Source organism: Bradyrhizobium sp. USDA 4506 (genome assembly GCF_054058795.1).
Genome location: NZ_JBSSBM010000002.1, coordinates 8,496,482 through 8,611,824, shown reverse-complemented (window position 1 = coordinate 8,611,824; position 115,343 = coordinate 8,496,482). Strand labels below are relative to the sequence as shown.

Annotated in this window: 106 protein-coding genes, 3 pseudogenes and 1 riboswitch (1 of these 110 cut by a window edge); of the genes and pseudogenes, 36 read left to right on the top strand and 73 right to left on the bottom strand. The window is 58.7% G+C overall.

The window, feature by feature from the left end:
- Positions 1 to 57: 57 nt before the first annotated feature.
- Positions 58 to 330: a hypothetical protein gene (locus ACVIHF_RS42695; protein ID WP_456793910.1), complete on the bottom strand. Its 273-nt coding sequence runs from the start codon at positions 328 to 330 to the stop codon at positions 58 to 60.
- On the opposite strand from ACVIHF_RS42695, the gene ACVIHF_RS42690 reads away from it, so the two are divergent.
- A complete protein-coding gene (locus tag ACVIHF_RS42690; RefSeq protein WP_456793909.1) occupies positions 329 to 721 on the top strand; it encodes a Fic family protein in 393 nt (130 codons plus the stop codon). The genes ACVIHF_RS42695 and ACVIHF_RS42690 overlap by 2 nt on opposite strands.
- Positions 722 to 944: 223 nt before the next feature.
- Entirely contained in the window at positions 945 to 1,172 is a 228-nt protein-coding gene (locus ACVIHF_RS42685; protein ID WP_456793907.1) for a hypothetical protein, read from the top strand.
- 844 nt (positions 1,173 to 2,016) lie between these two features.
- On the opposite strand, the gene ACVIHF_RS42680 is transcribed toward ACVIHF_RS42685, so the two are convergent.
- From ACVIHF_RS42680 to ACVIHF_RS42670, 3 genes are all read right to left on the bottom strand, one after another.
- Complete coding sequence (locus ACVIHF_RS42680) at positions 2,017 to 4,290, bottom strand: hypothetical protein (RefSeq protein ID WP_456793905.1); 2,274 nt, start codon at positions 4,288 to 4,290, stop codon at positions 2,017 to 2,019.
- Between the two features lie 654 nt (positions 4,291 to 4,944).
- On the bottom strand, positions 4,945 to 5,355 hold the full coding sequence (locus tag ACVIHF_RS42675) for a hypothetical protein (protein ID WP_456793903.1): 411 nt from the start codon (positions 5,353 to 5,355) through the stop codon (positions 4,945 to 4,947).
- Between the two features lie 218 nt (positions 5,356 to 5,573).
- The gene (locus ACVIHF_RS42670; protein ID WP_456793902.1) at positions 5,574 to 6,815 is read right to left on the bottom strand and encodes a cytochrome P450; all 1,242 of its coding nucleotides are present in this window, start codon (positions 6,813 to 6,815) and stop codon (positions 5,574 to 5,576) included.
- A 184-nt stretch (positions 6,816 to 6,999) separates the two neighbouring features.
- Here ACVIHF_RS42670 and ACVIHF_RS42665 point away from each other — a divergent pair, with 184 nt between their 5' ends.
- Positions 7,000 to 7,158: a hypothetical protein gene (locus ACVIHF_RS42665; RefSeq protein WP_456793901.1), complete on the top strand. Its 159-nt coding sequence runs from the start codon at positions 7,000 to 7,002 to the stop codon at positions 7,156 to 7,158.
- A 148-nt stretch (positions 7,159 to 7,306) separates the two neighbouring features.
- Here ACVIHF_RS42665 and ACVIHF_RS42660 read toward each other — a convergent pair whose 3' ends face one another.
- Positions 7,307 to 9,763, bottom strand: coding sequence for an NEL-type E3 ubiquitin ligase domain-containing protein (locus tag ACVIHF_RS42660; protein WP_456793900.1), 2,457 nt, complete (start codon positions 9,761 to 9,763; stop codon positions 7,307 to 7,309).
- A gap of 1,025 nt (positions 9,764 to 10,788) precedes the next feature.
- Between ACVIHF_RS42660 and ACVIHF_RS42655 the strand changes: the two genes are divergently transcribed.
- The gene (locus ACVIHF_RS42655) at positions 10,789 to 11,673 is read left to right on the top strand and encodes an SPASM domain-containing protein (protein ID WP_456793899.1); all 885 of its coding nucleotides are present in this window, start codon (positions 10,789 to 10,791) and stop codon (positions 11,671 to 11,673) included.
- Between the two features lie 134 nt (positions 11,674 to 11,807).
- Here ACVIHF_RS42655 and ACVIHF_RS42650 read toward each other — a convergent pair whose 3' ends face one another.
- The 3 genes from ACVIHF_RS42650 to ACVIHF_RS42640 all read right to left on the bottom strand — a co-directional run bounded on the left by ACVIHF_RS42650 (position 11,808) and on the right by ACVIHF_RS42640 (position 14,936).
- Complete coding sequence (locus tag ACVIHF_RS42650) at positions 11,808 to 13,091, bottom strand: NAD(P)/FAD-dependent oxidoreductase (protein WP_456793898.1); 1,284 nt, start codon at positions 13,089 to 13,091, stop codon at positions 11,808 to 11,810.
- Positions 13,092 to 13,248: 157 nt separating this feature from the next.
- Positions 13,249 to 13,938: a methyltransferase gene (locus ACVIHF_RS42645; RefSeq protein ID WP_456793897.1), complete on the bottom strand. Its 690-nt coding sequence runs from the start codon at positions 13,936 to 13,938 to the stop codon at positions 13,249 to 13,251.
- 653 nt (positions 13,939 to 14,591) lie between these two features.
- Entirely contained in the window at positions 14,592 to 14,936 is a 345-nt protein-coding gene (locus ACVIHF_RS42640; protein ID WP_456793896.1) for a hypothetical protein, read from the bottom strand.
- A gap of 81 nt (positions 14,937 to 15,017) precedes the next feature.
- On the opposite strand from ACVIHF_RS42640, the gene ACVIHF_RS42635 reads away from it, so the two are divergent.
- The 3 genes from ACVIHF_RS42635 (at position 15,018) to ACVIHF_RS42625 (ending at position 19,294) form a co-directional block, all read left to right on the top strand.
- Positions 15,018 to 16,304, top strand: coding sequence for a hypothetical protein (locus ACVIHF_RS42635; protein ID WP_456793895.1), 1,287 nt, complete (start codon positions 15,018 to 15,020; stop codon positions 16,302 to 16,304).
- Positions 16,305 to 16,484: 180 nt separating this feature from the next.
- Positions 16,485 to 16,967, top strand: a complete 483-nt coding sequence (locus tag ACVIHF_RS42630) for a hypothetical protein (RefSeq protein WP_456793894.1) — start codon at positions 16,485 to 16,487, stop codon at positions 16,965 to 16,967.
- A gap of 1,334 nt (positions 16,968 to 18,301) precedes the next feature.
- A complete protein-coding gene (locus ACVIHF_RS42625; protein ID WP_456793893.1) occupies positions 18,302 to 19,294 on the top strand; it encodes an acyl-CoA dehydrogenase family protein in 993 nt (330 codons plus the stop codon).
- A 185-nt stretch (positions 19,295 to 19,479) separates the two neighbouring features.
- On the opposite strand, the gene ACVIHF_RS42620 is transcribed toward ACVIHF_RS42625, so the two are convergent.
- Positions 19,480 to 19,920 (bottom strand): VirK family protein, encoded by a 441-nt coding sequence (locus ACVIHF_RS42620; RefSeq protein ID WP_310879811.1) that lies wholly within the window; start codon positions 19,918 to 19,920, stop codon positions 19,480 to 19,482.
- Between the two features lie 2,087 nt (positions 19,921 to 22,007).
- Here ACVIHF_RS42620 and ACVIHF_RS42615 point away from each other — a divergent pair.
- The 3 genes from ACVIHF_RS42615 to ACVIHF_RS42605 are packed head-to-tail and all read left to right on the top strand — an operon-like array spanning position 22,008 to position 24,856.
- A complete protein-coding gene (locus tag ACVIHF_RS42615; protein WP_310879810.1) occupies positions 22,008 to 22,697 on the top strand; it encodes a response regulator in 690 nt (229 codons plus the stop codon).
- Positions 22,698 to 22,725: 28 nt separating this feature from the next.
- A complete protein-coding gene (locus tag ACVIHF_RS42610; protein ID WP_456793892.1) occupies positions 22,726 to 24,180 on the top strand; it encodes a type II and III secretion system protein family protein in 1,455 nt (484 codons plus the stop codon).
- A 10-nt stretch (positions 24,181 to 24,190) separates the two neighbouring features.
- On the top strand, positions 24,191 to 24,856 hold the full coding sequence (locus ACVIHF_RS42605; protein WP_456793890.1) for a CpaD family pilus assembly lipoprotein: 666 nt from the start codon (positions 24,191 to 24,193) through the stop codon (positions 24,854 to 24,856).
- Positions 24,857 to 25,088: 232 nt separating this feature from the next.
- Here the strand turns inward: ACVIHF_RS42605 and ACVIHF_RS42600 are convergent, their stop codons facing one another.
- The 13 genes from ACVIHF_RS42600 to ACVIHF_RS42540 all read right to left on the bottom strand — a co-directional run bounded on the left by ACVIHF_RS42600 (position 25,089) and on the right by ACVIHF_RS42540 (position 37,299).
- On the bottom strand, positions 25,089 to 26,126 hold the full coding sequence (locus tag ACVIHF_RS42600) for an EscU/YscU/HrcU family type III secretion system export apparatus switch protein (RefSeq protein ID WP_456793889.1): 1,038 nt from the start codon (positions 26,124 to 26,126) through the stop codon (positions 25,089 to 25,091).
- Positions 26,123 to 26,944: a type III secretion system export apparatus subunit SctT gene (sctT, locus tag ACVIHF_RS42595; protein ID WP_310885417.1), complete on the bottom strand. Its 822-nt coding sequence runs from the start codon at positions 26,942 to 26,944 to the stop codon at positions 26,123 to 26,125. The genes ACVIHF_RS42600 and sctT overlap by 4 nt, the downstream gene beginning before the upstream one ends.
- 10 nt (positions 26,945 to 26,954) lie before the next feature.
- A complete protein-coding gene (locus tag ACVIHF_RS42590; RefSeq protein WP_310879805.1) occupies positions 26,955 to 27,230 on the bottom strand; it encodes an EscS/YscS/HrcS family type III secretion system export apparatus protein in 276 nt (91 codons plus the stop codon).
- A 2-nt stretch (positions 27,231 to 27,232) separates the two neighbouring features.
- A complete protein-coding gene (gene sctR, locus ACVIHF_RS42585; protein ID WP_310879804.1) occupies positions 27,233 to 27,898 on the bottom strand; it encodes a type III secretion system export apparatus subunit SctR in 666 nt (221 codons plus the stop codon).
- Positions 27,891 to 28,892 (bottom strand): type III secretion system cytoplasmic ring protein SctQ, encoded by a 1,002-nt coding sequence (sctQ, locus tag ACVIHF_RS42580; protein WP_456794187.1) that lies wholly within the window; start codon positions 28,890 to 28,892, stop codon positions 27,891 to 27,893. The genes sctR and sctQ overlap by 8 nt, the downstream gene beginning before the upstream one ends.
- 113 nt (positions 28,893 to 29,005) lie before the next feature.
- The gene (locus ACVIHF_RS42575; RefSeq protein ID WP_456793888.1) at positions 29,006 to 29,542 is read right to left on the bottom strand and encodes a hypothetical protein; all 537 of its coding nucleotides are present in this window, start codon (positions 29,540 to 29,542) and stop codon (positions 29,006 to 29,008) included.
- The gene (sctN, locus tag ACVIHF_RS42570; protein WP_456793887.1) at positions 29,518 to 30,873 is read right to left on the bottom strand and encodes a type III secretion system ATPase SctN; all 1,356 of its coding nucleotides are present in this window, start codon (positions 30,871 to 30,873) and stop codon (positions 29,518 to 29,520) included. Before sctN ends, ACVIHF_RS42575 begins: the two co-directional genes overlap by 25 nt.
- Positions 30,870 to 31,493, bottom strand: a complete 624-nt coding sequence (gene sctL / locus ACVIHF_RS42565; RefSeq protein ID WP_456793886.1) for a type III secretion system stator protein SctL — start codon at positions 31,491 to 31,493, stop codon at positions 30,870 to 30,872. Before sctL ends, sctN begins: the two co-directional genes overlap by 4 nt.
- Positions 31,490 to 32,122, bottom strand: a complete 633-nt coding sequence (locus tag ACVIHF_RS42560; RefSeq protein ID WP_456793885.1) for a nodulation protein NolU — start codon at positions 32,120 to 32,122, stop codon at positions 31,490 to 31,492. Before ACVIHF_RS42560 ends, sctL begins: the two co-directional genes overlap by 4 nt.
- 11 nt (positions 32,123 to 32,133) lie before the next feature.
- Complete coding sequence (sctJ, locus tag ACVIHF_RS42555) at positions 32,134 to 33,000, bottom strand: type III secretion system inner membrane ring lipoprotein SctJ (RefSeq protein WP_456794186.1); 867 nt, start codon at positions 32,998 to 33,000, stop codon at positions 32,134 to 32,136.
- Positions 33,001 to 33,009: 9 nt separating this feature from the next.
- Positions 33,010 to 33,528 carry a nodulation protein NolB gene (locus tag ACVIHF_RS42550; RefSeq protein WP_456793883.1) on the bottom strand — a complete coding sequence of 173 codons (519 nt, stop codon included), beginning with the start codon at positions 33,526 to 33,528 and terminating at the stop codon, positions 33,010 to 33,012.
- A gap of 874 nt (positions 33,529 to 34,402) precedes the next feature.
- Positions 34,403 to 35,476 carry a ribonucleotide-diphosphate reductase subunit beta gene (locus ACVIHF_RS42545; RefSeq protein ID WP_456793882.1) on the bottom strand — a complete coding sequence of 358 codons (1,074 nt, stop codon included), beginning with the start codon at positions 35,474 to 35,476 and terminating at the stop codon, positions 34,403 to 34,405.
- Positions 35,467 to 37,299, bottom strand: a complete 1,833-nt coding sequence (locus ACVIHF_RS42540; protein WP_456793881.1) for a ribonucleoside-diphosphate reductase subunit alpha — start codon at positions 37,297 to 37,299, stop codon at positions 35,467 to 35,469. Before ACVIHF_RS42540 ends, ACVIHF_RS42545 begins: the two co-directional genes overlap by 10 nt.
- 210 nt (positions 37,300 to 37,509) lie before the next feature.
- Positions 37,510 to 37,725: riboswitch (cobalamin riboswitch) on the bottom strand.
- A 58-nt stretch (positions 37,726 to 37,783) separates the two neighbouring features.
- Here ACVIHF_RS42540 and ACVIHF_RS42535 point away from each other — a divergent pair.
- A pseudogene (locus ACVIHF_RS42535) lies at positions 37,784 to 38,126 on the top strand (DDE-type integrase/transposase/recombinase); the annotation flags it as partial.
- 14 nt (positions 38,127 to 38,140) lie between these two features.
- Here ACVIHF_RS42535 and ACVIHF_RS42530 read toward each other — a convergent pair.
- Together ACVIHF_RS42530 and ACVIHF_RS42525 are read right to left on the bottom strand one after the other, a co-directional pair.
- On the bottom strand, positions 38,141 to 39,094 hold the full coding sequence (locus ACVIHF_RS42530; protein WP_456793880.1) for a class I SAM-dependent methyltransferase: 954 nt from the start codon (positions 39,092 to 39,094) through the stop codon (positions 38,141 to 38,143).
- 187 nt (positions 39,095 to 39,281) lie between these two features.
- Positions 39,282 to 39,791 carry a nodulation protein NolB gene (locus ACVIHF_RS42525; RefSeq protein WP_456793879.1) on the bottom strand — a complete coding sequence of 170 codons (510 nt, stop codon included), beginning with the start codon at positions 39,789 to 39,791 and terminating at the stop codon, positions 39,282 to 39,284.
- 225 nt (positions 39,792 to 40,016) lie between these two features.
- Here ACVIHF_RS42525 and ACVIHF_RS42520 point away from each other — a divergent pair, with 225 nt between their 5' ends.
- From ACVIHF_RS42520 to ACVIHF_RS42480, 9 genes are all read left to right on the top strand, one after another.
- Entirely contained in the window at positions 40,017 to 40,691 is a 675-nt protein-coding gene (locus tag ACVIHF_RS42520) for a nodulation protein NolW (RefSeq protein WP_456794185.1), read from the top strand.
- Positions 40,692 to 42,182: 1,491 nt separating this feature from the next.
- Positions 42,183 to 43,871: an HrpF/NolX family T3SS translocon protein gene (locus ACVIHF_RS42515; protein ID WP_456794184.1), complete on the top strand. Its 1,689-nt coding sequence runs from the start codon at positions 42,183 to 42,185 to the stop codon at positions 43,869 to 43,871.
- A gap of 890 nt (positions 43,872 to 44,761) precedes the next feature.
- Entirely contained in the window at positions 44,762 to 45,049 is a 288-nt protein-coding gene (locus ACVIHF_RS42510; protein WP_310879793.1) for a hypothetical protein, read from the top strand.
- A gap of 72 nt (positions 45,050 to 45,121) precedes the next feature.
- Complete coding sequence (locus ACVIHF_RS42505; RefSeq protein WP_310879792.1) at positions 45,122 to 45,355, top strand: hypothetical protein; 234 nt, start codon at positions 45,122 to 45,124, stop codon at positions 45,353 to 45,355.
- Between the two features lie 117 nt (positions 45,356 to 45,472).
- Positions 45,473 to 46,363 (top strand): SctD/MshK family protein, encoded by an 891-nt coding sequence (locus ACVIHF_RS42500; protein ID WP_456793878.1) that lies wholly within the window; start codon positions 45,473 to 45,475, stop codon positions 46,361 to 46,363.
- Between the two features lie 33 nt (positions 46,364 to 46,396).
- Positions 46,397 to 46,936, top strand: coding sequence for a hypothetical protein (locus ACVIHF_RS42495; protein WP_456793877.1), 540 nt, complete (start codon positions 46,397 to 46,399; stop codon positions 46,934 to 46,936).
- 2 nt (positions 46,937 to 46,938) lie between these two features.
- Positions 46,939 to 47,364: a histidine kinase gene (locus tag ACVIHF_RS42490; protein WP_456793876.1), complete on the top strand. Its 426-nt coding sequence runs from the start codon at positions 46,939 to 46,941 to the stop codon at positions 47,362 to 47,364.
- 8 nt (positions 47,365 to 47,372) lie between these two features.
- A complete protein-coding gene (sctV, locus tag ACVIHF_RS42485) occupies positions 47,373 to 49,490 on the top strand; it encodes a type III secretion system export apparatus subunit SctV (protein WP_456793875.1) in 2,118 nt (705 codons plus the stop codon).
- Between the two features lie 29 nt (positions 49,491 to 49,519).
- Positions 49,520 to 50,110, top strand: coding sequence for a tetratricopeptide repeat protein (locus tag ACVIHF_RS42480; RefSeq protein WP_456793874.1), 591 nt, complete (start codon positions 49,520 to 49,522; stop codon positions 50,108 to 50,110).
- Between the two features lie 201 nt (positions 50,111 to 50,311).
- Here ACVIHF_RS42480 and ACVIHF_RS42475 read toward each other — a convergent pair whose 3' ends face one another.
- Entirely contained in the window at positions 50,312 to 50,569 is a 258-nt protein-coding gene (locus tag ACVIHF_RS42475; protein WP_456793873.1) for a hypothetical protein, read from the bottom strand.
- Positions 50,570 to 51,374: 805 nt separating this feature from the next.
- Here ACVIHF_RS42475 and ACVIHF_RS42470 point away from each other — a divergent pair.
- From ACVIHF_RS42470 to ACVIHF_RS42460, 3 genes are all read left to right on the top strand, one after another.
- Positions 51,375 to 52,085 carry a hypothetical protein gene (locus ACVIHF_RS42470; RefSeq protein WP_310885431.1) on the top strand — a complete coding sequence of 237 codons (711 nt, stop codon included), beginning with the start codon at positions 51,375 to 51,377 and terminating at the stop codon, positions 52,083 to 52,085.
- Positions 52,086 to 52,418: 333 nt separating this feature from the next.
- Entirely contained in the window at positions 52,419 to 53,879 is a 1,461-nt protein-coding gene (locus tag ACVIHF_RS42465) for a M16 family metallopeptidase (protein ID WP_456793872.1), read from the top strand.
- Entirely contained in the window at positions 53,876 to 55,309 is a 1,434-nt protein-coding gene (locus ACVIHF_RS42460) for a M16 family metallopeptidase (RefSeq protein WP_456793870.1), read from the top strand. Before ACVIHF_RS42465 ends, ACVIHF_RS42460 begins: the two co-directional genes overlap by 4 nt.
- A 526-nt stretch (positions 55,310 to 55,835) precedes the next feature.
- On the opposite strand, the gene ACVIHF_RS42455 is transcribed toward ACVIHF_RS42460, so the two are convergent.
- Positions 55,836 to 55,991, bottom strand: a complete 156-nt coding sequence (locus tag ACVIHF_RS42455) for a helix-turn-helix domain-containing protein (RefSeq protein WP_152977411.1) — start codon at positions 55,989 to 55,991, stop codon at positions 55,836 to 55,838.
- Between the two features lie 19 nt (positions 55,992 to 56,010).
- Entirely contained in the window at positions 56,011 to 56,334 is a 324-nt protein-coding gene (locus tag ACVIHF_RS42450) for a hypothetical protein (RefSeq protein ID WP_310885433.1), read from the bottom strand.
- A 380-nt stretch (positions 56,335 to 56,714) separates the two neighbouring features.
- Between ACVIHF_RS42450 and ACVIHF_RS42445 the strand changes: the two genes are divergently transcribed.
- Both ACVIHF_RS42445 and ACVIHF_RS42440 read left to right on the top strand, forming a co-directional pair.
- Positions 56,715 to 57,464, top strand: coding sequence for a P-loop NTPase family protein (locus ACVIHF_RS42445; protein WP_310879783.1), 750 nt, complete (start codon positions 56,715 to 56,717; stop codon positions 57,462 to 57,464).
- Between the two features lie 60 nt (positions 57,465 to 57,524).
- The gene (locus ACVIHF_RS42440; RefSeq protein ID WP_456777513.1) at positions 57,525 to 58,244 is read left to right on the top strand and encodes a hypothetical protein; all 720 of its coding nucleotides are present in this window, start codon (positions 57,525 to 57,527) and stop codon (positions 58,242 to 58,244) included.
- A 27-nt stretch (positions 58,245 to 58,271) separates the two neighbouring features.
- Here ACVIHF_RS42440 and ACVIHF_RS42435 read toward each other — a convergent pair.
- The 4 genes and pseudogenes from ACVIHF_RS42435 to ACVIHF_RS42420 form a co-directional block, all read right to left on the bottom strand.
- A pseudogene (locus ACVIHF_RS42435) lies at positions 58,272 to 58,900 on the bottom strand (IS5/IS1182 family transposase); the annotation flags it as partial.
- Positions 58,901 to 59,098: 198 nt separating this feature from the next.
- The gene (locus ACVIHF_RS42430) at positions 59,099 to 60,937 is read right to left on the bottom strand and encodes an NEL-type E3 ubiquitin ligase domain-containing protein (protein WP_456793869.1); all 1,839 of its coding nucleotides are present in this window, start codon (positions 60,935 to 60,937) and stop codon (positions 59,099 to 59,101) included.
- Between the two features lie 823 nt (positions 60,938 to 61,760).
- Complete coding sequence (locus ACVIHF_RS42425; protein ID WP_244481735.1) at positions 61,761 to 62,006, bottom strand: hypothetical protein; 246 nt, start codon at positions 62,004 to 62,006, stop codon at positions 61,761 to 61,763.
- Positions 62,007 to 62,113: 107 nt separating this feature from the next.
- Positions 62,114 to 63,790, bottom strand: coding sequence for a hypothetical protein (locus tag ACVIHF_RS42420; RefSeq protein WP_456793868.1), 1,677 nt, complete (start codon positions 63,788 to 63,790; stop codon positions 62,114 to 62,116).
- Positions 63,791 to 64,805: 1,015 nt separating this feature from the next.
- On the opposite strand from ACVIHF_RS42420, the gene ACVIHF_RS42415 reads away from it, so the two are divergent.
- The gene (locus tag ACVIHF_RS42415) at positions 64,806 to 65,162 is read left to right on the top strand and encodes a hypothetical protein (protein ID WP_456793867.1); all 357 of its coding nucleotides are present in this window, start codon (positions 64,806 to 64,808) and stop codon (positions 65,160 to 65,162) included.
- A 1,338-nt stretch (positions 65,163 to 66,500) separates the two neighbouring features.
- Positions 66,501 to 67,571, top strand: coding sequence for a cytochrome-c peroxidase (locus tag ACVIHF_RS42410; protein WP_456793866.1), 1,071 nt, complete (start codon positions 66,501 to 66,503; stop codon positions 67,569 to 67,571).
- 273 nt (positions 67,572 to 67,844) lie between these two features.
- Here ACVIHF_RS42410 and ACVIHF_RS42405 read toward each other — a convergent pair whose 3' ends face one another.
- The gene (locus tag ACVIHF_RS42405) at positions 67,845 to 70,178 is read right to left on the bottom strand and encodes a DPP IV N-terminal domain-containing protein (protein WP_456794183.1); all 2,334 of its coding nucleotides are present in this window, start codon (positions 70,176 to 70,178) and stop codon (positions 67,845 to 67,847) included.
- Positions 70,179 to 70,276: 98 nt separating this feature from the next.
- On the opposite strand from ACVIHF_RS42405, the gene ACVIHF_RS42400 reads away from it, so the two are divergent.
- The 6 genes from ACVIHF_RS42400 (at position 70,277) to ACVIHF_RS42375 (ending at position 74,951) form a co-directional block, all read left to right on the top strand.
- On the top strand, positions 70,277 to 70,513 hold the full coding sequence (locus ACVIHF_RS42400) for a hypothetical protein (RefSeq protein WP_456793865.1): 237 nt from the start codon (positions 70,277 to 70,279) through the stop codon (positions 70,511 to 70,513).
- A 583-nt stretch (positions 70,514 to 71,096) separates the two neighbouring features.
- Positions 71,097 to 71,543 (top strand): hypothetical protein, encoded by a 447-nt coding sequence (locus ACVIHF_RS42395; RefSeq protein ID WP_456793864.1) that lies wholly within the window; start codon positions 71,097 to 71,099, stop codon positions 71,541 to 71,543.
- Positions 71,544 to 71,614: 71 nt separating this feature from the next.
- Positions 71,615 to 72,778 (top strand): molybdenum ABC transporter ATP-binding protein, encoded by a 1,164-nt coding sequence (gene modC, locus ACVIHF_RS42390; RefSeq protein WP_310885439.1) that lies wholly within the window; start codon positions 71,615 to 71,617, stop codon positions 72,776 to 72,778.
- A 16-nt stretch (positions 72,779 to 72,794) separates the two neighbouring features.
- Positions 72,795 to 73,472, top strand: a complete 678-nt coding sequence (locus ACVIHF_RS42385; protein WP_456793863.1) for a DUF2478 domain-containing protein — start codon at positions 72,795 to 72,797, stop codon at positions 73,470 to 73,472.
- Between the two features lie 369 nt (positions 73,473 to 73,841).
- The gene (locus ACVIHF_RS42380; RefSeq protein WP_310885441.1) at positions 73,842 to 74,396 is read left to right on the top strand and encodes a peroxiredoxin; all 555 of its coding nucleotides are present in this window, start codon (positions 73,842 to 73,844) and stop codon (positions 74,394 to 74,396) included.
- Positions 74,397 to 74,402: 6 nt separating this feature from the next.
- Positions 74,403 to 74,951 carry a carboxymuconolactone decarboxylase family protein gene (locus ACVIHF_RS42375; protein ID WP_456777520.1) on the top strand — a complete coding sequence of 183 codons (549 nt, stop codon included), beginning with the start codon at positions 74,403 to 74,405 and terminating at the stop codon, positions 74,949 to 74,951.
- Positions 74,952 to 75,182: 231 nt separating this feature from the next.
- Here the strand turns inward: ACVIHF_RS42375 and ACVIHF_RS42370 are convergent, their stop codons facing one another.
- The 8 genes from ACVIHF_RS42370 to ACVIHF_RS42335 form a co-directional block, all read right to left on the bottom strand.
- Entirely contained in the window at positions 75,183 to 75,479 is a 297-nt protein-coding gene (locus ACVIHF_RS42370) for a ferredoxin family protein (RefSeq protein ID WP_456793861.1), read from the bottom strand.
- 40 nt (positions 75,480 to 75,519) lie between these two features.
- Positions 75,520 to 76,827 carry an FAD-dependent oxidoreductase gene (locus ACVIHF_RS42365; RefSeq protein WP_310885443.1) on the bottom strand — a complete coding sequence of 436 codons (1,308 nt, stop codon included), beginning with the start codon at positions 76,825 to 76,827 and terminating at the stop codon, positions 75,520 to 75,522.
- A 13-nt stretch (positions 76,828 to 76,840) separates the two neighbouring features.
- On the bottom strand, positions 76,841 to 77,950 hold the full coding sequence (locus ACVIHF_RS42360; protein WP_456793860.1) for an electron transfer flavoprotein subunit alpha/FixB family protein: 1,110 nt from the start codon (positions 77,948 to 77,950) through the stop codon (positions 76,841 to 76,843).
- A gap of 961 nt (positions 77,951 to 78,911) precedes the next feature.
- Positions 78,912 to 79,253, bottom strand: a complete 342-nt coding sequence (gene nifW, locus ACVIHF_RS42355) for a nitrogenase stabilizing/protective protein NifW (protein ID WP_310879768.1) — start codon at positions 79,251 to 79,253, stop codon at positions 78,912 to 78,914.
- 196 nt (positions 79,254 to 79,449) lie between these two features.
- Positions 79,450 to 80,631 (bottom strand): homocitrate synthase, encoded by a 1,182-nt coding sequence (nifV, locus tag ACVIHF_RS42350; protein WP_456793859.1) that lies wholly within the window; start codon positions 80,629 to 80,631, stop codon positions 79,450 to 79,452.
- Between the two features lie 373 nt (positions 80,632 to 81,004).
- Positions 81,005 to 81,721 (bottom strand): nitrogen fixation protein NifQ, encoded by a 717-nt coding sequence (locus ACVIHF_RS42345; RefSeq protein WP_456793858.1) that lies wholly within the window; start codon positions 81,719 to 81,721, stop codon positions 81,005 to 81,007.
- A gap of 145 nt (positions 81,722 to 81,866) precedes the next feature.
- Positions 81,867 to 82,751, bottom strand: coding sequence for a nitrogenase iron protein (nifH, locus tag ACVIHF_RS42340; protein ID WP_310879918.1), 885 nt, complete (start codon positions 82,749 to 82,751; stop codon positions 81,867 to 81,869).
- Positions 82,752 to 83,056: 305 nt separating this feature from the next.
- Entirely contained in the window at positions 83,057 to 83,284 is a 228-nt protein-coding gene (locus tag ACVIHF_RS42335) for a hypothetical protein (protein ID WP_456793857.1), read from the bottom strand.
- A gap of 108 nt (positions 83,285 to 83,392) precedes the next feature.
- Here ACVIHF_RS42335 and ACVIHF_RS42330 point away from each other — a divergent pair, with 108 nt between their 5' ends.
- Complete coding sequence (locus tag ACVIHF_RS42330) at positions 83,393 to 83,800, top strand: ArsC/Spx/MgsR family protein (protein WP_456793856.1); 408 nt, start codon at positions 83,393 to 83,395, stop codon at positions 83,798 to 83,800.
- Between the two features lie 460 nt (positions 83,801 to 84,260).
- Positions 84,261 to 85,004 (top strand): OmpW/AlkL family protein, encoded by a 744-nt coding sequence (locus ACVIHF_RS42325; RefSeq protein WP_050383126.1) that lies wholly within the window; start codon positions 84,261 to 84,263, stop codon positions 85,002 to 85,004.
- 546 nt (positions 85,005 to 85,550) lie between these two features.
- Here the strand turns inward: ACVIHF_RS42325 and ACVIHF_RS42320 are convergent.
- The 15 genes from ACVIHF_RS42320 to ACVIHF_RS42250 form a co-directional block, all read right to left on the bottom strand.
- Positions 85,551 to 85,898: a (2Fe-2S) ferredoxin domain-containing protein gene (locus ACVIHF_RS42320; RefSeq protein WP_456793855.1), complete on the bottom strand. Its 348-nt coding sequence runs from the start codon at positions 85,896 to 85,898 to the stop codon at positions 85,551 to 85,553.
- A 924-nt stretch (positions 85,899 to 86,822) separates the two neighbouring features.
- Positions 86,823 to 87,293 carry a Rieske (2Fe-2S) protein gene (locus tag ACVIHF_RS42315; RefSeq protein ID WP_310885446.1) on the bottom strand — a complete coding sequence of 157 codons (471 nt, stop codon included), beginning with the start codon at positions 87,291 to 87,293 and terminating at the stop codon, positions 86,823 to 86,825.
- A gap of 227 nt (positions 87,294 to 87,520) precedes the next feature.
- Positions 87,521 to 87,754, bottom strand: a complete 234-nt coding sequence (locus tag ACVIHF_RS42310; protein ID WP_456793854.1) for a hypothetical protein — start codon at positions 87,752 to 87,754, stop codon at positions 87,521 to 87,523.
- Entirely contained in the window at positions 87,755 to 88,909 is a 1,155-nt protein-coding gene (locus tag ACVIHF_RS42305; RefSeq protein ID WP_456794182.1) for a DegT/DnrJ/EryC1/StrS family aminotransferase, read from the bottom strand.
- A 44-nt stretch (positions 88,910 to 88,953) separates the two neighbouring features.
- Positions 88,954 to 89,223: a hypothetical protein gene (locus tag ACVIHF_RS42300; RefSeq protein WP_456781756.1), complete on the bottom strand. Its 270-nt coding sequence runs from the start codon at positions 89,221 to 89,223 to the stop codon at positions 88,954 to 88,956.
- Between the two features lie 33 nt (positions 89,224 to 89,256).
- Positions 89,257 to 89,616: a DUF3024 domain-containing protein gene (locus tag ACVIHF_RS42295; protein ID WP_310879760.1), complete on the bottom strand. Its 360-nt coding sequence runs from the start codon at positions 89,614 to 89,616 to the stop codon at positions 89,257 to 89,259.
- 15 nt (positions 89,617 to 89,631) lie between these two features.
- Positions 89,632 to 89,871, bottom strand: coding sequence for a nitrogen fixation protein NifZ (locus ACVIHF_RS42290; RefSeq protein WP_456793853.1), 240 nt, complete (start codon positions 89,869 to 89,871; stop codon positions 89,632 to 89,634).
- Positions 89,868 to 90,188 carry a nitrogen fixation protein NifZ gene (locus ACVIHF_RS42285; protein WP_310879758.1) on the bottom strand — a complete coding sequence of 107 codons (321 nt, stop codon included), beginning with the start codon at positions 90,186 to 90,188 and terminating at the stop codon, positions 89,868 to 89,870. The genes ACVIHF_RS42290 and ACVIHF_RS42285 overlap by 4 nt, the downstream gene beginning before the upstream one ends.
- Positions 90,181 to 90,549: a hypothetical protein gene (locus tag ACVIHF_RS42280; RefSeq protein WP_456793852.1), complete on the bottom strand. Its 369-nt coding sequence runs from the start codon at positions 90,547 to 90,549 to the stop codon at positions 90,181 to 90,183. Before ACVIHF_RS42280 ends, ACVIHF_RS42285 begins: the two co-directional genes overlap by 8 nt.
- A 145-nt stretch (positions 90,550 to 90,694) precedes the next feature.
- Positions 90,695 to 90,919, bottom strand: a complete 225-nt coding sequence (locus ACVIHF_RS42275; protein ID WP_310879756.1) for a 4Fe-4S binding protein — start codon at positions 90,917 to 90,919, stop codon at positions 90,695 to 90,697.
- Positions 90,920 to 90,928: 9 nt separating this feature from the next.
- The gene (gene nifB, locus ACVIHF_RS42270; protein WP_456793851.1) at positions 90,929 to 92,485 is read right to left on the bottom strand and encodes a nitrogenase cofactor biosynthesis protein NifB; all 1,557 of its coding nucleotides are present in this window, start codon (positions 92,483 to 92,485) and stop codon (positions 90,929 to 90,931) included.
- A 341-nt stretch (positions 92,486 to 92,826) separates the two neighbouring features.
- The gene (locus tag ACVIHF_RS42265; RefSeq protein WP_456793850.1) at positions 92,827 to 93,690 is read right to left on the bottom strand and encodes an SIR2 family NAD-dependent protein deacylase; all 864 of its coding nucleotides are present in this window, start codon (positions 93,688 to 93,690) and stop codon (positions 92,827 to 92,829) included.
- Positions 93,687 to 93,911 carry a putative nitrogen fixation protein NifT gene (nifT, locus tag ACVIHF_RS42260; RefSeq protein ID WP_456777529.1) on the bottom strand — a complete coding sequence of 75 codons (225 nt, stop codon included), beginning with the start codon at positions 93,909 to 93,911 and terminating at the stop codon, positions 93,687 to 93,689. The genes ACVIHF_RS42265 and nifT overlap by 4 nt, the downstream gene beginning before the upstream one ends.
- Complete coding sequence (gene nifS, locus ACVIHF_RS42255; RefSeq protein WP_375166637.1) at positions 93,908 to 95,122, bottom strand: cysteine desulfurase NifS; 1,215 nt, start codon at positions 95,120 to 95,122, stop codon at positions 93,908 to 93,910. Before nifS ends, nifT begins: the two co-directional genes overlap by 4 nt.
- Before the next feature lie 290 nt (positions 95,123 to 95,412).
- Positions 95,413 to 95,733, bottom strand: a complete 321-nt coding sequence (locus tag ACVIHF_RS42250; protein WP_456793849.1) for a HesB/IscA family protein — start codon at positions 95,731 to 95,733, stop codon at positions 95,413 to 95,415.
- A 272-nt stretch (positions 95,734 to 96,005) separates the two neighbouring features.
- Here ACVIHF_RS42250 and ACVIHF_RS42245 point away from each other — a divergent pair, with 272 nt between their 5' ends.
- A complete protein-coding gene (locus tag ACVIHF_RS42245; RefSeq protein ID WP_456793848.1) occupies positions 96,006 to 96,596 on the top strand; it encodes a hypothetical protein in 591 nt (196 codons plus the stop codon).
- Between the two features lie 10 nt (positions 96,597 to 96,606).
- On the opposite strand, the gene ACVIHF_RS42240 is transcribed toward ACVIHF_RS42245, so the two are convergent.
- From ACVIHF_RS42240 to hypD, 18 genes and pseudogenes are all read right to left on the bottom strand, one after another.
- Positions 96,607 to 97,002, bottom strand: coding sequence for a Rieske (2Fe-2S) protein (locus ACVIHF_RS42240; protein WP_028336718.1), 396 nt, complete (start codon positions 97,000 to 97,002; stop codon positions 96,607 to 96,609).
- Between the two features lie 318 nt (positions 97,003 to 97,320).
- Positions 97,321 to 98,184, bottom strand: coding sequence for a host specificity protein (locus tag ACVIHF_RS42235; protein WP_456793847.1), 864 nt, complete (start codon positions 98,182 to 98,184; stop codon positions 97,321 to 97,323).
- 358 nt (positions 98,185 to 98,542) lie between these two features.
- Positions 98,543 to 98,842, bottom strand: a complete 300-nt coding sequence (gene fdxB, locus ACVIHF_RS42230) for a ferredoxin III, nif-specific (RefSeq protein WP_310879748.1) — start codon at positions 98,840 to 98,842, stop codon at positions 98,543 to 98,545.
- 13 nt (positions 98,843 to 98,855) lie between these two features.
- Positions 98,856 to 99,056 (bottom strand): CCE_0567 family metalloprotein, encoded by a 201-nt coding sequence (locus ACVIHF_RS42225; protein ID WP_028336721.1) that lies wholly within the window; start codon positions 99,054 to 99,056, stop codon positions 98,856 to 98,858.
- A gap of 8 nt (positions 99,057 to 99,064) precedes the next feature.
- Positions 99,065 to 99,535, bottom strand: coding sequence for a NifX-associated nitrogen fixation protein (locus ACVIHF_RS42220; protein WP_310879746.1), 471 nt, complete (start codon positions 99,533 to 99,535; stop codon positions 99,065 to 99,067).
- Positions 99,536 to 99,541: 6 nt separating this feature from the next.
- Positions 99,542 to 99,937 (bottom strand): nitrogen fixation protein NifX, encoded by a 396-nt coding sequence (gene nifX, locus ACVIHF_RS42215; RefSeq protein WP_456793846.1) that lies wholly within the window; start codon positions 99,935 to 99,937, stop codon positions 99,542 to 99,544.
- A complete protein-coding gene (gene nifN, locus ACVIHF_RS42210) occupies positions 99,934 to 101,334 on the bottom strand; it encodes a nitrogenase iron-molybdenum cofactor biosynthesis protein NifN (RefSeq protein WP_456793845.1) in 1,401 nt (466 codons plus the stop codon). Before nifN ends, nifX begins: the two co-directional genes overlap by 4 nt.
- A gap of 9 nt (positions 101,335 to 101,343) precedes the next feature.
- Positions 101,344 to 102,990 (bottom strand): nitrogenase iron-molybdenum cofactor biosynthesis protein NifE, encoded by a 1,647-nt coding sequence (gene nifE, locus ACVIHF_RS42205; protein ID WP_456794181.1) that lies wholly within the window; start codon positions 102,988 to 102,990, stop codon positions 101,344 to 101,346.
- A 90-nt stretch (positions 102,991 to 103,080) separates the two neighbouring features.
- Entirely contained in the window at positions 103,081 to 104,637 is a 1,557-nt protein-coding gene (gene nifK / locus ACVIHF_RS42200; protein WP_456793844.1) for a nitrogenase molybdenum-iron protein subunit beta, read from the bottom strand.
- An 88-nt stretch (positions 104,638 to 104,725) separates the two neighbouring features.
- Positions 104,726 to 106,230: pseudogene (gene nifD / locus ACVIHF_RS42195) on the bottom strand (nitrogenase molybdenum-iron protein alpha chain).
- Between the two features lie 470 nt (positions 106,231 to 106,700).
- A complete protein-coding gene (locus ACVIHF_RS42190; RefSeq protein ID WP_456777537.1) occupies positions 106,701 to 107,948 on the bottom strand; it encodes a cysteine desulfurase in 1,248 nt (415 codons plus the stop codon).
- Positions 107,945 to 109,267 carry a Fe-S cluster assembly protein SufD gene (sufD, locus tag ACVIHF_RS42185; RefSeq protein WP_456793843.1) on the bottom strand — a complete coding sequence of 441 codons (1,323 nt, stop codon included), beginning with the start codon at positions 109,265 to 109,267 and terminating at the stop codon, positions 107,945 to 107,947. Before sufD ends, ACVIHF_RS42190 begins: the two co-directional genes overlap by 4 nt.
- Positions 109,268 to 109,286: 19 nt before the next feature.
- Positions 109,287 to 110,039, bottom strand: a complete 753-nt coding sequence (sufC, locus tag ACVIHF_RS42180) for a Fe-S cluster assembly ATPase SufC (RefSeq protein ID WP_456793842.1) — start codon at positions 110,037 to 110,039, stop codon at positions 109,287 to 109,289.
- Positions 110,040 to 110,109: 70 nt separating this feature from the next.
- Complete coding sequence (gene sufB, locus ACVIHF_RS42175) at positions 110,110 to 111,606, bottom strand: Fe-S cluster assembly protein SufB (RefSeq protein ID WP_456793841.1); 1,497 nt, start codon at positions 111,604 to 111,606, stop codon at positions 110,110 to 110,112.
- 180 nt (positions 111,607 to 111,786) lie between these two features.
- The gene (locus tag ACVIHF_RS42170) at positions 111,787 to 111,981 is read right to left on the bottom strand and encodes a 4Fe-4S binding protein (protein ID WP_456793840.1); all 195 of its coding nucleotides are present in this window, start codon (positions 111,979 to 111,981) and stop codon (positions 111,787 to 111,789) included.
- Positions 111,982 to 112,709: 728 nt separating this feature from the next.
- Positions 112,710 to 113,822 (bottom strand): alanine dehydrogenase, encoded by a 1,113-nt coding sequence (gene ald / locus ACVIHF_RS42165; protein ID WP_456793839.1) that lies wholly within the window; start codon positions 113,820 to 113,822, stop codon positions 112,710 to 112,712.
- 208 nt (positions 113,823 to 114,030) lie between these two features.
- The gene (gene hypE / locus ACVIHF_RS42160) at positions 114,031 to 115,077 is read right to left on the bottom strand and encodes a hydrogenase expression/formation protein HypE (RefSeq protein WP_456793838.1); all 1,047 of its coding nucleotides are present in this window, start codon (positions 115,075 to 115,077) and stop codon (positions 114,031 to 114,033) included.
- On the bottom strand, positions 115,074 to 115,343 hold the 3' portion of the coding sequence (hypD, locus tag ACVIHF_RS42155; RefSeq protein WP_456793837.1) for a hydrogenase formation protein HypD. The gene runs 873 nt beyond the window's last position; the window shows 270 of its 1,143 coding nt (coding positions 874-1,143); its start codon lies beyond the right edge, outside the window; its stop codon occupies positions 115,074 to 115,076. The genes hypE and hypD overlap by 4 nt, the downstream gene beginning before the upstream one ends.

Sequence of the window (115,343 nt, the reverse complement as noted above, 5' to 3'; positions counted from 1 at the left end):
AAGAATGGGCTCTTCGCCGAAGGGGCGGTTGATGAGACTGAGCGCCTCGGAAGCTATTTACACACGATTTCGCGCATAGCCGGTTCGCTTCTTGAGGATGCGGGCGTCCTCCAATTGATTAATCGCTTGATGAGCTTGCGGAGGACTGATCTCAAGGAGCTCTGCGAGCCGCTTGGCTGTCACAACCGGATAGTGATGAAATTCGTCGAGAGCGCGCGCCGCCGTCGATCCCTTGCGGAATTTGCGGCGCTCCCGCCAGAATTCGGACAATTCCGATGCGTGGCGGGTTCGAATGAGTTCCTCGACGGTGCCGGTGACGGCGTCGGCCATGAAGGTGATGATCGGCTGCGCACATCTGTGGTTCGTGACGATCCATCCCTTTGAAGGCGACAATGGACGCATCACGCGCGCCATTGCCGATATGCCGCTTGCCCGCTCTGAAGGAATTCCGCTTCGCTTCTACAGCATGTTTGCCCGGATACGCAGCGAGCGGAAAATCTACTATGACATGCTGGAGACCACCCAGAAGGGAGACCTCGACGTCACGCAATGGCTTGAGTGGTTCCTGGGCTGCCTCGGGCGCGCCTTCAGCGGGGCCGAAACCTTTTCGCAACCGTGTTTAGAAAAGCGGTACTTCCGGACGCGGCATGCCATGGCCGCGATCAACGAACGGCAGCGCGATATGCTGAACCAGCTATTGGATGGCTTCGAAGGCAATTGACATCGACGAAGTGGGCGGCGATTGAGAAGTTCTCGCCCGATGCCGCTCTGCGGGATTCAGGGTCTGGTGGATTAAGGTATCCTCGTCAAGGACCCAGCTGGAGGCCGAAGCACGAGTTACTCCCTCATTTCCGCGTGAAGCTCGCGGCTGGATTGGGAGAGGAGATCAACTTCGCAGAGGCGTTTCTGGCTAATTCGGAAAATGGAATGGTGGTCATGCAACCATGAGTGCTTCGGCCTTCGAATGGGAAAAAGTTATCGCAGTTTTCATGATTGCTGCTGGCTTCATACTATTGCTGGTCGGCCTCATCGTGAAGAGGCGCCAGCAGCGTTCTGATGAGAGAGAGGAAGAAGAGGAGGTAATCGACCAGACCCGGCCGCAAATGGCGCCGCTACAGCGGCTCTCGTCCACTGAGCGTCCGAAACAAGGGGACCAAGGCGGCCACAACTAGTCGGCCCCTTTCAAGCCGCCATAGACTTGGTGGCCGGGAGAGCGATAGCGAGCAATGCGTAAACTGGAAGAAGACCTCCGCTGGGCGGCCGCCGGAAAGGACCGTTTTGCAAGACACGCGGAACAGGCTCGAGCCTTTGAGACTGTTCAGGATAGCCCGATCTTAATCGAGAAGATCAGTCAAGCTATGCTTTTCCGATAAAGCGTCGCCCGCCGGATATTGGCGGTGCGAAAAACAATAGCGGCTCGAATATTTGGATGACGATCCTGCAAGACGGGAACGAGCTAGGCCTGGTGAAGGCTAAAAAACGAAAAGCCCCAGCACCTTCTGGGGGCCGTGGAAGCCGGGATGCTGGGGCCATCGTCGCCTGATCCGAGAGTAGCAAATGGATAGGCAACCTCATTGTGCATCGCCGATTCGATTCGTCAAACCGGCTCGGGATGCTTATGCTCCGGATATCTCAATCATCCTAACCCAAGATCCCGCCGGAGCTTTGCCCACCAGTTCGCGGGCGACTTACAGGCCTTTCACGCCGAGCGCGATGACCCGGACGGAGCGCCGTCGGCACATGGTCCTCCGACCTGACGCACACGTGGAGCCGCTTGTCATGGCGCCGATCTTCGTCGCATCCGGTCGAAGCACCACGTGGTGGACTCGCTCGCCCCGTGAAGGAAAACGGATCGCACGCCGGCGAGCCTGTGGTAGATAAGGAGCGTGTTCTCTTCCCGCAGCCATCTTCTCAGGAACTGGAGCCTGCTGGGCCTCGGCGCGGTTCAGCGGACCCGCGGTGTCAAATTCAAAGGCATGCCGCCACCACAAGCGGCAATCTGCCAACAGACACTAACTAAGTCCCATATCGAGTGGCCTGCGTCGACCCGTGCTCTGCCTCGGCAAAAGGATACCGTGGGTAGGCGCTAAAAGCGGTGCCTAACAAGGATTTGCAGAACGCCGGCGTGAGCTTGCCGCGGTGGATAACGACGTCTTCGTGGCCCATTTCAGCTCGAGCGTTCTGCCAGAGACGATTGTAGCCGCGCTGTTCATTGGATTTCACGTGGCAAGCGGCGAACTCGGCGTCATCCAATGTCGGCAGCTGCCACGCATGGACCGGCCACTTCGTATGGATGTGCACCCACATTGGACTTGGCATTGCACGATTGCCAAGTCCCTTCGGCTGCAGCTTGACCTCGAACAGCGTCCCTGGCTCGCCCTTCAACGCGCGCGGTGGCTCCAAGGGAGCCACCAACTCCTCGGCCGCCTGCATCTGTTCAAGGTAATTCTGCGAGGGGAAGGCGTAGGTCTTCATGCAATTCATCTTGATCGCGGCCCTTTGCCCCTTTAAAGCGTTTGCCTGCCCCTGCACCTCGGACAAAATCGCCTTGAGTCGGACTATTTTGCCGTGCACTTCGGGTAGTTGCGCAGGCGCGAATAGGCCGCGTCGACGAGGTTCTTCCAGCGCGGCTACACAGGCCTCAATCTCGGCGGCGTGGCTCTGTAGGCGTCCGACGACGGTGTCCACGACGTGGCCGGCATCTTCGGGTTTCATGTGGCGCGCTTGCGAGATGGCCCTTTGCTGACTGCGCAGATCGAATTGCAAAAGTTCGTCCAATCGCTCGAGCAGGCGCGTCAGTGCCTCCTTCGATGGCGGAGCCTGCCATATCGCCAAGTGTCCCGTCGCCGACGATGCCGCCCTGGCGCGCGCCTCCTCCGCGCTCGCGAGTTTCTTCGTGCCCAGATCCGAGAGCACGATAACCTTGGCTGCTGGCGCCCTATCGGCGTCGGGTCTAGCGGACTGCTGATCGGGCTGCCCGGCCGCCGAACTCCCCGCGCCTGCGGCCTGCGTGCGCTTGCCTTTCCCCTTCCTGCGCGCTGAGGTGCCTTCGGCTACTACAGCCCCGCCGATCGTGTTGGCCGGTATCGCAGGGACAGCCTCGGCCGGTGTTGCAATCATGGCTGGCGTCTTCGGCTGCACTGCCAGGAGGCGCATGACCTCATGCGCGGTGACCCACGCGCCCTCCACGATCTGATCCAATAGTTCCAACGGAAGCTCGGGACCTGCTCCCTCATTCCTTAGCTTGGCAACGATGTCGGGCAACCCTGACGCAAATTCCGATAGCCGCTCCATGACGCCTTCAAGAACGGCGCAGTGCTCTGCGTCGAGGGGCCGTCCTTTGCTGTTTAGAACAGCATCGCCAGTCGAGAGGAACGCCGGAACAACATCCTCCATGAAGGTTCCGAGTAGACGCGCCCGACCGTTCTCATCCAAGAGGATTTGCCTGACGGCCGGGTCCAGCGTGCTCGCCTGCGACTCAATCTTGACCCGCGCGAGAGCGCCCTGCGATTGTAGATGCACGCACTTCGTATACAGTGCCCAGCCGGTGTGCAGCCGTAGTGTCGCCTGTTCGGCCTGTCGCATTTCGGCCGTTGCACTTGGCAAGTTGGCAGTGACTGCGCAGACGGACTGCATCCGTTCCAAGCGCAACGCCTTCTTTTCCCACCACTCCGTGCAGGCCAAATAGTGTTTCGCCGCACTAGAAGCCACTCGGATCAGTTGGTCGGGCGGAGCATTGGATTGGCGCATCCGCTCGAGTATCTTTCCTGCATTTTTCCTACTCTGCTCCAGGGCGTAGATAGTCGGTGCGGCCAGCGCGTTGCATTGGTCCCCCGCATCGAGCGTCTCGTCACGAACCCGGCGAGCCCGATCGTCGGACTGAATGCTGCGCGCCACATCTGGGGGCAGGCTCGCGTAGTAGCCCAGTACTGCTGCGCCCGCTTTGACAACCTGATCGATCAGCCCTTGCGCCTCCGACGAGTTCTGAGCGTGCATGGCCGCACTGCGGCAAGCATTAAATTCCTCAAGTAGGTTGTCCATTTTTCGCTTCGCTGCGTTGATCCCCTCACCGCCTGAGGAAATGGGGACTGCCACACCCGAACCTGACGGCAGGCTCGCGAGCATCGCCATTCGATCTTCAGGCGCAGCGCGCAACCGCTCCACGACAGAATCGAAAACTCGGCCGCCTTCCGCAGGGATAATACTGGACTGCGAACTGCTCGATCCCGACGCCCTGTCGGCTCCTGCAGTCCCAACGTGCGGTTCGCCAGGTCGGCCAATGCCCGTCATGTTCCATCTCCCATACAGTCAACAATGCGCAGCCTCGCTGGATAGACCGCCTGGCTGACGATTGGCTGACGAAGGACTGCTCCCGGGCACAAAGAAAACCCGAGTCACCCGAGTTCCAATTTCATTGGAAGCTGTTGTGGCGCTAGATGCAGCAATACGCGATGGCCCCATCACGTGCGGGATAGTCAGTTGCAGCGCGTGGCCGCGGCTGGCGCTGCCTCGCGTGATTACCAAGGAAATGTGCGCTGCCAGGCTGCGCCTGTCTCCACCGTGACGGCGATCCCTTAATAACTCGGCCGATGGCGGCAGCTTTGTCTATGGAACAGTCTTGCCAAAGGCCATCCCGGATACTGAAGCTGTCACGAGCATGGCCCACACCGTGGAACGGAATCGAGGATTGTGACGAAGGAAGTACCGGAGGATGCGATTTGCAGACCTTCGGTAGCAGCAAGCGTCTTACTAACCGGGAAGGGGATGCTGGTCTTCGAAGAGTCGCCAATCCAACAACGCGCGGATCCTGGCTAAGTGTGGAACGCCCGTCAAAACAACATCTTATTCTCACGTTCGAATTGAGCAGAACCGATGTTGCGCAACTCCTTTTCAAACAGGATCTCGCCTGAAGGTGCCGCCCATTTAAGCGCACTTAGAATACGCTCATAAAAATATCGCAGCGAGCGTGCCAAGCGCACCGAGCACCAATCCGATCAGCGAACCTGTCGTCGGCACATCTCCAAACAGCAGAATCGTGAGAATTGGTTCCACCACTAAAATGGCTCCCACCGATATCGCGATGATTATCCATATATTCTCAAGATGCATGTATCCCAGTGCATATCCGAAGACGAGAAGGATGCCGCCCACGGATATCAGCAGGAACATCGGCAAGAGTGTTGTCAGGTCCCCGCCGGCTTTTCCAAACTGCTTTGAGGCAATCAACTCTGCGATTATTGAAAGCGCTTCTCCAAAGAAAATCGCTCCCACCGCTACAATCTTCAATGTTAAACTCATCGCCTGACATGTCGAAAACGCTAGGTCAAAGGGGGACTTCCAAGGACTGGTATCCATCTCTGGGCTGCCTTAGACAGCTGGAAATGCAAAAGCCCTCGGCCGGGGCACCACCGCTCATCGCCCCTCGCAGGCGTTCAACGCCTGCTGAATGCCGCCCAGTTCCCGAGATGCGGACGTTCCTCACGCCGACCAACCGCTTTCGGTAATGTGCAGCGACAAGAGTGGTCAAACAGGGGACGAAACAGTGCTGCTGGCGGCTCCTAAGTCGTCACGGCCTAAGCTGCAATCTGCACGGGGAGCGCGGAATAGCCGTGCACAAAATTGGACGCAATTCGCTCGGGTTCGCCGACAACTTTGATCTCCAACCGCGCATTCAAGATTTCTTCCCAGAGGATTTTCAGCTGCAGCTCGGCAAGATGTCGCCCAACGCAGCGATGAATTCCGAATCCGAACGAAAGATGCTGCCGAACGTTCTTGCGGTCGATCACGAATCTGTTGGCGCTCTCGATGACCTCTTCGTCCCGGTTACCAGAGATGTACCACATGACGACCTTGTCGCCCTTCCTGATTTGTTTCCCACCTACGACGATATCCGCCGCGGCGTTGCGCCGCATATGTGAAATGGGTGTTTGATATCGAATTATCTCGGACACCGCGCTCGAGACCAGCTTTGGATTATCACGTAGCTTTTGCAGCTCGGAGGGGTGCTGGTTCATGAATAGGAGGCCTCCGGTAATCGAATTGCGCGTGGTATCGTTCCCACCCACGATCAGCAGAATTAGATTGCCGAGAAACTCATTCGGCTCCATATGGCGTGTCGCAGGCGAGTGCGCCATCATGGAAATCAGGTCGAGACGCGGCTCGGCATTGATGCGCTCGTTCCAAAGCCGCGTGAAAAACGCCAAGCACTCGGACAAGATCGCACTTCGCTTCTCCCAGTTGTCGATGGGCTGGCCAGTTTTCGGAATTGCAACAGCTACGTCCGACCAGTAGGTCAAGAGCCTCCGATCCTCAAATGGAAAGTCGAACAGCGTAGCAAGCATCTGCGTCGTCAGCTCGATGGAGACCATATCCACCCAATTGAAGTCATCGTTGCGCGGCAAGCCGTCCAGAATCGTCCTGACGCGACGGCGGATCAAGCTTTCGAGCTTCGAAAGGTTTTCCGGCGCGACGATCGGACTTACAGTATCACGCTGCTCGCGATGCTTAGGAGGGCCCATCTTGATAAAACTCTGAGTCCAGTGCTTGTCAGGCACGTCGACAATGGTGACACCCTCCTCCGACGAGAATGTTTTGTGATTAGTATCTACCTCCACAATATCGCGGTATTTCGTTACGGACCAATATGGACCGTAGGGGCTGTCCTGGCAGTAGTGAACGGGGTCTTCCCCTCGTAGCCGCTCAAAGCAACCCCATATGCTATCATCTTGAAAGCGCCTGGCTTCGCTTACATCCAGATTGCTCAACGAGATAGCATACGCATCGCCGGCTCTACAGTCCGCCAATCGCGTTTTCATGATCGCCTCCGCGGATTTTTCTCTCTTGAGAATTTACGGATCCATTGGTCGCGATCCATGGTTTTGCGCTTGCCCCGGTTCTCAAGCTTGCTCCAGCGTTTTGGTTGTACGAGTAGGTCATCGCTGGACCAGAATATTCCAAAGTGCAGCGGGCTGCCCCCTACCATGTCTGGTAGGGGGCCCATTGATTTTGGAAATCATTCCTTTCACGATGGCTCTGGAGAAGGAACCACCGGCGGGTCTTTCTGCATTGCGTGTCGGAGATGTTCCGGCGGTTGGGCTATTGAAAGAACAGGGCGCAGCTTTCGCTCCGGGCAAGCCATCACGCTTTCTCTTTGACTGATCCCGGTTGCTTGGTGAAACGCGATGACAAGCTTGATCGATAGCGCGATCTGACATGCGCTGAAGCGCGTCGAGCGGAAGCGAGAAAATCTCCCGGGCGGCAAAAGGCACGGCGCCGGCAGATTCGTCCTCGCAATTGGACGGCCGCTTCACAGCTCAAGTGCGTGGTCCCCGAGCACTTGGCGCGTCAGAGCGCCTTTGATCTCGTGGGCGATCTCCTCGCGAATGAGGGCTCCGAACTGCAACTCGGCATCGCTATGTCCGGTCAGGCCATGATCGGCGAGCCGTTGGTCGAGGCGGCTCCGGAACTCCTCGTCCAATGCCTCGGCGAGCCGGTTCCGCATCTCTGCATGCGCTTCGGGGGCGATCCGGCTCACAACCGTCTCCCAAGGTTGCCAGCGAGTCGCCAGATAGTCGGCGAAGCCCGCCGCCTCCTCATTCCTTACTTGTATCTCGGCCTCGGTGAGGTCGCGCTCAGTGACGTAGGAGACATCAAAGAACCGCATGTCCGGAGCGATAAGCTGCAGGTCAAGCCGATCACGTAGCTTGACCTGATAGGCGAGATAGACTTCGATCTCGTCGACGAACCGGAGCGAGGCGACCTTCTGACGGGCAATCGGCTCGAGCGCGTCCAGGCGGAACAGGACTCGGGCCTGCTGGATGAGCTCGCCGAGCCGGTCGTCGTAGGCCCCGTCCTCAACATCAGCGTTCAGACGTGCGGTCTGCATGCCGTTCCAGGTCAGAGTGATGCGATCCTGGCAGGTCTCGCTCGCGCCGAAGGCCAACTGAAAATACTGCTGACGCAATTGCGGCCTGATCGCCGCCTGCCGCAGATCGTCGGCCACGGCCTGCCGGAAATGGGGATTGCCATAATTGACGGTCTTCAGCAGCCTGTCGAGGAAGAGTGCGTATTCCGGAGCCCCCGCCTCTTCGGCGAAGTTCTGCCAGACGGCGATCGCATCCGGCTCGTCCTCCATCCAGTCCGCCACCACCTCGGCCAATGGCCTTTCCTGATCTGCCGCCGTTCCCCCGCCCATTGAGAAGAAGACCGCCGGGCCGGCATAGCGCGGCGTATTCAGGGCTGCCGCCAAATTCGTCCGCACCTGCTCGGACAGCGGATTATCATCGACATAGACCATGCACCCAGAACCTAGCCAGGTTAGCAGCGCCTCCGGCAGGCTGGTCAGCCGATTGTCGCGTGCCTCCAGCACTTGGAGCTCGGCTGGGACGGTCTCGGGCAAGCGGGTCAGCCGGTTGCCGCTGACGTGGAGTCTCTGGAGTTCAGATGGGAGGGTCTCGGGAAGGCTGTTCAGGTGGTTGTCGCGCGCGAACAGCAACTGGAGCTCGGCGGGGAGAGTGTCGGGCAGTCTGGTCAGCCGATTGCCATCGGCTTCGAGCTCTTGGAGTTCGGGCGGAAGGGCGTCGGGTAGGCTGGTCAGCCGGTTGCCGCCGACGGCGAGCAACTGAAGTCTGGTCGGCAGGGCATTGGGCAGACTGGTCAGCCGATTGCTGCGGACATCGAGGTCCTGGAGGCCGGCCGGCAGCATGTCTGGCAGGCTGGTCAGCCGGTTGTTGCCGACGGCGAGTGTCAACAGCCCCTCCGGAAGGGTTTCGGGCAGGCTGGCCAGCCTGTTGCGGCCAATGGCGATTGACTGGAGTCCCGTCGGCAGGGTGTCGGGCAGACTGGTCAACCGGTTGCCGCTCGCGTCGATCGTCCGGAGTGCGGGCGGGAGGAGGTCAGGCAGGCGCGCCAGCTCGTTTTGGCTCACGTTGAGTGACTGGACCCCGGGCGGAAGGACGCCGGGCAATGTCGTCAGGCCTAGGTTTAACAGCTCCAGCCCTGCATAGACGTCGCCGCCCTCTACCCAGGCACTCATTCGTCTTATCGCCTCTTGCCGGTCCTCGGTTTCCGTCTGCCCCTCCTCGCAGGCCCAGGCGCCCAAGATCTGGTCAAGCCGTAATTGCCTGAGGACGGGGTCTTCAAGGTCAGTCGGACCGCTAGCGCAGCCCGAGGCCCACGTGCCCTCCAACGTTTCGGTCCATTGCGCTCCGGTCGAGGTGAGCCGGTGGCCTCCTCTTGAAGTATCGCCAACGCCGGGCGCCGGCTCTCGGATGAGGATCGATGCACCGAGGTTTTGCTCCCAAGGAATTTCGGAGGTCGTTGGCCACTCCGGCACCATGTCACCGGCCTCCATCCACGAATGCTCCTCCTGATCGACACTGTGCGTCGGCCAAGTGGCCGCTGAACCCATGTCGTGCCAACAATCCAACGGACCGAAACTGCCGGCCGGCAACTTGCCAGCGCGATCGGCCACAAAAAGAATATGCTGATTGACCCCTTGTTCAGAGCAGGCGGACGAATCCGAGGGCCTCCGCGAGGTGCCTTGCCCGACACGATCGTCGTGCGGCATTTCCAAAGAACCCGCATCTCTGTTCGGCACAATATAGGGTACACCGAGGCTAGTTGTAGTTTGAGGCTCGCGCTCGCGCAGATTGACCTCGTTCAGGTGCTGCTGAAAGCCCGGTTGGTCCACCTGCTGCTGTTCTAGCCCGTCCCGCTCGACATCTGGGGTCTCAAATGGGTTGAGGTGGTTGAACGGATCCACGCCATTCTCCTTTTACGGATCTGAGCGGCTAACGCCGGACACGGATGAACACGCTCTTGCTAAGAGGCTTAGCTTTCGGGAATCTGACGAAGTATAAGAATGAGATCGTAACCGTCTGTAAGGTCTCCGTGGGCTTTCAAGCGTCCTGTCAACAGCGCTCAGCTGACGGACCATGACGTGAACTCATTAGGGCGCAGCCATAACCTGGTTGCCGCGAGTTGAACGAAGGCAGGTAGTTGGTGGCGAGTCCGTCCCTCATGGCGCTCGGCCACCCCACGACATCGTTTGCTCCTGCCGCTCGATCTGGTTGCGCGCGCGAAATGGGGAGCCTAACGGGTGCACCCCCGTTTTAGCGGTGGCAGTCAGAAGGGCGTGCTTCATCTGAGCAGGCCGACAACCCGTACGCACAGGACTACATCTCGACCGACAACCCTGGCCATGCGCCGCTCTTTGTTACGACCCACAATCACCAAGGCATATGCCGTGATAATCGTACGGGTGGGATATTTCGTCTGATGTCAAGGTGATAGTGGGCTTGCTCCCTGAGTTGCCACTCAGGATGCTAAAGACAAGAACCAAGAGGCTTTGAGAGTATCAAGCCAAATCAAGACCATCCGTCGGACGCACCAATCGAAAGCCAGATGCACGAAGCTTTCGGGCAAGGCATCATTTTGCGGATAAGCTAACGTCAATTCGTCGCCACGTGTGATCTTAAGGCGGATGATCCTCGAAACCGAACAATCCAGCGAGGGGCGCGGGGCCCAACTTACGGCGGCGTCAAAACGAAACGAGAATATCATTGGCACCAATCATGCTAAGCGGCAGTTGACAGGTAAGAGGCGTGTTGCGCCCGCCATAGCGGTGTTGTCGAATTCAACGTCCATGAGATGCGAGCTGCATCTAAGGCATTTAGTCAATGAGCCGATCGCGAATTGCAACCCATGAGAGCGCGGCGAACGCTGCACAATGAACGCTAAGTCGTTACAGCAATTTCTTGCTCCGCGTGCCTGAAAGGACCAGACAGAATGACGGCATATCCCATGGTGTTACAAAACTTACGCGCCGCCAATCCTGGTCGCAGGGTATTGGAGATAACCACGACCGCAGGATGCATCGTCCGGTGTTCTTATTGCCCCCAGGACAAGTTCGTCGATCGCCAAAGACCTGTGTCTCAAGCAAAGCATCTGGGTCTTCAAGATTTCCAGCGATGTTTGGCACGCGTACCAACGGAGACCGACATCAGTTTCGCCGGCTACTCGGAGCCTTGGCTGCATCCGGAATGCACCAGGATGGTTGAGCATGCTTACGCACGCGGCCATGACATCCGGATTTTCACAACCCTTGTCGGAATGAATGGGAGTGACGTCCGGCGCTTGCAAATGCTCCAGTTCAGGGCTTTCGTTGTCCACGTTCCTGACGACGGAACTTATATGAACAGTCGCCTCGTCGGAAGGTCTTATCTCAATGTCATGCGCCGACTGCTCGAGGCGAACATTCCCTCAATTCGATTCGTCGTCCTGGGCAAAGTCCATCCCGATCTCGCCGACATCATTCCCACCAAGACGCTAGAGCGCCTGCGGCCGCTGAGTAGCAGGCGGGGACGTCTTGATCCGAATATCATCAAACCGCGACAGCCGGTCGTCGGAACTTTGACCTGTATCGGCAAACAACAATGCCGCAATGTCCTTCTCCCAAACGGCGACGTTACTCTGTGCTGCATGGATTTTGAGCGGCGTCATGTCTTGGGCAATCTTTTGCGCGACGAATACGAATATCTCTTTGAAGGACCAGTCTTTCGCGAAGTCGTTGGTCGCATGAACGGAATGGATGGCTTTCTGCTCTGCAGGATGTGTGAGTTTGCCAATCGGCAGACGTTGGAGTGCTGTACGGATGCCGACCAACAATCGTGAGGGCAGGCCCGCGCGAGCGGCGGATACTGATAATTCTCTGAAGAACGACAGACGACCAAAGTCAATTTCGCTCGCCTCGTGCCAAACTGATGGGAAACCTGCCGGATTTGGATATACGAGTGACACCAGGTGGATCAGAGCCGCGCTTCAGTGAAGTGAACCAGCTGAGAGCCTGCTCTGTAGAGGACTCCACGGGCGGCACGAAACCGCCGATGTTCAACTGGCGTGACTGGAAGTGGTAAATCCTTTTCCGCAAGGTGGCCGAGGACGTAGGAGGCCAACACACCGCCGAAGACGGTCCCCGGTGCAATCCCGCGCCCGTTGTAACCACCGAAAGAGACCACGTTGCGGTCGAGCTTGTGAAAGCGCGGCAGATGGTCGGAAGTCATCCCGATCATCCCGCACCAGCCGGTATCGAACTCAAGGTCGCCGAGCTGCGGAAACAGCCTCCGTAGCGACCTGATTGCCCAGGCGCGGTGAACCAACGCGCCGATACCCTCTAGAGCGCCAACGCTGCCGAACACCAAACGGCCCGACCGATCGAAGCGAAACGAGGAAAGGACCTCGCTGGTAGTCCATGCTCCTTGCCGTTCGGGCAAGATTGAGGTCCTGAGACGGTCTGGTAAGGGCCGCGTGGCCAAATTGAAGTAAGGTAGGTGGATCTGCTCTCCCTGAACCTGCGGCCAAGGCTTTTTGCCGTAGGCGTCGGTGGCGACGATCACCCACTCAGCACATACGGATCCCATTGCCGTCCCAGCCCTCCAGCGCAACCCCATATCGCTGACTGTGAGGACCTCAGTTTGTGCGAATATCCTCGCGCCCGCTGCAAGCGCAACGCGTGCCAAGCCGCGCGCATAGGCCAGTGGCTGGATTGTACCGGCGCGCTTGTCTAGCAGCGCGGCGGTGTAGCTGCCACCGCCAATCTTTCTGCGCGTCTCCTCCGCATTAAGCACCACGACCGGAGCACCGCGTTTCTGCCACTGTTCGGCACGAATCTGGACTTCCTCCAAGCCCCTGTGGCCGACTGCGCAATGCAAGGTCCCTGCGCGCTCAACTTCGCAGTCGATCCCATATCTCTCGATCAGTTCAAAAACCTCCTGCGGTCCTCCACTCAGTATTTCGATGAGCCGCTCTCCAAATGGAGGACCGAGTGTAGCCGAGAGCGTGTCGGGCGTGACCCACATGCCCGCATTGACGAGCCCGACGTTGCGCCCGGAACCACCAAATCCAATTTCGGATGCCTCCAGCAAGATAACGCGCACGCCTGCCTTCGCGAGGTGAATAGCCGCAGAGAGTCCGGTGTATCCGCCGCCGATCACAACGACATCGGCTTGCAAATCACCCACGAGAGGATCGGTATACGGCGGCGCTGGCGCCGTCAGCTCCCATAAGCCGTGCGATTTGCGATTGCCTTGCATCCGACGAACTCGTTCTGCGGCCCCATTAAACCTCGGCCGGCGACCTTCGTTGGTGCGTGTGATCGAACTGCCGATCCGAACACGCCTAGTGCTGAACTGGCACTTTTACAGGTTGACCAGCGGATGCGTCCGGGAGGATTCACGAGCGGAAGGGGCTTCACCGAAGCGTGAGCTCCCAGATGACGCGGATGTGCCCTCCATGAATCGATGGTCGGAAAATGTGCATATTTCTAACTCGCAGCTTACTGTCATCGATCAGGTTCAGGACGCGCCCAATATCTCCCTGATCAGAAAAGACGACATACATTCGGCCGTCGGCATTGAGCCAAATATGTGCTCCCCCTAGAGCTGAGGCCATGACGCTATGATCTTCGTCAAAGCAAGAGCGCTCCAGCTCGTCCTTTGCTTTTCGGTTCCAATACGGGGCCGCAAAGAGAATAAGATCGAATTTTTCTCTAGGCTGCAGCGCAGAATAAATGTCACTGTGGCGCGCTTCTGCGTGCTCCGAATAACCCAACCGCTCGATGTTTAGCTTTGTGGTGAGAACGGCCTGCGGATTAATATCGAGAGCCACCAGGCGTTCAGCCCCAGCGCGGAGTGCCGCCAGTCCCAACACACCCGATCCGCATCCCAGATCTAACACTGTTGCTCCAGATTCGATGTGCCACTTCGATATCAGGGCGTCGGGAGCGTGACTTAGGCGTGGCGACAGCACGCCGGGGAGAATGTGCAAGAGCATACCGCACACTTCCACATCGTGCGGGTGTTCGCATGACCGCAGATCGGCGATCATTGCGTCCACATCGGTCGTTTGGCGCCGTGTCGATATGGCTAGGGGGGCGGTCATTACAACTCTCCAATTTTGTAGCGCGCTCGGAAGCTGCTCTGCCTCATCGCCACCCATTCGATCGGTGCCTATTGAGCGAGTACGGCAGCTGCCCCACGCTCGGTGCTCTGTACAGGCACACCCGGGTCTACAGGAATGAGAGCATGGTCGATCCTGCGTTTCTGAATGCACTCGGCCTTCGCAAACTATCGTTGTCTCTCAATAGCAACAGCCGTGCCATCAGCACTCAAAACGCGCTCGGCTGCTGATTTTCCTTCAAGAACGTCGCCGGCGGGCCCAGCGTGTCGGCAACGGTGTCAGAAACCGAACACGTCTAACCGATGTGGTACACGAATGGCTTCGTTTCCCGGCTATTCTCGCGGCAGTCGGCCAGAAGGCGGAAATGCGCTTCATTGAAAACTCACGTTTTTACGAGTCGTCAGGAACACACAAATGCGCTCAGTTCACGGTTCTCATGCCGTCGAAATGGATATCTAGTTCATTTGAAGGAGTGCGCGATACGTCACCTCACGCCGACCTACAACCAATCGAAAACCCGCTAAATGGCATACCAGGCGCCGCGATCATTGCGCCGTGATCGCCGCGATTGAGATCTGAAGGTCAAGACAATCCGATCGTCGGTGGAGCAGCACCACGCATTGCAGCTCAAGTCTTCAGTTGAAGGCGCTTTCGTCCGGCGCTTTCTTTGGCGGCAGGAGCGATGTTGCAGCAAGGCAAATGCCGCCCACCAACCATTCCACCTTTTCGCCCGGCCACGTCAGGTTTTGGAAAGCTAACGTGAGTAACGAGGGAGCGACGCCAACGGACTGACCATGGACCGATTCAACACGATCAACCCGGCCGATAAAGGGCCCGCCGCGTCCGATGCGACCGTGGAACAGCCGCAACGGCCGCAAGCGGCGTTTGAGCAGCACTTGGGAGAGGCGCGACAGCTCGGTCCCACATATCCCCATAGTGAGCTTTACGATATCACTGAAGAAGACGATCGCCTCATCCAAGCAGCATCCTTCGCTGCCCTCGAGCGAGGGCCACCGCCGAATGCGACCACCGTCGAAATTTATGATCGTCGGCTTCGCAAATTGGCTGAGGCGCTGAAGCAGTCTGGCCAGTCGATTGCCGGGCTCGATGATGATACGTTGCTCGACTGCTCCAAGAAGCTGCTGCCAGGAGACAAGGTCATCGCCTTCGCATTGGCAATCGTTAGCAGGTACCGCGAGCCCAGCGACAGCGCTCGGCCCCGCAAGACACATTACCGTCCGTCCAGGGAAGACGATTGCCTCATCAGAGAGGCCGCTGAGGCAGGCTTTGGTCGAGCAATCGCCGAAAAGAATGCCGCAAATTGTGCTAGCAGTCTTCGGAAGCTAGCAGCAGCACTGCGCCCTTTGTCACTTGTTAAGCTCAGCCACAAAGCACTGCTCGGCCACGCCGACACTTTATTTCCGAATGACAACAAACTCATCTACGCGTTGAATAGGCTGAGCGACTACCGCGCGATCGCTGGGCAGGACAATTCGGGTGGTGAAGCAAGCAGCACCTTGCGTCTACCGGCTCACCCGGCCGCGGATTTGCCAGCGCAGCTTTTCGATCATGAGCAGCCTTTGATGAGCTCCGCAGATCGGGGCGCCCCATCGCCAGCCGATGGTTTCAATGCTCCGCAGGTTTGGCAGGGAATGGGTTTAGCCGCTCATTCTCCTGTGCAACGTGTCGCCCAGGATATGCTTTTCGACGCTGTGGCCCGAAGCAGCATGCTTCCGGGTGCCAGCTTCGATGCGCCAGAACAAATGCGTTCCGCCATCCCCTCGCCCGTACAAAGTTTTGCTCAGGAAGCGCTTTTCGAGGTCGCGGATCGAGAGGGCCTGCTCACAGCATTGACCTTTGATGTGCCGGTACAGTGGCAGTGGGCGACTTCCGCCGCCCGCTCGCCTGGACAAGGCATCGCTCAGGAACAGCTTTTCGACGCAGTAGAACGGGGCGGCTCTGCGCCTGCTGATGGTTTCAATGAGCCGGAACTTTGGCCGATGGTGCGCGCAACCGCCCGCCCGCCCGTACCAAGTGTCGGCCGAGAGAATCCTTTCGATGCTGTAACCCGGCAACCCGACTCGCTGCCGCACCATCCCGCCTCTGAAGAATACGTTGGACGGATGATCGATCGGGACGGCGCGGCTCCGGCCGCACTTGATCCGCCGTCCCCCGCGAACAGCGAAAGCTTCGATGCTTCCTTGGTCGTTCGCGAGGATTTCTCCCATGGCAGCCAGTCCGCGCCGGATATGATGCTCTCCAAGCTGGGCCGCTGGGGTCTGTTGCCAGATGCAGCACAGCCGGTAAGACCTACGACATTCGTGATGAACGTTATACGGCGGTATTAGGACCGAAAGGGCGCAATGATGTTCAGCTTATCCATCTGAGGTCTCCTGCTATCGGCGATACATTTTGATGTTTCGTTCGCCGTTCCCGAGGATTTTTCCCATCGCACCCAGCCCGCTCCCGACATGATGCTCTCCAAATTGGGTAAGTGGGACTTCTTGCCTGACACTGAATATCCGGTCATGAACTACCAGATTGGCGGCGAACGCTACACGGCTGTGTTGGGACCGGGAGGTTCCAACGACATTCAACTCATTCATCACCCTCGGCTCGCTTTGCTGGGTGACGCTGCCGTTACGACGCCGACGGCTCCCCCAGATCGCTACAGCGCTCTTGCGTCAGGGTTTGAGCCGCGCATGTCGTTCGAATTGCGAACAGACGCTTCTTCGGCGCTTGCGCCAGACCTTCTACTGCCGTCTGCCGCACAGGCATCGGGTCAGCAGCCGCCCCCGCAAATGCCTGAACTGGGACAGTTGTTCGGCGATGACTGGAGGCACGGCCCCCGGGTAGCTTCTCCTGTCGTGGTCGACATGCTCCATAACCTGGATCTTCTGCCAAGCCAGGATGTCCCGATGACCCGCTTTTTGATCCATGGTGAACCCTACACGGCCGAAAACCTACCCGGAGGCACCATTCTTCTCTTTCATCGGCCGCAATTTGGCTGAGCGAAGGGCGCCCCGGCGTTGCGCTCGAGCCGCTCCCGAAACCAGGTCAGATCTTTTGCTTTCCACAGATCCTATAACTGCCTCCGAACGAACTCGACTGTGGTAAGCCCATCATGGGCAGTCCCATCATGGCCAGTCCCATCATGATATCCGGCTGGATATATCGATTGCATTATACTCATATGCGGCGCCGTGGCTACTTTCAGGGGTGCTGATGCTGGTTGAACGCGCAGGGACAGCCTGGCGAGTCGCTCGCATCTAGAACTGAGGGCTCAATTGTAGCTCGGCGTCTTCGAACCTCGCTTTGTTTCCGGCGCGACCACAATCGTATGGAGACTGTCACACGAGCTTCACCGCATGGGAGAGAGCGAGATCTCCTAGCCGGTCACTTTGCAACAAGGACGGGCGGTAACCTGCATCCTGCACGACGATCGCCTATGACGCGTATAGCAAGCTCATCTGGTCGGGCTCCACGCCAGAACCGGCAATCGACGTGTTGAGTCTAGGCGTAGCGTGTGTTGACTGGAAGTCGCCCCACATTGATGCAAAGTGATTCTTGGCTATAGGCCAGCCTAAGTCCAAAGAGATTTCCAGCACGCAGTCGCTAGTGGATCCGGCGGTCGGGACATCACCAGCAATACTCGAACTATAGCGCTACGGAATCTGCAATGACAGCTTTCCGCGCCGGATCACTTGAAACTCCGAGTGATCGAAATTGGAATGGTTCTCAGTCAACGCCGACTACCGTCATGTTCAGACCATCGTGTTCGTTTGACAACGTGCTATGCCGGAAATCGGACATGAAGCTACGCGTCGCGGCGCGGATCACGCAGCCTCACTCACCCCATCATGGGTGACAGACATATCTCATTGGCACGTGGATTGCTGGGGACATGGCAAGGCGGCGTGCTCGGTTGCCGGGCAGGAGTTCGCAGATGTAGGTTGACTGACTTGGCAACGAAGGTGACAGCCCCCTAGCTCGATAACACCATGACAAGCATGCGCTGCTGTCACCGTAGAAAGCGCGATAATACAGCGCGCTCCCCAGCCGTCTTATACGGCGCAATGGTTGAAGACGAATCCGCCGCATTGCGATGCGGCCATGATCTCCGCTCTTCATCAGTGACGCGCAGTAGCGCTCGTATGAGCACCGGAACAGCTATGAACGCTTCGCCAGAGATGATCCCACCAGACAGCGACGTCAAGCCTGCCACCGGGATAACCTCCCGACGCTGCTCGCTGAGATCCGCGCCCGTCGAAACGATTTCGCCGTCGCTCAAGAAATTCCACGCGATATAATCGAGGGCTTCAAACGAGTCGGCGTCTATCGGGCTATGGTCGCAAAGCGCTTCGGCGGCGAGGAGCGAACGCCGGCCGAGTTTTGTCGCCTGATCGAACGCATTTCCGAGGCCGACGGCTCGGCCGGTTGGGTCGCCAGCTTTGGCGATGGGGCCTGCAATCTCGCTGCTCTTCCAGATGAAACACTTGGCAAAATCTACGCGAATGGACCCGACGTGGTGTACTCAGCTGCGATTTTCCCGCTACAGCCCGCCCGGCGAAGCACCGGCGGATTTGTCGTAAGCGGCGCGTGGCCATTCGCCAGCGGCTCGCCCGGCGCGGCTTTGATCGGCGTCGGCATCGCGGTGGAAGACGACCCAACCGGTGGCCTTCCACGTGTAGCCGTAGTGCCAGCCGAAAAGGTGACTATCCGCCCCCATTGGGACGTCATTGGCCTGCAAGGAACCGGCAGCCACGACGTGGTTCTCGAAGATATCATCGTGCCGGAGGAATGGACCCTGATCCGCGGCGGCTCGCCGACACTCGACGGGCCGATTTACCGTTATCCGCCAGTCGCCTTCGCCGCCCAGGCGCATGCGGTCGTTGGCATTGGTATTGCACGCTCCGCGCTGAACGAGCTGATCGCGATAAGCCGGAGCCGCCCCTCGATCACTGGAGCGCCTGTGATGGGACAGCGTGGCTATGTCCAATTGGAGACGGCCAAAGCCGAAGCCAAACTGCGTTCCGCGCGATCCTTCTTCTATGAGGCTACCGAAGAACTGTGGAACGAGGCGCTGAATGGCTCCATAAATCCGAACACCGCAACGCTGATGCGGCTCGCCGCCACCCACGCCGCGCTACAAAGCGCCGAAGTCTGCAACATCGCAAGCAGTCTCGCCGGAACTGGCTCGCTGTACACGGCGAGCAATCTGGCGCGCGCGATGTGCGACAGCTTCGTCGTTGCTCAGCATGCGGCTTTGAATGAGGGAACACTTCAGCGTGCCGGCCAGCTCCTGCTCGGAGGTCCAGCACAGCCGGGCTTTCCGTGACATGGCTTATCGACGAGCATTTTCGCACGATCGCCACAATAGGATGGCTGTGAACAATCACGACGACCAGAAGCAATCTGGCCGTCGTCACCATCGCGACCAGGTCTCATGGCTTGCGAAGCCGATTCACATGGGTCAGGGGGATCGAACTTTCGACACCAATCCCCCTGCGCGGTGCTTCTCGTTTACCAGATGAACTTTGCACCATCAGGAAGGTCGCAGATGAACTCGCCCTGGTTCACGAGCTCAGTCGTTCCGACAACAAGCTTGGAGGCACGCACCGTGAGCCTACCTTCGCGGCTGAGACTATGGCGGATGTATTCCGTCACGGCATGTCCCGTGCTATCCACCGTTTGATGCGCGTTGGCGAAGCTGATGCCATTCTGGGCGGTGACCCTGAAGGCATTGATGACCAGACCGGCTTGCGTCGCAGACGCAGGCTTGCCCCCCTCCGCGGTGGTACAGCGGCTCATGTCCAGTATGAGCTTCACATTCTTGCCGGTCTGCAGGGCATTGAGCACCTCGGTGTATTTTGGCGAGGGCTCATCGGCTCTGGCGTTCGTGCTCACGCTTGTCGCCGAAAGCAGAGACAACAGGATCGCCAAGCCTTTGACAGTAAACTTCATATGCTCTTCTCCCTCCATTATAATCACAGATCGCCTAAGCTGACACTCGCATGATGACGTCTTCGCAACCCGATTGGCTGCTTTCAGACATCAAGCGCGTCGTGCTTGCGAGAACAACAACCTGTCGCACTCATGCGCAAGTGGTTGCGAGGACTAATCCGACCTCACAACCTCGTAGGTTAGTTTTTGCCAAGCCAGTCTGGTCAGTGCACCCGCCGCCCCAGCAGTGATCGAGCGCAGGTAACATTGAATCGACCAATCGCAATGGTCGCGGCAATCCAGCCGGGCCAGTGAGATTGAGACGACTTTTCCGAGAACTGCTTGGCATATCCGTGATCGCCTCGTCACTTCGCCAACGGCTCGTTGGCACGAGAGCCTGAAAGCCGCTTCTACTCATGGCCGGCTCGGCCTTACGCTGACTCGCCTTTGGCCAGAAGACGGCTGGATGCGATTGCATCACGTAGCAGCCCAGTGGAGGCCACATCAGACGTGGCGAGCAGCGCCGCACGCTACGCCTATCCGCCGCTTGAATGCGTTCCATCAAAACAATTGATTTTGCCGATCTTGCCTGACGCCCCCATAGTCGGCCTCAATCTTTGGAGGCAGCATTCAAGAATGTGGTGTGACAATCGATTCTCTTTTCAATCCCTTGCCGGTCAATTCCGCTTGGGTAATCGCCGTCTGCATCCAGGACGTTAAGCCTCACGCCTCAAATCAACGCATCTGGCGGCAAGCCTGCCCGCCAATTGCCACATGTGAGGCGATCGGGCAGTCGCACGCGCACGCGCGTTATGGCTTGCCTTGGAGCGAAGCAAGAACGGTTGGATCTTCACACGACGCCGTCGCTGCGGCTCAACCTGCACATCATGGGATATTGGACAGACAAAATGCTCACGACGTTGGAGAAAGTCGCGATCCTCAAGGCTATGACGTGTCCAGACTATGTCGTTGTCGCTTCACGACCCGCGTTAGTTTGAAGACGCGTGTAACCAACTGTTAAAGAGACTTGAAACTCTCCCAACGTCAGATTGTAGGATTTCCGACAGCTTCGCGACACAACCCCCGCTCGCGCGAACACTTCCTGACAGGTAGCAAGAATTGCGAACGTCTCTCAAACTCAACGCCGCACCGCTCTACTTCGTCACGCCGGTCGATCACACCCGTCGACGACGTGTTCTCAAAACCGCTCGTATACAGCACGGAGAGCTCAGCGCCATGCCCGTTGCAGCGGCGGCGCGATTTCGCAGTCGAGCAGAACGCAGGCTCTGTTTACCTCGCGATTTCCGCGCACGACGCAACCAACGATTCGGGCTTCGATCATTCCGCCGCAGCTCATCCAAGATGAGATGCAGCTGGCTGCCTGACCTCAATCACACGCGCCGCGGTTCCGACGAGCGGCGGCCCTATCCGCCGCTCGTTCGCTGCTGTCGGTCGGGCGCAGCATCGGACGCGACAAAACATCGGGATCGTTGGCCTCCCGCAGGTCTGTCTGCCGTCAGGGAACGGCTTACTCCGTAGTCGGGAGGAGCATCGATCTATTCGTCGCGTACCGCGGCGCTGGAACACTGATCCAGATGCGTGAGGTGAAACCTGTCTTTCACGCGGAAAAGCTTGCCTCGTTATGGCGATGCTACAGGCTCGACAGCATAGCAAGACTGACCGCGAGACCGGACAAAAGTGGGGAGTTCCTAAATGTCGATTTCGCCAGGCTGCTCAGCCACCAATCCAACCGTCGGCGCTTGCGCTTCGATTGCGCGCTCTAGCGCTGTCATGGCCGATGGCGGCTACTCAGCGCGTGCAGATACAGCTGCAATCGACGCTCAGATGCACCAACCTGCCCCTACGGCTTTCGGCTTCGCCAGTGATTTCGCGGTTCTTCTCGACACGAGGGCCCTCATCGATGGCGAGGCATTCTTCAATCCGAAGACGTGCAAATCACGAGGATTGCTCGCCCGCCATCATGCTCTGCTTCATCGCCCTCGGAATTTTGCGCAGGCGCCAAAGCGGGCGTCTGCCAGTTCCGTCGAACCTCTTGCTCAACCGTGACGCGCTTAACGTCTTGGCGTGGATGGACGAGAGGCGATGAAATGCGAATTCTCCTGATTGATCATCATTCGGACTTTGTCCGTGCTGTGAAGGAGGCGCTGCTGAATTGCGGGTTCGCTGTCGATGTGACGCGCACGCTCGATGAGGCGGCGGCCGCGCTCGATTGCGCCAACTACCACATTCTTTTGCTCGAATTGGTTCTGCCTGATGGAGACGGCCTGGACTGGCTGAAGCAGTTGCGACGCGAGGGACGCTCAATGCCGGCCATGATGATGAGCAGTCTCAACGACATCGGCCGGCGGATTGCGATTTTCAACGCGGGTGCGGATGATTTCCTTCCCAAACCTGTGTCGACCGACGAACTCATCGCGCGCATGCGGGCCATTCTGCGGCGGTCGACGCAAATGACGGCGCCGGTCGTGACATTCGGCAATCTGCATTTCGACCCGATCGGGAGGCAAGTCGCGGTCGGCGGTCGGGTACTGCGGATTGCCCGCCGCGAAGTGTGCATTCTTGAACATCTGCTCAACCGCGCCGGCCGCACCGTGCCGCGCGCATCGCTGGAGGATAGCCTTTATGCGTTCGATGACGAGGTCTCGACCAATGCGCTGGAAGTCGGGATCTATCGCTTGCGCACGCATTTGAACCAGTCGGGCGCGACGCTCAGGATCAAGACCGCGCGCGGCGTCGGTTACACCCTTGAACTCATTGGCGCGGCATCGGCCGCCTAACTGAATCGAACTTGAAAGCAACAATCCCTTGAAGGTCGTTTACAATGCTGCCGGCGCTGATGAGCCGTGGATGGTCGCCGGGGCGGCGCGCTCGGCTGTTTTGCCTCTCATATGCTACGTCCTGTGCGGACTTGCACTGCTATTTCCACTTGCTGCGGCAGCCGAGACCAAGCGGGATGGCAAAGCAGAACCGCCGCGTAGCGCGCCCGGCAGCATCTCCGGCACGCTGAACCTGATTTCCTCACAGGGCAAGACGATCCATCTGACCGCTGCAGCGGCGAGCATATTTGTTGCCGACCCGACGATTGCGGATTATCAGGCGCCGTCGAATACGACGATCTTCGTGTTTGGCAAGAAGTCAGGACGCACCAGCCTCTTTGCCCTGAACGAAAGCGGCGAGGCTCTCGCCGAGCTGCGCGTGGTCGTCACACAGCCGATCGAGGACCTGCGAGCCACGCTTCGAGCCGAGGTCGGCGACTATCCGATCCAGGTCAGCTATACCCCGCGCGGGGCGATCCTGAGCGGTACGGCGCCCAATGCGGAGGTTGTTGAGACTGCCAAGAAAGTCACCGAGCAGTTTCTCGGCGCGGGGGCGCTGGTCGTCAACAAGATCCAGGTGGCCGGCTCGTTGCAGGTAAATCTCAGCGTGCGGGTCGCAGAAGTCTCCCGAAGCGCCGTCAAGGATCTCAATATCCACTTCACCGCATCTAGCCCGAACGGCGCTTTCCTTATCAGCGGCAAAGATGGCGGGTCCGGCGCGGCCGGCGGCGGCGGCACGATCGGCATCGGGTTTAGCGCCGGCAATACCAATCTGAGCGCTGTTCTTGACGCACTCGCCAGCGAGCACCTCGCCTCGATCCTGGCTGAGCCGAATCTGACGGCAATGTCCGGCGAGTCCGCGAGCTTCCTGGCCGGCGGCGAATTTCCGATTCCGGTCATGCAGGATAATCGGCAGGTGTCGGTTCAATTCCGCCAGTTCGGCGTGAGCCTCGAGTTCGTCCCGACGGTTCTTAACAACAATCAGATCAATGTCCGTGTAAAGCCCGAAGTCAGCGAACTGTCGAGCGAAGGCCAAGTCAAAATCAATGGCATGGAAGTCCCTGCTCTCTCAACCCGGCGGGCCAGCACCGTGGTCGAGCTCGCCAGCGGTCAGAGCTTTGCAATCGGCGGGCTCATCAGGCGCAACTTCAACAATGACATTGGCGAGTTTCCTTGGCTCGGCGACGTGCCGATCCTCGGCGCCCTTTTTCGCTCCTCATCGTTTCAAAAGCGCGAGACCGAGCTGGTTATTATTGTCACGCCCTACATCGTGCGGCCGGGATCGAACCCGACCCGGATGAGTGCGCCGACCGACCGCATAGCACCGCCCTCAGACACAGGCCGCATCTTGACGAACACGCTGGCGCGGCCGCCAAAAGACCGCGATGCGCCCCGCACGAGCGCACCAGGATTGACCGGCAGCGCCGGCTTTATCATCGAATGAGGATCGTCAAATGACCTTGCGACGTTTGTGCCATTTGGTCGTTGTTGCGGCAACATTGGGCGGATGCGCAAACAGTGCTTCGATCCCTCCCGGGCCGGCTGAACAGGCGATCCAGGTGGAGCAGAAGAACAGTGTTTTGGTCCTACAGAGCCTTCGTGGCTCGGAAAGACATCGGCTGCGGAGTTTCATTGCGAGTGCAAGTGGCGGCCGGCGGGACGCACTCCATGTCGATGTCACTGGCTCGCCCCGGCTCATTGCACAGGTGGCCCACGAGGTCCGTGCCATGGGCATTGCCCCCTATAATATCCGGCTATCCGCCTCACCTCTCGATCTGCCCTCCCATTTCGGGGTAAGGATCGAGGCGATCACCTTTGAAGCCCACCCTCCTGTCTGTCCGTCGCTTTCCATCGTCGGGCCTGCAGTCAACGATAATTCGTTCGACCCGACGCTTGGCTGCTCGACCAGAAGCAATCTGGCAGTCATGGTCAACGATCCGCTCGACTTGCTGGACAATCGGTCGGTCATGACGAGCAAAGGCGATCGCGCCGCCATACCGGTTGCCAGCTACGGCACGTTTGGCCCAGGCAACAAGAGCAACGGAGAAGGCGGACAGAGCAGTGTGGCCGCGTCGGAAGCCCCTGCGGCGGCAACGAGGGACGTACAGCCTCCTCGATGACGGCGTTGCATCGCTACCGGCTGATCAAAATGATCTAGCGCTTTTCCGTGCCGATTGAATCGCAGGCTGGATTTTTGTTCTGGCGCGTTTTCTTCCGCGAACCGGACCCCACTTCGCTCGAAAACACCCTGGAGCCTTGTCCGTTCCGATTGAATCGGAACGGAACTCCAGATTCTTGTTTTGACGCGTTTTTTTTTCGCGCGAGCCGGTGTCCACTTCGCTGGAAAACGCTCTAGACCAGCCCGGCAGCGTAAAGCGCTTTTGCGATCGACTCGAAATATTGCGACGGAACCGGATTGCCAAGTCTTGCTTTGCCGAGCAGCTGACGCGTCAGGAGGTCGTCATCCACAATCTTGAGGCGCAGCGCGCGCGCCTCGCCAAGCAACTTGGAAGCAGCATCGCCCTCACCCCGACAGACCAGAACCGGCACGCCGGTTTCGCCGCGAACATAGCGCAGCCCAATCAAGGCTGCGGACCCCCTCAGTATCAAGTTGGCGCGATGGACGCCAAGCGGAGCCTCGTTCGCCGACACCTGGCGCAGACGCCGGCGTTCACCCTTCACCTGCGGATTGCCTTGCTGTTCCTTGTTCTCGCGCTTGGCCTCGGTTTCGGTCATGCGCATCTCCTGCATGAACAACCAGCGCTGGATCAGAAGGTCGGCCAATCCGCCCACGAGAAAGGCCCCAGCAGCGATTCCTGCCAGCAGCTTGACCTCGGTGAAGACTATTCCGAGACAGCCGATGCCGCAGACCGGCAAGTACACCAGCGCTTTCCAGCTTGCGGTCACGGTGAGGAAGAAGCACGTTCCCAGGAGCATCACCTTAACCAGCGTCTTGCCAAGCTCGATGGCCGAACGTTTCGATGCGATCCGCTTCAAGCCTTTGATCGGATCCAGTTTCTCAAGTTGCGGTTTGAGCGGCTCCAAAGCAAACATGAAGCCGCCATTGGCCAGAACATTGGCCAGAAGGCCTGCTACCACGGCAGCCGCAAGCAATGGCCCAACCGCCGCAACCGAGAGTTCCAGTAAGCCGTTGAGTGCCTGCGGAACTGCACTCGAGAAGGGCTGCTCCTGCAGTTTGTCGATCAGCCGGACCGTTTCATGCCACTTGTCTTCGATCGCCCCCGCTCTCCACCACAGACAGGAAAAGCCGGCGCAGGCGCTGACCCCGCTCACCAGATCGGAGCTGCGCGCGCTCTGCCCTTTCTTGCGCGCATCGCGCAGCTTCTTGGGGGTCGGAGGAAGCTTTTTCTCCTCGCTCGTGCTGCTCATTTCAAGAGCTTCTTGAAATACTCGAGCAAATTGTTCGAGGTGAGGATTTCAGCTCCCGCGTATTCGAGGAGATAGACGCTGTAGCTGACCATGATGACGCCGAAGGCCACATTCTTGATCGTAGGCGAAAGATCGTTCAGCTTGAGCTGCGATGCGAAGCGGCCGAGCATCATGACCGATATGTCGATCAGCAGCAGCAGAGCCAGCACCGGCCCGGCGACCAATAGCGTCGTCAGCATGATATGATCGAGAAGGGTGAGGCATTCCATTGCCCCTTGTTCCGTCACCGCAGGCAGGAACTGATACACGGGCCAGATCAGATAGCTGCCATAAAGGCTGCTCACCATGGTCTGGAGGCCGCCAACCAGAACGAAGATCGTGACCGCGGTGACACCGAGAAAAAGCCCGGTTCCCGACGCCTGGCTGTGCGTCGCAGGATCTTCCGCCGCGACCTGGCTTGAGATTCCTCGCTGGGTATCGATGATGTCGCCGACTGCCTGGATACTCCATAAGGGAATGCTGAGCAGGATGCCGAGCAGAAGGCCGACGAACACCTCCTTCAGACCGAGCATGGTGACGCTGACCAGACGCGTGTTCGGGTCCAGCGCCTGGAGGCCGAGTTTGATCTGCGCCAGACACGGTAGTCCGATCGCAATCGTCAGGCTTCCGCGGATCAGGCCACTGATACGCGGCCGGGTAAAGACGGGAAGAACCAGCATGATGCCTAAGGCGCGGGCCGCGCTCAGGCCGGTTGCGGCGACAAGTTCGATTCCGCCCTGGACGAGAGCGTGCGCATCTGAGGGTGACAAGCCAGCCATCCAAGCCCTGCTAGTATCTTGAGGTGAGTGCAGGAAACTCCCGGAAAATACGCTCGGCTTGTTCGATGAGTGGGGCGCTGAGCACCGGAGAAAATCCGGCGAGCACGGCGACGACCACCAGAAGCTTCACCGTCAGGGGCAAGGTTTGATCCTGGAGCTGGGTTGCCGCCTGGATGAGGCCAATGATCAATCCCGAGATGAGAGCCGCGAGGAGCGGCGGCAGAACCCAGATCATGAAAAGCACGAGCGATTGGCTCAGGTGCATGAGGATGCTGGCTTCGTTCATTGTCAGCCTCCCGGCGTCGCGTAGCTTAACACCAAGCCGTGCATGAGACGTGACCAGCCGTCGATGGTGACGAACAGAAAGAGCTTGAAGGGAACAGATATCACCGTAGGCGACACCATCGACATCCCCATGGCCATCAAAATCGTCGTGACGATCAGGTCGATGGTGATAAAGGGAAGATAGAGAAGAAAGCCGATTTCGAAGCCACGCTTGAGCTCCGAGATCAAGAACGACGGCACAAGAATTGCAAAATCATCAGCCGTGGCGCTGCCGCGCATCTCTTCCGACCAGACATGTTCAGTCGAGGACAGGAAAAACCGGCGCTGCTCTTCATTGGTGAACTTCTTCAGATGGGTGCGCAGCGGCTCCTGCCCCTCCTTGGCGGCCGTCACCCAGTCATCAAACGTTTGGTAGCGAAGTTGCGGATCCGTCAGGCGGTTGTAGGTTTGCTCGAAAACCGGGGCGCTGATGAAGACGGTCAGGATCAGTGCCGCGCCGTACAGGACGATGTTAGGCGGTATCGACTGGGTCCCGAGGGCGTTGCGCACCAGGAAAAGAACAACCGAGACCTTTATGAAGGCGGTCGTTGTCACGACTGCGAAGGCGAGCAGGCCGAGACCGACCGTGATCGCAAGAAGCGCGAGAATGCTGGGTTGAATGTCAGTCATTGACCGCCAACCTGCCGCGCAACCTGACGGCAAGTTCCTCGCCGATCCGCACGATATCGCCGCGGCCGATACGTTGGCCGTTGGCAAGGATATCGACGGGGCCGTCGAGCGGCCGGCCAAGTTCGAACACATGGCCTTCGTTGATGCTTCGCAAAGTTCCCAGCGGCATCGGCCAGCGGCCGCATTCGAATACGAGTGTGATCTCGAGAGCGTCAATATCGGCCTCGGAAGGGAGCTGCTGCGCTTCGGTTTGTGTCGTCATGTGTCCACTTTTCAGGGGGTGGGTTTGCAAGCGGAATGGCCCCCGCAGGACCAGCCGGTCGCCGGCAATCTCGGCAGGGGCCCACAATCGGTCGGCGGTGAGGATGAGTCGGCCCCGAGCAAGGGGAATTTCGTCCGGCAGCAGCGCATCGCCTTGCCGGGCCTGACGAACAAGGCCGATTGTGACCCGGAGCGAGCCAATCTCGCCTGCAACGATGACAGGGAGTTCAGAACCAAGCTTGGGCGTCTGTCGCGGCAATCGGCCAAGCAGTTCCCCAAGGGCGGTGAACGCGGGCGGAACTGGACCGTCCAGAGACGAGAACAGGAGCAGGCGCGCCTTGCTCGTGAGCGGACCATAGGCGACGTCGAATTCCAGGTATGGGCCTGATTTCGTCGCTTCATCGGTGCGGATAAGCTGCAAATGCCGCTGCATTAGTCTCTCCAGGGAGGACAGCAACGGTTCAAGCGCCAGTTCAAGAACCAGCGAACGCGTCGGCTCGGAAGGTAAAGTCAGGCCATTCTGCACGGTCGCAATCAGCACTTCGGCAAGCGGACCAGGTAACGATAGGACGAGCTTTTCGCCGCCAGCATCAAAGACGCAGTCAAGCATCGATGTCTCAGGCGGCTCGACCTGCCAGACAAGCCGGTTCATACGCAGCGATAGCGGCTTATCACCGAGACGGCTTTGCAGAGGTCCGCGGAAAGCTGCGACCTCATTGAGCCACGAGACCACAGCATGAGAGAGGGTCAGCGCCGGTCTGAATGGTGCGGATCCACCCGGCCTCTGTATCGCAGGCGGCGCCTGCCCATCACGGCACGTCCGCGCCGGCAAAGGAGAAACGGCCATCAGCTCGGCTCGCCTCCCCTTTGGGCGGGCGCGCCTCTCCGATAGCGAAGCAAGATCTCATCATCGGCTTCGATTTCCGCCGCGGCTTCAACATGAGCATTGGTGATGCGCGCAACGTCACGCCCGATCTCCTGCCATTTGTGGCACGCCGCCGAACGTTTGGCCCAAAGCGTCCGCGCCTCAAGGACCGCTGCCTCGGCTTGATCTTGAGCGGTGCGCGCCTCGTCAAGAACCCGCTGCGCCGCCGCGATGTCCTCTGTGAGCCGCCCGATGATGAGATGATGGCGGCGCTCGAGTTCGCTGACGGATATCGCATCGGCCGATAACATCTCCCGATAAAGCTCAGTTTCGACCCTTGCACGGTGTCTTTCGGCATTTGCAAGCTGCTCCGAAGCTCGTTCGACGGCTTCACCTGCGACGCGGCGCTTGGTTTCCATGCTGGACAGTTCACGAAGGGCACTCCGCTCCCTCATGTCCTTCACGAGCCGCAATTTCGACGCCTGAACGAGATTCAGGCGGTCAGACGCGACATCCATGCGACTGTCTCCTCAAAGTTGCATGCCTCGTCCTGGCCCTGCCGCAGGAACGCCCGCAACTCCTCGATCGAGGCGATCGCCCGGTCGGTCAGCGGATCGGAGCCTTGCTTGTATTCGCCGACCTTGATTAAGAACTCCGCCTCCGCGTAGCGCGAGAGCAGATCACGAAAGACGGACGCCCCCTTTCGATGCGGCACAGACACGATCGCATCCATGACGCGGCTTCGGCTCGACAGCACGTCGATCGCCGGAAAATGCTCTCGCGAGGCCAGCCCGCGCGAGAGAATGATGTGGCCGTCAAGAATGCCGCGTGATTCTTCTGCGATTGGATCGCCCGTACCATCACCTTCGACAAGTACGGTATAGAAGGCCGTGATGGAGCCATGCTCGCCCATGCCGGCGCGCTCCAACAGGCCCGGCAGCAGCGCAAAGACGGAGGGCGGAAATCCGCGCCGGGTCGGAGGCTCTCCTGCGGCAAGGCCAATTTCGCGCATCGCGCGGCTAAAGCGCGTCAAAGAGTCCATCATCAGGACGACGCGAAGTCCCTGATCACGAAAATACTCGGCAAGCGCCGTCGCCATATGGGCGCATTGTGCCCGCTCCATCGCCGAACGGTCGGATGTCTCAACGACGACGACCGAACGGCGGAGCGCCTCGCCAAGATGACGCTCGATGAATTCACGCACCTCTCGGCCGCGTTCGCCGATCAGCGCGACAATCGTGACGTCGGCGGCTGCGCCTTTGACGATTTGCGACATCAGCGTCGACTTGCCGCAACCGGCGTCGCCGTAGATTCCGATCCGCTGGCCTTCTCCACATGTCAGAAGCCCATCCAACACACGAACGCCGAGCGGAAAAGGCTGTTCGATATCGCGACGTTTCATGGGATTGGGGGCCTTGCCGCGCAGCGGGCGAGCCTCGCCAGCCTTGATTGGGCCCTTACCATCGAGCGGGCGGCCGAAACTGTCGATCACGCGGCCGAGCAAGTCGGGGCCGACTGGCACTTCCTGCATTCGCCCGGTCGTGACGACTTCCGCCCGGTTGGACAACCCGACCATGTCGCCGATCGGCGTGAGTAACACCCCGTCCGGCAATAGACCGATCACCTCCGCCTCGAGCGACCATCCGCTGCGGGGATCCCGCAAGAGGCATAGTTCCCCGACCCGGGCCTCCGGCAAGACGGCATGGAGCAGCGTGCCAATCGCCCGCGTGATCCGCCCACGGACGGCACGCGTATCGATATGCGTGGCGGAAGATCTTAAGGATGAGAGTGCGGCGTGGACAGCCCCCTCTTCAGCCGTGGCATCGTGGGTCGGTCGTTGCGTGGTCACGGCTCACCTTCCTGCGAAGACAGGCCAAGCCCCAGCCGAAGCGCGCGGAGCTGTGCGGCAAGTCCGAGATCGACATTGCCAAACTCGCTCCACAAAACGCATTGGTCCGCCGCCAGCGCCGGATCCGGCTCAATCCGGACCTTGGGCCGACCGTCCTGTCCGTTGTAGGCGGCGAATTCCCTGGCAAGCAGATCGGCTTTCAGGGGGGACACGTGAAGGTAAACTTCTGTGTTTTTGTACTTTTGCTCGATCGCATGACGAACACTGCGCACCAGCATCTCGCCCGGATCAAAGGCGCCAATCAAATCGCGCACGATCTCAATGACCAGTTCGGGCAATTCCCGTTCCAGAACGGCCTTTCGCTGCGCGAGTTCGCAAGCAGCCTGCGCAATCAACTGCGCCATCTCCTCTGCGCCCGCCTTTACGCCCTCAGCATGGCCGCGCGCCCGCTCGCGCTCATATGCTTTGCGCCCCCAACTGCGAACGCGCTGCAGATGCCACTCGGCAGTGGCCCGCGCGTGTATGGCGTCATGCCAGATCTTGAGCTCGGCCGCCGGAATAAGGGGGCCGAGCGGACGGATCTGCGGCGCCACGGGCAGTGCTGGGACGTCGACTGTCATACCGCGGCAGCCTCCATCCCCAAATGGGAAACGACCAGGGAAAGCAGTGGATCTGCGACACTGCGATGCTCAGCCGCGGGATTGTCCACGGCGGTCCCAATAGGCAGACGTAGAAGCACGCGGATACGGTCAAGCGCCGGAGCCTCGTCAAGCCAGGCGCCGAGGCAGGCATGTCCATCGTGTTCAATCTGTCGCGACAACTGTTCCGGATCGGCAACGGGCGTCGTTGCAACCGCCGCGGATAGATGCCGGATGGCGAAAACATGCGCTTCAGCACCGATCATCGCGACCAAAATCGAAAGATCGCGCTTTGAAACCAGCTTCAGGACGGAGCGTGCATGCCAGATACTGCCCGCGAGCAGGGCAGCCCGACGCGGATCATGTCCGAGCAGAAGGTCGTCGTTCCAGCCAGATCCGCTCACATCCACTTCGCTGCCGAGCAGCAGTTCGGCCAGTCTTGGCTGCAGCCTGGAACTCTGCTGTAGTCGGAGTAATGTCGAAGGCGACAGCAGCGGATCAAGACCCGCAGCAAGACGGCTCGGATGGATCGAGGCAGCAAACTTGCGCAGCCGATCGGAAGCTAGCGGGAACGAACGATTGGGTTCGGTGGGTGATATTGATGCCGACATGAGCGTCCCGGCTATGTCGCATCAGACGTGATCTTTTTACCAGCAGCCTGGACAGCGGGCACATTCGAACGCCTGCCGAACATGATCAGTTTGCGCGATGATTGCCCGAACTGACGAAGACGCGCGCCAAGCAACACATAAGATGCAATGACGAATGTGGCGCCGGCGCCCCCCACCCCGAGCGCAAGCCACGGAGTTGAAGCCGACTTTGCTGATTGAGCCGAAGCGGCTGCCGGCGGCGCCGGCTGCTCAAGTGGAGCCCGCTCAACCGGCACGAAGACCACCGCCACCTTGTCGTAAGACAGCCCTTCGATGCTGTTGGCGACGAGCATCTTGATCTGAGGCAACAGCGCCGAGAGCCTCGCGTTCGAGCCATGCCGGATGAAAACCGACGCCGAAGACGGGGTCGCATCTTGCCGCAACAGATCGTTCTTCGGCAGAACCACGTGCACGCGGGCGGAAAGGACGCCATCGATATCGCTAATGGTGCGCGACAATTCTTCGCTCAGTGCATAAACGTAACGGGCGCGCTCCTCGATCGGGGAGGCAACGAGGCCTGATCCTTTGAACACCTCGCCAAGATTCTTGAAAGATTGGCGCGGCAGCCCCTCAATATTTAGCAGGTCGATCGAATACGCGAGCTGCCTTTCCTCGACCTGGATCGTGCTGGTTCCGTCCTTGGCGACAACACGAACGGCATCGATACCCTTGCCCAGGAGAAGCGCAAGCATCTCATTGGCCTCACGCTCCTGAATCTTGCTGTAGAGATCAGCCTTGCAGCCGATCAACGGAAGAAGAAGCGGCAGAGCAAGGCAAATGCGAAGCTGCCGCCACGATTGACGGCCGCCGTTGCCCCCGCTGTGCATCGCACCAGTCATCAGCTTCACTCAGCCCGCCGATAGCAGCTTGTTCAACGACGAGCTGACGGCACCGGTGCTTTTGGAGACGAGGGAAACCTGAACGGCACCACTGTAGACATCCCTCAGATTCACCACCATCGCATCGAAATCCGCATCCACCGGCTTAACCGCCGCATGCGCGCCGATGTCGACCGGTTGCAACAGCGGCTGCGCGGCAGGTCCAGGCTGCATGCCGTTCGGCGCAGACCGCGCGCTGCCGGCCGCCGGAGCAACGGCATGGCTGTGGTACATGTTGGAAAGGACTTGAAGGACGCGGTCGCCCGATGGACTCGCCAGCGTACTCGCGCGCTGCACTTCCGATACCGTCGGAACCACTGCGGTCCTATCTGCAACTGATGAGGCGACATCCTGATTGGAGGCCACTTGGCCAAGAGACTGCTCAAAGCGCGCCTGCTCGCCGGGAGCCGCCGGCGAGCAGGCATTGGAAAGACAGTGGGCTGGACTGGGAGAGATCGGCGTTGCGCCTAACATCATATAAGGAGTCATTGTGCTCGTTGATAAGACTAGGCGTTGTCGACCGATGAACGGATCAAGCGTAGATTGGTGAGCTGACGAAAACCTGACGAAAAACTACGCTGGTTGCGTCCTCTAAAGATTACGTTGACTTCCAAGCCGGAACGAAATTCCAGGTTGATTCTCAGGCGGAAGGCCTTCGGGATGCTTAGCCTCCAAGATCCGAATGGAGAAGAGGACTTCATTCGTCTCACAGCGTTGGACCCAACCCTTTAGCCCGAAGATCCCGCTGAAGATCGCCCCGCAGACTTTGGGGAAGATCGGACTACTCGCTAACGACCATAGCCCGTGCCTCGGCAGGGAAGGCGAAAACCTGACGAACGATCACCAGTCCGTGCTTTTCTCGCTTTTGGCCTCTCCGCCTTGCGTTGTACGGGGCCACGAAGCCTTTGGCCAAGATGCGTAAAGCTGTTCCGTCGGCCCTTCTCAAAAAAGACGGCGAGCGCGCAACCCCTCCTTCCCAAGCCGCATCGCAGGCCTCGATGCAAGCAGCCTCGACATCGATTACGTCTGCACCTCAAGCGAGCGCAACTTGGGCTTGAGTGCATTTGCGCATCGGCACGTCAACGGACGCAGTTTTCTTCGATCGGTTGCCCTATACCGCGCGTCTCCGCTCATCCCGCCGAGAGCCTTGTGATAAGCTCTGATACCGGTGGAACCGTTAAATGGTCTCACCGCCTCCAATTTGGCCGATCGATGCCGAACGCCGATGCCCACCCATCATGATTTCCAGCGGCGTAAATCATGCCACTGATGTCCGCTGCGCCCCTCTCAAGCAGCGGCGGAGCCTCCTTTCGCGAACGCCCGGGATGTACGAGCGGACGCACCAAAGCGCTGTTCCGGCTGCCTACACGCGGCCGAAAGCTGCCCACACCCCGTCTTCGCCGTCCCAGCTGCCGCGGCTCGCCGCCTTGGAGTACTCCGTGGCGCGCTGCTCGAAGAAATTGGCGTGCTCGACACCATTGAGAATCTCGACAAGCCACGGTAGCGGATGCGTCTTGAGCTGGGTGAATCCGCCTTCCTTGGCCTCGAAGAAGCCGAAGACCGGGCCAATCCGCAGTTGGGTCAGTCGCCAGTCGGCGACATAGCGGACGTAGGCGTGGATCTGCTCAGCTCGCATGCCCTCGATCTTGCCGAGGCCGAAGGCGAGGTCGACGAAGTTCTCCTCCAGCTTCACCATGGTCTTGGCGACGTCGACGATGTCGTCACGGACAGCGCGCGTCACCGCGCCGGTTTCGCGGTGCCATTCGTGAAACAGCTTGATGATACCCTCACAATGCAGACTCTCGTCGCGCACTGACCAGCTTACGATCTGTCCCATGCCGTTCATCTTGTTGTGGCGCGGGAAGTTGAGCAGCATGGCGAAGCTCGCGAACAACGCCATGCCTTCGGTGAAGGCGCCGAACATCGCCAAGGTCCGAGCGACATCGGCCACGCTGTCGACGCCGAACTCGTGCATGTAGTCCGCCTTGGCGCGCATCTCGTCATAGCTTCGGAATGCGTCGAACTCGGTCTTGGGCATGCCGAGCGTCTTGAGCAGCAGCGCATAGGCGTCGATGTGGACCGTCTCCATGTTGGTGAAGGCCGCCATCATCATCTGAACCGTGAGCGGCTGGAAGATCGGGATGTAGCGCTTGAGATAGTTGTCTCCGACCTCGATGTCCGACTGAGTGAAGAAACGAAAGATCTGGGTGAGCAGTGCGCGCTCGCTGGCGGTGACGCGCTCCGACGCCCAGTCCTTGAGGTCGGCGCCGAGCGGCACCTCCTCGCCCATCCAATGGGTCTGCTGCTGGCGCTTCCAGAACTCGTAAGCCCAGGCGTAGCGATCGACGTCATAGCTGCCGGTCGAGTCGAGAAGGCCGACGCGCCCCTTGCCGATCAGCGTCCGTGGATCGACGGACGAGAGATCGATCACTGACATGCGAGGCACTCCTCATAGTCGGTGCGCGGCTGCGGTGGCGCGGCCTTGTCGCCGTCGCCGATCCTGCCGGCGAACGCCGCGCGCGAGATCGATTTTGAACGGCAGTAGTAGAGGCTCTTCACCCCGTGCTTCCAGGCCGTCCAGTGCAGCATGTGGAGGTCCCACTTGTCGACGTCAGCCGTAAGATAGAGGTTAATCGACTGGCTCTGGCAGATGAACGCGGCGCGGTCGGCGGCAAGCTCGACGATCCAGCGCTGATCGATCTCGAAAGCGGTGCGAAAGACCGCTTTCTCGTGCTCTGACAGGACGTCGAGATGGGCGACCGACCCCTCGTGCGCGATGATCGAATGCCAGGTCGCCGAGGTGTCTACGCCTTTCGCGGCCAGCACCTTGGTGAGATGCGGATTACGCACCGAGATGGCGCCTGACAACGTCTTATGGGTGTAGATGTTGGCCGGGATCGGCTCGACGCAGGCGCTGGTGCCGCCGCAGATGATGCTGATCGAGGCGGTCGGCGCGATCGCAATCTTATGGCTGAAGCGCGCCATCACGCCGCGTTCCAGGGCATCCGGGCACGGGCCACGCTCGCGCGCGAGCGTCACGGATGCCGCGTCGGCATCGCGACGGATTTTTCGGAACATGTTCAGATTGAAGGACTTGGCCATGACACTTTCCATTGGAATGCCCTTGGCCTGCAGGAAGGAGTGGAAGCCCATGACGCCGAGGCCGACGGAGCGCTCACGCAGGGCGGCGTAGCGGGCACGCTTCATGCCGTCCGGCGCCACCGTGATGAAGTGGCTGAGCACGTTGTCGAGGAAGCGCATGACATCCTCGATGAAGATGGGCTCCTCACTCCACTGGTCCCAGGTCTCGAGGTTGAGCGACGATAGACAGCAGACCGCGGTGCGCTCCTCGTCGCGATGATCGATGCCGGTCGGCAGGATAATTTCGCTGCACAGGTTGGAGGTCGAGACCTTGAGGCCCAACTCGCGCTGATGCTTGGGGAGCGCGCGGTTCACGGTGTCGATGAACAAGAGATAAGGCTCGCCGGTCTGGAGCCGGTTCTCAAGGATGCGTTGCCACAGCTGGCGGGCATCGATCTCGCGGACGACCTCGTTAGTCTTCGGGCTGCGCAGAGCGAACGCGGTGCCGGCGCCCACGGCACGCATGAACTCATCGGTGACGTTGACGCCGTGATGCAGGTTGAGGCTCTTGCGGTTGAAGTCGCCGGACGCCTTGCGAATCTCGAGGAACTCCTCGATCTCGGGATGGTGAATATCGAGATAGACCGCCGCCGAGCCGCGCCGCAACGAGCCCTGGCTAATCGCCAGCGTCAGGCCGTCCATGACGTGGATGAACGGGATGATGCCTGAGGTGACCCCGCCCTTTACTTTCTCGCCGATCGAGCGAACATTGCCCCAGTAGGTGCCGATGCCGCCGCCGTTGGAAGCAAGCCAGACGTTCTCGTTCCAGGTACCGACGATGCCTTCGAGCGAGTCCGACACCGAGTTGAGGAAGCAGGAGATCGGCAGGCCGCGCGTGGTCCCGCCGTTGGAGAGCACCGGTGTGGCCGGCATGAACCACAGCCGAGACATCGCATCATAGAGACGTTGGGCATGCGCAACATCGTCCGCGAAAGCGCAAGACACCCGCGCGAACATGTCCTGGTAAGTTTCGCCGGCGAGCAGATACCGGTCGCTCAACATCAGCTTGCCGAACGACGTCAACAGGCCGTCGCGCGACGGATCGAGCGTAAGGTCGGCCGGCTTTGGCGATGGCGCGAGGGGCCACGGCAGTGGAGCCGGCGATGGCGAAAGGGGCACCAGACACGGCTCAGGCGCGATAGGCTTTGCCTGCGCTAGGCGCGGCCGCACACTCGGCGGCGCGACGAGATGACCATGCTGATCGAAATCGTAAGACGGCGACATCGGCAACCCCGCGATGTTAGACGCTGGGGCCCGCGCGGACGACTTGCGAGGAGAGCTGGCAAATGTCCCCGGCTGCAAGCGACCCACCGGGGCACCCCGCCCGAGGACTTTCGTTCAGTCGCGGCAGGTCTCCTGGCTCGCGGGTCGCTACGGCTGTCGGCCTTCCCGGCGCTGTGTCGCGCCAGTGGCCTTGATGACACCCGCTCGCCGCTTACAGTTGCGGGGGCAGCCCCGGAGTAGCCGTTTCGGCGCACCGGGTTCCCTCTTAGCTTCCGACCTACAAGATGTGGGGAACGGAAGACCGTGACTGGCTAGACATAGGCACCACTCGCCGGGATTCGTCAACTGGAGAGATCAAGATTTAGAAGGAGGCAAAGACATGCTGACCGCCCGGCCTACTCTATCACCGCTGTCGCTTCCGCTGCAGGTGAGATGCCGTTGGCGGCATGTCCGGTTTCCGTTAAGCTTGCGCATGGTCAAGGAAATTCTGGCCCGCGCGTCGCATTGATGAGATCTATGAACCGCGCGTCAGTGGACAAGGAATTCGGCAAGGCGCTCTCCGATCTGAATCGCAGCGCTCCCGCTCCCTGCGACAAATGGCATCTGGACGAAGTCGTTATCCATCGCCCGGCGAACAGAATCGGCTCTGGCGCGCCGTCGACCAGAATGGCCTCGTTTTCGACGTCTTGATCCAGCGCCGAAGAGACTCGCGCGCTGCACAATAGTTCCTAACCCGTCACGGCTCCAGCCCGACCTGCAAGCCCTCCTTACCTTCAACATGAACGTAACGGGGTCCGATCGGCCGTCCCCTGCCGCTGGCGACGGTGACAACGTCTTCGAGAGGCGTGGCGCGCGCATCCGCCTCGGGGCGAGACAAGATCAGATCGGCGTGAAACAGCCCCTCCGATTCGAGACCGGTGGCATCCACGCCAAGGGCCGCCAAGCTGGCCAAACAACTTTCAAACTCTTCAGCATCGCGAAAGCGACGCTGGATAAACGTCGCGCCGGTAAGACGTTCTGTCACAAGACCACGCTTTGCGAACGTCGCGGCCAGCGACTCAAATGGGAACATTCGTAGCACGAAGGAGATGATCCATGGTTGCTTCTCTGTCGCATCGAGAATCTCGCTGAACGTCTTCTCGGTAACGTAGCCGATGCATCCGGTCGACATGATAACATCCACGGAGCGGAGAATGCGCGCGCTGTCCGTCGATAGCGCCTCCTTTTCAAGGTCAGCGACAATGCCCTGCTCCAAGAGGCCAACACTTTTTGCATAGCTGACCGCCCGTGCTGACACATCGAGGCCGACAAAGCGCGCCAACCCGACATCAGGCCAGGCTGCATAAAAATTGCGATCGAGACTCACGAGTGTCTCAGAACTGATCGCTCTCATCTCACGCCGGGCGTAGCGGTGACGCAAGCCCCCGAAGGTCAGCGGAAAGCGATGCACCGCTGCGTTGATGCCGTATGAACAACCAACATCGAGCACGACGGGCTTAAGGCCGGTTGCCGAAGCTTTCGCTGCCAGGATTTGGCGCACAACCGGCTCAGCCACGTCCGGGATCATATAATCCAGGTCTCCGAGGACCGAGAAATATGCCCTCGGATCATCCGAAGCATAAATATCGTGGAATATAGCTTTGGACCGATTGATACGCGAAAAATCTATCCGCAACGCAATGTCTCCCATCTCATTTGCAAGCAACTCGACGGCTGTTGCCTTCGTACCCGCCCGCACTTGTATATAGGGTATATAGATCGGTCTTACATCCGCCGATGCGATAGCAGAAGCGGCAAACGGACAAGAGCATCAAACCACTCTCCCGCCGTCGCGGCGTGAGCGATCCTGCCGTTGTGTGAAGAACCTATCAGCCCGCTCAGCCCGCCGATAGAAGCTTGTTCAGAGATGAACTGACGGCGCCGGCGCTTTTGGAGATGAGCGAAACCTGAATGACGCGATCGTAAACATCCCGCAGATTCGTCAAGGCCGAATCGAAATGGTCGCCACCTTCCGGTTTACCTGCCGGCTGCACCTCGACTTGCTGCGAGCGTAAGACCGGCTGCGCGGCCGGCCCGAGCTGAAGACTCTTCGCAGGATCGGGCTCAGCGACAATGGTCGACGGGACCGCACCCGCAGAAGATGGTTTGCGCCGGTGGATCGCAGAAATATTCTGCAGGACGCGATCGCCAAGCGGGCTCGCCGGCGTGACTGTACGCTGAACCTCCGACAGCGCCGGAGCTGGCGGGCGATCGGCTGCCGAAGAAGCCGCACCTTGCTTCGAAGCAGCCTGCGCAAGACTATCATGAAACTGGTCCCGCACCGCTGAACAGCCGCTGGAGAGACATTCGGCCGGGTTGAGAGCGATCGAGGCAACGGCAGGCAACATGAGAAGAACCGTGTTTGTCACGTGATGAGATTGGCAGCTTCGTGAGCGCGAATGGGCCAGTACCCTAGAGAAGCGAGCTGACCGAAAGCTGACGAGCGTTCGTCACCTGATGATCACGGTTGGCCTCCATTTAGGAAGAAGCATCGATCTCCAAATTTGGGACGAATTTTGGTGTCGATCCTGTCGTGAAAAAATAGCAGGAATCATCCGATCTCGGAGGCTGTCATCTTGAAGAAAGTGCTATGTGCTGTTGTTTTCATCTGCTTGAACGTCGGCAGGACGCTAGGCGCGCCGCTGACGCTGCCATCGACGCCTTACAGTTACACGGTTCTGGATCAGGACCTCGCGGCCGCACTGCAGGAATTCGGCAACAATCTGAATATCCGGGTCAATGTAAGTACTGAGGTGAAGGGGCGGATTCGCGGGCGGATACCGGAGCTCCCACCGCGAGGGTTTCTCGACCGCTTGATCCATCTTTATAACCTTCAATGGTACTACGATGGGCTGGTGCTTTACATATCCGATGCCCACGAGGCGCAAAGCCGACTACTGGTCTTGAATCCGATAAGCTTCGATGCATTCAAGACGGCACTCGATGCACTCAGCATCTCAGATGAGCGTTATATCGTGAAAGCTGCACCAGGAGATGGTCTCGTCTTCGCCTATGGTCCGCCTCGATTTATCACACTTGTGGAGCAAACGCTGAAAGGACTGCTGGCGGAGACACAGGCACGGCAGAGTACGGCCGGTGTCGACAGGTCGCCGCACGAGTCGGTTCTGATGCTGTTTCGGGGATCCTCAAGCACGGTCATTCGCGACGGACGACCGGATGCCACTGCTTCGCCGCAGGCACCGCATCAAGACAGCCCGGTCCATGCGACCAATTCTGGCCGACAATGAGTCGATCACAAAAAGTCGCTTGCGAAGAAATTCAGTGCGTCTGTGCATACTCTCCGCTTTTCGAAAGCTGGTGCTGCCAGATATGAGCGCGCCGGTGTTGAAACGGCGAAGCAGTCGCGTATCGTAACGACGCTACAGGCTCCGGGCAACAGCTGTCCGAGCTAGAAGGTAGCGGCATTCCAGATTGCGGCTTGCGGATTTATTCCTGATGCGAATTGCCTCGAAGATTCGTCATGCGGATGAAATTCGTCGAAGGATGAGAGACGTTCCGCTGTCAGGTGTAAACGGGCTTCAACGCGCCAATAAGCGACATGCACGGTCAATCCAAGGAGCTTTGAGCAGAAACTGACGGGACCGCATGAAGCGGACGAACTTAACTAGGATCTGATTTGGCCGAAGCTGGCAGCCGCGCCGTCACGCGCCGAGCCATCATTGGATGACGGCGAGCGGTCCAGTTCCCGGACGTCCCGCCAAGGACCACTGGTCTCCACTCACCCAGCCTCCACATTCCTTAGATCGACATCTTGAGAAGCTGCAATGTGATGTCGGGCAGGCATCTCCGGACGACAACCTTCGCCATCGTGGGTGTGCCTCACACGGCCGAATGGCAAGGAGAAGACTTATTCGTCTCAAAAGTCGCTAGACCCGCTCTTGGGGCCAGTTTGTGTCCACCCTTCGAACACCGGGTGACCCAACGGTTATCCCGCACTGAGCCCGGGACATGGATTCGATGCAGGGTCGAACGAGCGCGGCGGCTAAGGACGAATAAAAGAACAAAGGCCCGGGCGTCCGAGCTTTGATGTTTGTCAGAGCAACCTGGGTCCGCTCAACGCCTTTGACGATCGAGTTTTTCGAGGACTTGGTCGACGACCGGTATCTGATCCGACCATGCTGGATGCGCGGCTCAGAGGGCGCCAGCACTTTTTGGCGCAGGCGCGGGGTGGCTACTGCGAAATCAGCGTCCACCTTGAGATGCTCCGGAGCTCTTGCGAGATTGTTGGATCAAATCAACGAATGCTGCGGATAGGCAAACGTGAGGCCGTTAATTCGCCGACATGGCACCAGGCCGGGCGAACGCAACCAAACGAATCTGGCACCGGCATTGAAAATACGTCCAGCCTTGTTGGCAAGGCCAATTCATCAATCACCTTGAAATCGTCTATGCGCCGTCAGCTTCTCGAAAGCTTGTCCGTCCTACCATACGGCGTGAATATCTAGACGGCGGTGTTCCCATGGATAATCGCGGAACTGAGCGCTGGAGCCGCACTGAGCAACCGGATGCAAGTCGTAGCACCTGTTGAACTCTGTCGATCAACATTCCTTGTTCGTCGCGATCTCGGGGCGCGTTACGTGACCGTCTTGTGGGTGCACTCTTATATCGGAGGACGTATAATGTCAGTCGACCTATCGCCAACCGCCAGTTCAACTGCGGCTTTGCCCGGAATGCCCGCCCCGCCGTCTTCGGCGCAGGACTTTTCCAGCTTTCAGGCGATGCTGGCCAGCCTCTCGTCGAAAGACACGACCAACGATCATTCCGCACCGCAGGAGCCGGCCCCCACAGACGCAGCCAAGCAACTGACGGAGGAGCTCACGCAGGAGACGCGGAATATCCTGCCACCAGAGATTAGGGCAGCACTGGATGCATATCAGCATGACCCACAGCCGTCCTGTGCTGCGAGCAGCCCAATCATTGCGGAGGCACCCGTACAAAGCTCAAGGATCACCTGGAACGGTGGCACGCTGACTAATGCGGAACTGCATATTGTCTCTGTGCTGAACCGCCACAAGGACAAATGCCCGCTTGATTGGAAGTCTTTGGGAGATTTGGCCAACGATCCCTCGACACCGCCGGATCTAAAGGCGGCGATCGAGGCACTGCAACAGGACCCGGAGCTCTTCTATGCGATCGGTTCGCAAGGCGACGGCCGCTGTGGCGGCAAAATCAAAGCGGGCGATCTCTGCGGCTTTTCCGATCACCACCCCCAAGTTGCCGCGTTCCAGGAGCAGCGGGCGCAGACCTACGAGCAGAACTACATACCATCCGACGGGACCGGGAATGGTGAGCCATCGGTCATGACCCTGACCGACGCCCTGCGCGAACTCTACCGCTATTCCGATAACCTGCCCAAGAACTTGAGCCTTGCGGATTTCAGGCACATCGTGGACGGCAACGCCGACATTGGCAAATGCCCCCCACAGGTCCTCGCGGCGGCTCAATATTTTCTCGACCACCCGGACCAATGGAAGCAGTTGTACGGCGGCTCGATAGATCAGGTCCACAAAGAGGACTTTCTGCAGGTCGCCTCATCATCGATGAGTCTCACTCGCCCCGAGCTGGGTACACTAAACACGATCAACAAGAACCAGGACGCTTTCTTTGGAAATGGCGTTCTGACCCGGGAAAAGCTCGTGAGTATGGTGGACGACAAGAGCCTTTCTCCCGAGGTACGACAAGCGGCCTCCCAGCTGCTCTCGGATCCTGTGCTGTTCGGGTTGATGAATAACGCGATTACCGGCTACAAAACCCACCACAAGTTTTTCGACTTCGGCGGCGGCCATACGGTTGATTCCGGAAACATCAGCAGAAACGATTTCAACCAGTTCTTCAACAACATGTCTGGCGCGAACCGCGCCGCTCCGCAACTGAAGACGCATGCCGCTCGAACGCCGGCCGAACAGGAAGCCACCGCCGACATGATGATTGGCGTGGCAGACCAGCCCGACATCAAGTCTCCCAAGAAGAACGGCGGCGCCCTCATGCACGCACTTGATGACGTGCTTAAGGTAGGCTCGAAGGTGCTCGACTGGACAGCGACGGCCGTTGGTGTACTCGGCTTCATTCCAGGGCTGGGCGAACTGGCCGATCTTGCTTCAATGGTGATCGAGGCCGAGGCGCAAGCTGCAAATCTTCTGCACACCGCGATCAGCGGCGGCAACATAAAGAAGGCGCTGGAGGAAGCCGGGCTCAGTCTTGCGGCCCAGGCCGTGGGCTGCATCGCCGGCCCCGAGGTCAAGATAGCGATTCGGGAAGGCTTGGTGAAGCAGGCAATTCAAGAAGCGGCGACGGCCGGCATCAACCTGCCGGTGTCGATGGCTCAGTCCTACGCGGAGGACTATCTGAATAACCTGAAGGTACGGATTGAATCCGAGCGCACGCAAGCTGCAGGTGCCTACGCCTAGCGGCGCTATCGACACAGAATAAAGCTGGAACAAAGGTTAGCTTGCGAGGCCACGGCGCGGTTAGGTCGCCCGCGCCGCGCAGGTCCCGCAAGCTCCGCCAGCATATTTGATGCTTACAGCGACGAGCGTATTTTGTCGCTCGCTAAACCGGCGCATTTGTCGGCTGTCTCGAGCGCCCGACGGGCATTCTCACATCGCGTGCGCCGCCGCGAAGGTCTCGCCGCGCTGATTGCGCCGCCCATCGCGGACGGTGAACTTGTCGATGCCTTCACCCCGCCACAGACCGGACGGAGCGGCGAACCTGACCAGTTTAGTCGTCGGATCGAGAGCACATTAGTGGACGTGACGCTCAAGGTGCTTGTCTCCAGCGCCTCCTGATCGCTGTCAGACAAAGCGGATCAATTTTTATGGATCTGCCACGAGCGGAACTGGAGGATCGCTCTTCGTTGCTGACTCGCATGAGCAACTTTAACCTGCCGCAGCGCCCTGGGGCAGGATCGAGACAAAACGCTGAGTGGTTCGAGGCAAGTAAATTGCCGAACGGCTTGTGAGTAGTCCCGGCGGGTGGCCCCCGAGATTGGGCCACGTCAAAGCTTAAGCCCATTTTATCCGTCCTGGCGCTTACACTCAGTTCATTAAAGCTGCGCTTTGATGAACAACCGGCTTGCCTGATCAAGTGCCACATAGGCGATCTCTTGCACCAACTCTCTGATCTGCAGCCTTCGCCGGCACACTGCCGACATATGAGGCGGCCTGTCCAAGCAGCATCAAAGAGATCGGCTCATTTTATTTCTGAGGCTCGTCAGCTTGTCGAAAGCTAATGCTTCCATAGTGGACGTGACGGAGACTGCTTCCTCCGCACGAACGAAGTTTGAAGTAGGAGAACCCCGATGCGCATTTCCAGCTCAAACGCCGCTGGGCATCTTGATTCTGACCTCCATGCGACTGGCGGCGGCAAAAAGGGATCTCGGGCCCCTGGCGAGCACGATGATCATGGCCAATCGCCTGGTGCAGGAGTTCCCGCAAATGGCGGCACGTCTGGTCCAGACGCTGACTCGCAAGCCGCTGCTATGCAGCAAGCGTTCAACGTCGCCCTCGGCGCCGCCGCTATGCAATTTGTAAGTAGTGAAATGGGTCGTTTCGACGACGCCATGGCCGAGACAGAGCAGGATTCCTGACCTCGCATGTTGCGCGTCAGGAAAATCGGAGCCGCAAGGCGCGGCAATATTCGAATAAACAGGAGAAAAAATATGACTGATAAGGTTGGTGCTTCTCATAGCTCGACTGCGGGTGGCGCAGCTGGTACCGCTACTGCAGCCGCTGGTTCCGCCGCTGCCGAAGCTGCGGGAGAAGCGGCATTCAACAGGCAACTCGCCGCCCTGACCGCCAGCAGCACGAAGGCTGCTGAAAGGGATGTAGAAGTTCGCGTCGTCTCGACAGAGCTTTCGACCGTCAAGAAGGCGGCCGACGAGCGGGTGCAATAACGGATGAAGCGGGACGGCGTTATATCCTCCCGCTTTTGCCGGCCGCAATGATCTGTGAAGTCGCAACGGGCCGTACGGCTTTGCCGTACGGCCTCGTTCTTCGTTCAGGAGGCGACCGTGAATGAATCAGCTTCCTCGCTTTTCGAAGTGTTGTCGGGGTGTTATTCCGGGCTGACCGGCAAAGCGGGGGGCGGCTCTTGCTTGATTGGCAGCAGCCTCGATGCTGATCTGGTCTTCATCGAGCAAGGCCTCGAACCGCACCATCTTCGCGTCAGCTGGCATGTCAGCTCGATCGAGATCGAGGCCCTTGCCGCGGACGTCGCGATCGACGGCCGCGACCCTATTTCGCCAAATGAGACCGTTGTTGTCCCTCTTCCTGCCGTCATCCATATGGGCGCGATGTCCATTCGCTGGTCGATCGAAGGCTCTCAAAAAGCCGGCTCTACCGGCCGCTGGCATGTACCGATTACCGCGCTCACCTTGGTCCTGATCAGCTCCGCCGCAGTTGGCACCGTCTCAACGGGCCTTGTCCGGTCCGAAGGCGCCGCAGCACTGAGCACTTCGTCCCCCGCCACGGACATTGGCCCCAAAGTCGCGCTCGCCGCCCCTGATGCTCCGGCCACCGACGCAGCTGCTCAACGGCTGCAAGAGGAAGTTGATGCAGCGGGCCTGCTCGGTATCAAAGTCGGTTCTGGGCCGGGCGTTGTGACCGCCGATGGCACCATTCCGCCTGCCTCGCTCGCTAAATGGCGGGAAGTCCAGCAGCGGTTCGATGTCCAAAGCAATGGTGCTTATACGCTCGTCAGCGCGGTCGCCATCAAGGAGGAGAAGACGCTCCCCGCGATTGCCGTCCAGGCAGTTTGGCGCGGAAACGATCCTTATCTGGTCATTGCTGGTCAAAAGTATTTCGTGGGCGCGCTCCTGAGCAATGGATGGACCGTAAAGGAGATCGAGGACGGACGTGTGCTGCTGACACGCAATGGCCAGCTAGCTGCTCTGTCCTATTAGAGTTTTAGCCCGCGGGCAACGAAGGAACGTTTCATGACTAGGCTGCCGCAGCGGTCCGTAGAGCCTGGCACCGCCTTTCAGGGAATCAACAACGAGCATCATGCACCTGTCATCGCCCCGGCCGCACCTCAGGCCAGCAGCCTCGGCATCGACAAGGTCCATGGAAATGGCGGCAATGGTCACACGTCAGTTGTCCAAGACCGAGAAGCGCAGGAGCGTTTGGCTGCCAACACGATCGATAACGCGCTCGAACTCAAGTCAATCGATCCAATCTCGCGGATCAATCCCACCGATGCCACCGAACACGCAGGTAAGATCGAAACGAGTTCGGAACTTGCCTGGCTGAACGGCCCCAATCTCGCGGATAGCCTGCTCTCCTTCATCACGCCCCGCCTGCGTCATTCGCATGTTGTGCGTCCAGAACAACACGGCCTTCTCCTCGAGCGGCTGGCTGATGCGCTGTCAGCCGCGCCAGAGGGCTCGGTGGCACGCGAAGGGGCCGCGCTTCTGCAGCTAGAGCTGCGGCGCTTAATCCTGCTTCGGCAGAATCACAACGGCTTGATCCAGGGCTAGCAATGCCAGATCCGCGCGGAGTGCAACACTTCACACCTGCCCAGTCGTCGCATGTTTCCAAAACCGATGGGGTGGTGCCGATCTCTGGGCCCGAGCGCGATTTGCTCTGCGCGCTTTCCTATGTCCACCTTGCGTGCGGGCAGAGCGCACACAGTCTGGCTCTTATACGGCCCGTCGTTCACGAACATTCTCAAGACGTCGAGCTGCTTCGTATCCTCGCCTATGCTCTCATCTCAGAGCGCCTCGGCGAGGAAGCGCTATCGGTACTGGACAGGCTGGACGTGCTTGATGATCAGCCATCGTCGCGCCTGCCATTGCTGCTGCTGCGCAGCCATGCTCTGCGTCAGGCTGGCCGCATGGTCGAGGCGCAGGCCACTTTCAAGCGCTATGTTTCATTGCGGGGCAGCACGGCTCCGGTCAAACGATAAGGCTTTGCATGGCCAGGCACCTACGAAATCTCGTCGCCCGCGCGCCGTCTCACCCGGATTTGATGGTCGCGTTGATGCTGCTTCTGGCGATCGGAATGATGATCATGCCGATCCCAATCGTGGTGCTCGATATGCTGATCGGCTTCAATCTTGGCTTTGCCATATTGCTGCTGATGGTCGCCCTTTATCTCAATACGCCGCTCGACTTTTCGTCGCTGCCGGGCGTCATCCTTATCTCCACCGTCTTTCGTCTAGCCCTTACCGTTGCAACGACGCGGCTGATACTCGCCGAAGGCGATGCCGGCAGCATCATCCATACGTTTGGCGATTTCGTCATATCGGGCAACATCGCCGTCGGAATTGTCATATTCCTCATCGTGACCATGGTGCAGTTCATGGTTCTCGCCAAGGGTGCCGAACGCGTCGCAGAGGTGTCGGCGCGCTTCACGCTCGACGCCCTGCCTGGCAAGCAGATGGCTATCGACGCGGAGCTGCGCAACGGCCACATCGATCAGCACGAAGCCCGCAGCCGGCGCAGCGCGCTGGAGCGAGAAAGCCAACTTCACGGGGCCATGGACGGCGCTATGAAATTCGTGAAGGGCGACGCTATCGCCGGCCTCATCGTCATCTGCATCAACATGCTGGGCGGCATCACGATCGGTTCGCTTTCGAAGGGCATGTCCCTTGAGGAGGCGATGCATCAATATACCATCCTGACTATAGGCGATGCGCTCATTTCGCAGATTCCGGCCTTGCTGCTCTCAATTACAGCCGCGACCATCGTCACTCGCGTCAACGGTCCCTCCAAGCTTAATCTTGGCGCCGATATCGTCAACCAGCTTACTGCCAGCACACAAGCGCTACGGCTGGCCGCCTGCGTCCTCGTTGTGATGGGGCTTGTTCCCGGCTTCCCCTTGCTCCCCTTCGTCATTCTGGCCGCACTCTTCTGTGCGGCGAGCTTTCTCAAGGTTGGTATGCAGGATGGCAAAGCGGACATCAAGACAGGCGCCGGTTCGACCGGTTCGGCTCCCACTTCCGCGCAGGGTCAGAAGCAAACCGTGCCTGCGGAAGCACTTCCGATCACGCTCCTGCTAGCACCGAACCTGACACAAGCGATCGACAAAGCAGACCTCGAGCAGGGCATCGGACGGGTTTCGGCACTGGTCTCATCTGATCTTGGCATCACAATTTCACGCATTCCAACCAAGGTCGACCAGCAGTTGGCGGATTCGCAATTCAGGGTGGATGTCGAGGGAGTGCCCGTCGAAGTGGACAGCCTTAATCCGACACAACTCTTGCTCAACGACGACGCCGTAAACATTGAATTGAGCGGAATCCCCTTTCGGCAGGACCCAGACACGAACCGGATCTGGATCGAACAAGCTCATGCTCCTGCTCTCAAAGCAGCCGGAATAGGCTATCACCGTGCAAGCGATGTGATCGCTTTGCGGGTCCAGTCGACGTTGAGGCGCTATGCCAAACGCTTAGTCGGCATTCAGGAAACCCGTCAGCTGCTTGGCCGGATGGAGCAAGAATATGCTGATCTCGTGAAGGAGGTGCTACGCACGACGCCGATTCCCCGCATCGCGGACGTCCTGCGCCGTTTGCTGGATGAGGGCATCCCGATCCGCAACACTCGCCTAGTCCTGGAGGCGCTCGCAGAATGGAGCGAACGGGAGCAGAATGCCGTGCTGCTGACCGAATATGTCCGCTCCGGTCTGAAACGGCAGATCTGTCATCGCTATGCCAACGCCCATCGTGTTGTCGCTGCCTTCATCGTCGAGCGCGAAACCGAGGATATCGTGCGTGGTGCCGTGCGCGAAACCGCTGTCGGTCCCTATCTCGTTTTGGAGGATCGGCAAAGTGAGATGCTGCTTTCACAATTCCATCAGATCCATGCGAGCCTCGCGCGGAGTCAGAGCCAGCCAGTCATTCTTGGCTCGATGGATATCCGGCGTTTCGTCCGCGGCTTCCTCACCCGCAACGGGATCGATCTGCCAGTTCTCTCGTATCAGGATCTTGCCGCGGACTTCACGGTCCAGCCGATTGGCTCCGTCAAGCTTTCCGCGGGCAAGGACAAGACCTCCACAGGAGAGCATCGCGATCTCCTCCGTGCGGCCGGCTGACGAGTAAAGCTGTGGGCGTGAGATAACCCATGAAATCATATGAAATTGACGTTCTGCGGTGCCGGCGCAGCTTTCGTCCGCACTCGTGCTCAGCCCTTCTCCCAATTCTCGCCGTTTTGCTGCTCGCAGGCTGCGCTAACTTAGACCACCCGGGCCTTTCATCACAGCAGACGCCCACAGCAGAGTTGGTTGGCGTTGCAGAGATCGATCCCGCTATGCGAGAGCGCATCGCTCACGCCCTCGTTCGGGACGCTGACGCGCAGCACTTGTGCGATGCGCTGAAGCAAAGACCGGGCAACACCGATGCGGCGATTCCTCTGGCGCGGGCACTGCTGGCTCGTAAATGCCCGGGCGAGGCGATTGAGGTGCTTGATAGCGTCTTGTTGGCGTCACCCGGCGACCTGCGCGCACTGAACGCCAAAGCCGTCGTCCTCGATCACCAGGGCCGCCACCAGGAGGCCCAAGCGCTGTACCGCCAAGCTCTCGCAGCCGACCCGGCAAATCCGATGTTGCGCAACAATCTCACGCTATCGCTCGCACTTGACGGCAAGACAGAGCCAGAGGACGCCAAGCCCCAATCGCAGTGGGACGGCCGACAGGCATTGGCCCGATCGAGATAGACCAGCGACCAAGAGCGAACCACAAATGCTTGATGCTTGCCTGACGGTTGACTATTCGCCGCGATGCTCGAGGACCGCTTTCCTGGGAAATGACGTCTTTGGTGGAATGGGAATCGTCACGTATATCCGCATCAGTGACTCATCACGCATCGTTCCTCGACTGTTTCCGAGGCCATACTCGCCGATGGGCACGTTATCTGCTCAGAAGGCAAAGTATGTTCGACTCGTGTCGGGCGCGCCATCATTATGAGATTTTTGGCTGCCGAGCGAATCCATCAGGCAAGCACCGCGCGAACTCGTAAAATGTCTCTCGAGCTCCGCAACTGCCCGTTCCTCCCACTCCGCGGCTTGCGCCAGCAATGAGCACCCTTGGATTGGCCGAAATGCCGCGGTCTGACGGCACAGCGAAGCTATCGCGCGATAGCGGCGCACGTTTTCCATAACGGCCACTCCTGTCATGTCTGATCTCTCCACCTGCTGTTCGAGGCGAGAGCTTGGTGCAGAACTGTTTTCGATCCGTTAGCGGTCAGCGCAGAAAGCGCAAATGGTTGGCAAAACCTTGCTAGCCCGATGTCCTATGATGAGCTTCTCCCCGCGGGAACTCAAACCAGCCTTGTATATCAAGATGCTTCGGCACTTCGTCTGACTGTGCACTGTCGAGCGGGACGTGAAGGCGCGCTCAGGCGCACTATGCCAGCCCGAAACGTCGGCGGGCCATCGTGGATGTCCGCGCCGCGCTGCCTAGGCGTGTCGCGCCGGCGGCAGGAGAATTGGATTGCCTGCCTCCTACGGCCACACCGAAGCCGAGGACCACTTGACCTTAGATTATGATCTGCCTTGGCAGCGTCATCAAAGATCTCGCGCGAAACGATCGGAATGGCTCCTCCGCAGACGGCATCTGCTAAGTGCCACCCGCCGACGCGCAATCCTTGCCCGCACGTCGCTCGAGCGTGAGGCCGATCGCTGCAGCCGCTCACCTGGTTCGCAGATTTGGTCGTTCAGCTTCGTCCCGTAGCAAAACGTGTCCTGACCGGAGACTGGTAATCAAAAGCATTCCTGGCTTGGCCGCTTGAGCATCGCGAACCTCTGTGCTGCGCCGTTCACGACACTTTACGCCGGGCCGAACTGTTGGTGGCGCAGGAACTAGCATCCCACCAAAATAAGGAGGTGACAGCACGTTTTGTCTAAACAAGGATCCTATGCGACTGTTCGAAAGATCGTTTGTTGCCAGAGCGATCGCACCGCTCGCGACCAGGGGACTCGGATGATCACGCCGGTTCGACGGAACTGGAGTCCAAAAGAATTATTCAATGGTCTTACGCCTGCGATGTTCACCGCCGAACCATCAGCCGTACGCGCACGTTGGGATAAATTGTGGCCTGATCTGTACACGGAATATGACGCCCGGTATTTGAAGCAAGAATTGGCCACCCGAAATCTCGTCGTTACCGCTGAAGCTGCGGCATTTCTCAACGCCTGGGCGATCGATGAAGAGCGCCACACCGATGGCTTCATCCGCATCATAGAACTTGTCGCTAATGAATCCGAAAAGGATCTTCGGGAGAGATTGGACGCTCGACCGCATGATTTTAGTCCGATCATTGAACACCTGAAGGACGAATTCTCCCTAATGGTTATGATCGCATTTGATGAGATGTGCACTTGCCGCGCCTACGCAGCAGAAAAGCCGTTTTATGACGGTCTTGGGAACAAGACGTTCCATCTTTGGCTGCGAGAGGTAATTGCCGACGAGGCGGTTCATTCGATGAATGCTGTTAACGTTATTCGCGCGTGCTATCGCGACCGCATTGGCCAAGTCGGCCCAATCCTCGATAACCTAATCCGCGCGAGCGATAATCTACGCTATTGTGGCACCTTCGTCCTGGACTACTTCGGCACAGTGTACTCCAAGGAGCTGCTCGCCAACTCTCGTCTCGCGACCATGAGAAATATTGCCAAGCCACTCACGGTGTAGAGCGAGCCTGTAACAGCGAGCTCTACGAAACTTGATCAGCCGTCATATCCCGGCTCAATCCGTCCTTCCCTGTAAATTGCCAGTTGGCGAACACTGTGCGCTTCGTGCGCAATGTCGTGTTCACGACATGCCGGCTGTCGACCGTCGACCTTTGGCAGAACATGCACGTCGGTTCTGTTTTGTGCCCGCTTGGCGGCGCCGTTCGTCCGTGCGCGTGCCATCGGGCAATTGGCCCGGCCTTTGCTCCGTTACTTGCCAAACGGTGTGCAGCTGCCCGCTTTGTCGGTCTGTCCGCCACGGAACGTGAATCTCGATGGATCGAAAGGCGATGCGATGAAGAACCGGATTTCGGTCACTGCCACGGCGCAAGATATCGCCACTGGCGCCATAGATTCGATGAGGCGTAGCGCCCTGGCGGTCGAACACAGAACGGATGATAGCACGGATCGTAACCTATACTTTCTTGCGGAGGAGAGCGTCTTTGCCCAGGACACGATCAGGTCGGATCGACCAGCTAGCTTCGCGCTTCAGAACGGCCTGCAGGTGGTGGTAATCCCGGATCATCGGATACCCGTTGTAACTCAGATGATCTGGTATAAGGTCGGTTCCGCCGACGAGCCGGCGGGCAAATCGGGGCTGGCGCATTTCCTCGAACACCTGATGTTCAAGGGCACCACCAAACATCCGTCGGGTGAGTTTTCCCAGACCGTGTTGCGCGTCGGCGGCTACCGAAATGCCTTCACCGGGAAGGACTATACCAGCTATTACCAGCATGTGCCGCGCGAGCACCTCGGCAAGATGATGGAATTTGAAGCTGACTGCATGACTGGTCTCATTCTCAAAGACGAGAATGTGCTGTCCGAGCGCGACGTCGTGCTCGAGGAACTCAATATGCGCGTCGCCAACGATCCAGGTGCGCGGCTCTTCGAGCAAATGATGGCAGCGCTTTACCTCAACCATCCCTACGGCCGGCCTGTGATCGGTTGGCGGCAGGAGATTGAAAAGCTCGACCGCGAGGACGCGCTCGCCTTCTACAAGGGCTTCTACGCGCCGAACAATGCCATCCTGATCATCGCGGGTGACGTCGAGGTCAGTGAGATCCGCCCGATGGTGCAGAAGAATTTTGGCGGCATCCCCCCGCAGCCATCGATCCCTGCGGACCGCCTGCGACCGCAGGAGCCGACGCCGGCCGCGCCGCGCACCGTGACGCTGGCCGATCCCCTCGTCGAGCAACCTGCCTTGCACCGCTGTTATCTCGCACCGTCGGCTTACACCGCGGACGCCGGGGAAAGTGCAGCGCTCGAGGTGCTCGAGAAACTGATGGGCAGTGGCGTCAACTCATATCTTTATCGCGCGCTGGTAAACGACAAGCAGCTCGCGGTCAGTGCCTCGGCGGGCTACCACGCTACAGCACTCGATCCCTCACAATTCTGGATTTCAGTCACACCAAAACCCGGCGTCGAGTTCGGCCAGATTGAGCGCGCGACCGACGAGGTGATCGCCGACATTGCGCATCATCCCGCGAGCACCGAAGATCTCGAGCGGGTCAAGACCCGGCTGATCGCGCAAGCAATCTACGCCCTGGACAATCACGAAATGCTCGCGAGCTGGTATGGCCGCGGCCTGGCGACGGGACTTTGCATCGACGATATCCGAGGCTGGCCGGACGGCATCCGCGCCGTCGGCGCCCAGCAGATGCAGGAGGCCGCGCGGAAATGGCTCGACAAGAGACGCTCGGTGACCGGGTATCTCATCAAGGAGTCAGCGCCACAGCACCAGGAGAAGCTGCAGTGACCTATTCTTGTACACGACGTGAGGTTCTCCTCGGCGGAGCGTCGCTCTCAATCGCGATGCTCGCCTCTCCACCTTCGGTTGCCGCCATCACGACCAAGATCCGGCGTCTGGTCTCGTCTTGCGGCATAGAAGCCTGGTTCGTCCGAGATTCCACTGTCCCGTTGATCGCGATGGAATTCGCTTTCGGCGGCGGCGCGACCCAAGATCCCACCGACAAACCCGGGGTTGGCCACATGGTTGCTGGCCTGCTCAACGAAGGTTCCGGCGATCTCGACTTCAAGGCCTTTCATGAGCGACTCGACCGTCGTGCCATTGAGCTAAGCTTTGGATCGACCCACGATCACTTCTGTGGTGCCTTGCGCACCCTCGAGGACAACAGTGACGAGGCCTTCGACCTTTTACGGATGGCGCTAACCTCGCCCCGCTTCGACCCGACCGATGTCCAACGGATCCGTGCCAGCATGCTTGCGCGCCTTCGACATTACTCGACAGATCCATCGTCGCTCGCCGATCGCAAGTTCCTCGAAATCGCCTTCAACGATCATCCTTATGCTCGCCCAGCCGCGGGCTCGATCGAAAGCTTGCCGAAGATCAAGGTCGCGGATCTCAAGAGCCATGTCCGACGCGTGATCGCAAGAGACACGCTCAAGATCGCGGTGGTTGGCAACGTCGATCCAGAAGTTCTCTGCAAGCTTCTCGACAAGACCTTTGGCGGCCTGCCCGCCAAGGCGGACTCGACGCCGGTACCCGACGTGGTCGCGGCAAAGCCGCCGCAGCGCGTGTTCATTCCGTTCGACGTGCCGCAGACAGTCGTGGCTTTCGGCGGTCCCGGCGTTCGCCGCAGCGAGCCCGATTTCATGGCCGCCTATGTCGTCAACCATATCCTCGGCGGTGCCGGTCTGAGGTCGCGGCTGTTCCGCGAAGTCCGCGAGAAGCGCGGGCTAGCCTATTTCGTACGCGAGCACCTAGTCTGGAGGGATCATTCGGCCATGTTTGTCGGCAAAAGCGGGACCCGAGCCGATCGCGCCGGCGAGACGGTCGAACAGATCGAGAAGCAAGCCCGCCACATCGCCGAGGCAGGGCCCACCCAGCAGGAACTCGATGACGCAAAGTCTTGCCTGAAAGGCTCGCAGATGCTGGCGCTCAACTCATCATCGAAGCTTGCGCGAACACTGCTGCAGCATCAGCTTGACAAGCTCCCGATCGACTATTTCCAAAAGCACAACGCCGTCGTCGATTCCGTGACGTTGGAGGACGCCAAGAGGGTCGCGCAGCGGCTGTGGGGCCAGGGTCTACTCACCGTTATTGTCGGCCGCGCCCCGCTGGGCGCAGACCGGTCGTCCCCTGTCCCATCGGCCACGACGCCCCCGCCACACGTCGACCAGCTAAGCGCCACGCCATCACCCACCTTACCGGGAGAACCAAATTAGCTTTTGGGCAGCTCGGCGTCGTAGCCACAAGGCTCGCTCCCCGCTTCTCCTTCCGGTGGAGAACTGGCACTTGGCTACCCCGGGGGATCCGGCTCAAACTCGCGGACCAACGGCTGGGCAACACAAATGACCGCTCGCCGATTGCCTTGTTGCTAATCTTTCACCTTCTGGCTCAAGCAGCGATCCGCGGCACCCGGAAGTCTTCATAGCTATAAATTGCTCCTTTGGAGGATTCCGGGACGAAGAAGCAGGAGCTATGAGGTCGACGCTTCCCGTTTCCGATCCTTACTCGATCTGCTGCGGTAAACTCTGCCTTTAGGCGCCTTACAGTTGTGCTCAGCTAGTGCTACCGTCGAGGACTGGCGATATGTACCGTGGCGCCAGCGATGCACAGATCACCCGGTGCACGTCGTCTAGGGTACGCCGTGAAAGACTCCTCACGCCGGGCGCGTGCGAGACTGGCACCCCTAGAGACACTCAAGCTGCTTCACACTCTTGCGCCAGCGTACGCTCCACGGCGACCGGATCACGATCGATAATCGTCAGATAGGCGCGCGGTCTGATCGGGAGCATATCGCCCTTGCTCCCAATCTCGCAGGCTGGCCAGCTTTACAGAGAAGCGCGGGGCACATTCCTCCTGCGTCAGTCCGACCTTCTTCCGAATTGCCTTCACATCGATCATCGTGCGGCATGGTCTCGGGCTAACGCAACCCGAGCCCGCGAAGCTCTTCGCACTTACGACGCGTCAGGTCGCCGAGATCGAGCGCGGTGTAGCGAATCGGAGCTCCGAAACACTGCAAAAAATCGGGCGCGCGTTTGGCTTCGAGCTCGAGTTCTGCCGATCGCGCAGACCATGGCTCGACTCTTTCATTGCCATCTTCGAACTGACTAGCCACGGCACCTGTTGAAGACGACGGCCGCCATGATTGTCGAGTTAGACGTTTGATGATCGACCAGGTCATCACAGCCGCGCAACCCGACGGGCGGAAAGCGCCTGCGCACCCGCGCGACACCGCCTCGATCATGCTTCCACCAAGCCTACCATCTGACGTTACGTCAGATTCAAGTCATTTCATGCTGATCAATGACCAACAGAACTGTGCGGTTGATGGTGATCGCGATGGTCATCACCTGCGCACAGCGGCTCTTTGACGAATTGCTCTTTCAGCTCTTCACAAACCTCACGTGAAGCACGATCACGGGCGATTAGCTACTGTTCTCGACAGCATCGCCGTTGCAATAAAAAATCTCTGATGGCTCGACGTTGGAAAAACTCATCAGTTGCGCCGCTCCCCCATCGAAGATTCAATTACCCCTTCTTTCTGCCATGTTCACACCCAAAGCAGAGACTCGCCGTCTGCGCACTTCGCGCGCGGCAATAGCGAGTGTGTCTCAGGAGAATTCTATGGTGAAGCCAGTTGTGATTGTGGTGGGCGCAGACAAGGGAGGTGTCGGCAAGACGACCGTGTCACGAACGCTTCTGGACTACTTCAATGTCAATAACGTGCAAACACGCGCATTCGACACGGAGTCGCCGCGAGGAACGCTGAAGCGCTTCTATCCCGCAATCACAGAAATCGTCGATATGACGACGACTGCGGACCAGATGAAGATCTTCGATACCCTGAACTCAGGGCTGTCCGTCACTGTCATCGACGCTCGCGCCGGCTTGCTATCCACAGCGTTGACCTCCTTGCGCGACATCGGCTTTTTGGATTCGGCGCGGTCCGGCCAGATCACCTTTGCCGTATTCCATATCCTGGGATCATCCATCGCTTCGCTGGACGAGATCGCCGAGACTGCGACCTTCATGGACGGCGCAAAGTACTATCTGGTCAAGAACTTCATCAACGACACTCAGTTCTTCCAGTGGGACCAGTCGACCTACAATTCCTATTTTCATCGCATCAAGCATGCGACCGAATTGACCATACCGAAGCTCAACGAGATGGCCTATGAGCAGGTCGAAGTCGCTTCTGTCCCATTCGTAGACTTCGTTGCAAACAAGGGGCGGAACGATGAGCCAGCGAACAACTCCTTCGTGCTGCGCGGCTATGTACGGCACTGGTTGGCTAATGTCTGGAGCGAATTTGATCGCATCAACTTGACGGAATTGGCCGGCGCCAAGTCAACGGCCCGGAGTGCCGAGAAGTAATCGCATCATCGACGAGCGACGGGTTGAGCCCAAGCACGACGCGAGATTGATCTGCTGGCTATGTTAGCGACACCCATCTACATCATCTGCTCTCCTAGCCCGCAGGTCGGCAAAACTCTCCTCGCTCGCCTCGTGAGCGAGTACTTGCTGCTGAAGAATGGCACGGCGCTCTCCTTCGATGTCAATCTGAAGGAGCCGTCATTGCTCGATTACCTGCCCAACATCACAGAGACCGCAGATGTGATCGATACTTATGGCAAGATGCAGCTGATGGACCCGCTGATCATTCACGATCGGGTAGCCAAGGTGATCGACCTCGGCTTCCACGCCTTCGATGAATTCTTCAAGATGTGCGAGGAGATCGGCTTTATGAAAGAGGCTGCGCGCGGCCGTGTCGCGCCTATCATCCTCTTCGTTGCGGGCGCTGACCGCATCTCCTTTCGTGGCTATGAAATGCTGCGGCGGCAGATTCCTGCGGCGTCGCTGGTCACCGTCCACAATGAATTCGTGCTGTGCGGAGGATTACCTGAAGCAATGGATACAGAGCGGGTGCTTCGAATTCCCGCGCTGCCCCTGTTTCTAAAGAGATATATAGACCGACTTAGCTTTTCCTTTACCGGATATCTGCGCAACGAGAAGGACTGGTCTTCCGAGCTGCATCAGTGGATCCGACGAAATTACACCATGTTTCGCGATCTGGAATCGAACGTAATGCTGCGGGGGCCTTATCGATCCCGGGCGACGAATATCGAGAGCCTACGGCGCACAAGGGTAACTTGAAGTTCCGGCTCGCCATCTATTTCGATGGATAGCCGCGCGACGCTTCATCTCGCGACGGATGGAGGCGGTGACGCGGCGGACCTTGGCCCGAAATCCAGACCCTAAGCCGATGCGGGTGGTTGTGACCATGATGCCTCTTTGTCGCGTGGATGCGGCGAGTTTGTCGCGTGGATGCGGCGGGGCTCCATGCCGGTGAGCTTCTCCATGTCGGCAATGACGAGGCCGAGCGTGTGCCCGTCGAAGAGATTGCCATGCAATGCTTTGGCAAGGATGAGGGACTGTCTGCCCTTCGGAGACGTCAAGGGGTGGCGATACTGACCCTGCAGCCGAACTCGTAAGGAGCGCGGGCTTTGCCCTTGCCGTTGCGCTCGACTTCCGGCGCATGTAACGCATAGATCTTTGGACCGCTGATGCTGATCCTGGCTGCGCACCCCGCTGCGCTAAACCGGAGCAGTGGGCCGAAGCGAGCTTCCAGCATTGTACCGTCACCGATCTTGCGGCGGATATCACGAATCCGGCCAAGCCGTGTCCGAAGGAGCTTGGCTGGCACCGGGCGCGCTTGAACTGACGAGCGTGAGTATAGCGGTCGTCATGATGGCTGCGCGCTTAGCGAGGCGTAGATAGCTCTGGTGCAACAGCACACAAATGTGCTTGGCGCCACCCGCATGCGTCGTCGCGCGCTCTTGGCTGCTCGAGAACGACCGGACAACCTATCTAATCCTGATCGCTCATACGGCACCAAGTATGCGGAAGACCCCCTGATTGCCTGGCTCCGCCTACCCAGATTGCCCCGCCGTAGTGACACCCGCCGATAGGAAGCATCGGACTGGCAGGCCCTGGAATTGAATGCGGCTTCACAGCTGGAGGCCGCGCTCAGCAAGCACCTGGCGCATTAGCGCGCCCTTGATCCTGCAGGCGATCCCATCTGAGATCTCGGGTCCGAGCAATCGCTCGGCGTCCTCGTCGCCGATCAGTTGAAGACCCGCGAGCCGGTGATTCAGCCGGTGCTTGAACTCGTCCCCCATCGCTTCGTGGAGCCGGGTCTCCATCACGTTATGGGCTTCCGGTGCAATGCGCTTCACCACCACCTCCCAAGGTTCCCAGCGCGTCGCCAAATAGTTGGCGAATTCCGTCGCCTCCTTGTCCCGCACGATCGTTTCTGCCCTGTCGATATCAGCGTCAGTGACTTCCGAGACGCCGAAAAAGCGCATAGCTGGAGCGATGTGCTCCAGTCCCAGGCGCTCCCGCAGCTTCGTCTGATAGGCAAGGTAGACCTCGATATCGTCGACATCGCCGATGCGACCGTCGGTTTGCAGCGATTTGACCTTCTCGCGGGCAATCACCTCCAGCGCGTCCAGGCGGAACATGACCCGGCCCAGATCGATGAGATTGGCAAGGCGACCGTCATTATCATAGACGCCATTCTTGACGTCCTCGATCATGCGTGCGTTTTGCATGGCGTTCCAGGTCAGCGTGACCCGATCTTCGCAGGTTTGACTGGCGTCAAGGGCCAGATCGAAATACCGCTCACGCAAGTTGCTGTTCGTCGTGGCCTGCCGCAGATCATTAACCACCGTCCGCCGGAACCCCTCATCGCTAGAGTTCACTGTTCTCGACAGCCGGTCGAGGAACCGCGCGTATTCCGGGGCCCCCCTTTCTTGTTCGAAGCGCTGCCAGGTGGCCATTACCGATGGCTCGGCCTCGAGCCAGTCCGCGACAATCTCTTGCAGAGACCGCGGCTCGGCTTCCACAGTTCCTTCGGCGGTCGAGAAAAACACCTGCGGACCTGCATAGCCTGCGGCATGTATCGCCGTCGCCAGGCCGGCCTGCACCCAATCGGGAAGCGGGTTATTCTCCAGATCAACGCTCGAGTCACGGCTTAGCTGTGTCAGCAGGGTCTCGGGTATGCTGGTGAGCTGGTTGTTGCTGGCGCCGAGCCATAGCAGTTCGGGAGGCATCGTTTCGGGCAGACTGGTCAGCTCGTTATGGCTAGCGCTGAGCCATTCGAGCCCGGCCGGAAGAGGCTCGGGCAGAGCCGTCAACTGATTGTAATCGACGTTCAGGCGCTGGAGCCCACCTGGAAGCTCGGGCAGACTGGTCAGACGATTGCCGCTGGCGTCCAGTTCCTCAAGCGTCGCCGGAAGGCGATCAGGCAGACTGGCCAGCTGATTGTTATCGACGTTCAGGCGCCGCAACCCGGGCGGTAACTGTGCCGGCAGGTTGGTCAGCCCGTTGCTAATGACATATAACCGTCGCATGCCAGCTGGCAGCTCAGGCAGATTGATCAGCCGATTATTGCTGGCATAGAGCCGCCGGAGACCAGCCGGAAGGTCCGCGGGAAGGCTGTTCAGTTGATTGTTGTCGACATTCAGGCGACGCAGCCCGGCCAGGATCGGTCCAGGCAAGGCGGTCAGGGACAGCGACGACAGATCCAGGGCCTCATTGACGTCGCCCCTCTGCCGCCAATCCATCGTTCGACTTACCGCCTGTTGGCGATTCTCATGTTGCCCCTGCCCGTCTTCGGCAGCCCAGTCCACCAAGGCCTCGTGCTGCCGGCTGGATGCCTCACCGGCGAATGCCAGCGCATCCGTCAGAGCTTCGCGCCACTGCGTTGTGGCCGGAGACCCCGGCTCGGAGGTTTCCGAATCGGAAGTTTCGGAAGGAGAGCCTGAGCCAAGCTGTTCTGTATTCATCGACGCCGTTTCTTCCTGTCCAAATGAAGCGAATGCGTCCGGAGCCGCACCTTTAAGCCGCCAGACCTCACCATGGTTGGCGCGCTCATCGACTGATGACAAAGCTGGCGATCATCGCGCGGTCACGACCCACGACCGGCGCAAACGCCCTGCCGGTCTTTCGGCCGGTCCGCTGCAGGCGGATGCAGAGCGCCCGCGCCAAGGCCCGGTGGTATCGCTTGATGATGGAATCCCTCTAATTCTCTTCCGCCAGATCTGAAGCCGGACCTGCCAGCCAACCAGCAAAGACCTTATGCTACGAGACCGAGCTGTCGATAAGCTGACGGGCTTCGGAGCGAGGAACAAGGGGGGATGGCTAGCCATCGGCCTCTCTCGAAGCTGATATGTCAACTGTGTACTGACGAAACGCGAACGAGGATCAACGGAGGTGGTAGCTTGGCAGATTGCTCGCTGTTTATGGCGCCTCGACAGCGGCGCTGAGACGGCCAGTTGCAGCCACTGTTGCGCGCGAGGCCACAGTTCCTCCCTGCTCGTTCAGACAGCCGCGTCGGTACCCTAGGTTGAAAGCCCGCAACCCATGTAAGATCACTCGCGCTTCACTGCGAGGCGGCACGCCCGACGCAATCGAAAAAGGCTGGCTTATGTCTTCCTGGATGACGCACTCCCACCTAGTCCGACATCGGCGCCGATCCTCGCCAGATCGACTCACGCCGCAGGCTTCGGCCAGCAAAAGCTGACGACCTGACTCTTGCCGGAATGCCTTCTCGGTTGAATGATTGAATAGCTGCATTTGCAGATGCGATGGAAGTCCTTCGCCTCGAGCTCAATGTAGTAGATCCGCCCCGCGACCGATAAACTCGAGCACCGACTGCGACTCGTTGATCTCGCGCGAGACGCGCTTCAATATCCGAATTGCCACCTCTTCCGTAGCGATCAACCCCGCCCTCTCGCAGGCTAAGCCGAAATGGTGCATCACCTGTTCGTAGGAAGGCGCAACACGATTCTGCAACAAGCTGATCGCCAACGATGAGAGCATCTGCTCGACGACAGCCTCCTCAGCCTGGATCAAGAACTACATCCTCCTGATTGTTTGCTCAATTCTGTGAACTGTAGACGCCGCCGACGGCATCACGAGGGCATCGCTGCGTGGGATTGTCGCATTGCGACGTCGCCGCATCATGCGCGTTGAACACCGCTAGGAAGAGATTTGGTCGATTGCCTCGTCTGGTGGAACCACTTCTCCCCCGTACGAGGCTGGATAGCTTCACTTTGTATGAGTTGCAGTTCCCCGATGATCTTCGCTATCGCCTCATGGCCCGTTGCGCCTTGCGGCCATCTGCTGAAGTCATCCAACAGACTCTCCGATTCTGGCTTGGTAAAGTCAAAGAACCGGACACCGCGGCCCAGGACCTCATTAACGATCGCGACCGTGGCTTGCCGAGCCGCGCTCTCCTGCGGCCACCTGTTGAAACCGATCACCAAGCCCCTGAGGTCCTGGACAGTGAAGTCTGAGAGTCCCGACTTGCGGCCGGCACGACGAAGGACCTCGCCCGCGAGCACCACGGTCACTTGACCACACGGCAGCTCCTCCGGCCAATTGCTGAAGCCGTTCACTAAGTTCGCGAGTCCCTGCTGAGAAAAATCGCAGAGCTGAGTGGCACGGCGTAGAACCTCACGAGCGAGTGAAACCGCTGCTCGGCGAAACGCCGGCTCTTCCGGCCACTTGCTAAAACCATTCACCAGGTTTGCCAAGCCCTGCTGAGTAAGATCGGGGAGCTGATCAGCACGCCAAAGTACCTCCCCAGCGATCGCGACTGTAGCCTTACGGCAGGTCGCATCGTCAGGCCATTTGCAAAACCCGTTCACCAGATTCGCTAGTCCCTGCTGGCTGTAATGAGGAAGTTGGTCAGCACGGCGCAGGAGCTCACTTGCGATCGCGACTGTGGCTTGACGAGAGACCGCATCATCTGGCCATTTACTGAAGCCATTCACCAAATTTGCTAGATCCTGCTCGCTATACTCATGAAACCGGGCGACCCGTTCAAGAACTTCGCTTGCGATCGCAATCGTGACTTGACCACAGGCCAGCTCTTCCGGCCACTTGCTGAAACCGTTCACCAGGATGGCCAATCCCTGCTGAGGAAACTCGCAGAGCCGGCCGGAACGATGCAGAATTTCAAGTGCAAGCGCGGCTGCGGCCTGGCGCGAGGCCGCCTCGTCCGGCCACTTGCTAAATCCGTTGACCAGGCTCACCAATCCTTGCTGTGTAAAGTCAGAGAGCTGGTGATGACGGCGCGCGCGCCGAATGACATCGCCCGCGATTGTAACGGCGGCCTGGCGAAACTCTTTCTCTTCCGGCCATTTGCTGAAGCCGTTTACCAGCGCCGCCAGGCTCAGATTGTTCAATTCTTGAAGCGGCCTGCTTTCCTCACGACAAAACTTAGCTATTCTGATCGCCCCTTTGCGACATTCCGCTCTATTGGAGTGCCGACCGAATGATGCTGCAAAAATAGAAAGAGCTCTTATTCCAATTTTCCCAATCAACCCATGGTCAAGCAACGACACGCGAGACGCTATTCTCTCGCAAGCGTCCCGGCCCGCCTGACCTCCGGCCTTTCGGCTCACCGCATTGCATGTCGTGGCATAGCCCCACGATCTCCCGGCACGGACGCTTTCCTCGAAACCCGGCAGGAATCTAGATTGAAACTCAAGGGCTGCCTTTTGCAGAAAAACCGGATGGTCCGTCTTGCGCAGCTGTTTGTCCCGCGCAACCACCACGGTTGAGAATTCAACGATGTCGCGAGCACGATCGATCTCGCTTAGCGCCGTCGTCAGATTGGCTTGAGCAGACATGGGACCTTCCGAGCTTTCGCCGCAGCACCTTGTGCGGCCACCAGCTCAATGCGACCGGTCACCGCTCCCGGCTGAATATTAACCGCCTTGCAGTTGAAGCACCTGCTTGCGAGAGCCGGGCTGCTCACTTGGCGAGCCCTCGCTGCACAGCAAGAAATGCGATTGTAGAATTTGTCAGCGACATTCTACTGCGCGCATCATTCCATTACCTCATGACACATCACGATTCCAGCCGTAGCAGGGCGATTGACAACGGCCAGCACGGCATCGCCCGCGCCGATGGATGCCAATTGTTTTCTTGCCAATGGCCCGCAAGCGACAACATCGGCAATTAGGAAGCCACCTCTGCCCGAACATATTGAACTGCCTTTGTCTTTACGAGACTACAACCTGACGCAGCGTGGGGTTCAAGCTATTAAATGGGTATCGTGGCGTGGACCTTGCACAGACGACAATCAAGGTGACGATCGCAGCCCTTATTCAGTTCGACACGACTTCGAATGACATTTACCCCCTGAGGTCCCAAGCCCGCTCCTGCGCTTCCACGCGCAGGATCTCGCGGTAAGCTCGTCTTATCTTGCCGCCTGGCCATTTCCATGATGCTGGTGAGCGCGACAACCCTACTCGTAGACATGCCCATTGAGAAACGATTGTGATTGTCCGGCGGCAAGCGCGACACTGATCACCGCCGGGGACGGCGAGCGCAATGAAGCCGCGACGGTCGTACCCATGCTGCTGGAGTCAACATCGCTACGTTTCCCCTCGTGAACTACTGCTGTGAGTTCGACGCCGATCAACCCTGTGGAGCGCAGGAATTACGCAACTCACACGATCGCAGCGCCGAAAAACCGCGGTGATTCGCAGCAAATTCCGGTCGCACGCCCAGCGTAAGGTGATATGTGTTGATGACAGTCTTGAATACATTGAACCGCTTGCCAAATCCGCCAGGCAATGGTGACGAATGGCGTGTTATCACGCGTAACTCCATCGGCATGAATGCGGATGGAGCGTCTCAGTGCTGACGCGTACGCGTTGGTTCTACTTCCAATGTCCAAGTAAACCTGCATCTGTGATGACTTCGATTGATGATAAATTAAGTGAAATCAGATGGGTGCGAAACGAGATCTGGCGCTGTCGCAGGTTGCTTACGACGGAATTACCTCGCGAGGAGAGTGTGGCCGTTGAGAAGCGCCTCCTTGAACAGCTTTCCGCCTTCGAACGGCTCTTGACGACCGCATTTCCTCTGGTCTTGAGTTCTGGAGTGAAATCGTCCGAAAGCAATCCGATCGGTTTAAGTGAATCCACCGAAGCGCTTGTTGAGAACGCCTCAACGGCATCAACCGGCTCCGTCGGGAGCTCGATCGGCGGCTAATGCGAGCGGCTTCTCGTGGCTGCGCGGTCAATCATCAGGGGGCTTGCTTAAGAAGCGCTCTGGTCCGGTGTCTCAGTCTCGATCCAGGACCGGAACGTTGTTGTCACCTCGTTTTTTTGATCCGCTCTTTCTCTCCGCCGCGGTTGGCATCACCCGGCGACATTCGACACGCAACCCCTTGAAATTGTCCCTAAGACAGAACATGGCCGCGTCCACGTCGCCACGCCCTGTAAATCGGTCACAGAAGCGCATCACGTCTGGTCTGCAAGACGTCAAGATCTCTTCTGATCTTCGTTCTCGCGCGCGAGCGAATCCTGTGGCTGCGATCGCAATCGCAACAAGGGCGGTTACATGGCAAAGCGCAGGGTAAGTCCAACCCGTCCGTCGCCTTTGCCTCAACAAACCTCTCTTAAGCTGCATACCCTTCACTATTGTTTTTTTGCCCTTGCGAGTATCGTCTGCCTGGCAAAGCGGGTCGCCGCATTGGCAGGAGCGGACTTGGTGTCGTTGTTGCGGGACATCCGAATCATCGTTGCATCGCGCGCCAGGCATTGCGGTCAAGATCAAAGCACAGCACAGGATGGCTGCATTCCAGCGCGCTGCAGCCCACGTTAGCTAATGTGTTTAGGTCTTGTGACATTCGCGACGTCAGTTCCCAACATGACATTTCTGCAAAGGCGGCCGGTCCCGCATTGCCTACAACCTGACGCTACGGTCGATTCAAGCACTTTGATCGTCAAACAATTACCAATGCGCTCCAAGAAGGGCATATCCATATCTTGACGGGAGACAATAAGGAGAGTTCCTCGACAACTAGACACTTCACCGGCGGCAGCGCGTGTCAGACATCACCCAACGCCGACCGGTAACTGCCCGGCTACGCGAGGGCCAACACATTGTTGAAGGCTTCGCAAGGGCACATGATTCCATCGCGTCGATCACGCGATCGAATTACGTCGACGCTGCTCGTTTTGATAGGCGTCCGACCTAGGTCGCAAGCCTGCGCGCTCAAATCATGGGACCGACAGCTTTACGACCTGCCAAAATCGTAGGCCGGAATGCCTTCTCAGGGTGCTGATTGTCGCGTGTGGGACGGTCGGTTGATTCCAAGGGTTCGAGCCGACTGCTGCCGTTGCTGAAATTGAAGACCACATCAACAGCCAGACCTTCTCTACTGGCACAGCGGTTGCTACCAACAACGATACCGGATGAGATCTGGGCGAGATACCGAAAAGAAGCCATTCGTCCTTGACTGTGGGGACTCATTCCGATGACAGGCGGGCGAGCGGCGACCCGCACCTGTTCGCGCACGAATTATGACAAAGGGCGAAGCCTGGGATGAGGAAATCAGCGGTACGAGAGCTTTACACCGTAGGCAGGTTATGTGTTCTGGCCGCTGGGATTCTGGCTTCGTCAACGGCAGGCGCCGATGATGATTTGATGAGTGCGGCGAGGCAGATTTTCAAGCCGATCCCCTCTATCGTTCCTGCGGTCAAGGACAACCCTATCACCCACGAAAAAGTCACACTCGGCAAGACCCTGTTCTTCGATCCGAGGCTATCGGCGAGCGGGGTCATTAGCTGCAATACATGTCACAACCTTGGGACCGGTGGAGTAGATGCCGGCCCGAAGTCGGTTGGTCATCGCTGGCAGCTAGGTTCACGTCGCGCGCCAACGGTCTATAACGCGGTCTTCAATGTGGCGCAGTTCTGGGATGGGCGCGCGGCTGACCTCAAGGCGCAGGCTGCAGGCCCTGTCCAAGCCAGTGCGGAAATGAACGCGACGCCCGCTCGCCTTCTCAACACGTTGAATTCAATGACGGACTATATCGTCATGTTCAGCAAGGCATTCCCTAACGATGCGACGCCCGTTACCTTTGACAATTTCGCCAAGGCCATCGAGGCCTTCGAGGCAACTTTGATCACGCCCGCCGCTCCCTTCGATCAATACCTCGAGGGCGATCCGTATGCTCTCAGTGCTCAGCAGAAAGCAGGATTAAAGCTATTCATAGAAAAGGGATGCTCATCCTGCCACAATGGTATCAACGTCGGTGGCCAGGATTACTTCCCGTTCGGCGTGATGGAACGGCCAACCGCAAGCCTGCTGCCGAGGGACGACAAGGGCCGCTTCGCCGTCACCAAGGTGCCCGGCGACGAGTATGTTTTCCGCTCCGCGCCGTTGCGCAACGTCGCATTGCGTCCTCCCTACTTCCATTCGGGCCAAGTTTGGAGCCTCAAGCAAGCTGTTGGCGTGATGAGTGAGATACAACTCGGAGCGAAGCTGAACGATACAGAAAAAGACGACATCGTCGCGTTTCTAAATTCGCTTACCGGCCAGCTGCCTAAGATTGATTATCCGATATTGCCCACGCGTACCGATACTACGCCAAAGCCCTCTATGGACAAATAGGACTGTCACCTAACGGTGCCAAGCACTCGTCAACTGCGAGGAAAAATGGCGCGGCGACTCAAGCTTTCCGCAGCCAAGTCAAAATGCACCGTTTCAGACTCGAGCTTGCAGTCCAAACTCCGGCTCTGAGTTCCTCCGGCTGGCTCCTCGGCTTCTGCCACAGAAGTCAATACTTGCCTGAGCCCGTCCGCCTCTCGAGGCAACGAGCATTCCTCAATTTCGAGAACGCGTTCGTGGAGCGCTACGGCCCGGGGCGTGGATCTCGATGGATCGTCAGCCATCATGGCCTGGTTTGCTCTTCGGCAGCTCGATTGATTCCGCGTTCCAGTTTGGCGGTGTCTGCTCGAGAATGTTACGGACGAAGAACTCCAGGAGCTTGAGCTGTATATAACTGCCCGGTGTTCCGTGATCTGCGCCTGGCACATAAAGCATATCGAAGTATTTTCCCGCCTTGATGAGCCGATCAGCAAGCTGAAACGTGGCGGACGGATCGACGTTGCGGTCCATTTCGCCGACTATGAGCAGCAGCTTACCTTGTAGTTTGTCGGCATTGTCGATGGCGGAGGATTGCGAGTATTCGATGCCGACCGGCCACCCCATCCATTGTTCGTTCCACCAGATCTTGTCTAGCCGGTTATCGTAGCAGCCGCTGTTCGCGACCGCGACCCTATAGAAATCAGGATGGAAAAGTAACGCGCTCACCGCGTTCTGCCCACCGGCGGAAGTGCCAAAAATGCCGACGTTGGATATATCATACCAGGAATACTTCGCGCTCGCCGCCTTGTGCCATAGGATCCGGTCGGGAACGCCGGCATCCTTCAGATTTTTCCAGGCAATGTCGTGGAACGCGCGCGAGCGATGGTTGGTACCCATTCCATCGATCTGAACAACGATAAAACCGAGTTGTGTGAGCGGCTCGATTGAAGCCGAGAAGGACTTGGGAACGAAGGAACCAGTGGGGCCTGCATAGATGTGCTCCACCACGGGATACCTTTTGCGCTGATCGAAATTGATCGGCAAGTGAATGACACCCCATATGTCCGTATCGCCGTCGCGCCCCTTGGCGTGGAAGCTGAGCGGTGGCTGCCAGCCAGCGGCAACGAGCTCAGAAATGTCGGCGCTCTCAACCTGCATAAGTTCGGCATTATCACTGACACGGTACAACACCATACGGGGCGGAACGCCGATGCGTGACCACAGGTCGACATAGTAGCGACCGCTGGGCGAGAACTCGATGTGGTGATTGGCTGGCTCAGGCGTCAGCGCCGTGAGTCCTTTTCCATCGAAGTCAATGCGATAGGCATGGACGAAATAGGGATCCTCGCCAGGGTTCATGCCGCTGGCGCCAAACCAGATCTGACGCTTTATCGGGTCGACACAATACACCGCACGGACCACCCACTCTCCTCTGGTGATCTGGTTCTTGAGTTCGCCTGTCCGGCCGTTGAACAGATAGAGGTGCTCGTAACCGTCACGCTCCGAGGCCCAGATGATCTCCCTTCCATCATCGACGTCGTAGCGGAACGTTTTTCCAGTGTTAACCCGGTTCATCACCAATGGCTGGTAGTCGACAAAGGTCTTGCTTGCCTCATCAATCAGCGAGCGCGCTCGGCCCGTGGCGCCGTCGACCTCCACCACGCGATAGAGCTGGTGCCCGCGCTGATTGTATTCGAAAGTGAATCCCCGCCCGTCCTTCCACCACTGGATCGCCGAAAGACCGTAAGGATTTCGGAACGCTGCATTATCGATTGCGATCGCGCGTCGGCTGCTGACCTCAAACAGCACGGGCTGGAGTAGCGTCAGAGTATCACCCGGTTTTGGATACACCATGGTCGAATGTCTGGGCTGACGCTGGTCCGCCGGCGATGATTCGAGGTAATGGACCTCCCGTTGGCGGCCTGGACGGACTCGGTAGACGGCCAGGTGAGTTGAAGCTGGAGACCATCTTAGCGTCGAGAGAGCATAATAGTCACTTTCAGCCCCGTCCCAGGTCAACGGGATGTGCTGCAAGTCGTCCTGGCTGCGCAGGAAGACATTGTAGTTTCTAATGTAGGCCAGCCATTTGCCGTCAGGTGATGCGCTTGTCTCGTTCGGATCGTTCTCTGCCGGCGGCGTGTCGTCGTACGGGCTCTGCGGATATGTGCCCGGGTGCATGGCATTGCCTGTGCAGTCATAGCGTACAAGATCGCAACTCCAATGCGTATGCGCGAGATTGAAGCTAATCTTGCCACCCTTGTCGGCCAGCTCGAAACGGTCGAACGGAAGATCCTCGGGCCTATAGTTCTTGTGGCTCGCCCTGCTCAGCGCCGCCGCGAGGCGGGCTTGATCAAAAGCCGGCTGCTTTGAGCCTTCGTCGGCATCAACCAGCATGAACTGGTGCTTGCCTTGTGTCGTCCGCCGATAGACGAACGCCTCGCCCTCGCCGAGCCAGAACGGCACGTCGGGAACATTAACAGTAAGCCGGCTATATCGGTTCTCAATCGTGAGCGCCCGCTCGTAATCGGACCGCCCAACCGGCGCATTCACGACCTCGTCTACCAGGCCGTGCGCAGCTTTGCATTCCTGCTGAACCAACAGTGCAAGCATTAGGGCACCAACTTTGTACATGATGATCAACCTCTCCTCTTGCATGCCGACACCGATCTGAGATTACTTCGCGGTATGCAATTCGCCATTTGGCTGACCTTTGTTGCACGTTAAGCGACATGAAACTTGCACTCAACCTCGAGGCAGAGCCGTATGGTACTCTGACGAACAATTCGCCGACATTGTCGCGTCACTTCCACGCCGCTTGTGGTGAGCAGAATTTATGCCAACAAACTGATCCGCAAGCCCGCGGCTTTCTTGACCACGATGCCGTCAGCGCAACAAGATCGGTGGCGTTGAAACACGGCGCGCATCAGGGGCCGAGCAAAACAGGCATGCTGCGCGTGATCACCTGAGGCAGACGACGTCGCGGAATGTCATTGCGGATGTAGCTATTGTCACGCCCCTTGGCGAACCACTCAAACAAGCAGCTCCGGGACTCCGGGCAGCGCCGGACTGAGCCGATCTATAGATCGATGCTCAGGTCAATTCGACGACGATAACTCAGCTGATGCGCCGTGGATACAAACCGCAACAATCTATCTTAGATTCCTCTCGACACGTTGGCCGCGGGTCCGCCGACGAAATGAACGCGCTGAGAGATTTTCTGGTCTGCGACGACAACTCCTAGTGCCGACCACTGCATCAGGGGCGAATGTCGCGGTCGTGGCCTCTCCAACCCATTCTCGCCGCAAGAGCCGACAGTATCATCTTCAGCTTCCATCCCGTCCATCCTGCATGGCCGGTTCGCGACGCGGACGTCTGGAACTCGACGACACGATGGGGCGATTCACACGCGGGGTGGGGGCCCATACGAACTTCACCATGAACGAAGCCTCCCCGTGCACCATGCTATTAACCGGCACGCAGATTGCTGGGTGAGGAACAAGGAGCTGCCGCAAGAAAAAGCGGCCGCAGCGGACCATCTTCGGAGTCCCAATGAGGCTTATCCGATTTGACCTGGCTTTGATGCTGCTTGCACCTGAAGTCGCAGAAGCCATGAACCCCGGCGTCCGCGAACACTTCACATCGGTCCCTAACGCTGTGGCGCCGTTCGAGCCGATTGCCGACCACGAGGCGATATCAAGCCCTGGCGGTAGCCGACGCGTCTACAGCCAAACGACGCAAGCCACGCCAGTTCATCCGGCGGATAAACTGCGTCCGGCCAAGCCGGCTGAGGATTCCACGATACTGGACGCCCGCCTTGCATGTGTGATCGGTCAGCGCTTCCGGCAGCGTTCGATCGCCACGATCCTCGATGACAGGGAGATGCTCAAGATGCCGGCCGTCGTAACACCGTCGATCTGCAATGCTGCCGCGGCACCTTTTTGGCCTCCTCGGGGCGGAAACGCTGCGCTGGCGCAAAACGGACTGGATTTTCGCTAGCATGGTGATCATCGCCTTTGCGGCCATTCTCGTCGTGATTTGATGGAAAGATACAGCATAGGCGCGGGCTCGTGAGAGAAGCAAAACCGGGCTATATCGAAGTCGCCTTCAACGGCGCCCCCGCAAGCATCCCGTTGGATGCGCGATTCAGCGTGCCGGCCAAGGGTGTCACGGCAATTTTCGGTCCGCCAGGGTGCGGCAAAACCACGCTCGCGCGCTGCATCGCCGGCGTCCAACGTCTGCCGGGTGGATTCTGCGGCATCGATGGTGAAATTTGGCAGGACGAAACGACGTTTCGGCCGCCTCATCTGCGTCCCGTCGCATATGTATTCCAGCGACCGATTCTTTTTTCTCATTTGTCTGTCAAGCGCACCCTTCTGTACAACGCATCGAAATCGACATCGACAGTGATCGACTTTGATGGCGTGGTTCAGTTGCTCGATTTGGCGCCATTGCTGGACCGTTCGCCGTCACATCTTTCTGGCGTCGAGCGACAGCGACTTGCTCTAGGTAGCGCGCTACTAGCTCAACCGCGGCTACTTTTGCTGGACGACCCGCTCATTGTGCTCGACCGTGCCGCCAAGCGCGAGGTTCTGCCATTTCTCGAGCGCATGCGTGAGGAGCTCACGTTGCCGATGATCTATGTTTGCCACGACATGGCCGACATCGAGCGCTTCGCCGATTATCTCGTCATGATGAAAGATGGCATTGTGACTGCTTCCGGGCCGCTGCACGTCGTTCAGAGCAATCCAGCGCTTGCAGCGCGGGGCGAAGCGGCCGTTTGCGTTGATACCGTGGTCGGCGGCTATGACGGGCGCTATGGACTGGTCATCGTCCGCCTCAGAGGCGCGCGTCTGTTGATACCTGGGCCGCCGCTCAAACCTGGCGCGCAGCTACGGCTGCGCATCGCAGCTGCCGACGTCAGCATCGTGCGCGAAGCTCCGCGCGCAAGCTCCTTCCTGAATGTCTTTCCGGCACGCATCAAAGCCTCCCTGCCGTTCGACGAAGCTGAGATCACGCTGGTTCTGGCGCTCGAAACTGGCCGCTCGGGCGTGCCGCTTTTGGCCCGCATCACACGCCGCTCCTTTGATGCGCTAAGGCTCAGTAACGGAATGGACGTATTCGCCGAGGTCGCGCGAGCCTTGCCGGTCTCGCCCCCCGAGCGATTACTCATAACGCCCGCGACACCGGTAGGAGGTCTTTCACAGCTGAGCGCGGACACGCGAAGCGAATAGAAATAGGACCACGACCATGATCGAAAAGCTTGATAATATCGATCCGACCGATGTGGCAGCGATTCTCTACCAGCCAGAAGACGACGCCGATAAGCTGCTTGCCGATTTTGTCCAGGATCTCGCGCGGCATGACGTACGCGTCGGCGGCCTCGTCCAGCGACACTTCAGGAATGCAGGCGGCACGCACGTTATGCTCGCAGTCGACGTTGCGACAGGGCGAGAGATCTCGATTTCCCAGCCACTCGGCAGCGGGGCGGCATCCTGTAAGCTCGATCCAAACGGACTAGCCGAGGCCGCAGTTGTAGTTTCCCAGGCGCTTCGCGACAAGATCGATCTCCTCGTGATCAGCAAATTCGCCAAACAAGAAGCCGCCGGCCGCGGCCTGCGCGCTGAATTCGTTGACGCGATCACTCGGGGTGTGCCGCTCCTGACAGCGGTTCCAAGAAAATGCCTTGCCGACTGGAGAGCTTTTACCGGTGATGTTGGCACGCTGTTACATTGCGATCGCCAAGCCGTAGAGAAATGGTGGTGCGACGTCGCCACGCGCTTGGCGCGGCGCCACGCCCTCAGCCCGAGCTGGGGCTATTTTGGGACGATGATACCGGACAGCTTGATGACGGCTGCGAGAATGTCGCCAGCGTCGACACAGCAATCGCCGGTCGGACACCTTCGTTTCCTACGAAAACAGCCTTAGCTTCGGCAGCCGTGTCACACCGTGAGCTACCGTGATGCTCTGCGAGGACGCGGAGGATCCATTCTCGATCGCCACTTAGACGTCTCAACCAGCGGATCAATCGCTGGTCGACGAATCTGGCTGCGACTTTTACACTGCGGCGCCCCACTCAGCACTTACGCGGCGCTCACACGACGTTCCAAGCGATCAAGCATTGCGTATCCAGTCAGCATGATTGGAGGTGGATGTAAGAGCCATCAGACCTCACGATCAGTGTCTGCAGCCAGGCCGCTGGTTAATTGCGACAATCCGATCTTGAGAACGGATGGCATGTCGCTTGCTTCCCCGGTGATGGCACAACTTTACGCAAAGCAAACTTGTGAGGTCAGCATGCTCGGAATTGGAAGTCAGTTGCCGCCGTTCGAAATCACGGGCGTGAAGCCCGGCTTTCAGGCGCAGGAAGAAGAAGGACGCAGCGCATTCGAGACGCTGACCGAAACAAGCTTTCCAGAGAAATGGAAGATCATCTTTTTCTACCCCAAAGATTTCACGTTCGTCTGTCCGACCGAGATCGCCGAGTTCGGCCGCCTGTCCAAGGAGTTCGCCGATCGCGATGCTGTTGTACTGGGTGGTTCGACTGACAATGAGTTCTGTAAGCTCGCCTGGCGACGTTCGCATGCGGACCTGCACAATCTACCGATTTGGCAGTTTGCCGACACCAAAGGGACCTTAGTCGATGGCCTTGGCGTGCGTTCGCCCGAGGGCGTCGCCTACCGCTACACCTTTATCGTCGATCCAGACAACACAATCCAACACGTCTATGCGACCAATCTCAATGTCGGGCGCAGCCCCAAGGACACGCTCCGCGTTCTGGACGCGCTGCAAACCGACGAACTCTGTGCCTGCAACCGCGAGGTAGGCGGCGAAACCCTGAAGGTTGCGTGAGGCAACATGTCGTCAATTGAGCAGTTGAATGAGACGATCCCCGATTTCGCCAAGGACGTCAGGCTTAACCTGGCGTCCTTGCTGGGCGATGATACGCTGTCGCCGCAGCGACAATACGGCCTGCTGCTGGCGACTGCGATTGCCACTCGCAATGCAGCCCTGATTGCCGCGATCGAAGCGGCAGCCGCTGCCGTGATGACTCCTGCCGCGATTGCCGCAGCGAAATCCGCAGCCTCTGTGATGGCCATGAACAACGTCTACTACAGATTCGTTCACCTCGTATCCAACCCGGAATACAAGAGCATGCCGCCACGACTGCGCATGAACGTGATCGGCAATCCCGGCGTGGACAAGTCCGACTTCGAGCTGTGGTCTTTGGCGGTCTCGGCCATAAACGGCTGCGGTGCCTGTGTCGACGCTCACGAGAAGACGCTGCGGGCTGAGGGCGTCAGTTCCGGAGTGATCCAGACTGCCGTGCGCTTTGCTGCGATTGTGCAATCAGTGGCGGTTGCGATCGAGGCCGCCGGGCTCGCCCCCTCGAAGGCGACGGGTTGATTTCTTTGCGCCGTCCGATCTTCATCGGTTGTGGCGCCACTCAATGGCGCTACGATCATTCCTTCGCCAATCCCAAGCGCGTGTAGTATCCTCAAGCTGTCTTGCTGCGCGTCCCCTCGGGTGCGCGCTCGTTCGAACTTCACCCTCCGTGCAGACGAGCCGGAATGCGCCACAACGGCAGTGAGATCCACCGTTTCATGGCGATCACACCGCGGGCCCTTCGTTGCACTCTCACCCAAACTTGAACAGCACGCCGTACCCGCCGCGCGGATGGCTCCATTTGATGTCGCCGGTAGGTTCAGCGATCACGCGACAGGTGCCGCACTCGATGCAGCCGTCGACGGTTATCTCAACTTGGCCACTGTCGTTGAGTTCGTAGCATCGCGCAGGGCAGGCTTTCAAAAGCGCAAGTAGCTGCGGCGACGGCGTCGTGTGCGCGCGCACGGTGACGTGAGGGTGACCGACGTCGACAAGATAGCGGTTGTAGTACAGCTTGTCTTCGACGCGCACTGAGGGCTCGACATTCATGTTTTGACCTTCCAATTGCAGGACTTCACACCGTTGCCGCTCAGCGCCAGGCGCGAGCAAAACGACACGCATCTCCGAACAGACCTGTCCATGAACGCGCCTTGACGAAGGATTTCAGGGTCGCCTTCTCCTTCTCAACTTTCGGCGTACCATCGACGCGTACAAAGTTCTGCAGCGCCTTGGAGATGAGCTGCGGATAGGTAAGAAAGAAGTTTTGCGAATGAGTGTGCATCAGCGTCGGCATGTCTTTGTACTTCTTGAGGTCTTTGATGACGAAGGACTCGTCCAGCATCCTCTTGTAGAGCGACAGATTTTTCGTGGACATCAGCTCGCGGCGCGATTTCACCTGGGCGATCGCTTCGGCCGCGATGCGGCCTGAGGTCATGGCAAGATTGGAGCCTTCGCGATGAATGGCATTGTTGAGCTGTGCCGCGTCCCCCACCACCACCCAGCCCTCACCGTAGAGCTGCGGGATTGCTTTGTAACCGCCTTCTGGAATGAGATGCGCCGCATATTCCTTGACTTCGGAACCTGCGATCAGCGGCGCCACGGACGGATGTTGCTTGAAATGGTCGAGCATGCCGTAGGGCGTCTGGCCGGTGCGCTGGAAATCGGCGACGAGACAGCCGATGCCGAGCGAAATGCACTCCTTGTTGGCATAGATGAAACCCATTCCGGTCATGCCGCGGGAAATGGTACCGGCCGCCTCGATCACGACGCCTTCGTCGCCCTTGAGATTGAACCGCGCCTCGATAGTCTCGCGAGGCAGAAAGTGCATTTCCTTCACTGCGAGCGCAACATTATCCGGCGTTGGCCGTGAGCGCAGACCCGCTCGCGTGCCGAGCAGGCCATTGACACCCTCGGCCAGCACGACGACGTCGGCGTGTATTTCGCCGTCGCGGCGATCTGTACGAACTCCGACGATCCTCTCATGGTCGTCCCGTACGAGTTCGGTGACTGTGGTCTCGCACAGCACGGTCGCGCCGGCCTCCCGCACCTTCGAGGAGAACCATTTGTCAAACTGCGCGCGTATGATTGTGTATCGGTTGGGCCGCTCCTCGTTGAAGTCATCCGAGCGGTAGTGCATCCCGACATGGGAGCGATCGTCCATCATCCAGAAACGCTGTTCGACCAGATGGCGTTCCAGCGGAGCCTCCTCGCGAAACTCGGGGATCAGCTTTTCCATCATGTCGGCATAGAGAATTGCGCCCTGCACATTCTTCGATCCGGGATATTCACCTCGCTCGAGCTGTAGCACCTTCATGCCGCGCTTTGCCATCGTCAACGCCGCCGCGTTGCCGGCCATACCGGCTCCAACAACGATCGCATCGAATCTCTCTTCAATCATCACATCATCTCCTCTAGACCGCGATGCGGGCGCGCGAATTCGGCAAAAGCCTGGCGCGAAATGCTGCCGTCAGCGACGGGAGCAACTGCATGGCATCACTGACGATCGCGACGTGGGCGAAGTCGAAGATCGGCGCATTCTTGTCGGTATTGATGGCGACGATCAGGTCCGCGCCCTCCACGCCGACCCTGTGCTGGATCGCGCCGGAAATGCCGGCCGCAATATAGAGCTTTGGCCGGATGGTCTTGCCAGTCTGGCCGATCTGCCGATCAGACGTCACCCACCCCTTTTGCACCAGAGGACGCGAGCAGCCAAACTCGGCACCAAGCAGAGCCGCCAGTTCGCGTACCAACCGAAAATTCTCGGGCGATCCCAGTCCCAAGCCGCCGGCCACCACGACATCGGCATAGGCTAGATTGGACGTTTCGGAATCTCGGTCGGGAATGAACGTCAGCACTTTCGTGACGATATCGTCTTCAACGAGGCCCAGCGGATGGATAATAATGCGAGCGGCATCGCGTACGATGCGCTCCGGCATCGGCATGACGCGCGGGCGGACGGTTGCCATCTGCGGACGATAGTTCAAGGTATAGATCGTGCACAGCAGCGAGCCGCCAAAGGTCGGACGCGTCGCCGCAAGCGAACCATCGGCGTCGACGTCGAGGGCGGTGCAGTCGGCGGTGAGTCCCGTCGACAAGGTGGTCGCCACCGAACCTGCAAGATCGCGACCGAGTGTCGTCGCGCCTAACAGCAGGATCTCAGGCTTGTAGGTGTTGACGAGTTCGGTTAGCGCTTTCGTATAGGATTCGTTGCGGTAATTCGACAGAACATTATCGCTCACGAGATAGGCCAGATCGGCCCCATAGCAAAATGACTCCAGCGCGGCGTTGCGCGTCGGCTGCCCCTCCGGACCGATAACCACCGCGGCGAGATTCACCTTCAGCCTGTCAGCAAGCCTGCGCCCCGCACCCATGAGCTCCCAGGAAACCGCATGCACCTGGCCGCGCTCCTGCTCGACGAAAACCCAGACATGCTTGTATGCCTTAAAGTGCTCCGGCAGCTCTTTTTTGGCCGCCGCGCGGCCGGCGGCCGGCGGCGCGGCCGTTTTGGTGACATTGCTCATGCTTTAAGTTCCCCTCAATAATACGGGCGCCCGCGCCACAGGATTTTCCACTTCGGTTGCTATGTTCACCTTTGATCAGCGGTGGCCGGGTGCTCGGTGGTCCCGCCTGCTCGGCGCGGCCCAATCGCGCAACGAGAGACGTCGCCTGGGGTGAACGTACCGGCGTGTCAGGTTCCGAGTGCGCCCCGACACAGATTTCTTGCGCGCTCTATTCGACAAGCGCCAGCGAGGCGACCAGGCCGCGTCGATCGCTCTGTCTGGCCCTTTCCATGCTTGAGTACGCGGCTCCGCTTGCTGCGGAATAGCTACACCTCGCTTTCGACCCAGCGCTCCACATTGGCTGTGACGACCAGGGTTATCTTGCCACCACACTGTCATGCAATCCGTGTTCAGCCTGCAGCGCCCGTGGGCCGACATGGGCCACTTCTCCAGGCCCATATTGGTATCGGCCATGGGGTAGATGTGGACCTGCGCAGAATCGGGTAGCAGCTTGATGCGATGCATACCTTCCCTGGCTGCAGCGTGGACGGACGACTTACCCATTGACCACCATTTTGCGCTCGATACCGGCTTCAATCGCATTCGGATGGCACTGCGTGAGCATGAGCCAAGAGATGATGCCGCGGCTCTCGGCAGGCAGTAGAAGTAACGTGAAAGCTTTTCCTTCAAGTCTCATCTCGGACGGCTACCATTTGTCGGCATCGATGACGGGATCGGCACCACAACAGCAAGTGTCGTACCAGTTGCAAGAACCAAGAAAAAGCCGGCGGAAGCAATGAGTTGGAAGACACTTAGAATGGTTGCTAATACCCACGACATGACCAGTCCGAACATGGGTCGGGAATACGACAGCGCCGCTCGAACGATAACTGTAGGGAGTTGATCTGGATGAAGAGGAAGACTGCAGGAGGGGCTGCCACGACGCCACTTGGGACAAACCTCGCTGCGGTGAAGCGCAAGATCACTTCAGCTCGCTCAATGGGACAAAAGCCTTCGGCTTGTCATGCTCCGTGGTCGCATCCTTCAAAACCTTGAACACTCGCTCGTCGAGCGGAGACGATGCCACGAAGTCGGCATAGGCCTGCTCCAGCATCGCTTTGCAACGAGCTCTGATGTCCGGCTCCGCGGCACCAGCGAATTGCTCTTTGGCAAAATATTGTCCCATGCGCCTTAGGATGTGAAGGCGCGCGACATTGACGATCCCAGGATCGTACTCGACGCCTAGCAGCGAAAAAAATTCTTCCGCCGACGAGGCCTTGCTGAGCCGGTCCAGGATACCGGCTGCTGGGTGCGAGTTACTCATCCAAAATCTCCTTTTGAATTTGCTTGTGGACATCCGGCGAAAACGCGGCAGTGCCCGGTGATCCTGTTGCAGCCCCACACCTCGCACCTCCAGGCGGAGGCAGGCCGTCATCGTTGCCGCCGATCAGCTAACAGACCTCGTCATCGCGGCGCCTGGCTTTAGAATGGTCTGCACAAACGGTGCTGGGCAGGCCTCTTCACGCGCGGCGGGGCGCCAAGCATCCGCACACATCGCGCCAGATCGCCGCGACTGCTTCGCGCTCGACTGGTAGCTTGTGCTCGATGGCATGCTTGCGGACTTGCGACAGGATCTGTCTGGCCTGATCGGCGCTGGCGACGAGCTGTAATTCAGTGAGCAACGCAGTGATCGCCGAGAGCCCAGAATGCTTGCCGATCACAAAACTGTTGCAGCGCCCAAGCAGAGCCGGATCAAGCGACTGGTAGGTGCGTTGATCCTTTAAAAGGCCATCCACATGAATGCCCGATTCGTGCGTAAACACATGCTCTCCGACGATGGCCTTGTTCAGAGGAATCGCACGTGCGGCTGCGGCTGCAACCACCACGGCGACGTTCTCGAGTTCCGGCAGTATGATGCCGGTCTCGCAGCCATAGAGCTGCTTGAGCGCGACCGCGACTTCCTCGAGCGGTGCATTTCCGGCCCGTTCGCCGAGGCCGATAACGGTTACCGAAGCGTGGCTCGCGCCAGCCTTGATGGCAGAGAGCGTATTGGCGGTTGCCAGGCCGAGATCGTCGTGACCATGAAACTCGAGTTCGAGATCCGTGGTCGCACGCAAACTTCCGACCAGCGCAGAGGTTGTGTCCGGGTCGAGCACACTGAGCGTATCGGCAATACGAAAGCGACGCGCGCCCGCCGCTCTTGCCGCTTCCATCAGTCTAATGAGAAAATCGATATCGGCGCGGGAGGAGTCCTCGCCGCCGACGGCGACCTCAAGTCCCCGCTCGCGCGCATAATCTACCACTCGCTTCACTTGTTCCAGCGCCAGGTCGCGACGACCGCCAAGCTTGGCCGCGATCTGCACATCGGAACTCGGGATCGATATATTGACCATGGACACCTTCGCTTCGATCGCCGCGTCGATGTCTGCTTCCCGCATCCGGCACCAGCCTATGGTGGTCAGTGGAAGCTCTGCATTGACGACAGCGCGGATGGCGGCGATCTCCTCCTTGCCCATCGCGGGCGTTCCCGCCTCGATCTCCGTCACGCCGGCCCGGGCCAGCGCCTGCGCGATCGCCAGCTTTTCTTCTGTGGTGAACGCAACGCCGGGCGCCTGCTCGCCGTCCCGCAATGTCGTGTCATTGAGCACAGTTGGCTTGGCGCGCGCTTGCTCATGCCAAGACTGTTTGGTGGTGGCGGCCATCACGAAAAGGCTCCATATATTTTTTGACCCACCTACGCTTCAGCAACCCGCGTGCCAGCCCGCCATCCCTGGCAACCCATTGAAAACACGGAGCTCTCTTCCTCGGCCAGCGTACTTCGCAAATGATTTGTCGCAAACGCGACAGGTTTAGGAAGCGGACGCCTCACCTTGCCTCTTGCCACGCTGAGCTCGAACGTTAACCCGGTTGCGGCACGCCGTGATGCAGGAATTGTTTGTGGCTTGGAACCGCCTTGGGCCCATCGTCGCTCTCGCATCGAAACAGCGTTAGCCGCGCCCCTCAACTCCTGCGGAGTGGCCAAAGCCCATGAGGCGTTCTCAGATGGACTGTGAGATCGAGGATCCTTGTGACAACTCAAATGGGCCAGTCGCCGCTGACGTCCGGGCGAGCCGCCTGCAACAGAAGGTCGCGGCGGCGCTCGGCCATCCGGCTCTCGCCGCCCTCTTCGCCGAAACAGAGATTGAAGTCGTCACATTGCGTGCACACGGGCGTTGTGCACATGACGAGGCCTTCGTCCTCGCACAGCGAGCGGTAGAAGAAGCGCTTCCAGCGCATATTGTTGATATTGCGCGCGGCGAGCGGCGAGAAGTGGCGGCTTAGCAGCCGAGAGAGTTCGCCACGATTGCGTAATCCGAGATCTTCCCACAGGTGATCTGGCTCTATGGCGCGGCGCGCGATCATCGCGGCTAGCCAGCCGCCGATATGCCCGTTCGTCGAGCGTTGCTTGAGCAAAAGATCGCGCACCATCGCGATCTCGTCATTCTCATCGCACTTAGACGCCAGGAGCTGCTCCGAGATATCGACCTCAACCGATGGAAATTGCTGCGCCAGCAGGGTCGACAGCTGGTGGCCGGACAGGCCGGCCTTCTCGGGAAGCGGGCCACCATCCATCGAGGCGGCCGCCAGGATTGACGCCAGGACATGGCAATCGAAATTGCTGTCGGTCGCAATGTCGGCCTCTTCAGGAGGCACGCCAGTGAGCGCTCGGTAGGTCGCAATTCCTCTTTGCACCTTGCTGCTCGCCTCGACGGCGCAAGAAGCCATAAGCGGAAGGAAGTGCGCTCCTGTCATGATGTTTTGGGTTCCCATAGCGGTCACGTTTGCCCAGCTCCACTCTGGCTGGTCAGATAATCGTCAGAATGCCGGTCTCCCCGGATGGGGGGTGAGGGAGACCGGCATCCGTCGCGCGCCTTCACAAGGCCGCGACCCGCGACCTTTACGAGGCCGCGAGTTCGGCGGCGGTCTTGCCGACGATGGATTCGTCGACGGGCTTCATAATGCCATGCTCCATCAGCATGTCCTCGAGCTCATCCATGGAGATCGGAGTCGGAATGATGCCTTTGCCGCCATTGTTGTGAACCTTGGTCGCAAGATTGCGATAGTGATCGGCCTGCTGCGACTCAGGCGCATACTCCAGCACCGTCATGCGCCGTAGCTCGGCATGCTGCACCACATTGTCGCGCGGCACGAAGTAGATCAGCTGAGTACCTAACTTCTTGGCCAGCGCCTCCGCCAGCTCCAGCTCCTTATCGGTCTGCCGCTCGTTGCAGATCAGGCCGCCCAGCCGCACGCCGCCAGAGTTGGCGTATTTCAGGATACCTTTGGAGATATTGTTTGCGGCATACATTGCCATCATTTCTCCAGACATCACGATATAGATCTCCTGCGCCTTGTTTTCCCGGATCGGCATCGCAAAGCCACCGCAAACGACGTCGCCGAGCACGTCATATGAGACATAGTCAATGTTCTCATAGGCGCCGTTCTCCTCCAGGAAATTGATCGAGGTGATGACGCCGCGGCCGGCGCAGCCGACACCCGGCTCAGGACCACCGGACTCCACGCAGCGGATGTCCTTGTAGCCGACCTTCATCACGTCCTCGAGTTCGAGGTCTTCCACGCTGCCAGCGCTCGCTGCAAGGCTCAAAATCGTGTCCTGCGCCTTCGCGTGCAGGATGAGGCGCGTCGAGTCCGCCTTAGGATCGCATCCCACGATCAGGATTTTCTGGCCCATCTCGGCCAGTGCCGCCAACGTATTCTGGGAAGTGGTCGACTTGCCGATGCCGCCCTTTCCGTAGAACGCGATTTGTCTCAGTGAAGACATGTTGTTCTCCATCAACCGATTTGCCAAAAGTTGCGTGCTTCCGACACGCGAGCTTGTTTCTCTCTCAGAAACGGGGCACACGGGTTCAAGGGAAGGAGCGCATCGCTCGTCTTACGCGTCGGCGTGCACCCAGCCCTCACTCAGTGTTGCTGCAACTCAACAGCAATCGCCATGCCAACACTGTCCGCGCTTATTAAGCTTCTGATTACGCTCTAAAAAGCCAACGAGCCGCTGAGCTACCCCAGGGAGGTTTGCACCGGACAGGATCTGCGCGGCTGTCAGAAAACGAACAACGGCCACACCCATCAACCGGAAAACGCCGGTTTGGCATGATCTGGTTCGATTTCCTCAACTGGAACGGGACTTGCTCCTCTTCTTGCAAGCCAGTGGCGGCAATCTGCGGAGAGCAATATGCAGGTCGAGGTCAGATCCTCTAAGGCAAGTGGCCGGCGATGGGGTTCGTGGTCGAGGATGACGAGATCAATTGTGCGGCTGACCTCCCGATTGATCCAGCTGATCAGATCGGTGCGCATGAGCTTAAAGGCAGCAAGAAGCGCCTTACAAGGGCCCTGCAGGTCGAAGCTAAATGAGGCCCAGCTCCGCGTCGATCGTTCAGCTCAGCTTACCGACACAGGTATACCATGGCGACAATCCTCTTTTATCAGAAGCCCGGCTGCGTAACCAATGCGCGTCAGATGCTGGCGCTGAAGGCCGCTGGCCATGATGTGATAGCCAAGGATATATTGAAGGAGCAGTGGGCTGCGGAGCAATTGCGACGCTTCTTCAACAATATGCCGATCGCATCCTGGTTCAACCGAGCCGCACCTCGTATCAAGTCGGGCGAAGTCAATCCTGACGCAGTCGACGCAGCGAGTGCACTCGCGTTGATGCTTGCAGATCCACTCCTGATCAGGCGACCGCTGATCAACGTCGATGGCGCTAGATGCGCCGGATTTGATCATGAATCTGTGCTGTCGCTGCTTGGCCGGGACACGCCAGATGGCCTTGAGGGATGCTACCAGGAACAGAAGAGCAAGCACTGTCCGTAGATGTGAGGATGCGATCGATCGTAATACCATGCCGCCAACCAATGCGAACAACGCCCCTCCCACTTCCGGCTTTTCAGGATGACCGACGGCAGTTCGCTGAGAACGCCGACGTACGTGGCTCTTCGTAACCACCGGCGCTCAGATTTGCTCGGTTTGAATATGACCTTTCCGTCGCCAGCGATATATGACACCGCTCAGTTCGACCGCGTTTATTGCGCATGATTCCTGCAGCCTGCGTTTGGTCGGACCTTCAGGCCGAGACACGGCTTATTGAAGCGATTCGGCTCAGACAGAACATTGAACTGTATAACGATCCGCACGGAACCGCGACGCTTCGTGATCCTTATGCAACGTGGCTGCATAATTGCGCTAGCCGTCTCGCCATTTGATCAGCATCAAATCTTTCGCCGTCCTCCATGTGTGACAGAGATCTCGCGAGACTTTTCGCGCGAACTTTGGAATGGAGAATTCGATGAGGACAAAAACAATTCTGACGACGGCATCGCTGCTTGCGCTCACGTGTCCGTTGGCCAGCATCTCGGTACAGGCCGCGGACCTGGCGCGGGCCCCGATCTACTACAAAGCACCTCAAATCGAACCCTTCAATCCCTGGATGATCCGCCTGCGCGTGCTGGGCGTTTTGCCGGATACCGCAGGCAGCTCCGTCAATGTCGCCGGGGCGCCGCTGCTGTCCTCGCCCGCTTCCGGCCTATCGATCAGCGACCAAGCGGTACCGGAGCTCGATATCACCTATTTCTTCACAAACAACGTTGCCGCCGAACTCATTCTCGGCGTGACCCGCCATCACATCAGCGGCACCGGCACGCTAAATGGCCTGGATATCGGCAAAGCTTGGCTGTTGCCGCCAACACTGACACTGCAATATCACTTCACCGATTTCGGCCCGTTCAAGCCCTACATCGGCGCGGGCATCAACTACACCGTATTCTTCAAGCAATCGGCAGCCAATACGTCGCTCGCCGGCCTTGCGGTGACGGATTTGCACATCGGCAACCAGTTCGGCGCTGCGGTCCAATTCGGCTTCGATTACATGCTTGACCGCCATTGGGGCCTCAACTTCGACGTGAAGAAGTTGTGGTTGCGGCCGGATTATACGGCGACCGTAAACAATGCGATCGCCGTCACCGGGCGCGCCAATATCGACCCATGGCTTGTCAGCGGCGGCGTCACCTACAAGTTCTGAAGCTAGACACACGCTTCAGTGAACTTTCGGACGCGCCGAATCGTCGGGTGCGTCTCCCCCCGCTGTAGTGCAGTCCAAAGGTGAGCGAGATGATGTGTAAAAGACACGTCGTCTCGCCGAAAGCCGGGAGCCATTCGCAGCATTGCACTCGCTGCGGACTACGAACGTGGCGGTAAGCTGTGGAACACAAACGGATCGAACCAATAGCGATTCAAATGATCTTGCTCGTGTTTATCGGCGATAGCAGAAGCGGCTGCTCGCTTATCAGAGCCTAGAATTCAAGCCGGCACGCTACCGTGTGAAAATGACCGCCTTGCGAGAACTTGAGCTCATGGCTCTTCGACTGCGATCATGAGCAAGACTCAATCGAGCCTCCCTCCAACCGAATGTTGCGGACAGGGCCATAGCGACGGGTCAGTCGTCCGCCGCTGCGCACGTACTGGAAGCATTAGGGCACCGGTCATCGTCAACTGTTCCGAGATGCCAGCTATTGGCCGGATAGGCCAGCCACGTTTGATATCCCGGGACGAGCGGCGCTAAAGGTCTTTAGCTTCGCCACAGAACCATCACAAGGCGGTCGACACGTTTGCCCTGCTTGAGATGGGATTCTACGATTTCATCAACGTCCTCAGGAGTGGTGGCGCGATACCAGACTCCGTCAGGATAGACAACCATCAAGGGACCGGAGTTACAAAAGCCAAGGCAGCCCGCCACCGTGAAACCGACATCGGTGAGGCCTTGGGCTTCAATTGCCTTACCCAACCGATCCCAGAGGGCCTGCGCCCCAGAAGCGCCGCAGCTGCCATGCGGATGATTCGGCGGACGCTGCGTGTGGCAGGCAAAGACGTGATGTCTATAAAGTTGAGGAAGCTCGAATTCAGTTTCTGCGTTCATGCGCCTATCCTGCAATCAATGGGCTCCGTCATCTGAAAAGGACAGGATCCGAGCGTATCCGCTCAAACAATCTGCTCTTCAGTCGAACGCCACATCGACCAATTGATCCTACTAATTCCCACTCGAGCTTGCGAAAGCAGGCGAAATGAGCGGGCGACATAATGATGATTATCGCTGACAATCAGCGACAGATACTCGGCATCTAGAACAGAGTTTCACCCTCGCGATACTCTTCCTCCGTATCACTTTAACCATCAACCTCTTCAAGCAAGTTCCGCACCAGATGCGCGGCGCTCATTTCTGCAATCGATCTCATTTTCCACGCCGCCGCGACTGACAATTATGCCGAGGTTGCGACAATGTCGCCCACCGCTGTTTCGTGCATGACAAGTGTCGCATCGCGTTTGATGCTCCGCCGCTTCACCCTTTTGCATTTCGAGTTCGCACGCAAAATCGCCGGGCGACGCCCGCTTGCCCGTTCATGCATTCGACCTTGGCTGCCGCCATCGGCTGACTAGGGCGGCGGCACTCGCTAAGGGCATCGCATGAACGGAAGCTTGGCATTGCAATTGCTACGCCCGCTTCGGCGACCGTCCAAGAATCGCGACACAGGATCGTCATTCCTCCAGACCAAACGGTCCTGTCAGTCTGGGTCCCCCCATTTCACCCAGCCCAGACGATGCCCTCGGCCAACTTGTAACCGCCGAGGGCATTTCCTTCGCGAAGATATTGTATTGCTAGCGCCAAAGCACCTCGTTGGTGCCGCCCAAGATCGCGATTGCCCGGGATACGACGGGCCGCCTATTTGCCCCTGAGTTCAAAGGCATTGACGCGCGGCCGCGCCAGCACTCACAAGTACGATGACATTATTCGGTGGCAACGCGCCGGGGCAGCAACTTGAGCAACGGCCAAGTGATACGGCTGTTAATCGGGATGGATCGTTATATCCATGGTTTCGTCGCTGTCCTCAAACGCATTGGAAAACCGATCGTCCTCCAGCAGCTTGACGCCACAAAGGCAGACGTCACCTTCGATGACGGCGAGCGCGACCGGCTCAAGCGTTTGTCCATTGCACGGACCATCGATGCACAACCCAGTGTCGATCTCAAATCTCGCACCGTGCCGTCCGCATCTAAGAAACGAGCGATCGGAGGAGAAAAACTCGCCGGAACCGATATTGAGCCATACGCTATCATGCGGACAACGATTGACGTACCCTAGATATTCGTCGCCGAAAGTGCGAACCACAACAATTGGAAACGGCCGGCTCTCGCCGCTGTCGTCGACCCGCGACAAGATAAAGCCCCTCGCGTTACTCCGCTCGATGGCATCGGACGGACACACGGCGAACACCTCGATCTGATCGCCGATCGGGCCGATCATCCCTTTGCTCATCCGGGCCTCGCAGTTTCCTGCTTGAAGGCTTCGACCGCTGCCCGGGCCAGCCGAAAAGCGCCGCGGCCACGTGCGAGCGGCCGATAGGTCGATCCAGCGCGGGTGCTGAGAACATCAAACCATTGGGTCGGCGTGAGCTTCGCTGGGCGCTCGCTGATTTGGATCACCCTCCCGTTCGGAGCGAAGCGGACGTGAATGATGACTTGTTGCGAGTTCATAGCAATCCCCTATTTGGCCGACTTTAAAGACCCGAGCCGAAACTGAGGATCTCTATCGTAACGTGCTCGTTTTTCAGCAGCTTGGCGCGCCTCAAGCCTTGGAGACCGCGCCTCGCTACCTGCAAGCAGGCCTTCTTCGCGCAGGGGCCTGTCCTCGGTCGCCTTGCTCATCTCGCCCGATGTCACAAAAGTCGCATCATCGCCACTCAATCCTCTTCCTGCCATGTGGTGGATGACGCGCATTCAGTAGATCGCTGCCCCTGCGCCCACGTTGATCGACGCATCTTTCATGGTCTCGACAATAAACTCGATCTTGTTGTTCGTGAGATGGGTGTGAAAGGGCAGGACCAGAGCGCGATCGGCGATCTTTTCCGCAACCAGGAAATCGCCCCGTCGATAGCCGAGCTCAAAATAGTGGCGTTGCAAATGCAGCGGATGGCTATAGGCGGCGGATTCAATTTGAGCGGCGCGCAGATCATCGACGATGGCATCGCGGCCGGATCGCGTGAAGCGTGTCCCGAGATGGACGAGATAGAGCAACCAGTTCACATCGGTCACATGAGGACCAACATAAGGCGGCTTGATGCCCTCAAATGATTGCATATGCGCGTTGTAGAGTTGGTCAACCAGCCGACGACGCTCCAGGATTTCATCGAGACGCTTGAGCTGCGCCAGCCCTAAGGCGGCCGTGAGATCGCTCATGCCGGCCTGGTATGGTGCTGCGGCACCGACGATCACGGAGGAGCGCTCGTCCAGGCAGTGGGCGCGATAGCGACGCAAGCCGACCGCGATCTCGATATCGTCCGTTACCACCATTGCGCCTTCGCCACAGCTTAGAGCCGAGGGCTGGGCAAAGTCGAACACCGCCAGATCGCCAAACCGGCCGACGAGTTCGCCCTTGTAGCGCGATCCGACTGCTTCGGTGGAATCCTCCAAAAGCGCCAGATGATGGCGCTGCGCGATCGCCCGCAGTTCAGACCACGGCGCGGGGTGACCATTGGGATTGCCGGCGACAATCGCCCGCGTGTTGGCCGTAATGCGCTCTTCGGCTTTCTCTGGGACCAAGGTTCCCGACCAATAGTCAATGTCAGCTAATACCGCCCGTGCGCCCGCAAGACCGATCGCATGGACCGTCTCGCGAAAGGAATAGGGCGAGGCGATAACCTCCTGCCCTGGCCCGATGCCGAGCGACTTGAGCGCCAGCAGGAGCCCGATGGTGCCGCTCGAGACCGCAACGGCATATTTGCGGCCAAGATAGGCTGCAAAACCGTGCTCGAACGCCTCAGTGACCCGCCCATTGGAGATCTGCGGCGAGCACAGAACCGTTTCCACGGCGGAGAGCTCCGCGAAGCTGATATCAGGATCAGACAGTGGAATGAAGGATGTATTTGTCTCCATCCTGTCCGCGCCATCAAGCCGATGGTCTGCGAATTCAATGCCACTCACCGGGCAACATTCCTTTTTGCCAATACGATGCCGGTTGCCCGCGCCGGATCCGTTGTAATCTGCACGCAGTGATCCGACCCATCGAGCAAATGCAGGTCAAAGCGAGGAAACTGCCGGAATGGCCTATCCGTCACATCCGACGCATCGCAGCGCACGCACGCAAGCCGCGGAAAGCGGCGCCGCAGCTCGACAAAGGGGCCTGTGTCAGGGACATCAGCCGCAAGTAGCCGTTCGACTTCGATCAGTTCCTCCGCAGTGAGCGCCATCATGGCCCCTCTATCACTCGCCAAAGGCGGTTGTCATTGCCAGAACAGATGCTCCGGATCTGCGTTCAATTCATCGATTGCTGAAGTCAATCGGTGGTAAAGACTGTAAAACTCCCAGATCCCTCGCGCGTGATCCTTGCAAAACAGCTTCCAGATTCCACTCACCGCATCATAAAGAACTAGCGCGACATCAACGAGACCGCCATCCTTGTCGATATTGCGCGAGCAACAGGGACTCTCGACCAGATAGCCCCCCCTCACCGGCGTCACGTTCGGCGAGACGTAGAGATAGCGCTTGCGCGAGCTCAAGCCGCGCTCGATCCGCTTGCGATCGACCTCGTTTGGGTGAGGGACCAGCCCGGTCTTTACCTTCCTCATCAGCGCGGCAGTCATCGCGAAAGCTCCCCTTCAGAGCACCGAGATTTCTTCTTCGAGACAGCCAATGAGCAGCTGCTCACCAAAATCGACAGTATAGATCGGCACGTCCGCTTCGGTATGGATAGCGACCCCGACGATATCGCCGGTTGCTCCGGCGCCGAGAACGAGCCCCTCCGGTTCCGTATTAAGAAAAGAACCATCGTTGATGAGATCGACCACGGCTTTAACGCGCTGGCCCCGCCGATACTTCGGAAAACGGACCTCAGTCATGACGCAACCTCTTCCGGCAATGGCAAATCATCGCTCTCCTCGCCCACGTCCACCGGCTCGAGCTCCTTGCGCTTCATGCCAACGCGATAGCCGCTTTCCAAAAACTCGACGCCGTAGATGTAGAATTGCTGCAGGAACGTGCCGATCGAAACGACGTAACCCACGTCGCCCTTCTTGACCAAAATCTCGCCAATCTCCTTGCCGCGATAGGTGCCATCATTGCGGATGGTGCGATTGGCTCGCACCTTCTCGCTAAAGCTGAAGACAGGCGGCCCGCTGAGCTCGATCACGTCGCTGTCGCGGACGATTTTATTCATGCAGCTCTCCCTCAAACGCTGCCATACCCGCGCGAGCGAGGTCCTGCATCGATTTGTCCTCATCCTCGAAGACGTTTGGCGATTCACCAGCGGCAATGCAGCGCGCCATTTCATGGCGGACGTGCCGGTCAGGATCGCGCTGTGGAGCAGTTTGCGCCTTCGGCAGCAACGGTTGTGGGTTTTCGAACCGCACGGAGGCGTCCGGGTCGATCGCTATGGCTAGCGGCCACTCATTTTGGACATCGCGTTCCACAATGTGGCGGAACTCGACCTCCTCATCGCTCATCAATCGGTCGAACGGCTGCGGCGTGATGCGGCGCGCGACGGCACGATTAACTTCATCCTCCTGGCCGGCCCGCATCGGCGTCACTCCCTCGCATCAAACGAAGATCCGGGCCGGACGAGGCTGCGATGGGACCCGTTTCGCAACCGCAGGAGCCGCATTCCTGGACACGGTTTCGTCCACTCATCGAGCAGCGGCGGCAATCCGTTCATGGAGCTCACCTTTAGGCCGACGCCTGGTAGCGCGGCAAGGACCTGTCAACGACACAAGTATTGTCGACCGGACAGACGGCGACACATTGCGGCTCGTCGAAATAACCTATGCATTCGGTGCATTTTGCTGGTTCAATCACGAAGCTCCCCGCCTTCTCCGAGATTGCAACGTTCGGGCATAAGGGTTCGCAGGCTGAGCAACTCGTACACTGCGAGGCGATGATCTTGAATGGCACATGACCTCCCTACGCCGCAGAGATCAGGGCTCTCTGCCGAATCGACGCGTCGCCGCGCTTCGCGTGCTCAATCTCACCGCTTTTCACCTTGTCGAGATAGCACCGGAACCAGGCGACCGCCGACTTCTCGATGAACTCATGCGCGTATTGATCGATCGGCTCGATTCCAGCCTTGATCAGATTGCTTTTCGGGCAACCGCCGATTTTGGCCACAAACACCGCATGGCAGTCATGGATGCTTCGGATGATGGTCGAAAGCCTATCCTCCTCGCCATAATCGCCCTGGCAGTAGGCGTCCACCCGGCGGTGGCCGACGAATTTCGTGCCCGAAGTGGAAAGTTCGTAGATTTGGAATTCCTTCGCATGTCCAAAGTGCTCGTTGATTAGCCCCGAGCCTTTGGTTGCGACTGCCACCAGAAGCGAGATCTCACTCGCTTCCCCAGCCAATTTCCCGAGCTCGGCTTTGCTGGCCGCGGCTTTGGCGGCACGCTCATCCTCTAGGCGGTCTTGATAAGCCTTGCGCATCTCGAGGTCATATTCGACGTCCATCTTCATGACCTGATCGGTGGTAAACTCTGCGCTGCGATCCTCTCCGAGCAGACCCACAGCATCGGCCCGGCACTGACGGCAGTGCCGCATCATATTTATCTCCCCTTCACAAGAATCTTGCAGCGCCTTCAATTCCCGCGCTGTCGGCCCGCGCTGACCGTTGAGGCCAAATACTGTGCCGTACTCGGGTGCGGAGATCAGCGGCATGATATTGTGGAGGAAGGCGCCGCGTGACTTCACCGCCTGGTTGACTTCGACCAGGTGATGGTCGTTGATATGCGGGATCATCACAGAGTTGACCTTGCACAAGATTCCCCGTTCGCTAAGCATCTCCAGGCCTAGCAGCTGGCGATCAGTGAGTATCCTTGCCGCGTCGATTCCGACGTAGCGCCTGTGGTTGAAGAAAATCCAGGGATAGATCTTGGCGCCGATTTCGGGATCGATCATGTTGATGGTGATCGTGACATGGTCAATCTTGGATTTGGCGATGACGTCAACGTAATCTGGCAGACTCAGCCCATTGGTTGACAGACACAGCTTAATGTCCGGAGCCGCTTTGGCGACGAGTTCGAACGTCTTGAACGTCTTTTCTGGATTGGCCAGCGGATCGCCGGGACCGGCGATGCCAAGCACGCTCATCTGAGGAATAGTGGCGGCTACCACAAGCACTTTCTTTACCGCCTGCTCAGGCGTGAGCTTCTCGCTCACCACGCCCGGGCGTGATTCGTTGGCGCAGTCGTATTTGCGGTTGCAGTAATTGCACTGGATGTTGCAGGCTGGCGCCACCGCGACGTGCATGCGGGCGTAATGATGATGCGCCTCTTCGCTGTAGCAGGGATGGTTCTTCACCTTTTTCCAGGTCTCGGTCGGCAGATCGCCTTGCCCCGCCCGCGAGCCGCAGCTCGCTTGGCCGATGTTGGACGAGGTGCGGCAGCCCTTATGCTCGGCGGCCGGCTGCACCATCTTGCCGGCATCTACCGCAGCTTTGGCATATTCGCGCCCGACGACCGCGTTCATTTTCCACTTCTCCCTGCAGGCAATCATCGGCTTCTCAGGATCAGCCCGAGCGCCTCAAGAAGAGCAGTAGCAACTCACATGCCATCGCGGAGACGCTGACATTGCAGCCATGCGCCAAAGAGTTAGCGGGAACATCGACGCCAACGCATGCAGGAAAACGGATCATGCGCATGCAGGAAACGTGACAAGTACGTCGTGTTTCTGCCGCCGAGCTCCACGGCCGCGTGCATTCATTTACCCGCCAGGCTCGCGCGCCCGGCTCCCATCCCTATTGGCTTTGATGCGATGCGGCCTCTCACAACAGGCCAATGCGAGCCGGGCGATCCGGCTTCGCAACGCCGCTAACGGGTGAGCAGTATCTCGACCGCGCGAGGCAGTGCAACCGCAAGCGGTGTCAAGCCTTGCTCACGTAGAAAACGGAGCTCATTGCGTGAAAGTGAATCCACGTCAATGATCGCATAGTGCGTGTTGGCCGAACGTTTGATGATTTGCCGGGCGTAGCTACGCAACAGTTGATCGTTAAAGCGACAACCGAGAAAGAGAAAGCTCTGTCCGATCCGCCTTTGCTTGATGATGTCCGGAATAGGTGTCTGGATGTCGATTTCGGTCAGCACCTCGACATAATCGGAGTCGGAAATCAGAAAGTTCTTTGCCGGCTGCACGCTGCCGTGCGGCTTGTACAACACCGTCGCCCAGCCGTCCGCTACGATACTGTCGACCTCCTGGCCAGCCGGGTCATAAAAGCGATACCAGCGATTCTCGCCAATGCCGGCGCGGGTGGTACCCTGCACTTCGCCCCATCCATCGTGCTTGTCCAGCGCCGCGCGCATCGACCCATCATACCAAGTGTCAACTATGATGGGCAGTGACAGAGACGCAAGATGATGGTGCAACGGGATCGGCGCGGCCGGCCGAGCGAAGGCGTGCGCCATCAATGCCGTCACGGTGGAGCGATGTTTGCTGATCTCGATGTGCTGCGCCGCGGCCCATACGTTACCCTTGGCCCGCCGCGGCAGCGCAACCTTGCTGCCGAAGAAATCAGATAACGCCTCGGGTGTCGTCGGCACGTCGGGTCTCGACAGTTCGGCGAGGCCGGGACCGAGATAGGGAACAACACTCGCAGCCCTCAGTCCGGCAGCGAGGTCCGCGAGAATGGCCTTAGCATCGGTCGCGTGGACAAAATCGATTTGCTGGGTCGCCTTCACGGATCGTCACCGTTTTCGCCCCGTTTTTTGGCGTTGATTGTCACCGGCAAGCGCGTATCGCTCGCCATCTCCGGCAAATCGAGCACCCAGCCATTAGCTATTTTGATCCAGCCGCCCCATAGCGTTTCGTGCTCGGATTCCACGATCGGCTCTTCGAGATCTTTTTTCGGCACGTAGATCGACAGGCCTACGTCCGGGGAGCGGCGGATCATGATCTTCACGAACTCAACTCCCCCGACTGCGTAGCATGGTTGGCCAGACTAGCAGACTCCCGCAAGTTGGCGCGCAGGCGAGCCACGATGTCGGACAGTACGCATACGACCTCATCGACCTCCGCAACAGAGGTTTCACGCGACAGGGAAAAACGCACCGCGCCGCGCATGCTCCGCGATGGCACCTGCATGGCACGCAGAACATGCGACGGCTCCATTGAGCCGGAGTTGCAAGCTGATCCCAGCGACACGGCAATGCCCGCACGATTGAGATGATGAACGATAGCTTCGCCATCGAGATCATCGAAGGCGATATTGGCCGTGTTCGGTAGCCGGTTGCTGGCACCGCCGAGCACCGCGCACTCGCCATTGTGCAAAATCCCCTGCTCCAGGCGGTCGCGCAACGCACCAATGCGAACACGCTCCGGCTCGAGCCGCTCGACCGCCAACTCCGCAGCTTTTCCAAGACCGACGATGCCGGGGATATTCTCAGTTCCGCCGCGGCGCCGACGTTCCTGCGATCCGCCCCAGATCAGCGGGCGGAATTTTGTCCCTTTGCGCAGATAGAGCGCGCCGATCCCTTTCGGGCCATGCAGCTTATGCGCTGAAAGCGACAGCATGTCGACCGCACTATCCTTTAGGTCAACACGTATCTTACCTATGGCCTGGACCGCATCTGTGTGAAACAGCGCGCCTGCCTCACGGGTCAACCCGGCTAGAAACTCCACCGGAAAAATCGTACCGGTCTCGTTATTAGCCCACATGATCGAGACGATCGCTGTGCGTGGACCGAGCGCGCAGCGAAACGCCTCGACGTCGAGCCGGCCGCGGGAATCTACGGGCACGATATGCGTCTTGACGCCTTTCGTCGACAATTGCTCGACCAGCGAAAGGATGGCGGAGTGCTCAACCGAGGTGGTGACGATCTCGTCGCGGTCCTCCTGGGTCGCAAGCGCCGAAAGGATGGCGGCGTTGTTCGCCTCGGTCCCACCTGAGGTAAAAACGATCTCATGATCGTGGGCATTCCCCAACAGATCCTGCAAGCTACGGCGCGCCTGCTTCATCGCAATCGCGACCTCGCCGCCAAAGGCATGGCTGGATGACGCATTGCCGAATTGCTCGGTGAAGAAGGGCAACATGGCTTGCACGACCGATGGATCGGTCCGCGTCGTCGCATTGTTATCGAGATAAATCGCCACTTGCCCCTCGCTCAATCTCATGCCTTGGCTGCGGCAGCAACCGGGATGACAGACGAATTCGCCTAGCCTATCGGCAAGCCACGCTTGAATGCTTTCCAGCGACCCGCTCGGAAGCTTGCAGAACGCGCAGGCACCAGGCTGACCGTGATCCGCTGCCATCGAGCCGAATCAGCCGACTGTAGCCGCCGCGTTGCAAAATGGATCGGATAACCTCGATTACGGCGCGAATACGCAGTTCTCGGCCGTTCGCGGCTGTCCGCAATTGCCTCAGTTGCTCTGATTCAGGCAGCATGCTTGACGTCTCTTCCAGACTAGCTGAACGATTTTCCGCAGGAGCAACTCGAGGCGGCGTTCGGGTTATGAAAGGTGAAGCCCGGGCTCTCCAGCGCCATCGCGAAATCGATGGTCGTACCGACCAGATGCTCATGGCTCTTGCTGTCGACAAACACCTTCAGGCCACCGCACTCGATCACCTTGTCGTCGGGCTTCGGTTGCTCGGCCAGACCCATCCTGTATTTGAACCCGTTGCAGCCACCTGCTTCGACCATAATGCGCAGGCCACTTGCCGGCTGCGTCGATGATGATATCGCGCTCTTGACTGCATTCACCGCGCTATCCGTCAGGTTGATCATGACTTATCCTTCATCTGCAAAGGGCTGCCTGCCAATGGCAAGTCATGTGCCAGCATGCAGACGTTTGATGATGCTCACCTTTTCAGGTCGGGCCTGTTGGCTTTGGAACTCGTGTCGAATTTCCGACAAGCCGGCTTGATGCGGTCGGAGCCATTTACGTCCCTTCTTTGCAAGCAACGCCGAAGACTGCTGCGCACGGGCGGCAAGCAATTTGCATTGCGTCTCGCACCGGCCAGCGCGCCGGTGAAACGCTTAGATCGAGGACGATTTTAATGACTGCAATCGAGAACACCGCACTCGGCAGACTTGAGAAGGAGGGCCGCCTGCTCAATGCCGTATTCAAAGGCGGGACCATTAAGCCCGGCCGGTTCGGCTTTCGCGGCGACGTCGCACTGAAATTCCAGGCCCAAGTCGCGGACGAGAAACGGCCGCCGGACTATTCGATCGAGCAGGTTTTGACGATCGCGCAGGACGGAGAGCAAACCATTCCGGTGCTGGCCGGCTATCTGCATTCCTTCGCGTATCTTGCCGACGTTGCAGGCGTGCTGGACGGCGCGCTAAGCCGCGACGGCAGCTACTTCATGTTCTGCAACAATATAGATCTGCTGGCGAAATACCGAGTCAAGCTTGGCAATGCTACGTTCCACGTCCTCCCGTGCGATGAGTCCACAGTTTGGAAGGAGATGATGGACCTGGTCGGGATCAACAAGGACGACATCAAGAAGCTCGATTCAGGTGGCAAGCTTGATTACCTGCTCGATGGGGCAAAGAATCTCGATCTGTCCTATGACGAGATCTCGTACGAAGATGGCCTGAGGAGGATGGAACCCATCAAGAATCGCAACGAAAATCGACCGGTCTGAGCGCAACGGTTCATTCGTTGGAGGGCGCATCGCCTTCGACAAGACGGACGCCGACGGCGCAGATATCGCCGTCCAGCACTGTCAACGCGATCGGCGTCAGCGCTCTCCCCTTACATGGACCGTCGACGCACCGCCCGGTGCCGAGTTCGAAGGTCGATCCGTGTTTGCCGCACATCAGCCGGACACCGCATGGATCGAGGAATTCGTTTCGTTCCCAATCTAGATTGACGCTGTCGTGCGGGCATTTGTTGATATAGCCAAACACTTTCTTGCCCCATCGGATCACAACGATGGACCACGGCCGTTGATTGCCCTCGTCATCGATGACCATAAGATGGAATCCCATGGCCCGGCGGCTTGGAATATCTTTAAAGCTGCAAATCGCGTAGATGACATCTGACTGCATTCATTGCTCTGTCAACTAACCAACTGCACCAAAAATCTGGCAACGCGGACCTGCAGGCGCGGACACCGGAGTTCTTGTCAAGAGATGTGCCGGCCTTTTCTCGCCAGCTGGAGCGACATTGTAAACTCAACCCGTCGCACGCTGCGATCGTCCATCAAGAGTTGGCGGCCAGCGTCTTCAGCCGTTTTGATCTCTAGTCTAGGTGGCAAAGGGGCGCACGCTGCAGGCGTGCGCCCCCTAGGCGGAGACTATTGCGCCGGCGCGTGCAGTCAGGAAAAGCCGGTCATCTTCCGCGCGGGTGTCGAGATCGCGCCTGCTTTACCCCATGCTCAGTCCTTGAAGGTAGCGCTCCAGGTAGAATGATGGATCATCGTCGGAAGAAGCATTTGATTCGATGCTGGTTTCAGCAGCGGAATTATTGTCCGCTCCTTGTACTTCGTCCTCTACTACTTTGGAAAGATACTTCGTAGGCCTGTCTACTCGCTGCCACTGGTTGTTCTCGTTCTTTGTCCACACTTCGGGATGCCGATTAGGATCAAGCACCCAGTCATTATCACCCACGTGAACAAAGCCCATTTCCCCCAGGCGGCGTTCCATGCCGTCCAAGGCAGGACGTGACAGGACCAACGGATTAGCGCCGTCGATTCGCAGTTGATGTTCCAGCAGAATATCGCCCGCGTTCTCGACCAGCGGATGAGTCACCCGAAGGTCCACCACAGACGTGATATCGTCGCGCCCAAACTGCTGGCGAAGACGTTCTTCATTGATCTCAACCGGGCCGCTTCCTACTCTTAGAAGGCCAACACTTTCATCACCCAGTTGATAGCTGTAAAATTTCGCCTCTATGGTCGGATCATCGTATTTACTGAAGTAGCCTCCAGCGACCATTGCTGCGCGCTCAGCTTTATTGGATACGAAACGCGAGTATTCTTGTGGGTTACTAACGATGTCCCTGATGTCGCCACCCAAATATCTCCTCACTCCTTCCATGAAGGTAGATCGGTCTTCGATCTCTATAATGGGCGGATCGGAATCGTTAGAATACGGCGCCGACGACGATCCACCTGACTCGATGCCCGCAACTGTTTCCGCAAAGCGGGGGCTATCACCAGCCTCTCCCGATTCATCAGCTTGGCTAGCGCGTGTGGACTGGCTGGATGAGCCGACGATTCTGCCATACATCAGATCGCTTTCCTATCGGCAAAATTGCACCTGTTGAGCTCGTGCCGCGCGAGCTTGCGGACGAGAATATGTAACTTAGCTGACTACAAGCTGACCCATAGGAGCAGAGCATCTGTCCGAAGTCCCACACGACGAGCAGTCATCCGCGCGACCGGCAAACAACCGCCAGTCATCAAGCCGCAATCTATAGGCAGGCATTGCATGATCCCCTCGACGGTCGATCCCTCAAGGACTGGCCGCTTACGGCATAGGTCTACACCACCATCTCTTCGTCATTGAGACAACAGCAGGTTGGAATGCTTAATGCGACTATCCCTTGCATATATCGCGCCAGCCGCGAGGGGGACCTTGCCGTCACTCAGGCAGCTTCTGCTGTGGCTAAAACGTGTGTCTGGCAATTCGTCGGGCAAACCCTGCCGCAGGCACCGCATCCGATGCAAGCGCCCTGATCACTCAGAACCATGACCTTCTTTTCGATCTCATCGTCCTCGTCGTCGTCGAGATCGACGAGTTCGTCCTCCTCGTTGATTCCTTTCAACGTCATGACGTCTCGACCGCACACCTTGAAGCAACGGCCACAGCCAATGCACTTCTTGGCATCGATCGAGATCAGGTAATCCGGCGTCCAGTCACGGCCATCGCGCGTTGCAAATGACATGCTTCGAAACCCTTCACGTTTTTTCCAGCGATTTCAAATCATGGCTCTTACGTTCAAGTTCGGCATAGGCATCGTGCGCCTCCTGCGCTACCACCATGATCGAAGTCCAGTTGATGGGAAGTTCTTCTGAAAGGTCGTGCAGATCCATTTTGGCTTGCAGCGCTTTGGCTGACAACTTCTTTAGTTCTGCCTTCAGTGTTTCACGATCGCTCATGAGTGCCCTCAATAGTTCGCAACGTCCGGAAACTTCCGAATCAAGTCGATTCCGCCCCTGACATATTTGTCGCCCTCCTCTGCGAGTTTTGCGAGATTATCGAAGCCGAAGCGATGCACATCGCGCAGCTGCTTGTTCACTGCGATCAACCGACCTCCGATCAGCACCATGCGGCCAAAGCCTTCATGATGCATCTTCAGCATCGGCTGGATCATCACGCCCGTCGCCTTCTCGATTGAGAGTGCGACCGCATTGAAGAACAGCTCCAGCCGCCACAGGGTATCGGGATCAGGATCGCCGACAATCGGTAGTGCACGCCGTTTCTCCTTGTCCAAGATATAAGGTTCGAGCAGGTCGAAATCGCTCTTGGCCTCCCAGGCTCCGTTGGTATCTTGAGCCCGCCATATCTTGACTAGCTCCTTGAGGAAGGGCCCATCGAGGGTGCCGCCCTGCCGCTCTTTTTCTGCTGCCTCGGTCATTTCACCTCATCCGTCGAACTCGAATGTGCGCCGCTGGTCCTTCGCCAAAGCCTTGCGGAGCCAAGGCGGCGGCGCGCCCTTCAGGACGTGCTCGAGCTTTTCGAGCAGCACAAGGATATTTTCTGGCTTGCTTACCTTGATGGGATGGATGTTGTTGGCGACCACCCGCGCAGCGCCTGCACCGCCGATGGCCGCAACGTACAGGATTGCGCAATCCTTGATCGCTTCGATCTTCGGAGCCAACTTGTCATCGTTGCCGTCTTCCTCGAGATCTCCCTCGAACTCAACCGCTTTGAGAAACACGTGTCCGTTTGGCGCGACATCGTAGATGGCGATATTCTTTGCCCAACCAAAATGGGCATCGACGCGTCTTAGGTCTTGTGTTGCGAATGCGACTTTCATGCGATCGCCCTCTCAGCTACACTGCAATGGCCCGACATTAGTGGCAGTGCGGCCGATGCGCGCCATTTATCGGGTGTCGGCTGATGGTTTTCCTCGCGGTCCGCGATCACAAGATTGGCGATATCGAAGATCAGATCGCGCGTGCCACGATAACCGATGGATAGTTGGTGCCCCGCGCCAAGCCGATCAAACATCGGAAAGCCGGCTCGATAGAACGGAATTTTCAGCCGAGCCGCCGCTTGCCTGCCATGCGAATGCGTGATCAGCAGGTCGCAATGCTTGGTTCTGGCAACCTCTTCCAGATCCTCGAGATCGCCAATCAGCACCTCCTCCGTCTTGATGCGCTCGATCACCGCCGACTGCGTGGTCGTCACGGCCGCAGTCACCTGCGCTCCCATGTCGTGCAGCATACTGGAGAGGTCGAATAGGAGATCTGGCTCGGCCGCGATCGCAACTCTACGACCGCCAATATGGAAGTGCGCGTCCAGCATTGCATCGGCAAGCTGACCGCGCTGGCGCCGATATTTCGGTGGCACGGGGCGGCCGCTGATCTCGCTCAGAAACGTCATGAAGTCGTCGTTCGGACCGAGACCGCACAGCCGTTCGAACAGGCGAAATGGCACGCCGGTCTTGGCCTGCATGAGCTCTGCAGCTCGCCGCATCTGCGCGCCGACTGCAATGGTCCACCCGGCGCGGCCCATGCTCGCAATCTCGTCGACGCCGATGCCGCCGATGGTCGTTGCCGTAAACTCGTCGGGGATATGCCCATCGAGCGACCCCGCCAGATCAGGCAAGAAGGACGGCCGCAACCCAAAATCCTCAAGGATGGCGCGGAGTTCATCGAGATCACCCGGCGTGAGGTGACATCCTGGAAGAACATTCACCCTCGATGGATCGCGCAGGCCATTGACATTTGGCCCTTCCACCAGCAACTCCACGGTGCGCGCCACAGCCTTCTCCCAGCCGTCCTGGAATGCTCCCTTGAAATCAGGCGTCGAGACATAGACCAGCGGCAATTTCGCAAGTTGCGGATGCTTGTCCCTGATCAGCTTGAGGTAGGCATCCACATCGTCTCCATTGGTCTCGGTGACGCCGGTTGAGCAGATTCCGATGATCTTTGGCTTAGTACGGTTGTAGATATTGAGTATCGCTTGCTCGAGATTTTCATAGCCGCCGAGCACGGTCGCAACCTCGCTCATTGCGGTGGTCTGCAGAGGTACAGCCTCCTTGAAATGCCGCACAAAGAGCGTGAGCCCGAAGGACGTGCAACCTTGTGAGCCGTGCAGAAGCGGCATCGCTCCACATATGCCCATGAAGGCAAATGCGCCGCCGATCGGCTGGCTCATCTTCAACGGGTTAACGGCGCATGCTTTTGTCGGCACCGTGGCGATGGCCATGACATCTCCCTATTCGGCGGCCTGCAGCCCAGCGAGCGGCGTGGACGCCAGGACGTCCTCGATGCGTCGCTTGCAGCAGCCGCCGACTGCATTTGTGTGGTCTCTGACTGCCTCGACGCTCGTCAGGCCATGCGCGTAGATCGCATCCTCGATTGTGCCGAGATCGACGGTATTGCAAAAACAGACCTTCCTCCCGCGCCGCGCCGCCTCCGAGACCGCCGGATCGCAGGCGATCGCGGCGACCGGTGATTTCAACTGCACCATCACCTTGGCCAATGCCTCCCAGGGCGCCGGTCGGCGTAACTGCTCCCACATCGGGTTGGAGAGCGACTTATCGATCTCCTCCACTAGCTTGACCATTCCGACATAGCCCATATAGGCGTGGCAACGCTCCTGGTTGATATCGAGCCAGGGCATCGCCGCCTTCAGTGCAACGAACTGCGATTTGCCGCCCGAGAGCATGATGTCTGCCTTGGCGTCCTTCAACAGCTTGTACATTTCGCGGGGCGTCATATCCTCGATCATGTGAGCATCCTGCCCCATGAGCAGCTTGATGCGTTCCTTGTCCTCCCTTGTCGATTTCTTCACACTGGTTCCGACCAGTTCGAGGCCGGCTTCCTGTAATGCCGCAACGACCGACCATGACTTGACGCCGCCGGTAATCAACAAAGCCTTCTTGCCTGTGAATCGTGGCTTGTACGGCTCGATCGCAGCCCACGCCCTCGCTTCCTCGCGTGCGACCACAGCTTCGGCGCGCCCGAGCAGATCTTTCGGCGCGCCGCGCTCAACCAACAAGCGGGCGATCTGGCGCAACGAATCGCTTGAGTCCTGAATACCGTAGAACGACCCTTCGAAGAACGGGATCCCGTAGCGTTCCTTCATCTTGCGTGCGACGTTGACCATGGCCTTCGAGCACACCAGCATCGCCGCCCGCGCACGATGGGATGAAGCGACCTCGCGATATTTGCCATCGCCCGAAATGCAAGAGAGAATCCGGATGCCAAGCTCATCGAACAACGGCTTTACCTGCCAGAGTTCGCCCGAGAGATTGTATTCGCCGATCAGGTTGACATCGTACGGTGTGGTGTAGTCCGGCTCTTGCGTCCCGATCACATAATCGAGCAAGGCCTCGCCGGCGAGCTTGTTACCAAGGTTCTTGGAACCAACGAACCCCGGAGAATTGATCGGGATCACCGGCTTGCCGAACCTTTGCGAGGCCGCCTTACAGACCGCGTCGATATCGTCCCCGATCATGGCCGGGATGCAGGTCTGATAGACGAAGATCGCCGGCGGGTCGTATTTATCGATAATCTCCTTGATCGCTTTGCAGAGCCGATTCTCGCCCCCGAATACGATATCGGTTTCGCTCATATCGGTTGTGAATGCGGTGCGCCACAGACTAGAGCCGGAAGACGCCGCGCCGCGATTGTCCCACGAATTGCCCTCGCACGCGATCGGGCCATGCACGAGGTGAGCGACGTCGGTAAAAGGCTGCAGCGCAATCTTGGCGCCATCGAAGGCACAGCCACCCGCAGCGCTGCCCGGCTGCAGTTGCTTGGCGCAGCCCTTCTTGCGCTCAGCCTCCGACTTACTTCCATTCTTGGCGCAGCCCGGTTCGCTGAAAATATCCTGGACCGTGGCCGCTAGCGAACTCATCAGCATTTTCCCCTCAGCTGAATTTCAATGTCAACCATCCTGCGATGCCATCGCCGCGTGTTTCGGCGATGGCGGGCGCACTGCCCGCCATCAACGAATGATGTCGAAGCTGTAGTCAGTTTTGCCAAGAACGCTGGTCTTCCGGTCGATTTCGTCGAAGATCTTGTCGAGGATCTTCACCAGCACATTCAGGCCGCCCTGATAGCCCCATACAGGGAAGCGGTGATGGTGATGCCGATCAAAAATTGGAAAGCCGATGCGGATCAATGGCGTTCCAGTGTCACGCTCCAGGTACTTGCCATGGGTGTTGCCAATCAGAAAGTCGACCGGCTCTGTGAACAAGAGCGAGCGCATGTGCCAGAGGTCTCGTCCCGGATAGGCTTGGCAAGCCTGTCCAAATGGCGAGCCTGCAAACAGCGTCTGCATTTTTTCCTGCCACGCCTTGTTGCCGTTGGTGGACAGCACATGAGTTGGCTCGGCGCCGAGTTCGAGCAGAAAGGCAGCCAACCCATAACAGAGATCCGGATCGCCGTAGATCGCGAACTTCTTGCCATGGATATGCGCGCTGGAATCCGCGATAGCATCAACCAAGCGGCCACGCTCTCGCGCGAGTTGCTCCGGAATCTCCTTGCCGCTGATGCGTGATAAGGCCACGAGAAGATCATCCGTCGCGGATACACCTACCGGGTAATTGAAAGACACAACGTCCTGTCCATGCTCGGACACGAACGGCAGCGTTTTTTCCGTACACCATTGCTGCATGGAGATTGTCGCCTTGGCGTGAATCGCGTTGGCCGTGTCCTCCAGCGTGGTACCGCCGTCATACATCCGGAACTCGCCATCAGTCGGGGTATCGAAGACTTCAGAGTTATCGGCGAGAATCGTGTGTTTGATGCCCATCAACGCCAAGATTCGCTTGATCTCACGAAGGTTTCCAACGGTATTGCCATCGAAACCGCCGATGATGTTGATTGCCTCGTTTGGTTTGCGCTCCAGCTTCGGCGCCGTTCCGGCCTTGCCGTTCCAAAAATGCTCGAGAATGCCCTTGAGTGCGTTGTCATAGCCGGTGACGTGGCTGCCGACGAACGCTGGAGTGTGCGCGAAAGGCACGTCGAACTCCGCCGGAACCGAGCCTTTTTCCTTTGATGTCTTGATGAAGGCGTTCAGGTCATCGCCGATCACCTCGGCCATGCAGGTCGTCGAGACCGCAATCATCTTGGGTTTGTACATGTTGTAGCTGTTGGCGAGGCCATCGATCATATTGTTCAGCCCCCCGAATACAGCGGCGTCTTCCGTCATCGACGAAGACACGCAGGAGCTCGGCTCCTTGAAGTGCCGCGACAGATGGCTGCGGTAATAGGCCACGCAGCCCTGCGAGCCATGGACGAAGGGCAGCGTGCCCTCAAAACCAACCGAGACGAATACGGCGCCAAGCGGCTGGCAAGCCTTGGCCGGATTTACCGCAAGCGCCTCCCGCGCGAAATTCTTCTCGCGATATTCGGGCGTTTTCGTCCATTGCTTGATACGTTCGACCTCGGCAGGATCGCGGGGATTCTCGAACATCTTCTTGTCGGCCAGCATTTGTTGGTATTCTGGACCGCGGAACAGTTCGAGATGATCGAGCACATGGTCTGCACTCTGCGCCATTGTTAAGATCCTTCACTATCGAAATGATGTCGCCCCAGCTCTCCGCAGAGAGCGGGATTGGTCGCTCTATTGTGAAACCAAGTGCTTGTTATTCTGCAGCCAAGAGCTTCGGCTTCGCAGTTTCCTTCCAGGGGGCCTTCGTCTTTTTCCAGATCGGCGAGTTGACAGCCATGTCCATGTCCCGCGCGAAGATCGCAAAGCCGTCATAGCCGTGATATGGGCCGGAATAGTCCCAGGAATGCATCTGCCGGAACGGCACACCCATCTTTTGGAAAACGTATTTCTCCTTGATGCCCGAGCCAACCAGATCTGGTTGGACCTTTTCGACGAAGCGTTCGAATTCATAGCCATTGACGTCGTCGTAGATGAGCGTGCTGTCCTTGACGTAGTGCTGGGCGGTGCGCTGATAATCGTCGTTGTGGCCGAACTCGTATCCGGTGCCCACGACTTCCATGCCGAGATCCTCGTACGCGCCAATCACATGACGTGGACGGAGCCCGCCGACGTACAGCATCACAGTCTTGCCCTCCAGGCGGGGGCGATATTTTGCGATTACGGCGTCCACCAGTGGCTGGTATTTTTCAATTACTCGCTCGGCGCCTTCCTTGATCTTGTCGTCGAAATAGCCCGCAATCTTGCGCAACGATTCTGCGATCTTCGACGGTCCGAAGAAGTTATACTCGCACCAGGGGATGCCGAACTTCTCCTCCATGTGGCGGGAGATGTAGTTCATGGAACGGTAGCAATGCAGAATATTGAGCCTTGCCTTCGGCGTTGCTTCGAGTTCGGCGAGGGAACCGTCGCCGGACCACTGCGCAATCACCCGCAAGCCCATTTCTTCCAGCAGAATTCGCGATGACCAGGCATCGCCGCCAATATTGTAGTCTCCGATGATCGCAACGTCGTAGGGCGTCGGCTGGAACTTTGGTTCGCCGTCGGGCTCCAGCTTGTCGAAGATCCAATCGCGCACCGCGTCATTGGCAATGTGGTGGCCAAGCGACTGCGACACGCCGCGAAAGCCCTCACAGCGAACAGGCACGATGGTCTTGCCGCCGTATTCCTTGGATTTCGATCTTGACACGGCCTCGATGTCGTCCCCGATCAGTCCGATCGGACATTCCGATTGGATCGTGATGCCGTTGTTGAGCGGGAACAGCTCCTGGATTTCGTCAAGGACTTTGATCAGCTTCTTGTCGCCGCCAAATACGATGTCCTTTTCCTGGAAGTCGGAGGTGAACTGCAGGGTCACGAAACTATCGACGCCCGTCGTGCCAACATAATAGTTGCGACGCGAGCCCCACGAATACTGACCGCAGCCGACCGGGCCATGGCTGATATGGACCATGTCCTTGATCGGTCCCCAGACCACCCCTTTGGATCCTGCATAGGCGCAGCCTCTGATTGTCATCACACCAGGTATTGATTTGATGTTGGACTTGACCCCGCAGTCCGACTTGCCGGCTTGGTGAACGTTGAGGTGCTTGGCACGCCGTTTCGCGCGGTCTTCTCCGGATAGACTTTCAGCACCTCCTCGATCAGCTCTTTGTTCCGAGCCCTGATTTCTGCGATGCTCTGGGTCGTGGCGAGACTCATGCTGATGTCCTTCAAGAATTGGCAGTTGCGGGAGCAGCTTCTTGAATAAGACTGCAACGGGCATGCCAGCGCGGCGCGAGCCCAAAAAGCAGAATAAATAAAAACAGTTAGCGCGTTTCGTCCGATGGGGCTGGTTGTTGTTGCGAAGGCGACATCGCGCTTTGCACGGAATTCTTCGTCTTGGCCCTGTTCGAAATGAAACAAGGCCTGGATAGGCTTCAAATTACGTCGCAATTCTCGCAGCCGCGGAATAGCCGTTGTTTGCAGCACCTTGCAATCGCGCTCGCTCGGAAGCGGCCAGTAATAGGTAAAGCCGGCTGGGCGGCTCCGGCTTGCCAATACCACCTATGTTTGCCGAGACGACCGATGCTCATCATCAGCGATGACGATGATGATCTTGTGCATGACGTCATCGCCTGCGGAGGTCGATACAAGCTGCCTCGCCACTTAGACGTGGCCCACGCGCCGGCTCACGAGAACAGCTGCCGCGCCTTGATAAGAGCACGGACAAGCGCATCAATCTCTTCGCATGTGTTGTAGAGTCCGAAGGACGCACGGCACGTCGCCAGAACACCGAAGCGCTTGAGCAGCGGCATCGCGCAATGGGCCCCCGCCCGCACCGCTACACCCTCCCGGTCGATGACGGTGGCAATATCGTGCGCATGGGCACCCTTCATATCAAAGGAGATGATCGGCCCCTTCTCGGCCGGTATCCCGACCATGCGCAGGGAATTGATGTCCCCCAGCCGCTGCTGAGCGTAGGCAAGCAACCCGCTCTCGTGCTCGCGGATCTGCTCCTTGCCTATCGAATTGATGTAATCCACAGCCGCCCCCAGACCGACCGCCTCGACGATCGGCGGGGTACCCGCCTCGAACCGGTGCGGCGGATCACCATAGATGACGCCGGCACGTGAGACCTCACGGATCATCTCGCCGCCGCCATTGAAAGGTGGCATCAACGCCAGATGCCCAGATTTGCCGTAAAGCACGCCGATGCCCGTCGGACCATAGAGTTTGTGGCCCGTCATCACATAGAAATCGCAATCGATGTCGCAGACGTCGGCGTTCAAATGGACGCATCCTTGCGAACCATCGATCAGCACCGGGATACCACGAGCGTGCGCGATGCTCACCACCTCCTTTACCGGCACGACAGTCCCGAGCACATTCGACATGTGTGTGATCGCAACCATCTTGGTGCGCCGGGTCAGAAGCTGCTCAAATTCATCCAGCAAAAAGTTGCCGTCATCATCCACTGGCGCCCATTTGATCACCGCACCGTGCCGCTCCCTGAGAAAATGCCACGGCACGATGTTGGAATGGTGTTCCATCACCGAGAGAACGATCTCATCCCCTGGGGTGACGCGTTCGCGGCCGAAGGTCTGGGCGACCAGATTGATTGCCTCTGTGGCGCTGCGGGTGAAGATGATCTCTTCGCATAGATGGGCGTTCACAAATCGAGCCAACTTGGTGCGGGCGCCTTCATACGCCTCGGTCGCCGCGTTAGCGAGGTAGTGCAAACCGCGATGTACGTTGGCATATTCGCTTGAGTACACCCGCATCATGCGGTCAAGTACCGCATTCGGCTTCTGCGCCGAGGCAGCATTGTCGAGATAGACTAGCGGCTTGTCGTAGACCGTCATGCTCAGCGCTGGAAAGTCCGCACGCAGCCGGTCAACGTCGTACCTGCCATTGCTCATCGCGGGATGCATGCTCATCGCTGCGCCAGCAGCCAGTGTTCAGCTTGCGCGCTCACAAGATCGCGCAGATTTTCGGTAGCGATTTCCTCAATCGGCTCACCCAGGAATGCTTTAATCAGCAACGCCTGCGCGTCCTTCTCGGATAGACCGCGAGCGCGCATATAGAATACGAGAGCGCCGTCCAGCGCGCCTAATGTCGATCCATGACGGCAAGTCACGTCCTCGGCAAAGATTTCAAGTTCGGGCTTGTTGTCGGCCTCGGCCTCCTCGGACAGAAGCAGCGCTCGCGTCGTCAGCGTGGCGTCCGTTTTCTGCGCGCCGGGACGAACGACAATCCGGCCTTGGAACACCGAACGACCGCAATCGTCGACAACCGCACGGAACTTCTCCCGGCTGGTGCAATGAGGCACGGCGTGGTCGACGACGATTGTCGTGTCGACGTGCTGCTTGTGCCTGATGAGATTGACCCCGTTCGCCGAAAGCTCGGATCCCTCGCCGGCCAACGTGACGAATCCCTGATAGCGACTGATGGAGCCGCTGCAGGTCATGCTGAAGAGATCAAGCCTCGCCCCGGCGCCGACCGCGATGATACCTGACGAGATGTTCACCGCGTCAGCAGCATCGGCTGCCAGTCGGATATGCGAAAGGCTCGCCTCGTCACCAACCAGGACGATGATCGCATCGTTGGTCTGATAGGCGCTCGTGCCTTCGGCTGAGACAAAGCTTTCCAGCACCGCCGCATGCGCGCCTTGGCCGAGCTGCAGATAGGAACGCGTGAAGGTGGACACCAACGATCCGGTTGCGACGTGGACGATCTGTATCGGACGTTTTACCGCTCTGCCCTCAGCGATCGAAATTACCAAGCCATCGGTCGCCATTGCCGCATTGAGCGAGATCACCGCGTCAGTCGTCGTCGACAGCACCAGAGCGGCTATCGCGCTATCGGCAGAATTTTCCAGGACCTCTCGGAGCGATCGCACATCGACCCCGTTTTCTAGCCTGCCGACATCGGAAAGCTCGGGGGCGAATATACCATCCACCAAGACGAGCTTGACCGCCTGATCGGCTGCCGCTTGCTTAACCGACCTCGCTGCGCGCACCAGCGCAGCCGCATCGGGTCGCGGAGCGAGTGGAAGGACCTCGCCAATCAGGGCGCGCAGATCGGTATATTTCCAAGCCTCGATGCGCCGATGCGGGAGGCCGGCACGCTCGTAGGCCTCAAATGCCCTCGCACGAATATGAGCGACGGGCCCGGAGCCAGGCAGCCGTCCATGCGCCGCGGCGAAGAGATTGCCCATCGCGCGCCCGGCGGCGGCTTTGGCCACAATTTGCTTCATCGGGAAGTTCCTTGAGCGGTCACGCCGCGCCTTCGAATTGGGCGTAGCCACGAGCCTCAAGCTCCAGCGCGAGTTCCTTGCCGCCGCTCTTCCTTACCTGCCCTTTCGACATTACGTGGACAACGTCCGGCTCGATGTAGTCGAGCAGCCGCCGATAGTGAGTGATCACGATCATCGCTCGTTCCGGCGAACGCAGAGCGTTGATGCCGTCCGCGACAATCCGCAGCGCGTCGATATCGAGGCCGGAATCTATCTCATCCAGGATGCACAGGCTCGGCTCGAGCAGCGCCATCTGCAAAATCTCGTTGCGCTTCTTCTCGCCGCCGGAAAATCCGACATTGAGGCCGCGCTTGAGCACGCCTTCCGGGAGGTTGAGCGACTTGGCGACCTCGCGAACTCGTTTCAGAAAATCGGGGGTCGAAAACTCCTTTTGTGCGCGCGCCCCACGCTGGGCGTTAAGCGCCGCGCGGAGGAAGTTCATGGTGGTCACCCCGGGAATTTCCACCGGATATTGGAATGCAAGGAATACGCCCTTGGCGGCGCGCTCGTCTGCTTCCATCGCGAGTAGGTCTTCATCCTTGAACAGGATTCGACCAGTGCTCACTCGATAGCCAGGCTTGCCGGAGATAATGTGGCTGAGTGTGGACTTTCCGGAGCCGTTCGGCCCCATGATCGCATGTACCTCACCCGCATTGACCGTAAGATCGAGGCCGCGAAGAATTTCGCAGTCCTCGATACCGGCATGCAAATCTCGAACTTCGAGTAGCGCCATTGTGATCTGACCTCTGAAATGCGTCATCCGGAACGCAAGCCGCAATCGGGAGGGCTCGCGGAACGTTTGGTTATCCGACGGATCCCTCGAGCGAGATCGAGATCAACTTCTGCGCTTCCACCGCGAATTCCATCGGCAATTTTTGCAGAACGTCTTTCGCGAAACCATTGACGACGAGGCCAATGGCCCGTTGCTCGCTCAAACCTCTCTGCGCACAATAGAACAGCACGTCCTCGGAAATCTTCGAGGTCGTCGCTTCATGCTCGAACGTCGCCGAGGCATTCTTGGCCTCGACATAGGGCACGGTGTGCGCGCCGCATTTGTCGCCGATCAGGAGCGAGTCGCAGGCGGTATAGTTGCGCGCGCCGGTTGCCTTGCGATGCGCGCTGACCAGGCCGCGATAGGTGTTCTGCGACTTGCCGGCGGCGATGCCCTTCGAAATAATCCGGCTCGACGTGTTCTTGCCAAGGTGGATCATCTTGGTGCCGCTATCGACCTGCTGGAAACCGTTCGAGATCGCGATCGAGTAGAATTCGCCGCTCGAATTGTCGCCGCGCAGGATGCAGCTCGGATATTTCCAGGTGATCGCCGAACCAGTCTCGACCTGGGTCCAGGAGATCTTCGAGTTCTTGCCGCGGCAGTCGCCACGCTTGGTGACGAAATTGTAGATGCCGCCCTTGCCTTCCGAATTGCCGGGGTACCAGTTCTGCACCGTCGAATATTTGATCTCGGCATCGTCGAGCGCGACGAGCTCGACCACGGCGGCATGCAGCTGGTTCTCGTCGCGCTGCGGCGCGGTGCAGCCTTCGAGATAGGAGACGTAGGAGCCCTTGTCGGCGATGATCAGCGTGCGCTCGAACTGGCCGGTGTTGCGCTCGTTGATGCGGAAATAGGTCGACAGCTCCATCGGGCAGCGCACGCCCGGCGGCACGTAGACGAACGAGCCGTCGGAGAAAACAGCCGAATTCAGCGTCGCGAAATAGTTGTCCGAGGTCGGCACCACGGTGCCGAGATATTTCTGCACCAGCTCGGGATGCTCGCGGATCGCCTCCGAGATCGGCATGAAGATCACGCCGGCCGCCTTCAGCTCCTTCTGGAAGGTGGTCGCAACAGAAACCGAATCGAACACGGCGTCGACCGCGATCTTGCGGTTCGGCGTCTGCTCGCCACCGGGCGGCGGCTCGACGCCCTCGAGGATCGCGACCTCGCGCAAGGGGATACCGAGCTTCTCGTAGGTCTTGAGGATTTCCGGATCGATCTCGTCGATCGAGGACAGCGTCTTCTTCGGCTTCGGCGCCGCGTAGTAGTAGATGTCCTGGTAGTCGATCTTCGGATAGTCGACGCGCGCCCAGGTCGGCTCGGTCATGGTCAGCCAGCGGCGATACGCCTCCAGGCGCCATTCCAGCATCCAGGCCGGTTCATTCTTCTTTGCGGAGATGAAGCGGACGGTGTCTTCCGACAGCCCCTTCGGGGCCTTGTCGGACTCGATCAACGTCTCAAACCCATATCGATACTGGTCGACGTCGATGCGCCGGACGCGCTCGACCGTCTCTGGCACGGCTACCATTGCTTACTCCGCTCGCGCGTGGACGACTCCAGCCGACGATAATTGCCCCGCGCCCCTCCGCTGATCGCGCACGTTACGGGACCAGCGAGTAAGAGAATCAGGTGATCGATCCAGGCAGCCGTTGCCGTCGCTCGAGTCTTCATCATGTTCTGCGCCGGGGCCCACTCATCGGCCACCCCTTTATGTCGGCACGCAGGTATCGGGCACCGGGCAAACGACAGCGCATTGCGGCGCGTCAAAATGCCCCTCACATTGGGTGCACTGGACCGGATTGATCACATATATGTCGTTCTTCAGGCTGATCGCGGCGTTGGGACATTCGAACTCACACGCGCCGCAGACGGTGCACTGGGATGCGATTATCTTGTAGGCCATCACTGCGATTCCATAAGCAAAAGTGCGGGACCGCTTCTTGCTTTCAAGTCTCATGCCAGAGATCTAAGGCTTGATTTGTCTCGGCTATTTTCCAAAGCGCATCTCGCCGCCTCAACGGTTGTCGCAAATGCGACAATCGGCATCACGGCGGCTTGATCTGGACGCCGTTGTTTGAGCTCGGGTCGATCCGGCGACGCTCAGCCGACGAGGTGAACTGCGCTCGCCGGCTCAAGGCACGATTCTTCCCATGGCCGCGCTGGCGCGGGCTCGGGCACCGCCTCTTCCGAGTGCTCTGCTGCTGCGTCAGGCTCGTCCCGACCCAACACATCGGTTCTGCTCAGCGAACAGGGGTGGATTGAGCTACAGCGCGACGATGAAGGCTGGTGCAGTCGTCGCCGGTCCGCGTCTCCGCAGCACAGCCGGAAACGTCGCGGCGATCACGCAGATGCAGATAAAGTCACTTCGATGATCGCAGGCCCTCTGAGCGAGCCGCTGCAGGCAATATTCACTCTCCGCGGATTACCGTCAGGCCTGCATTCTATACCTGTATGGGACGAAAGTAGTTTGTCTCGCATACGGCCACGACTGCAAGCCAAGCGCGGTCGTCTAAGATCCTCCGCTCCGCGTTCCAAGGAAATCCCAGCGTGCTGAGCGGATTGAGAGAGCCGAAAAAAAAGCCACCCCGAAGGGTGGCCCAAGTCTGGGAGAAACGCTCGTGTGGTCTGGGATCAGGCGGCAGCCTGTTCGATCGGAGAGAAGGGAAGTCCGAGGCTCTCGGCGACGGCCTTGTAAGTTAGCCGGCCCCGATGGACATTAAGGCCCGCGCGCAGGTGCGGATTCTCGAGCACGGCGGAAAAACCCTTGTTGGCCAGAGCTAAACCAAACGGCAGCGTGGCATTATTCAGTGCCTGGCTCGAAGTCAGCGGAACAGCGCCGGGCATATTGGCCACGCAGTAATGAATGATACCATCCACTTCGTAAGTTGGATCAGCGTGAGTGGTTGGATGCGATGTCTCAAAGCAGCCGCCCTGATCGATGGCGACGTCCACGATGACCGCCCTCTTGCGCATTGAGCTCAGCATGCTCCGGCGCACCAGCTTCGGCGCGCTCGCTCCTGGAACGAGCACCGCACCAATTACCACATCTGCCGCAAATACCTCCTCCTCCACGGATTCAATGGTGGAAAACCTGGTACGAACGCGCCCTTCGAATAGCTCGTCCAACTCGCGGAGCCGGGGTATCGAACGGTCGATGACGGTGACCTCAGCGCCCAAACCGGCCGCCATGCGTACCGCGTGCGTGCCAACGACGCCACCTCCGATCACCACGATCCGAGCCGGCTGAACACCGGGCACTCCACCGATCAACAGCCCTCGTCCGCCCGCACTCCGCTTCAGCGCGCTACCCGCCGCTTCGATCGCAAGCCTACCTGCGACCTCGCTCATCGGCGCCAACAGTGGAAGACCACCATGGGCATCAGTTACGGTCTCATAGGCGATCGCGGTGCACCCGGATTTTAGGAGCCCTTTGGCCTGCTCCGGATCTGGCGCCAGATGCAGGTAAGTGAAGAGGATCTGGCTCTCCCGCAGCTGGCTCCATTCGGATGGCTGAGGCTCCTTAACCTTTACGATCATCTCGCTCGATGCGAATACCTCGGCTGCGGAATCCAGAATCGTTGCGCCGGCGGCGCGATAATCGTCATTGGTTGCACCAATGCCGGCGCCGGCATTGGTCTCGATCACGACGCGGTGGCCCGCTGCCACGTATTCGCGGACGGCTCCAGGGGTAAGGCCCACGCGATATTCGTGCGCCTTGATTTCCTTGGGGACTCCGACCTTCATTTGAAAACTCCCTGCCTAGAGGGCTTTTTTTTAATCGCAAGAGCACAGCGATATTGCGACGCAGGCGCCTAAATGGCGCAGGAATTCAGCGATCTTTGGCCAGCTACGCAGGATTTCAAACAAACAGATGCCGAGCGGATTGAGTGACTATGTTCGCTTAACTTAACCATTGTTTCGCTCATGCTCGGCGCAGGTGGGCGCGGCGCCTTCAACAGATCCGAGGCAATTGTTCACCCGACAGCCAATCGACAATTCGTCCGCCGCCGAAGCTGGTCGCCATCTGGACAAATTTGTGATCGTCAGCAACCGCCTCGCCAATATCGGCTGCATCGCACCCGAGCGGATGCGTTTTCATGGCTGCAAGCACGGCATCAGCCGTATCAGGCGCGACGATCGCAACGAGCTTGCCCTCATTGGCGACATGGATCGGATCAAGCCCAAGGAGCTCGCAGGTCGCCGCAACCGCAGGCTTTACGGGAATGGCCGTTTCCTGCAGACGGAACCCAAGGCCCGATTGATGCGCAATCTCATTGAGTGCCGCTGCAAGACCGCCGCGCGTAGGGTCACGCATCACCCGGATGCCGCTGCCGCCAGCCGCCATCATGACAGCCACCAGGTTATGCAGCGATGCGGAATCCGAGACGATCTCAATTCGAAGAGCAGCGTGCTGGCGCGTTGACATGATCGCCACTCCATGATCGCCAAGGCTGCCCGACACCAGCACACGGTCCCCGATCCTTGCTTTGTCCGCGGAAAGATCGAGCCCATCGGCCAGAACCCCGATCCCAGTCGTAGAGATGAACAGACCATCGGCCTTGCCGCGCTCAACGACCTTGGTGTCTCCAGTGATGATGTAAACGCCGGCACCGCGCGCCGCCGCGCCCATCGACTGCGCAATCGTCGTTAGATCCGAAAACCGGAACCCCTCCTCGATGATGAAGCTAGCCGATAGATAGAGCGGACGCGCGCCGGCCATCACGACATCATTGATCGTGCCGTGGACAGCCAGTGACCCGATATTGCCGCCGGGAAAGAACAACGGCGAGACCACATAGCCGTCCGTCGTCATCACCATCCTGCCTGCCGCAACGTCAAACGCCGACTGATCATTGCAGCGGGCGAGCCATTCATTACCGAAGGCCTGGTGAAAAACGCCGGAGATCAGTTGTGCCATGGCACGGCCCCCGGATCCGTGGGAAAGATCAACGCGTCCGTTCTCGACGTCGAGCTTGCGCTGATAAGCCTTTGCGCTCATGACATCCGCCTCACTTGAACATCGCGAACTCGGCCATAGGTCCAATACGCGGCACAAGCGCCTTCCGAGGAAACCATGCAGGACCCTATGGGTGTTTCCGGCGTGCAGATGGTTCCAAACAGCTTGCAGTCGACCGGCCGCTTGGCGCCGCGCAGGATCGCGCAGCACTCGCATGCCGGATTGTCGGCGACACGCAGCTCGTGCATCGCAAAACGCGCCTCGGCGTCGAATCCCGCGTAAGCGCGCTTCAGCTTCAGTCCACTGTT

Bases quoted from the DNA above. Each gene is read 5' to 3' on its own strand.
- nifN (WP_456793845.1), bottom strand. From the start codon at position 101,334: ATGGCCATCGCCACGGTGCCGACAAAAGCATGCGCCGTTAACCCGTTG.
- nifE (WP_456794181.1), bottom strand. From the start codon at position 102,990: ATGAGTTCGCTAGCGGCCACGGTCCAGGATATTTTCAGCGAACCGGGC.
- ACVIHF_RS42455 (WP_152977411.1), bottom strand. From the start codon at position 55,991: ATGATCGATGTGAAGGCAATTCGGAAGAAGGTCGGACTGACGCAGGAG.
- ACVIHF_RS42475 (WP_456793873.1), bottom strand. From the start codon at position 50,569: ATGACAGGAGTGGCCGTTATGGAAAACGTGCGCCGCTATCGCGCGATA.
- ACVIHF_RS42650 (WP_456793898.1), bottom strand. From the start codon at position 13,091: ATGCAAGGCAATCGCAAATCGCACGGCTTATGGGAGCTGACGGCGCCA.
- ACVIHF_RS42530 (WP_456793880.1), bottom strand. From the start codon at position 39,094: ATGGGAGACATTGCGTTGCGGATAGATTTTTCGCGTATCAATCGGTCC.
- sctV (WP_456793875.1), top strand. From the start codon at position 47,373: ATGGCCAGGCACCTACGAAATCTCGTCGCCCGCGCGCCGTCTCACCCG.
- ACVIHF_RS42295 (WP_310879760.1), bottom strand. From the start codon at position 89,616: ATGACTGCCGCGCTGATGAGGAAGGTAAAGACCGGGCTGGTCCCTCAC.
- ACVIHF_RS42505 (WP_310879792.1), top strand. From the start codon at position 45,122: ATGACTGATAAGGTTGGTGCTTCTCATAGCTCGACTGCGGGTGGCGCA.
- ACVIHF_RS42515 (WP_456794184.1), top strand. From the start codon at position 42,183: ATGCTGGCCAGCCTCTCGTCGAAAGACACGACCAACGATCATTCCGCA.
- ACVIHF_RS42525 (WP_456793879.1), bottom strand. From the start codon at position 39,791: ATGTTGCCTGCCGTTGCCTCGATCGCTCTCAACCCGGCCGAATGTCTC.
- ACVIHF_RS42240 (WP_028336718.1), bottom strand. From the start codon at position 97,002: ATGCAGTCAGATGTCATCTACGCGATTTGCAGCTTTAAAGATATTCCA.
- ACVIHF_RS42675 (WP_456793903.1), bottom strand. From the start codon at position 5,355: ATGGATACCAGTCCTTGGAAGTCCCCCTTTGACCTAGCGTTTTCGACA.
- ACVIHF_RS42290 (WP_456793853.1), bottom strand. From the start codon at position 89,871: ATGACTGAGGTCCGTTTTCCGAAGTATCGGCGGGGCCAGCGCGTTAAA.
- ACVIHF_RS42550 (WP_456793883.1), bottom strand. From the start codon at position 33,528: ATGACTCCTTATATGATGTTAGGCGCAACGCCGATCTCTCCCAGTCCA.
- ACVIHF_RS42690 (WP_456793909.1), top strand. From the start codon at position 329: ATGAAGGTGATGATCGGCTGCGCACATCTGTGGTTCGTGACGATCCAT.
- ACVIHF_RS42420 (WP_456793868.1), bottom strand. From the start codon at position 63,790: ATGTCTGCTCAAGCCAATCTGACGACGGCGCTAAGCGAGATCGATCGT.
- ACVIHF_RS42450 (WP_310885433.1), bottom strand. From the start codon at position 56,334: ATGATCGAGGCGGTGTCGCGCGGGTGCGCAGGCGCTTTCCGCCCGTCG.
- ACVIHF_RS42670 (WP_456793902.1), bottom strand. From the start codon at position 6,815: ATGAAAACGCGATTGGCGGACTGTAGAGCCGGCGATGCGTATGCTATC.
- ACVIHF_RS42440 (WP_456777513.1), top strand. From the start codon at position 57,525: ATGTTAGCGACACCCATCTACATCATCTGCTCTCCTAGCCCGCAGGTC.
- ACVIHF_RS42345 (WP_456793858.1), bottom strand. From the start codon at position 81,721: ATGACAGGAGCGCACTTCCTTCCGCTTATGGCTTCTTGCGCCGTCGAG.
- ACVIHF_RS42245 (WP_456793848.1), top strand. From the start codon at position 96,006: ATGACTGCAATCGAGAACACCGCACTCGGCAGACTTGAGAAGGAGGGC.
- ACVIHF_RS42510 (WP_310879793.1), top strand. From the start codon at position 44,762: ATGCGCATTTCCAGCTCAAACGCCGCTGGGCATCTTGATTCTGACCTC.
- ACVIHF_RS42590 (WP_310879805.1), bottom strand. From the start codon at position 27,230: ATGAACGAAGCCAGCATCCTCATGCACCTGAGCCAATCGCTCGTGCTT.
- ACVIHF_RS42365 (WP_310885443.1), bottom strand. From the start codon at position 76,827: ATGATTGAAGAGAGATTCGATGCGATCGTTGTTGGAGCCGGTATGGCC.
- ACVIHF_RS42220 (WP_310879746.1), bottom strand. From the start codon at position 99,535: ATGACCGAGGCAGCAGAAAAAGAGCGGCAGGGCGGCACCCTCGATGGG.
- ACVIHF_RS42645 (WP_456793897.1), bottom strand. From the start codon at position 13,938: ATGACCGCCCCCCTAGCCATATCGACACGGCGCCAAACGACCGATGTG.
- ACVIHF_RS42225 (WP_028336721.1), bottom strand. From the start codon at position 99,056: ATGAGCGATCGTGAAACACTGAAGGCAGAACTAAAGAAGTTGTCAGCC.
- ACVIHF_RS42545 (WP_456793882.1), bottom strand. From the start codon at position 35,476: ATGTCAGTGATCGATCTCTCGTCCGTCGATCCACGGACGCTGATCGGC.
- sctT (WP_310885417.1), bottom strand. From the start codon at position 26,944: ATGGCTGGCTTGTCACCCTCAGATGCGCACGCTCTCGTCCAGGGCGGA.
- ACVIHF_RS42360 (WP_456793860.1), bottom strand. From the start codon at position 77,950: ATGAGCAATGTCACCAAAACGGCCGCGCCGCCGGCCGCCGGCCGCGCG.
- ACVIHF_RS42480 (WP_456793874.1), top strand. From the start codon at position 49,520: ATGAAATCATATGAAATTGACGTTCTGCGGTGCCGGCGCAGCTTTCGT.
- ACVIHF_RS42280 (WP_456793852.1), bottom strand. From the start codon at position 90,549: ATGCGGGCCGGCCAGGAGGATGAAGTTAATCGTGCCGTCGCGCGCCGC.
- ACVIHF_RS42250 (WP_456793849.1), bottom strand. From the start codon at position 95,733: ATGATCAACCTGACGGATAGCGCGGTGAATGCAGTCAAGAGCGCGATA.
- ACVIHF_RS42395 (WP_456793864.1), top strand. From the start codon at position 71,097: ATGAGGCTTATCCGATTTGACCTGGCTTTGATGCTGCTTGCACCTGAA.
- ACVIHF_RS42695 (WP_456793910.1), bottom strand. From the start codon at position 330: ATGGCCGACGCCGTCACCGGCACCGTCGAGGAACTCATTCGAACCCGC.
- ACVIHF_RS42170 (WP_456793840.1), bottom strand. From the start codon at position 111,981: ATGGCCTACAAGATAATCGCATCCCAGTGCACCGTCTGCGGCGCGTGT.
- ACVIHF_RS42630 (WP_456793894.1), top strand. From the start codon at position 16,485: ATGAACTACCAGATTGGCGGCGAACGCTACACGGCTGTGTTGGGACCG.
- sctL (WP_456793886.1), bottom strand. From the start codon at position 31,493: ATGACAGTCGACGTCCCAGCACTGCCCGTGGCGCCGCAGATCCGTCCG.
- nifW (WP_310879768.1), bottom strand. From the start codon at position 79,253: ATGAGTAACTCGCACCCAGCAGCCGGTATCCTGGACCGGCTCAGCAAG.
- nifX (WP_456793846.1), bottom strand. From the start codon at position 99,937: ATGAAAGTCGCATTCGCAACACAAGACCTAAGACGCGTCGATGCCCAT.
- ACVIHF_RS42300 (WP_456781756.1), bottom strand. From the start codon at position 89,223: ATGGCGCTCACTGCGGAGGAACTGATCGAAGTCGAACGGCTACTTGCG.
- ACVIHF_RS42495 (WP_456793877.1), top strand. From the start codon at position 46,397: ATGACTAGGCTGCCGCAGCGGTCCGTAGAGCCTGGCACCGCCTTTCAG.
- ACVIHF_RS42385 (WP_456793863.1), top strand. From the start codon at position 72,795: ATGATCGAAAAGCTTGATAATATCGATCCGACCGATGTGGCAGCGATT.
- ACVIHF_RS42320 (WP_456793855.1), bottom strand. From the start codon at position 85,898: ATGAACGCAGAAACTGAATTCGAGCTTCCTCAACTTTATAGACATCAC.
- ACVIHF_RS42625 (WP_456793893.1), top strand. From the start codon at position 18,302: ATGGTCGCAAAGCGCTTCGGCGGCGAGGAGCGAACGCCGGCCGAGTTT.
- ACVIHF_RS42285 (WP_310879758.1), bottom strand. From the start codon at position 90,188: ATGAATAAAATCGTCCGCGACAGCGACGTGATCGAGCTCAGCGGGCCG.
- ACVIHF_RS42430 (WP_456793869.1), bottom strand. From the start codon at position 60,937: ATGAATACAGAACAGCTTGGCTCAGGCTCTCCTTCCGAAACTTCCGAT.
- hypE (WP_456793838.1), bottom strand. From the start codon at position 115,077: ATGAGCGCAAAGGCTTATCAGCGCAAGCTCGACGTCGAGAACGGACGC.
- ACVIHF_RS42680 (WP_456793905.1), bottom strand. From the start codon at position 4,290: ATGACGGGCATTGGCCGACCTGGCGAACCGCACGTTGGGACTGCAGGA.
- ACVIHF_RS42410 (WP_456793866.1), top strand. From the start codon at position 66,501: ATGAGGAAATCAGCGGTACGAGAGCTTTACACCGTAGGCAGGTTATGT.
- sctJ (WP_456794186.1), bottom strand. From the start codon at position 33,000: ATGACTGGTGCGATGCACAGCGGGGGCAACGGCGGCCGTCAATCGTGG.
- ACVIHF_RS42305 (WP_456794182.1), bottom strand. From the start codon at position 88,909: ATGGAGACAAATACATCCTTCATTCCACTGTCTGATCCTGATATCAGC.
- nifK (WP_456793844.1), bottom strand. From the start codon at position 104,637: ATGGCGCAGAGTGCAGACCATGTGCTCGATCATCTCGAACTGTTCCGC.
- ACVIHF_RS42685 (WP_456793907.1), top strand. From the start codon at position 945: ATGAGTGCTTCGGCCTTCGAATGGGAAAAAGTTATCGCAGTTTTCATG.
- ACVIHF_RS42405 (WP_456794183.1), bottom strand. From the start codon at position 70,178: ATGTACAAAGTTGGTGCCCTAATGCTTGCACTGTTGGTTCAGCAGGAA.
- ACVIHF_RS42615 (WP_310879810.1), top strand. From the start codon at position 22,008: ATGCGAATTCTCCTGATTGATCATCATTCGGACTTTGTCCGTGCTGTG.
- ACVIHF_RS42380 (WP_310885441.1), top strand. From the start codon at position 73,842: ATGCTCGGAATTGGAAGTCAGTTGCCGCCGTTCGAAATCACGGGCGTG.
- ACVIHF_RS42560 (WP_456793885.1), bottom strand. From the start codon at position 32,122: ATGTCGGCATCAATATCACCCACCGAACCCAATCGTTCGTTCCCGCTA.
- ACVIHF_RS42190 (WP_456777537.1), bottom strand. From the start codon at position 107,948: ATGAGCATGCATCCCGCGATGAGCAATGGCAGGTACGACGTTGACCGG.
- ACVIHF_RS42490 (WP_456793876.1), top strand. From the start codon at position 46,939: ATGCCAGATCCGCGCGGAGTGCAACACTTCACACCTGCCCAGTCGTCG.
- fdxB (WP_310879748.1), bottom strand. From the start codon at position 98,842: ATGTCATTTGCAACGCGCGATGGCCGTGACTGGACGCCGGATTACCTG.
- sufD (WP_456793843.1), bottom strand. From the start codon at position 109,267: ATGAAGCAAATTGTGGCCAAAGCCGCCGCCGGGCGCGCGATGGGCAAT.
- ACVIHF_RS42605 (WP_456793890.1), top strand. From the start codon at position 24,191: ATGACCTTGCGACGTTTGTGCCATTTGGTCGTTGTTGCGGCAACATTG.
- nifH (WP_310879918.1), bottom strand. From the start codon at position 82,751: ATGTCTTCACTGAGACAAATCGCGTTCTACGGAAAGGGCGGCATCGGC.
- ACVIHF_RS42620 (WP_310879811.1), bottom strand. From the start codon at position 19,920: ATGAAGTTTACTGTCAAAGGCTTGGCGATCCTGTTGTCTCTGCTTTCG.
- nifB (WP_456793851.1), bottom strand. From the start codon at position 92,485: ATGAACGCGGTCGTCGGGCGCGAATATGCCAAAGCTGCGGTAGATGCC.
- sctR (WP_310879804.1), bottom strand. From the start codon at position 27,898: ATGACTGACATTCAACCCAGCATTCTCGCGCTTCTTGCGATCACGGTC.
- ACVIHF_RS42400 (WP_456793865.1), top strand. From the start codon at position 70,277: ATGAAACTTGCACTCAACCTCGAGGCAGAGCCGTATGGTACTCTGACG.
- ACVIHF_RS42575 (WP_456793888.1), bottom strand. From the start codon at position 29,542: ATGGATGTCGCGTCTGACCGCCTGAATCTCGTTCAGGCGTCGAAATTG.
- nifS (WP_375166637.1), bottom strand. From the start codon at position 95,122: ATGAGATTGAGCGAGGGGCAAGTGGCGATTTATCTCGATAACAATGCG.
- ACVIHF_RS42465 (WP_456793872.1), top strand. From the start codon at position 52,419: ATGAAGAACCGGATTTCGGTCACTGCCACGGCGCAAGATATCGCCACT.
- ACVIHF_RS42325 (WP_050383126.1), top strand. From the start codon at position 84,261: ATGGAGAATTCGATGAGGACAAAAACAATTCTGACGACGGCATCGCTG.
- nifV (WP_456793859.1), bottom strand. From the start codon at position 80,631: ATGGCCGCCACCACCAAACAGTCTTGGCATGAGCAAGCGCGCGCCAAG.
- ACVIHF_RS42235 (WP_456793847.1), bottom strand. From the start codon at position 98,184: ATGTATGGCAGAATCGTCGGCTCATCCAGCCAGTCCACACGCGCTAGC.
- ACVIHF_RS42375 (WP_456777520.1), top strand. From the start codon at position 74,403: ATGTCGTCAATTGAGCAGTTGAATGAGACGATCCCCGATTTCGCCAAG.
- ACVIHF_RS42655 (WP_456793899.1), top strand. From the start codon at position 10,789: ATGACGGCATATCCCATGGTGTTACAAAACTTACGCGCCGCCAATCCT.
- ACVIHF_RS42370 (WP_456793861.1), bottom strand. From the start codon at position 75,479: ATGAATGTCGAGCCCTCAGTGCGCGTCGAAGACAAGCTGTACTACAAC.
- ACVIHF_RS42445 (WP_310879783.1), top strand. From the start codon at position 56,715: ATGGTGAAGCCAGTTGTGATTGTGGTGGGCGCAGACAAGGGAGGTGTC.
- ald (WP_456793839.1), bottom strand. From the start codon at position 113,822: ATGAAGGTCGGAGTCCCCAAGGAAATCAAGGCGCACGAATATCGCGTG.
- ACVIHF_RS42315 (WP_310885446.1), bottom strand. From the start codon at position 87,293: ATGAGCAAAGGGATGATCGGCCCGATCGGCGATCAGATCGAGGTGTTC.
- sufC (WP_456793842.1), bottom strand. From the start codon at position 110,039: ATGGCGCTACTCGAAGTTCGAGATTTGCATGCCGGTATCGAGGACTGC.
- ACVIHF_RS42330 (WP_456793856.1), top strand. From the start codon at position 83,393: ATGGCGACAATCCTCTTTTATCAGAAGCCCGGCTGCGTAACCAATGCG.
- ACVIHF_RS42600 (WP_456793889.1), bottom strand. From the start codon at position 26,126: ATGAGCAGCACGAGCGAGGAGAAAAAGCTTCCTCCGACCCCCAAGAAG.
- sufB (WP_456793841.1), bottom strand. From the start codon at position 111,606: ATGGTAGCCGTGCCAGAGACGGTCGAGCGCGTCCGGCGCATCGACGTC.
- ACVIHF_RS42335 (WP_456793857.1), bottom strand. From the start codon at position 83,284: ATGCGCACCGATCTGATCAGCTGGATCAATCGGGAGGTCAGCCGCACA.
- ACVIHF_RS42310 (WP_456793854.1), bottom strand. From the start codon at position 87,754: ATGCGCGTCATCCACCACATGGCAGGAAGAGGATTGAGTGGCGATGAT.
- ACVIHF_RS42470 (WP_310885431.1), top strand. From the start codon at position 51,375: ATGATCACGCCGGTTCGACGGAACTGGAGTCCAAAAGAATTATTCAAT.